This is a genomic window from Cyclobacterium xiamenense (assembly GCF_009467825.1).
In the GTDB taxonomy this organism is placed as follows: domain Bacteria; phylum Bacteroidota; class Bacteroidia; order Cytophagales; family Cyclobacteriaceae; genus Cyclobacterium; species Cyclobacterium xiamenense.
In genome coordinates this window covers 1-115343 of sequence record NZ_WIOK01000006.1, presented here as the reverse complement: position 1 = coordinate 115343, position 115343 = coordinate 1, and the positions used below count along the sequence as shown (strand labels likewise).

General features: G+C 48.4%; 82 protein-coding genes and 1 tRNA gene (1 of these 83 running past the window's edge). 65 read left to right on the top strand and 18 right to left on the bottom strand.

Annotated features, from left to right (window positions below; genetic code table 11):
• Positions 1–230 carry the start of a hypothetical protein gene (locus tag GCU44_RS06240; protein WP_154855168.1) on the bottom strand. The gene continues 706 nt to the left of window position 1, outside the view, so only the first 230 of its 936 coding nucleotides appear in the window; it begins with the start codon at positions 228–230; the stop codon falls past the left edge of the window.
• On the opposite strand from GCU44_RS06240, the gene GCU44_RS06235 reads away from it, so the two are divergent.
• The 3 genes from GCU44_RS06235 to GCU44_RS06225 are packed head-to-tail and all read left to right on the top strand — an operon-like array spanning position 229 to position 3452.
• Positions 229–741 carry a 3-hydroxyanthranilate 3,4-dioxygenase gene (locus GCU44_RS06235; RefSeq protein WP_154855166.1) on the top strand — a complete coding sequence of 171 codons (513 nt, stop codon included), beginning with the start codon at positions 229–231 and terminating at the stop codon, positions 739–741. The two genes, GCU44_RS06240 and GCU44_RS06235, sit on opposite strands and share 2 nt — an antisense overlap.
• A 43-nt stretch (positions 742–784) precedes the next feature.
• Positions 785–2065: a kynureninase gene (kynU, locus tag GCU44_RS06230; protein ID WP_154855163.1), complete on the top strand. Its 1281-nt coding sequence runs from the start codon at positions 785–787 to the stop codon at positions 2063–2065.
• 34 nt (positions 2066–2099) lie between these two features.
• Positions 2100–3452, top strand: a complete 1353-nt coding sequence (locus tag GCU44_RS06225; protein WP_154855161.1) for an FAD-dependent oxidoreductase — start codon at positions 2100–2102, stop codon at positions 3450–3452.
• 5 nt (positions 3453–3457) lie between these two features.
• Here GCU44_RS06225 and GCU44_RS06220 read toward each other — a convergent pair whose 3' ends face one another.
• Entirely contained in the window at positions 3458–4366 is a 909-nt protein-coding gene (locus GCU44_RS06220) for a 1-aminocyclopropane-1-carboxylate deaminase/D-cysteine desulfhydrase (RefSeq protein ID WP_154855159.1), read from the bottom strand.
• A 66-nt stretch (positions 4367–4432) separates the two neighbouring features.
• Between GCU44_RS06220 and GCU44_RS06215 the strand changes: the two genes are divergently transcribed.
• From GCU44_RS06215 to GCU44_RS06150, 15 genes are all read left to right on the top strand, one after another.
• Positions 4433–5467, top strand: a complete 1035-nt coding sequence (locus GCU44_RS06215; RefSeq protein ID WP_154855157.1) for an RluA family pseudouridine synthase — start codon at positions 4433–4435, stop codon at positions 5465–5467.
• A gap of 491 nt (positions 5468–5958) precedes the next feature.
• Positions 5959–10296 carry a hypothetical protein gene (locus GCU44_RS06210; RefSeq protein ID WP_154855155.1) on the top strand — a complete coding sequence of 1446 codons (4338 nt, stop codon included), beginning with the start codon at positions 5959–5961 and terminating at the stop codon, positions 10294–10296.
• An 86-nt stretch (positions 10297–10382) separates the two neighbouring features.
• Positions 10383–11411, top strand: coding sequence for a phenylalanine--tRNA ligase subunit alpha (locus tag GCU44_RS06205; protein WP_154855153.1), 1029 nt, complete (start codon positions 10383–10385; stop codon positions 11409–11411).
• A gap of 105 nt (positions 11412–11516) precedes the next feature.
• Positions 11517–12350, top strand: coding sequence for an FkbM family methyltransferase (locus GCU44_RS06200; protein WP_241684858.1), 834 nt, complete (start codon positions 11517–11519; stop codon positions 12348–12350).
• Positions 12347–13126 (top strand): glycosyltransferase family 2 protein, encoded by a 780-nt coding sequence (locus GCU44_RS06195; RefSeq protein WP_154855149.1) that lies wholly within the window; start codon positions 12347–12349, stop codon positions 13124–13126. Before GCU44_RS06200 ends, GCU44_RS06195 begins: the two co-directional genes overlap by 4 nt.
• Positions 13127–13321: 195 nt before the next feature.
• Positions 13322–14338 carry a DNA/RNA non-specific endonuclease gene (locus GCU44_RS06190; protein WP_154855147.1) on the top strand — a complete coding sequence of 339 codons (1017 nt, stop codon included), beginning with the start codon at positions 13322–13324 and terminating at the stop codon, positions 14336–14338.
• A gap of 174 nt (positions 14339–14512) precedes the next feature.
• On the top strand, positions 14513–17551 hold the full coding sequence (locus GCU44_RS06185; RefSeq protein WP_154855145.1) for a type I restriction endonuclease subunit R: 3039 nt from the start codon (positions 14513–14515) through the stop codon (positions 17549–17551).
• Positions 17544–18752: a restriction endonuclease subunit S gene (locus GCU44_RS06180; protein ID WP_154855143.1), complete on the top strand. Its 1209-nt coding sequence runs from the start codon at positions 17544–17546 to the stop codon at positions 18750–18752. Before GCU44_RS06185 ends, GCU44_RS06180 begins: the two co-directional genes overlap by 8 nt.
• A 3-nt stretch (positions 18753–18755) precedes the next feature.
• The gene (locus GCU44_RS23180; protein ID WP_206670811.1) at positions 18756–19226 is read left to right on the top strand and encodes a hypothetical protein; all 471 of its coding nucleotides are present in this window, start codon (positions 18756–18758) and stop codon (positions 19224–19226) included.
• Positions 19227–19889 carry an AAA family ATPase gene (locus tag GCU44_RS23175; protein ID WP_206670812.1) on the top strand — a complete coding sequence of 221 codons (663 nt, stop codon included), beginning with the start codon at positions 19227–19229 and terminating at the stop codon, positions 19887–19889.
• A 44-nt stretch (positions 19890–19933) separates the two neighbouring features.
• On the top strand, positions 19934–20620 hold the full coding sequence (darT, locus tag GCU44_RS06170) for a type II toxin-antitoxin system toxin DNA ADP-ribosyl transferase DarT (RefSeq protein ID WP_154855141.1): 687 nt from the start codon (positions 19934–19936) through the stop codon (positions 20618–20620).
• Between the two features lie 3 nt (positions 20621–20623).
• Entirely contained in the window at positions 20624–21658 is a 1035-nt protein-coding gene (gene darG, locus GCU44_RS06165; RefSeq protein ID WP_154855139.1) for a type II toxin-antitoxin system antitoxin DNA ADP-ribosyl glycohydrolase DarG, read from the top strand.
• Positions 21659–21660: 2 nt separating this feature from the next.
• Entirely contained in the window at positions 21661–23271 is a 1611-nt protein-coding gene (locus tag GCU44_RS06160) for a type I restriction-modification system subunit M (RefSeq protein ID WP_154855137.1), read from the top strand.
• 4 nt (positions 23272–23275) lie between these two features.
• A complete protein-coding gene (locus GCU44_RS06155) occupies positions 23276–24232 on the top strand; it encodes a hypothetical protein (RefSeq protein ID WP_154855135.1) in 957 nt (318 codons plus the stop codon).
• On the top strand, positions 24222–25322 hold the full coding sequence (locus GCU44_RS06150; protein ID WP_154855133.1) for a beta family protein: 1101 nt from the start codon (positions 24222–24224) through the stop codon (positions 25320–25322). The genes GCU44_RS06155 and GCU44_RS06150 overlap by 11 nt, the downstream gene beginning before the upstream one ends.
• On the opposite strand, the gene GCU44_RS06145 is transcribed toward GCU44_RS06150, so the two are convergent.
• Positions 25319–26059, bottom strand: coding sequence for a sce7726 family protein (locus GCU44_RS06145; protein WP_154855130.1), 741 nt, complete (start codon positions 26057–26059; stop codon positions 25319–25321). The genes GCU44_RS06150 and GCU44_RS06145 overlap by 4 nt on opposite strands.
• Before the next feature lie 426 nt (positions 26060–26485).
• Positions 26486–26596, bottom strand: coding sequence for an integrase core domain-containing protein (locus tag GCU44_RS23465; RefSeq protein ID WP_154855128.1), 111 nt, complete (start codon positions 26594–26596; stop codon positions 26486–26488).
• Between the two features lie 148 nt (positions 26597–26744).
• Between GCU44_RS23465 and GCU44_RS06135 the strand changes: the two genes are divergently transcribed.
• Positions 26745–27185 carry a terminase small subunit gene (locus GCU44_RS06135; RefSeq protein ID WP_154855126.1) on the top strand — a complete coding sequence of 147 codons (441 nt, stop codon included), beginning with the start codon at positions 26745–26747 and terminating at the stop codon, positions 27183–27185.
• An 82-nt stretch (positions 27186–27267) separates the two neighbouring features.
• Here GCU44_RS06135 and GCU44_RS06130 read toward each other — a convergent pair whose 3' ends face one another.
• Positions 27268–28122, bottom strand: coding sequence for a J domain-containing protein (locus GCU44_RS06130; protein ID WP_154855124.1), 855 nt, complete (start codon positions 28120–28122; stop codon positions 27268–27270).
• A 251-nt stretch (positions 28123–28373) separates the two neighbouring features.
• Here GCU44_RS06130 and GCU44_RS06125 point away from each other — a divergent pair, with 251 nt between their 5' ends.
• The gene (locus tag GCU44_RS06125; protein ID WP_241684857.1) at positions 28374–28652 is read left to right on the top strand and encodes a helix-turn-helix domain-containing protein; all 279 of its coding nucleotides are present in this window, start codon (positions 28374–28376) and stop codon (positions 28650–28652) included.
• Between the two features lie 263 nt (positions 28653–28915).
• Here GCU44_RS06125 and GCU44_RS06120 read toward each other — a convergent pair.
• Positions 28916–28987, bottom strand: a tRNA-Arg gene (locus tag GCU44_RS06120).
• A 377-nt stretch (positions 28988–29364) separates the two neighbouring features.
• Between GCU44_RS06120 and GCU44_RS06115 the strand changes: the two genes are divergently transcribed.
• From GCU44_RS06115 to GCU44_RS06010, 22 genes are all read left to right on the top strand, one after another.
• Entirely contained in the window at positions 29365–29958 is a 594-nt protein-coding gene (locus GCU44_RS06115; protein ID WP_154855122.1) for a 30S ribosomal protein S16, read from the top strand.
• 14 nt (positions 29959–29972) lie between these two features.
• Positions 29973–30503, top strand: coding sequence for a ribosome maturation factor RimM (gene rimM, locus GCU44_RS06110; protein WP_154855120.1), 531 nt, complete (start codon positions 29973–29975; stop codon positions 30501–30503).
• 1 nt (position 30504) lies between these two features.
• The gene (gene trmD, locus GCU44_RS06105) at positions 30505–31230 is read left to right on the top strand and encodes a tRNA (guanosine(37)-N1)-methyltransferase TrmD (RefSeq protein ID WP_154855118.1); all 726 of its coding nucleotides are present in this window, start codon (positions 30505–30507) and stop codon (positions 31228–31230) included.
• Between the two features lie 59 nt (positions 31231–31289).
• A complete protein-coding gene (rplS, locus tag GCU44_RS06100) occupies positions 31290–31655 on the top strand; it encodes a 50S ribosomal protein L19 (protein WP_092171455.1) in 366 nt (121 codons plus the stop codon).
• A gap of 291 nt (positions 31656–31946) precedes the next feature.
• Positions 31947–35021 carry a SusC/RagA family TonB-linked outer membrane protein gene (locus tag GCU44_RS06095; protein ID WP_154855116.1) on the top strand — a complete coding sequence of 1025 codons (3075 nt, stop codon included), beginning with the start codon at positions 31947–31949 and terminating at the stop codon, positions 35019–35021.
• A 31-nt stretch (positions 35022–35052) separates the two neighbouring features.
• The gene (locus tag GCU44_RS06090; protein WP_317175330.1) at positions 35053–36549 is read left to right on the top strand and encodes a RagB/SusD family nutrient uptake outer membrane protein; all 1497 of its coding nucleotides are present in this window, start codon (positions 35053–35055) and stop codon (positions 36547–36549) included.
• A 361-nt stretch (positions 36550–36910) separates the two neighbouring features.
• On the top strand, positions 36911–40006 hold the full coding sequence (locus GCU44_RS06085) for a SusC/RagA family TonB-linked outer membrane protein (RefSeq protein ID WP_154855112.1): 3096 nt from the start codon (positions 36911–36913) through the stop codon (positions 40004–40006).
• Between the two features lie 29 nt (positions 40007–40035).
• Complete coding sequence (locus GCU44_RS06080) at positions 40036–41541, top strand: RagB/SusD family nutrient uptake outer membrane protein (protein WP_154855110.1); 1506 nt, start codon at positions 40036–40038, stop codon at positions 41539–41541.
• 225 nt (positions 41542–41766) lie between these two features.
• Entirely contained in the window at positions 41767–44406 is a 2640-nt protein-coding gene (locus tag GCU44_RS06075; RefSeq protein ID WP_241684856.1) for a c-type cytochrome, read from the top strand.
• Between the two features lie 77 nt (positions 44407–44483).
• Positions 44484–45281, top strand: coding sequence for a 3-keto-disaccharide hydrolase (locus GCU44_RS06070; RefSeq protein WP_154855107.1), 798 nt, complete (start codon positions 44484–44486; stop codon positions 45279–45281).
• 105 nt (positions 45282–45386) lie between these two features.
• Entirely contained in the window at positions 45387–46454 is a 1068-nt protein-coding gene (locus tag GCU44_RS06065) for an aldose 1-epimerase family protein (RefSeq protein WP_154855325.1), read from the top strand.
• 34 nt (positions 46455–46488) lie between these two features.
• Positions 46489–47694, top strand: coding sequence for a cupin domain-containing protein (locus GCU44_RS06060; RefSeq protein WP_154855105.1), 1206 nt, complete (start codon positions 46489–46491; stop codon positions 47692–47694).
• 169 nt (positions 47695–47863) lie between these two features.
• A complete protein-coding gene (locus tag GCU44_RS06055; RefSeq protein WP_092171476.1) occupies positions 47864–48895 on the top strand; it encodes a sugar phosphate isomerase/epimerase family protein in 1032 nt (343 codons plus the stop codon).
• Between the two features lie 51 nt (positions 48896–48946).
• Entirely contained in the window at positions 48947–50101 is a 1155-nt protein-coding gene (locus GCU44_RS06050) for a Gfo/Idh/MocA family protein (protein WP_154855103.1), read from the top strand.
• A gap of 308 nt (positions 50102–50409) precedes the next feature.
• Positions 50410–51297 carry an EboA domain-containing protein gene (locus tag GCU44_RS06045; protein WP_154855101.1) on the top strand — a complete coding sequence of 296 codons (888 nt, stop codon included), beginning with the start codon at positions 50410–50412 and terminating at the stop codon, positions 51295–51297.
• Between the two features lie 106 nt (positions 51298–51403).
• Positions 51404–52315: a TatD family hydrolase gene (locus tag GCU44_RS06040; RefSeq protein WP_154855099.1), complete on the top strand. Its 912-nt coding sequence runs from the start codon at positions 51404–51406 to the stop codon at positions 52313–52315.
• Between the two features lie 8 nt (positions 52316–52323).
• Complete coding sequence (gene eboC / locus GCU44_RS06035; RefSeq protein WP_154855097.1) at positions 52324–53223, top strand: UbiA-like protein EboC; 900 nt, start codon at positions 52324–52326, stop codon at positions 53221–53223.
• A 70-nt stretch (positions 53224–53293) separates the two neighbouring features.
• Positions 53294–54454 carry a 3-dehydroquinate synthase gene (locus GCU44_RS06030; protein ID WP_092171488.1) on the top strand — a complete coding sequence of 387 codons (1161 nt, stop codon included), beginning with the start codon at positions 53294–53296 and terminating at the stop codon, positions 54452–54454.
• A 37-nt stretch (positions 54455–54491) separates the two neighbouring features.
• Positions 54492–55700 carry a metabolite traffic protein EboE gene (gene eboE, locus GCU44_RS06025; RefSeq protein ID WP_154855095.1) on the top strand — a complete coding sequence of 403 codons (1209 nt, stop codon included), beginning with the start codon at positions 54492–54494 and terminating at the stop codon, positions 55698–55700.
• A complete protein-coding gene (locus GCU44_RS06020) occupies positions 55697–57073 on the top strand; it encodes an alkaline phosphatase family protein (protein WP_154855093.1) in 1377 nt (458 codons plus the stop codon). Before eboE ends, GCU44_RS06020 begins: the two co-directional genes overlap by 4 nt.
• Positions 57074–57121: 48 nt before the next feature.
• Complete coding sequence (locus GCU44_RS06015; protein ID WP_092171496.1) at positions 57122–57520, top strand: transmembrane 220 family protein; 399 nt, start codon at positions 57122–57124, stop codon at positions 57518–57520.
• A gap of 62 nt (positions 57521–57582) precedes the next feature.
• The gene (locus tag GCU44_RS06010; RefSeq protein ID WP_154855091.1) at positions 57583–58590 is read left to right on the top strand and encodes an adenosine kinase; all 1008 of its coding nucleotides are present in this window, start codon (positions 57583–57585) and stop codon (positions 58588–58590) included.
• A gap of 126 nt (positions 58591–58716) precedes the next feature.
• On the opposite strand, the gene GCU44_RS06005 is transcribed toward GCU44_RS06010, so the two are convergent.
• Genes GCU44_RS06005 through GCU44_RS05980 form a run of 6 tightly spaced genes read right to left on the bottom strand, consistent with a single transcriptional unit; the run spans position 58717 to position 64162 of the window.
• Positions 58717–59253, bottom strand: coding sequence for a hypothetical protein (locus tag GCU44_RS06005; protein ID WP_154855089.1), 537 nt, complete (start codon positions 59251–59253; stop codon positions 58717–58719).
• Positions 59238–59927, bottom strand: a complete 690-nt coding sequence (gene mnmD, locus GCU44_RS06000; protein WP_154855087.1) for a tRNA (5-methylaminomethyl-2-thiouridine)(34)-methyltransferase MnmD — start codon at positions 59925–59927, stop codon at positions 59238–59240. Before mnmD ends, GCU44_RS06005 begins: the two co-directional genes overlap by 16 nt.
• Positions 59924–60421 carry a 2-C-methyl-D-erythritol 2,4-cyclodiphosphate synthase gene (ispF, locus tag GCU44_RS05995; RefSeq protein ID WP_092171504.1) on the bottom strand — a complete coding sequence of 166 codons (498 nt, stop codon included), beginning with the start codon at positions 60419–60421 and terminating at the stop codon, positions 59924–59926. The genes mnmD and ispF overlap by 4 nt, the downstream gene beginning before the upstream one ends.
• 26 nt (positions 60422–60447) lie before the next feature.
• Positions 60448–61686, bottom strand: coding sequence for a M16 family metallopeptidase (locus GCU44_RS05990; protein WP_154855085.1), 1239 nt, complete (start codon positions 61684–61686; stop codon positions 60448–60450).
• A gap of 50 nt (positions 61687–61736) precedes the next feature.
• Positions 61737–61949 (bottom strand): heavy-metal-associated domain-containing protein, encoded by a 213-nt coding sequence (locus GCU44_RS05985; protein WP_174238235.1) that lies wholly within the window; start codon positions 61947–61949, stop codon positions 61737–61739.
• A gap of 2 nt (positions 61950–61951) precedes the next feature.
• Positions 61952–64162, bottom strand: coding sequence for a heavy metal translocating P-type ATPase (locus tag GCU44_RS05980; RefSeq protein WP_154855083.1), 2211 nt, complete (start codon positions 64160–64162; stop codon positions 61952–61954).
• A gap of 172 nt (positions 64163–64334) precedes the next feature.
• On the opposite strand from GCU44_RS05980, the gene bshC reads away from it, so the two are divergent.
• Genes bshC through GCU44_RS05965 form a run of 3 tightly spaced genes read left to right on the top strand, consistent with a single transcriptional unit; the run spans position 64335 to position 66977 of the window.
• Positions 64335–65933 carry a bacillithiol biosynthesis cysteine-adding enzyme BshC gene (bshC, locus tag GCU44_RS05975; protein WP_154855081.1) on the top strand — a complete coding sequence of 533 codons (1599 nt, stop codon included), beginning with the start codon at positions 64335–64337 and terminating at the stop codon, positions 65931–65933.
• Positions 65890–66465 carry a 5-formyltetrahydrofolate cyclo-ligase gene (locus GCU44_RS05970; RefSeq protein WP_154855079.1) on the top strand — a complete coding sequence of 192 codons (576 nt, stop codon included), beginning with the start codon at positions 65890–65892 and terminating at the stop codon, positions 66463–66465. Before bshC ends, GCU44_RS05970 begins: the two co-directional genes overlap by 44 nt.
• A gap of 20 nt (positions 66466–66485) precedes the next feature.
• A complete protein-coding gene (locus tag GCU44_RS05965) occupies positions 66486–66977 on the top strand; it encodes a hypothetical protein (RefSeq protein WP_092171517.1) in 492 nt (163 codons plus the stop codon).
• Positions 66978–67031: 54 nt separating this feature from the next.
• Here GCU44_RS05965 and GCU44_RS05960 read toward each other — a convergent pair whose 3' ends face one another.
• Complete coding sequence (locus tag GCU44_RS05960; RefSeq protein WP_241684855.1) at positions 67032–68138, bottom strand: PQQ-dependent sugar dehydrogenase; 1107 nt, start codon at positions 68136–68138, stop codon at positions 67032–67034.
• 561 nt (positions 68139–68699) lie between these two features.
• On the opposite strand from GCU44_RS05960, the gene GCU44_RS05955 reads away from it, so the two are divergent.
• From GCU44_RS05955 to GCU44_RS05890, 14 genes are all read left to right on the top strand, one after another.
• On the top strand, positions 68700–69131 hold the full coding sequence (locus tag GCU44_RS05955) for a hypothetical protein (protein WP_154855075.1): 432 nt from the start codon (positions 68700–68702) through the stop codon (positions 69129–69131).
• A gap of 64 nt (positions 69132–69195) precedes the next feature.
• Positions 69196–70746 carry an LruC domain-containing protein gene (locus GCU44_RS05950; RefSeq protein WP_154855073.1) on the top strand — a complete coding sequence of 517 codons (1551 nt, stop codon included), beginning with the start codon at positions 69196–69198 and terminating at the stop codon, positions 70744–70746.
• A 273-nt stretch (positions 70747–71019) separates the two neighbouring features.
• Positions 71020–73953 carry a T9SS type B sorting domain-containing protein gene (locus GCU44_RS05945; RefSeq protein ID WP_154855071.1) on the top strand — a complete coding sequence of 978 codons (2934 nt, stop codon included), beginning with the start codon at positions 71020–71022 and terminating at the stop codon, positions 73951–73953.
• A gap of 39 nt (positions 73954–73992) precedes the next feature.
• Positions 73993–74967, top strand: coding sequence for a PorP/SprF family type IX secretion system membrane protein (locus GCU44_RS05940; protein WP_154855069.1), 975 nt, complete (start codon positions 73993–73995; stop codon positions 74965–74967).
• 2 nt (positions 74968–74969) lie between these two features.
• A complete protein-coding gene (locus tag GCU44_RS05935; protein ID WP_161993901.1) occupies positions 74970–77348 on the top strand; it encodes an OmpA family protein in 2379 nt (792 codons plus the stop codon).
• 1105 nt (positions 77349–78453) lie between these two features.
• Positions 78454–81690: a SusC/RagA family TonB-linked outer membrane protein gene (locus tag GCU44_RS05930; RefSeq protein ID WP_154855065.1), complete on the top strand. Its 3237-nt coding sequence runs from the start codon at positions 78454–78456 to the stop codon at positions 81688–81690.
• Positions 81691–81780: 90 nt separating this feature from the next.
• Positions 81781–83259 (top strand): SusD/RagB family nutrient-binding outer membrane lipoprotein, encoded by a 1479-nt coding sequence (locus GCU44_RS05925; RefSeq protein WP_161993900.1) that lies wholly within the window; start codon positions 81781–81783, stop codon positions 83257–83259.
• A gap of 27 nt (positions 83260–83286) precedes the next feature.
• A complete protein-coding gene (locus tag GCU44_RS05920; RefSeq protein WP_154855061.1) occupies positions 83287–84834 on the top strand; it encodes an amidase in 1548 nt (515 codons plus the stop codon).
• Between the two features lie 38 nt (positions 84835–84872).
• Positions 84873–86465: an amidase gene (locus GCU44_RS05915; RefSeq protein ID WP_154855059.1), complete on the top strand. Its 1593-nt coding sequence runs from the start codon at positions 84873–84875 to the stop codon at positions 86463–86465.
• Positions 86466–86549: 84 nt separating this feature from the next.
• Positions 86550–88064: an amidase gene (locus GCU44_RS05910; RefSeq protein WP_092171545.1), complete on the top strand. Its 1515-nt coding sequence runs from the start codon at positions 86550–86552 to the stop codon at positions 88062–88064.
• Positions 88065–88160: 96 nt separating this feature from the next.
• Positions 88161–89741, top strand: a complete 1581-nt coding sequence (locus tag GCU44_RS05905; RefSeq protein WP_154855057.1) for an amidase — start codon at positions 88161–88163, stop codon at positions 89739–89741.
• 48 nt (positions 89742–89789) lie between these two features.
• Positions 89790–90938 carry an acetamidase/formamidase family protein gene (locus GCU44_RS05900; protein ID WP_154855055.1) on the top strand — a complete coding sequence of 383 codons (1149 nt, stop codon included), beginning with the start codon at positions 89790–89792 and terminating at the stop codon, positions 90936–90938.
• A gap of 14 nt (positions 90939–90952) precedes the next feature.
• Complete coding sequence (locus GCU44_RS05895) at positions 90953–92707, top strand: asparaginase domain-containing protein (RefSeq protein ID WP_206670810.1); 1755 nt, start codon at positions 90953–90955, stop codon at positions 92705–92707.
• Between the two features lie 9 nt (positions 92708–92716).
• Positions 92717–94282 (top strand): amidase, encoded by a 1566-nt coding sequence (locus GCU44_RS05890; RefSeq protein ID WP_241684854.1) that lies wholly within the window; start codon positions 92717–92719, stop codon positions 94280–94282.
• A 276-nt stretch (positions 94283–94558) separates the two neighbouring features.
• Here the strand turns inward: GCU44_RS05890 and GCU44_RS05885 are convergent, their stop codons facing one another.
• From GCU44_RS05885 to GCU44_RS05870, 4 genes are all read right to left on the bottom strand, one after another.
• A complete protein-coding gene (locus GCU44_RS05885) occupies positions 94559–95128 on the bottom strand; it encodes a hypothetical protein (protein WP_092171553.1) in 570 nt (189 codons plus the stop codon).
• A 27-nt stretch (positions 95129–95155) separates the two neighbouring features.
• Positions 95156–96781 (bottom strand): SusD/RagB family nutrient-binding outer membrane lipoprotein, encoded by a 1626-nt coding sequence (locus tag GCU44_RS05880; protein ID WP_154855053.1) that lies wholly within the window; start codon positions 96779–96781, stop codon positions 95156–95158.
• Positions 96782–96793: 12 nt separating this feature from the next.
• A complete protein-coding gene (locus GCU44_RS05875) occupies positions 96794–100078 on the bottom strand; it encodes a SusC/RagA family TonB-linked outer membrane protein (RefSeq protein WP_154855051.1) in 3285 nt (1094 codons plus the stop codon).
• Positions 100079–100651: 573 nt separating this feature from the next.
• Positions 100652–101935, bottom strand: coding sequence for a M23 family metallopeptidase (locus GCU44_RS05870; RefSeq protein ID WP_154855049.1), 1284 nt, complete (start codon positions 101933–101935; stop codon positions 100652–100654).
• 233 nt (positions 101936–102168) lie between these two features.
• Between GCU44_RS05870 and aspS the strand changes: the two genes are divergently transcribed.
• Positions 102169–103926 (top strand): aspartate--tRNA ligase, encoded by a 1758-nt coding sequence (gene aspS / locus GCU44_RS05865; protein WP_154855047.1) that lies wholly within the window; start codon positions 102169–102171, stop codon positions 103924–103926.
• A gap of 24 nt (positions 103927–103950) precedes the next feature.
• On the opposite strand, the gene GCU44_RS05860 is transcribed toward aspS, so the two are convergent.
• Positions 103951–104640 carry a lysoplasmalogenase gene (locus tag GCU44_RS05860; RefSeq protein ID WP_154855045.1) on the bottom strand — a complete coding sequence of 230 codons (690 nt, stop codon included), beginning with the start codon at positions 104638–104640 and terminating at the stop codon, positions 103951–103953.
• A gap of 413 nt (positions 104641–105053) precedes the next feature.
• On the opposite strand from GCU44_RS05860, the gene GCU44_RS05855 reads away from it, so the two are divergent.
• The 5 genes from GCU44_RS05855 (at position 105054) to GCU44_RS05835 (ending at position 115213) form a co-directional block, all read left to right on the top strand.
• The gene (locus GCU44_RS05855) at positions 105054–108371 is read left to right on the top strand and encodes a TonB-dependent receptor (RefSeq protein ID WP_154855043.1); all 3318 of its coding nucleotides are present in this window, start codon (positions 105054–105056) and stop codon (positions 108369–108371) included.
• 25 nt (positions 108372–108396) lie between these two features.
• Entirely contained in the window at positions 108397–109380 is a 984-nt protein-coding gene (locus tag GCU44_RS05850; RefSeq protein WP_154855041.1) for a fasciclin domain-containing protein, read from the top strand.
• Between the two features lie 360 nt (positions 109381–109740).
• The gene (locus GCU44_RS05845; protein ID WP_154855039.1) at positions 109741–110820 is read left to right on the top strand and encodes an efflux RND transporter periplasmic adaptor subunit; all 1080 of its coding nucleotides are present in this window, start codon (positions 109741–109743) and stop codon (positions 110818–110820) included.
• 6 nt (positions 110821–110826) lie between these two features.
• Entirely contained in the window at positions 110827–113889 is a 3063-nt protein-coding gene (locus tag GCU44_RS05840; protein WP_154855037.1) for an efflux RND transporter permease subunit, read from the top strand.
• A 1-nt stretch (position 113890) separates the two neighbouring features.
• Positions 113891–115213, top strand: coding sequence for a TolC family protein (locus tag GCU44_RS05835; protein WP_154855035.1), 1323 nt, complete (start codon positions 113891–113893; stop codon positions 115211–115213).
• Positions 115214–115343 lie beyond the last annotated feature (130 nt).

Genomic DNA, 115343 nt, shown 5'->3' with positions numbered 1-115343 from the left:
TTTTTGGGTGTTGGTTCCGGATATTCCCCCGCTGATTTTTTGTAAAAAAGAATTGCTGCAGTACTTCGGGTGTAAAATTGGATTTTTTTTATAATTTTGGCAGCGAGACGCGGGACGAAAAATCGGAGAAAGCGAAGGTTGATCGCGGATCCTGGCTTGGATTCCCGTTGCCTTCTATCGGTGCTATCCGGTGTTCCGAGGAGAATGTTCACATAAATTACAGATGCCATGCCCATTTCCCAACCAATTAATTTTACCAAATGGATTGACGATAACCGCCACCTGCTCAAACCCCCGGTAGGAAATCAGCAGATGTACCTCAAAAACGAGGATTTTATCGTCATGGTCGTTGGCGGTCCCAATGCCCGAAAAGATTACCATTACAACGAAGGGGAGGAATTTTTCTACCAGGTGGAGGGAGATATTACCTTGAAGGTGGTGGACGAGGGCGTCATGAAAGACATACCCATAAAAGAAGGAGAGGTGTTTTTATTGCCTCCGCGAACCCCCCATAGCCCTCGCAGACCAGCCAATACCGTTGGCCTGGTCATTGAAAGGTACCGCAACCCGGGAGAAAAGGACGGATTTTTGTGGTTTTGTGAAAACTGCGGGCATAAATTATACGAGGAATACGCAACCATCACGGATATCGTCAACCAATTGCCTCCGATTATGGAACGCTTTTGGGCCCACCCCACGCATACTACCTGCGAGAAATGCGGGACCGTTATGAAGAAATAGCAGGGGTCACTTCCGTCACCACCTTGCCTTTACCAACGAACCTATGCCCAACGCTGCCTACGAGTTAACCCGGGAATTTGCCGAGGAAATGGATAAAAAAGATCCATTGAAAGGCTTTCGGGATCAGTTTTTTCTTCCCCAAAAAAAGGGGAAGACGGCCATCTATTTTTGCGGCAATTCCCTGGGGCTGCAGCCCCGCACGGTGGCCTCCTACCTGGATGCCGAACTGCAAAAATGGGCGGATAAGGGCGTTGACGGTCATTTTGAAGGGGAGGTGCCCTGGGTGGATGCACGCAAGCCATCCAAGCCGCAGCTTGCCCGTTTGCTTGGCGCAGCGCCCGATGAGGTGGTGGCCATGAATGGGCTCTCCGTTAATTTGCACCTTTTGCTCGTCTCCTTTTACCGTCCGCAGGGCAAACGATTCAAGGTGCTGTGCGAAGCGGGAGCCTTCCCCTCGGATCAGTACGTACTGGAATCCCAGGTCAGCTACCATGGGTACCAGCCGGACGAAGCCCTGTTGGAAATTGCACCGCGACCGGGAGAACACCTGCTCCATACGGCCGATATTCTGGAGACGATTCGCCAACACAAAGAGGAACTGGCCCTGGTCATGCTTCCCGGAGTGCAGTACTACACCGGGCAGTGCTTTGACATGGCAGCCATCAGCAGGGAAGCGCGACTTTACGGAATACCGGTGGGCGTTGATTTGGCGCATGCCATCGGCAACGTACCCTTGTCCCTGCATGACTGGGAGGTGGACTTTGCTACCTGGTGCAGTTACAAATACCTGAATGCAGGCCCTGGGAACGTGTCCGGCATTTTTGTTCACCGCAAGCATGGCAAGGATCCCGGAATTCCGCGGTTTGCCGGATGGTGGGGACATTTGGAGGAAAAGCGTTTTGCGATGGAAAAGGGCTTTATCCCCATGTCAGGGGCGGATGGCTGGCTCTTGAGCAACGACCCGGTATTTGGGTTGGCGGCACTGCAGGCATCCCTGGATATTTTTGAAGCGGCCGGCATGGAAAAAATACGGGCAAAATCTGAACTATTGACCGGTTATCTGGAGTTTGTAATCCGTGAAACAATTGCTGCCCGGGATGTGTTTGAAATAATAACCCCTTCAAAACCAACGGATAGAGGGTGCCAATTGTCGCTTCTTGTACACAAAGGAGGCAAAACACTAGTCGATACATGGACTAAAAACGGACTGGTAGCCGACTGGAGAAATCCCAACGTGGTTCGGCTCGCACCGGTGCCGCTTTACAACAGTTTTCAGGATGTCTACGCATTTGGAGAGATCCTGTCGGAATCGCTGAAACGTTAGCAAGTGAAGGTCCAATAACCTATTGAACAACATCATGAAAGAAAAAATTGACCTATTGGGGGCAGGATTGATTGGTTCCCTGCTGGCCATCTACCTGAGAAAAAGAGGCCTGGACGTTTCCATTTACGAAAAGCGCAAAGATTGGCGGAAGATGGATTCATCCGGTGAAGGGCGCTCAATCAATATGGCCTTGAGTTTCCGGGGCTGGAAAGCCCTGGAAAAAGCCGGTATCCGTGAAAAAGTTTTGCCCTACACCCAGCCCATGTACGGAAGGAGGATCCACGACGAGCATGGAAATACGTTTTTCCAACCCTATGGGAAGGACAACCAAGCCATCTATTCCATTAGTAGAAATTCCTTCAATAAGCTTTTGCTGGACGAAGCGGAGGCGCAGGGGGCCCGGCTTCATTTCGAACACAAGGTGGAGCACGTGCAGGTAGGCAACCGGGAAGTCAGGTTTAGTTTACCGGATGGTAGTGCAAAAACCGTCCTCTCTGAGGTGTTGATCGGTTCGGATGGTGCCTATTCTTCTCTGAGGAATGCCTTCCAAAGCCAACTTCGCTTTAACTTCAAACAGCAATACATTTCCCACGGCTATAAGGAACTATCGATTCCTCCTGCACCAAACGGGGACTTTGCCATGGATCCAAACGCCTTGCACATTTGGCCCAGGGGCAAATTTATGCTAATTGCCTTGCCAAACCTGGACAAATCCTTCACCTGCACCCTGTTTTTGCCTTTTGAAGGATACAAAGTGAGTTTTGAAAACATACACGATGATCAGGACGTGGACCAGGTGTTTAAAACGCATTTCAACGATGCCCATGCGCTGATGCCAAATCTTCTGGAAGATTTCCGGAGAAATCCCACGGCGGCCTTAATCAATACCGAATGTTATCCCTGGACCGAAAACAATGCCCTGTTGATCGGGGATGCAGCCCATGCCATGGTGCCGTTTTACGGACAGGGCATGAACTGTGGTTTTGAAGACTGCTACATTTTGGATGGATTGGTGGAAAAATACGGTACGTTTTCCTGGGATTTGGTTTTTGAAAAATTTCAGAAAGGCAGAAAACCCGACACCGATGCCATCTGTCAGCTGGCGATGGACAATTTCGTAGAAATGAGTGACAATGTGGCCGATCCGAAATTTTTGATCCGAAAAAAGATTGAAGCACGCCTACACGAACTCTTTCCTAAAGAATGGGTGCCCTTGTACAGCATGGTTACCTTTTCGGACATGAAGTATTCGGAAGCGTATGCTATCGGAAAAATACAGGAGAAAGTAATGGATCAGGTGATGCGTGATCCACTGATCACCCAAAACTGGGATCGGCTGGATTACGAAGACATCCTGCATCAGGTCGAGGTCGCCGGTGCCGTTTGATGCAATCAAAGCTGCGATCCATGCCGCTCGTTGAATCCCCGAATTCCTTGTAACCCTCCCGTATGCAAGACCAGTAAGCGGCTGCCTTTCGGGAAATGATCTGCCTGGACCAATGCCAGCAGACCCCATACCATTTTCCCAGTATATACCGGGTCCAGGGGTAGTTTTGCCTGCAGGCGCATGTCTCGGAGAAAATCAATCAGCTCTGTATTGAACCGGGCATAGCCGCCAAAGTGGAAGTCTGTGCGAATTTCCCAGGTGCAGCGGGGCTGAATTCCGTGCGTATGCATGAGTTGGGCTACCTCCTTGCGAATAAAGTCGCCTTTGAGTGCAGAGAAACCAAGGACCTGTTGCCCGGGCCGTGCACGACTGGCTACGCCGGCAAAGGTGCCTCCGGTACCCACGGGCAAGGCGATAACGTCCATGGAAGTGTCGGCTCCCGTCAAAATTTCCTGCGTGCCCTGAATGGCCAGCGCGTTGGTGCCGCCTTCAGGGATCAGGTAAAACTCCCCAAATTTCCGTCCGAGTGACTCCAATAGGGCTTGGGATTGTTTTTCCCGGTATTCCGAGCGCGAGAGCGGGTGTAATTCCATGCCGTTTTTGACGGCGTCGGAAAGGGTCGGGTTGAGGGGCTGGGAGATTTCTCCCCGTATGAGACCAATGGACCGCAGTCCAGCCTGCTTGCAGGCGAAAGCAGTGGCATGGATATGGTTGGAATAAGCGCCTCCGAATGTTAAAACCGTTTTAACGTCCTGCTTTATTGCTTCCCGGATATTGTAGCGTAACTTGTAGTACTTATTGCCCTGCAGGCTGGGATGCATCCGATCCAGTCGCTTTACCGTCACCTGCACCTCCTTTTCTTCAAGAATAGGCAGGTGAAGGGGTTGGTACAGGGGACTATTGGCAGGTTCCAAGGGAAATAATTTGGTGATTTTGCGTTAAAAGTCTTATAGTTTTTTATCATATCCTAATTTTGTGCCATGACTGAATCCCACGAAGAAGAATTGCCCGAGGAGGAATCCTATTTTGAGCCCTACGAGCTGCGGGTAGATCCCGGGCAGCGGCCCTTGCGTATCGATAAGTTTATTACCGACAAAGTGGCCAACAGTACCCGAAACAAGGTACAACAAAGCATTTCTGCAGGGATTGTCAAAGTAAATGGGCTACCTGTAAAAGCCAATTACAAAACGAAGGCTGGAGATATCATTTATTTCGTATTGGAGCGGAGCCGAAAAGATACGGACGTAATTCCGGAGCGCATCCCATTGGATATCCGCTACGAAGACGATCACCTGCTAGTAGTCAACAAACCGGCGGGCATGGTGGTGCATCCGGCGCACGGAAACTGGACAGGTACGCTGGTCAACGGGCTGGCGTATTACTTCAATCAACTTCCCGAACTTCCCGGCAATACAGGCAGGCCTGGTTTGGTTCACCGAATCGATAAGGATACCTCCGGCTTGCTCGTGGTGGCTAAATCCGAACAGGCGATGGCGGACCTTGCCGGCCAGTTTTTTGATCACAGCATTCAGCGAACCTACCTGGCCCTGGTATGGGGCGAGCCGGCGACCGCCGAAGGGACGGTGGATGTTTCGATAGGCCGGGGGATAAAAGACCGAAAAATCATGCAGGCCTATCCGGAAGGCACCGGAGGAAAATCGGCCGTCACCCATTGGAAGTTGCTTCAAAAGTTCCGATACGTGAGTTTGATAAGTTGTTCCCTGGAAACCGGCAGAACGCATCAAATACGCGTACACATGAAATACATTGGGCATCCCTTATTTAACGATGCCGTGTACGGCGGGGATAAAATCAGAAAGGGCACCCAATATGCCCGGTACACTTCCTTTGTCCGCAATTGCTTCAAACTCATTCCCCGACAGGCCCTGCATGCACAATCGCTGGGTTTTATTCATCCCATCAGCAGGGAACAGCTGTATTTCGAGTGTGAATTACCCGAAGACATGGCCTCAGTGATAGAAAAATGGCGAAATTACGTTCAAGTCGACGGTTGACAGTTATTGATTTGTTAATCCAAAGTTTTAAATCGGCGTAATTTTTATAGAAATGACTTGTTTTTGGTCAAAGAATTGAACGATCTGAAAAAATCTACATTTTCTGATGAAAATATTTCTTCCAAAGGCGAGTTTTATTACATTTGAGGAATCAAAACAAAATTTGGCAACTCCTCGTGACGAGTAATGGTTCTGAATTGATTTTGAGTCTATCCTGTAGGATGTTGAAATTGGCAGACAAGCCCTCCTGTCTCGGGGGTGGAGGATCCGGATTTATCCGGTGTACTGGATAAAGCACACATCGAGCTCAATGTGTTGCCTAACAGCTCCGTGGAGGTTCGAGTCCTTCTCCTACAGCGGTTTTGTGAAATCCGGCAACTTGCCTTTTACGGAAGTTGCCGGATTTTTTTTGTCAAGACCCTGTTATAAAAGCTTCTTTTGTCTGCAAATTTTGAATAATATCCACTTTATTTTGTATTCTTGATCCGGAAATGGAGGAAGAAAACGTACATACCAAGCAGGAGAAAAAAAACCGGGGACGCACGTTGAAGGTTTTGGGTGTCCTCTTGCTCCTGGGCTTGCTGTTGCAGGCAACCTTGTATTTTGGTGGAGACTGGCTTTTTAGGGAATTCATCAAGCGGCAGGTAGCCGAAGTCTCCCAGGGAAAGTATGCCGTCGACTTTGATCGGATTTACCTGTCGCTTTTTCAGCGGGGTATTTTTGTCGAGCGTTTTTCGCTGACGCCGACGGATCCAGCCATTTTTGATGCAGAGAAAATCCCCTATTACCGGATAGCCATCGATCAATTGGATTTGCTGGGTTTGGGTTATTCCCGAACCTCCGGCCGCCTTTCCATTGGTACTTTGCGCCTGACTTCGCCAAGCGTACAATCCCGCCAAAAATCCGGAGAGGCGGAAGAAAGCGAGGAGAGCCCCCTGCAATTGCTCGAAAACGAGATTCAAAAATCCCTGGGCACGCAAATCCGGGAGATTGTGGTCGGGGATTTTTACGTGGATCAGGCCAATTTGCTGATAGAAAACTTCATCAGTCAAAAGTCGATTTCAGCCTCAAATACCAACTTGTACGTCAGGAACATTCAAGTCGGTGGAGAACAGCAAGTGGCCCTGCCATTTGGACTACAGGGATTCCGCCTGGATTTCGACGATTTTGAGATCGTGTTATCCGACAGCATACACCGGGTTACGGCAGCGAAGGTAGCGGTATCTTCCCTGGACAAGCAAATCAGTGCCCAAACCTTGCAGGTGGTTCCGGACCTCGAAAAGTCTGCCGATGTCTACTACGAAATTTCCCTGGACCAACTTCTGCTGGAAGATGCAGACATCATGGAAATGTTTCGGACAGCAGAGGTCAAGGTGGGCTCACTGAACCTGGAGGGCCCCGATTTTGTGCTGTATACCGACCGCACAGCCCTCGAAAACGAACGAAGAACGACGGATTTGTACGAACTGATTCGGGACGTGCTTACCTCTATTTCCGTAAAGGACCTTACCATTGACCGGGGGCAATTTCTACAGCGAGGCGTCAATAACCCCAACAAAAATCGCATAGAAGCCGAAGATATCCATTTTTCCATGGACGAAGTGTATATAGGACAGGATGAAGCGTTGAAAGAAAATAGCTTCTTCTACTCCAGGGATGCAGTTTTAGAAATTGACCGGGCCAGGATATCCCTGGCGGATGAAATTCATTGGGTGACCGGGCGGAATATCTACTTGTCCTCCGCCGAAGACCGGGTAACGATCAGTGAGGTGGAAATCAACCCCATTGTAGACGAAGATAGCCTCACCGATATCTCCTTGTTTGAGGTCAAAGTACCCAAGTTGGATTTTGCCAACGCCAACCTGAGAAAAGTGTACAACGAGAAAATAGTGGATATCGGGGAACTCATGATTCGGGCACCCAAAGTGGCTATTCGAGATATTCTGGGAAGCTCCGGGAACCCAGAGGAAGCCCCCAAGCTTTCCTCCCTGCAGCAGCTAACCCAGGGTTTTTTAAAAGCCATTTATATACAGCGATTGGAAATGGAGGAAGGAAGCCTGGTGCTGGACAACCACCTCCGGGTCCGGCAGGATAGCCTTTCTTTTGGGAAAATCGATTTTGTACTCGAGAATTTTCAGCTGGACGAACAGCAACGCAGCGACTCCTCCTCCAGAATTTTTCTGGCAGAAAACCTCCAACTGGAGATAGAAGACTACGCACTCAAGCTGTCCGATAACCTGCACCTGTTTTCCGCAGACAGAATCCGTATCGATACCAGGCAAGAGCAACTGCTAATCAACGGCTTTCGGCTACAGCCCCATTCTCCCGAAGAGGTGCTGCAACTGTTGGAACGGTACGGAAGGACCACCGTCCTGGACATAGAAATACCCGAATTTCTGGCTACAGGTGTAGACATCAATCAGGCTTATTTCCAGGAAAAGTTATTCATCAACCACATCGATATACCTGGCCCGGATATCCAATGGACCAAATACATTCCAAAAGACGACGAAGAGCAGGCAAAATTGGAGCGCGGCGATATTTTGAACCTAATCACCAATTATTTCTCGGTGGTACGGATCGACTCCCTGAGTATCAATGAGGGTTCGTTTGTCTACGACAACTTTGCCAACGAACGGTTTCGGTCTTTTGCAGAGAACGATATTGCCGTCAATATTCGGAATTTCTACCTGGATGAAACCGTAGATCTTGCCGATAACCGCACCCTGTTTGCGGAAGAAGTGGATGTAAACCTAAAGAATTACCTATTCAATATTGCCAACGGAAAATACAGCATCGTGGCCGAACGAATTACGTTCAATTCTGCCCGAGAGGAAATCAATACCTTCAATGTACGACTCAATCCCAACCGCTACCTGGACTCCAAGGTAAGCATTGAAGCCAGCATCCCAGAGTTGAGCTTTCGGGGTGTAGACCTGGAAGCCTTTTTGTTTGACAATACCTTGTCGCTCTCCCAGTTAAAACTCACCGATGCAGGAGTGAAATTGTCCATTAACAGGGCCTACGGACAGGAAGAAGCCGATACAGAGGAAGAAGAACCGCGATCCTCCCGCAACCTGCCCAAGACCATCGAGGTCATCCAAATCGATTCCATTCTGACTTCCAATGCCTCCTTCAATGTGGCCTATTACCAGGAAGGAAAAGACCTGGATTTGATCCGGACAGGCATCAACTTATCCGTCGCAGGCTTTCTCCTGGACTCAGCCCGGCTTTCCGAGGGAGACATCGCCAGCTTTTTCTCAAACATTAGCCTGGAGGTGGATGACTTTTCCCTGGCCTTAAAGGATAGTATTCATACGCTCAATTTTTCCAGGATCGGATTTGATTCGGGGGAAGAGGAGATTTTGGTGGAAAATCTGCGGATCCTGCCCAATCAGCTCGAAGGTATACGGGGCGTACCCATCATTCGGGCCAATGTTCCTCGGGTTTCGATCAACACCCGTTCCCTGCAGAGTTTTCAACGCACGGGAAGCCTGGATGTGTCGCTTCTCCGACTGACTGACCCGGAGGTGCGTATTTACCTGGACGAAGAGGAAGCCATTACGCTGCTGCAGCCAGAGCAAGAAAAAGAGGTCATTCAAAAGGTTTTGGAGCAGTTGCTTATCCGCGATTTCTCGCTTACCGGGGGGAGGTTATCCCTCATAGACAAGGCAGATACCAGCAGAGTGACGGCTTTCCAAAACCTTAGCCTGATGCTAAGCGACTTGAATTTTGATTTTACCGAAAAGCAGAATATTTCTTCGGCGTTTTTTTTCAACAAAGACTTTCAGTTCGAGCTCAAAGATTATGAATTGGAGCTACCGGATAGTTTAAACATGCTGCGGATTGGCCGGGTATTGATTTCCGAAAATGAACTCGAACTTAACGACCTTCGGTTTTTCCCAAAAGGGGGAACCTACGCCTATGCCAGGCAGGTGGGCAAGCAAACGGACGTAGCAGACGTGTACATCCCCCGGCTGCTGGTCGAGGGGTTGGATGCGAGTAGGTTTATCGCCGAAGAAAAACTGATCGCGCGGTCCATGACCGTTTTCTCTCCCTATGCCGAGATATTTCGGGACAAACGGGTTACCGAGGACACCACCGTGGTGAAACCCATGCCTCAGCAGGTAATGGAGGCGATGGGCAGGGTATTCGATCTGGATACCCTGATCGTAACCAACGGGCGCCTCCGGTACCGGGAATTTCCGGAAAAAGGAATGGTCCCGGGTGAGATTACTTTTGGTCGGATGAATGCGCGCATGTATCCCTTTCGTCTGGGGCCGATCGAACAGGAGCGGGATTCGGCCCTGGTGGAAGCGAGCTTTCAGATCAACGATACAGCAGAACTGGACGTGGACCTGTCCATGAGCTTCGCTTCTCCCTACCCCATCGCCGTGAAGGCCCGTGTGGGTGCGTTTGAACTGCCGGTCATCAATTCCATTTTGGAATCCAATGCTTTTGTCACCGTAGAACGAGGGCTGGTTCGGGAAGGGGAATGGCAGTTTGTCGCCGATCAGGATCATGCCATCGGAGAGATGACACTCAAATACAACGATTTGAAAGTAAGGCTACTGGAAGAGCGAACCTTGCGGGAAGCAGGAGGCCGAAAGGGTATCCTTACCTTTGTGATCAATGCCCTCGCCATGCGGAAAAACAATCCCCGGCCCATTTTCCGGCGCCTGGTCGCTTCGCCCATTTATTATGAGCGCATTCACCATAAATTTGTCTTCAATTACCTCTGGAAAGCCACGTTTTCCGGACTCATGGGAAGTTCAGGTCTGATGCAGCCAAAGATTCCCCGAAAAGAGGAGGAGGAAGGGACGCAATAGCACGAACGCGCGTTTCCCTGTTTTAAATGGTAGGTGGCCTCAATAATTTATTTTAGATTTGCGCTCGTAAAAAGACCAAATTGTACATGCAAAGCCAGAAAATAGACCAGATCAAAGCTGAAATTGCTGCAGCGCGTGCCGAAACGGCAGCAGAGCTGGAATCCTACCGGATGCGGTTTATTAGTAAAAAGAGTGTGGTTGGAGCACTCTTTGCCGAAATGAAATCCATCCCCAACGAGCAAAAAAAAGCATTTGGACAAGCGGTCAACGAGGTAAAACAACTGGCGGAAGAGAAATTCAAGGAACTGATAGATGCCGTGGAGAGCGGTTCGAAGGGAAAGCAAGGACCCCGTCCAGACCTTACCCTGCCTCCGACCACCTGGCCTGTTGGAGGTATTCATCCCCTGACGGCTACCCGGCAACGCATCGTGGAGATTTTTGAGCGAATAGGCTTTAACCTGTCCGAAGGGCCCGAAATAGAAGACGATTGGCACAACTTCACGGCGTTAAATTTCCCGGAAAATCACCCGGCCAGGGAAATGCAGGATACGTTTTTTATTGAAAAGAATCCGGACATCGCGTTGAGAACCCATACCTCATCCGTTCAGGTGAGGGTCATGGAAAACCAAAAACCGCCCATCCGGACCTTATCGCCGGGAAGGGTGTTTCGCAACGAGGCGATCTCCGCCCGGGCACATTGCATTTTTCACCAGGTGGAAGGATTGTATGTGGACGAAAACGTGAGCTTCTCCAACCTGAAACAAACCCTGTATCATTTCGCAAAAGAAATGTTTGGAAAGCACACACAGGTGCGCTTCCGGCCTTCCTTTTTCCCGTTTACCGAGCCCAGTGCGGAAATCGATATTTCCTGCCAGCTCTGCGGGGGCAAAGGATGCAACATTTGCAAGGGTACCGGTTGGGTGGAAATTGGCGGTTCGGGCATGGTGGATCCCAACGTGCTGGAAAATTGCGGCATCGATTCGGTGAAATATACCGGATTTGCCTTTGGTATGGGTATCGAACGCATTGCCATGCTCAAGTACCAGATCAACGACCTGCGGCTGTTTACCGAAAACGACATCCGCTTTTTGCAACAATTTAAGGGGCTGCTCTAAGCTTTTCCTGCGGGCTCCCCATGTTGGCGCCGCCCAAAGGTGTCGCCTGTGGGGATATAGCCCGTAGATGTGCATATATTTTCTTAGTTTTGGTCCATGACGCCCATGAAAAAAGCAATCCTACCCGTAAAAAGAAAACTCCAACGCCAATGGAAAGCATTGCGTTTTCGCTTGAGTGCTTCCAATCATCCGCTTTTTATCGGCTTTTACCGGTACCTCTATACGCCAGGAAAGGGCAGCCTGAGCGCATTTCTGCACCACTATTCCCAGTCAAAAAGGGGTGATTTTACCGTGATTCAGATAGGCGCTAACGACGGCATTACCCACGACCCGATCCACAAATTTATCAAACGAGACGGCTGGAAGGGAGTCTTGCTGGAGCCACAACCTCAGGTGTTCCACCAGTTCTTAAAAGAGATCTACGCCAAAAACGAAGGAATTACAACGGTGTGTGCGGCCATCGGGGAAAAAGACGGTGCCCAGCCGATCTATAAGATCGGCTTTTCCGATATGCGCTGGGCTACGGGCTTGTCTTCCTTCTCCCGGGAAAAAATTGAAAGCGCATTCGAGGAGGGCATTGTAGCGGCCAATTGTACGAAGTTTGGTATCGATATTCCGGAAGACAGGGAGGAATGGATCAGCGAGGAGGAAGTAGCGGTGATCGCTCCCCACACCCTGATGCAGCGCTACGGGATTTCCAAGATCGATCTCTTGCAAATCGATGCCGAAGGCTACGACCTGGAAGTGATCCGAATTTTCGATCTGCCGTTCAGTCAGCCCGCTGCCATCGTTTTTGAGAACGTGGGATTAAACGAAACGGATTACGCCAGCTGCCTGGCCCTCTTGCAGGCCAACGGCTACGGCACCCGTAAGTTTGGTCCGAACACCCTGGCGCTAAAAAAGGGCGAACCCCTGTACCAAACGTATGTTGCGTCATGAGGCCGGGATGGGTTTCCGTGGTCATCCCCTGCTACAATCAGGGCAGGTACCTGGAGGAAACCGTCCGTTCCGTCCTGGCATCTACCTATCGGCCCCTGGAACTGCTGCTTGTCAACGACGGGTCCACGGATGATTCCCTGGAAAGAGCGCGTTCGCTGGAAAAAAAGCACCCGGAAGTTCGTGTCATTGATCAGCCGAACGGAGGGGTGGCCCGGGCGCGAAATACCGGGATTCGGGCAGCGCAGGGGGAATTTGTGCTGCCACTGGATGGAGACGATACGGTATCTGACGCCTACATCGCCGAAGCCGTATCCGTGCTGCAGCAGCGTCCGGAGGTAAAGGTCGTGTACTGTCGGGCGGTGAAATTTTCGGAGGCCGGTGAGAAGGCATGGAAGTTAAAGCCCTTTAGTCTGCGGGCATTGGCCCGGGATAACATGATATTTGTAGCGGCGCTGCTGCGCAAATCGGATGCCGACGCTGTGGGGGGATTCTCAGAAGACATGCACATGGGCCGGGAGGATTGGGAGTTTTGGATAAAAATTCTCAAAAATGGAGGAGAAGTGGTGCAATTGCCTTTTGTGGGTTTTTATTACCGGCTTACTCCCGGTAGCAAACGAAAGAAAACGGGAACCCGGCAAAAAAAGCGGGAGCGAATCGCCTATTTGAATAAAAAGCATGCGGACTTTTTTCAACAAGAGCTTAATGGTCCGCTGCGCTTTCAGCGCTCCTGGTCCCGGCGGTACAACACCTTGCTTCGGTGGTTGGGGAGAAAATGAGGGGGTGGTGCCGGTCTTCTTCCGGCTTGGGTTGGGGTTGGTCTAACCGGTATTAAATGGGTGTTTGGCGCAGGCAAATCAGGTAAAATCCAGCAGATTCGTTCAGGAAAATCTTGTGAAAACCGTGGATTGACGATGCAGCGATAAACAGAACAAACGATAAGTGCGTTGGTTGAGCGTAATTAAACAAAGCAGGTGAAGTTTTTCGGGTATATTCTACTTTTTCTTTCAAGCCATTTGGGGCTTTTTGCTCAGGCGTTTTTGCCTGCCGCTCCTTCGGGGCAGGTCATTCATCACCGGCATTACAGCTTGTGTTATGCGGAGGACCACGAGCAGGCAAGTTGGGTGTATTACGAGTTGACCGCCTACGAGGCGAGCAGCGGCAGGTACGAGCGAACGGATAATTTCAGAGAGAATCCGAAGGTCACCACGGGAAGTGCCTCTCTGTCCGATTACCGGGCATCGGGATACGACCGGGGTCATTTGGCACCGGCGGGAGACATGGCCTTCAGTATGACTGCCATGTCGGAGAGTTTTTACCTGAGCAACATGAGTCCGCAACACCCGTCATTTAACAGAGGTGTATGGAAGCAACTGGAAGGCTTGGTTCGATCCTGGGCGGTGGGTCAGTCCGTCTTGTATGTGGCCACCGGGCCGGTATTGGAGCCCGGCTTGCGGCGCATCGGACCGAATCAGGTTAGCATTCCAAATCGTTTCTACAAGGTGCTGCTGGATTACGACGAAGAAAACGGATCCTATTCGGCAATTGGGTTTATCCTTCCTAACCGAAAAGGGCAAGGACCCCTTGCGGCCTATGCGGTTTCTGTAGATGAGGTGGAGCGGCTTACCGGCATCGATTTTTACTCCCAGCTGCCTGATTCGATCGAAACCATCGTGGAGAAGAAGATCGATCCAGGGTACTGGGACTGGCGGGCAGCGCCCGTGACGCGTACCGGAAAAAGCACGGCGATCCCGGCCCGGCAATGTGCAGGCATTACCCAAAAAGGCCTGCGGTGTCGGAACCGAACGAAAAGCGAAACCGGGTATTGCCATTTGCACGAGGGGAGTTCCGTAGGAATGCAAAAGCCGGCAACCGCCCCGAAAAAACGAACCACGTCCGTCCGATGCATCGGCACCACAAAAAGTGGTGCCCGCTGCAAGCGAAACACCCTTTCCCGCAACCAGAAATGCTGGCAACATGGGGGGAATTGAACGTGTGCACGAAATTTTCAACCTGGCCAACCAATTCTAACCTGCACTCTCCTGAGCTCGGGGGAATCCATTCCTGCGAATAGTAATCGCTTAAAGCTATTGGTTCATACATGCCTTATATTATGAAATAATTGTAAATTACGTTTGGATCACGATTACGGTAGGAAAGTTTACATGACCAAAGAAAATCAAATAGAAGAAAATCTTATCAAGCAGCTTTCTGCACTGAAATACACCCATCGGCCGGATATTGTCGATCGGAAGACACTTGAACAGAACTTCAAGGCGAAATTCGAGGCGCTCAACCGGGTACGTTTGTCTGATAGTGAATTCCTGCGATTGCGCGAAGAGATCATTGAACCGGATGTGTTTCAGGCGTCCAAGAAACTCAGGGAGCAGCAATTTTTCCAGCGGGAGGACGGCACACCGCTGCACTACACCCTGGTCAATAACAAAGACTGGTGCAAAAATGATTATGAGGTCGTATGTCAATTGCGCATCAATACCGAAAACAGCAACCAACGCTACGACATCATTCTGCTGATCAATGGCCTGCCCATGGTGCAGGTAGAGTTGAAACGCCTGGACATTTCCCCGCGAAAGGCCATGCAGCAAATCGTCGACTATAAAAACGAACCCGGCAACGGGTATGGCAACTCGCTCATGTGCTACATGCAGTTGTTTATTGTCAGCAACCGGTCCAATACCATCTACTTCGCCAACAACAAAAAGCAGCATTTTCAATTCAATGCAGATGAGCAATTCTTGCCCATTTATCACCTGGCGGATGAGAAGAACAACAAAATCAAACATCTGGAGGATTTCACGGAGCGGTTCCTCAAAAAGTGCACACTGGGCGAAATGATCAGCAAGTACATGGTGCTGGTGGAAACCGAACAAAAGCTCCTGGTGATGCGCCCCTACCAAATCTATGCAGTAAAAGCCATAGATGAATGCGTGAAGCAAAATCGAGGCAATGGCTACATCTGGCATACTACCGGAAGCGGCAAAACCCTGACTTCGTTCAAGGCTTCTACCCTGCTTAAACTCAATTCCGAGATTGAAAAATGCCTGTTTGTGGTGGACCGAAAAGACCTGGACCGCCAAACCCGGGAGGAATTCAATAAATTTCAGGAAGGCAGTGTGGAAGAAAACACCAATACCGAAACCCTGGTAAGGCGTTTACTTTCGACCGATTATGCAGACAAAGTGATTGTAACCACCATCCAAAAATTGGGATTGGCACTGGATGGTACCTACAAGAACCCTTCGGCTTCGCTCAGGACAAGAAACTACAAAGAACGCCTCGAACGCTTGCGAGATAGGCGCATGGTATTCATTTTTGATGAGTGCCACCGTTCTCAGTTTGGTGATACCCATCAAGCGATCAAAGCCTTTTTTCCAAATGCGCAGCTCTTTGGGTTTACCGGCACGCCCATTTTTGACCAAAATTCTACCCAAAAGATCCGCGAAGATCAATTCGAAACCTACAAAACCACAGAACACATTTTTGAAAAGCAGTTGCACGCCTATACCATTACCCATGCCATAGAAGACCGCAACGTCTTGAAATTTCATATCGATTACTTCAAAGGGAAAGGTTCAGTGGAGGTCAAGCCTGGTGAGGCGATTGCTCAGCAAGCGGTGGCGGAAGCCATTATCGACAAGCACGATCGAGCTACTAATCAACGGAAGTTCAATGCCATTTTGGCAACGGCTTCTATCAATAACGCCATAGAATACTATCGCTTGTTCAAAGCGATTCAAAAGCAAAAACGTGCCCTGAGCGAATCGGAAGGACACGATTATGTGCCGCTAAATATCGCTTGTGTATTTTCACCGCCGGCACAGTTGATTGGGAGCAATGGCGATCAACAAAGCCAAAAGAATGCTGCTGATATCAGGCAATTGCAGGAAGATTTAGCGCAGGAAAAAGAAGACAACAAACAAAATCCGGAAGAGAAGAAAGCCGCGTTAATGGAGATCATTTCCGACTTTAATGCCCAATACGGTACCAATCACGATATTAACAATTTTGACCTATACTACCAGGATATTCAAAGCCGCATCAAAAATCAGAAATACAGTAACAAAGATTATCTGCGCAAAAACAAGATTGACCTGACCATCGTGGTAGACATGCTGCTTACGGGCTTTGATAGCAAGTACCTGAATACCCTGTACGTAGACAAGAACTTGAAATACCATGGACTGATTCAGGCATTTTCACGCACCAACCGGGTACTGAACGATACCAAACCTTACGGCAATATCTTGGACTTCCGTTCCCAACAGGAGGCCGTAAATCAGGCCATTACGCTGTTCTCTGGTGAAGACGGTGGTAAGGCCAAAGAAATCTGGATGGTGGATCCTGCTCCGGTGGTGATTACCAACTACCAGGAAGCCGTAGAAAAGTTGGGGGACTTCATGCAGGAACAGGATCTGGCCGTGGAACCCCAGGAAGTCTACAACCTGAAAGGAGATGCGGCCCGGATCGCTTTTGTGAAAAACTTCAAAGAGGTGCAGCGACTCAAAACCCAGCTGGATCAATACACCGATCTGGATCCCGAGCAGCAGGCCCAAATTGAGAAGATACTGCCCAAAGACACCTTACAGGAGTTCCGGAGCTCGTACCTGGAAACCGCCAAGCAATTGCGGGAAATTCAGCAAAAAGAAGGTGATGAGGCATCGGATGACATTCAGCAACTGGATTTTGAATTTGTACTCTTTTCCTCTGCGGTGATTGATTACGACTACATCATGGGCCTGATTGCCGACAGCACCCAACGGAAGCCCTCCAAACAGAAAATGACCAAGGCCCAGGTGATCAGTTTGCTGAAATCCAACGCTAACTTGATGGAGGAAGAGGAAGACCTGACGGACTACATCAACCAGGTGGACTGGAGCGTTGGGCAAACGGCGGAGGAACTGAAGCAAAACTTTGAAACCTACAAAGCAGACAAGTACGACAAAGAACTGGCCGACATTGCCCATAAGCACGGCTTGCAAACAGCGGAACTCAAAACCTTTGTAGAAAAAATCATGAATCGGATGATTTTTGACGGAGAGCAACTTACCGATTTGCTGGAACCATTGGAATTGAGCTGGAAAGAACGCCGGACCAAAGAACTGGCCTTGATGGAAGACCTGGTGCCGCAATTAAATAAACTAGCCCAAGGGCGTGAAATATCTGGATTAGCCGCATATGAGTAAGGAATTGAAATTGATACCAGAATTACGTTTTCCTGAGTTCAATAACGCAAAAAATTGGGAAATAGATACTTTGGGAGGACTCACAAAAGTCATATCAAAAAGAAACAAGGAGAATAAAAATCTTCCTGTATATTCTATTAATAATAAGGAAGGATTCTTACCGCAAGGTGAGCAGTTTGAAGGTATTAGTAGTTCTAAAAGAAACTATGACATATCATTGTACAAGGTAATTGAGAAAAATACATTTGCCTATAATCCAGCAAGAATAAACATTGGTTCAATTGGATATAGCGGCAATCTTCACAACATTATTATAAGCTCCTTATACGTTTGTTTTAAAACAAATGATAAGGTAAGTGATGAATTCCTACTATATTTTTTTGACACCTCACATTTTTATAATGAAGTCGGAAATAATGTTGAAGGCGGAATTCGGAGCTATCTGTTTTACCAGAATTTTTCGAACATAACAATTCCAATTCCATCAATAATTGAACAACAAAAAATCGCTTCCTGCCTTTCTTCTTTAGATGAGCTGATAGCCGCCCACAAGGATAAGCTGGACGCCCTTAAAGACCACAAAAAAGGCTTGCTGCAAAACCTTTTCCCGCAAGGAGGCGAAACGGCGCCTAAGGTTCGTTTTGCGGAGTTTGAAGGTGATGGGGAGTGGGTGGAGAATGAACTGGGAAAAATCGCTGAAAATTTAGATTCTAATAGAATTCCTATTACAAGCAATCAAAGAGAAAAGGGCGAAATTCCATATTATGGGGCATCAGGAATTATTGATTATGTGAAAGACTATATTTTTGATGAAGACCTTTTGCTCATTTCTGAAGATGGTGCGAATCTAATAGCTAGAGTTTATCCAATTGCCTTTTCAATTTCTGGTAAAACTTGGGTCAATAATCATGCGCACGTTTTAAAGTTTGAAAATTGGTTTACCCAAGTGTTGGTTGAAATGTATTTGAATTCCAAAAATATTGAAGACTTCTTGACTGGGATGGCTCAACCAAAGTTGAACAGAAAAAAACTAGACATTATACCAATACCTCTACCTGAGAACCAGAAAGAACAACAAAAAATCGCTTACTGCCTTTTGGCTGTGGGTGAACTCATCACTACCCAGCAGGAGAAAATAGAACAGTTGGAGCAACATAAAAAGGGTTTGATGCAGGGTTTGTTTCCAAAAATTGAAAATTAAGAGATGGCGACATTAAAAGAAATAGCACGGCAAATACGAGCAAATAAAGAGCGGATCATATTGATTTATGCCTTCAATTCAACTGGTAAAACCAAGTTTTCTGTTGAATATAAAAACATTACGAAGAAGAAAGGCGGTAAGCATGCCGGAGTCTATTACAATGCTTACAGCGAAGATTTATTCAGATGGGATAATGATGAACCCAACAATAATGAGAGTATTAATCTTGAAATTCTAGATAGTTCTCTTAATCAATTCATAAAAAAAATAGATAACGAAGAACCAATTCGCGAGAAACTCATTCCCTACAATCCAAAATACAATTTCAAACTGGTTCCTGTAAAAGCAGATGATCCAGAATTAGGATGGGCATCCGTGGTGTTTTTTTTAAATGAAGAGCCAGAGACACAAATCAAAATTTCGCGTGGAGAAGAACGAATTTTTGTTTGGTGTTTTTTCCTTGCCCTTTTTTAAATAGAAGGTTGGGCTGATGAGCAGAACGAGCATATTCTTATTGACGATCCTGTATCAAGTCTAGACGATAATAATGTTTTCATAACTGCAAGATTGATTTTAGAACTATTTGAAAAACACTCGGATTCAAGAAAGGTCATTTTGACTACACATCACATGGGATTGTTTTCAATTCTTTATGACTGGTTGTCTAAAGGAGAAAATGCCTCAAAATTTAAAGTTAAGAGAAGGGTTGAAAGGCAACGAGCCGATGGAAAAATAGAAGTGAAAGAAGTTGAAGAAAATAAATATATGGTTCGATTCTTAGAACGGGATGGCAATAGTTTTCATCTAAGAGGAAGAAAGAAAGGTACTGTTCTTTATCATTTACTGTTGTTGCAAATAATTAATGATGCAGACCTAAATGATGAATTACATACCTATCATTTCGTTCTTTTAAGACAAGTTCTGGAGAGTATTGCGTCTTTTCTTGGTGAAGGTCGCTTTAGCTACGTCTTGGATAAGCTATCATTCAAGGATGCAAATGTTAAATCGGATATAATTAATGCTTTATCGCATGAGAGAGTATATTCCCAAAAATTATCTCCCATGGGCGGAGACACTAAAGTTCTTTTCAGGAAAGTATTCAAAACTTTAAAGGATACCTTTTATTTCTCTATTTAGATAATCATGACAGCTAAGGAACAAAATAAACTGGGTAAAACCCTATGGGACATTGTGGATTAGCTGCGTGGTGCCATGAAGGCGGAAACAAAATAGTTAAAATTGAAGTGGCAGATTTAAACAAAATATACCTCTACCGAATGACGCACATTGCCAATGTGCCGCATATTTTGGTACACGGTATTACCCATAGAACCTCTGCCAATGCCAATCCTAACTTTTCCCCAATCGGGGATCCTACTTTAATTTCAACGCGAGATGGATTTGTGCTGGAAAATGGACGAACCCTGGGCGAGTACGTTCCATTTTATTTTGGCACCAGGATGCCCATGCTTTACGTTATTCAAAAAGGATTTAATGGAGTTACTGTAACACCTGCAGAAGACATAGTTTATTGCGTAACTTCAGTACAGAAAGTTATTGATTCCAATCAAGAATTTATTTACACCAATGGACATGCAGTTGATTCGTTTTCTTCGCAGTTTGGACCACTGGATGTAGGTGGTATTGATGATCAAGTGGATTTTCGAGCAGTGAAAGTAAGGGACTGGAAAAGCCCCACTGATCTTGATTTAAAGAGAAGAATGCAAGCAGAGTTTCTGCTTTTGGGCGATTTACCTGTTCAAGCTGTCCTTGGTTTTGTGGTTAGAAATGAAGCAGCAAAGACACGACTATTGGGCTTTGGAGCAGAAGAGAATCAAATACGAATTAGAACAAACGCATATTTTTAAGCCATGATAAAGTATCTAACAGGAAATATTCTGGAAAGTGCGGCACAAGCCTTGGTCAATACCGTAAACACCGTTGGTGTAATGGGAAAAGGCATTGCCTTGCAGTTCAAAAATCAATTTCCAAATAATTACAAAGTTTACAAGCAAGCCTGTGAGAATAAAGAACTCAAAATTGGTAACTTGTTGGTAACCGAAGAAGATTCGCTTTTATCGGGTAAAAAATTCATTATCAACTTCCCTACTAAAACCCATTGGCGTTACCCTTCGGAATACGAGTACATCGAAAAGGGCTTAGCTGCTTTGGTGGATGTTATCCAGGATAAGAAAATTGAATCCATTGCTATACCGCCATTAGGATCAGGCAATGGTGGTTTAGATTGGACTAACGTGAGAGCCATGATTGAAGACAAACTTCAAGGGCTTGACTGCACCATTTTCTTGTATGAACCTACGCATTCCATTAAGGAAACATTGAAGAAAGAGCGCGTAAAACTCACACCTGCCCGCGCCATGATGCTTTCTGTGTTGTATGACTTGGTACGTAATGGAGAATTTGTTTCAGAGTTTGCCGCTGAAAAAGTAGCTTACTTTCTTCAACGTTTTGGTGCTATGGATTCCTTCAAGCTAGAATTCAAACCCAATTTTTATGGCCCGTATTCAGGTAAAGTAAGACACGTCCTTTATCACCTCAATGGCAGTTACGTGATGGGTTACAGCTCAAAAGACAAAAAGCCTTTTGAAGAATTGAGTTTAATAATGGATGCTGAAAAGGAAGTAAATGCCTTTTTGGAGTCTCCGGATAATCAGCAATACAAAGAAGTTGTAAGCAAAACCAAAAAGTTTCTTTCGGGCTATTATTCACCTTTTGGTTTAGAGTTGCTTTCCACTATTGATTTTATTAAGTCAGAAAAGGGAAAGGAAAAGGAATCCGAAATATTGAATGAACTGGAAACTTGGAGTGATCGTAAAAGGTCCATGTTCGCAAATCCAGCATTCGTCTCAAAAGCCTTGGCAAACATCAACCAGCAATTAGTCTAAACATGACACAAAAAGATCAAGATAGATTAGGAAAAACGCTCTGGTCAATCGCCGACAACCTACGTGGAGCCATGAATGCGGATGACTTCCGGGACTACATGCTTTCGTTTTTGTTTTTGCGCTACCTCTCTCACAATTACAACGAGTCGGCAAAAAAAGAATTGGGTTCAGATTACCCCCAACTGGGAGCGGATGACGGACGGACCGCTTTGGGTATCTGGTACGCAGCGAATGAAGCAGATGTACCCGAATTTGAAAAACAGATGCGTAGAAAGGTGCATTACGTCATCAAACCGGAGCATTTGTGGAACAATATCACCGAACTGGCCCGTACCCAGGATTCCGACTTGCTACTCACCCTGGAAGAAGGCTTCCGGTACATCGAAAATGAATCGTTCGACAATTCGTTTCAGGGCTTGTTTTCAGAGATCAACCTGAATTCTGAAAAGCTAGGAAGAACACCTGCCGACAGAAACAAGAAACTTTGCACCATCATCCAAAAAATTTCTGAAGGTATAGCGGATTTTTCTACCGATTCGGATACCTTGGGTGATGCTTACGAATACTTGATTGGTCAGTTTGCAGCCGGTTCAGGTAAAAAGGCAGGGGAATTTTATACCCCACAACAAATTTCCACCATCCTATCGGAGATTGTCACTTTGGACAGTCAGAACCCAGCCACAGGTAAAAAAGGGAAACTTGACAAAGTTTTGGATTTTGCTTGTGGTTCTGGTTCACTATTGCTTAATGTGCGAAAGCGGATTAAAGACAATGGCGGAACCGTGGGCAAAATCTACGGCCAGGAAAACAACATCACCACCTACAACCTGGCCCGGATGAACATGCTCTTGCACGGCATGAAGGACACGGAATTTGAGATCTACCATGGGGACACCCTGCTCAATCACTGGGATTTATTAAACGAAATGAATCCTTCCAAAAAAACAGAATTTGATGCCATCGTTGCCAATCCACCCTTTAGTTTGCGTTGGGAGCCAAACGATACACTGGCTGAGGATTTCCGCTTTAAAAGTTATGGACTTGCCCCAAAATCAGCCGCAGACTTTGCGTTCTTGTTGCATGGATTTCATTTTTTAAGCAATGAGGGTACCATGGCCATTATTTTGCCACATGGGGTTTTGTTCCGTGGAGGTGTTGAAGAACGCATCCGCACCAAACTTTTAAAGGATAACCACATTGATACCGTGATCGGGTTGCCTGCCAATTTGTTTTTTTCCACGGGTATTCCGGTTTGTATCCTGGTATTGAAGAAATGCAAAAAGGAAGATAACGTCCTATTCATCAATGCCAGTGAACATTTCGAGAAAGGGAAACGCCAAAATTCCCTGAATGAAAAGAACATTGAAAGCATAGTCGAAACCTACAAGTACCGGAGGGAAACCGACCGCTACTCCCGTAAGGTCCCAATAGAGGAGATCGAGAAGAACGGCTACAACCTGAATATTTCCAGATATGTGAGTACGGCTGAAGATGATATTGAAATTGACTTAAACGAGGTAAATGAGCGACTGACTTCCATCAATGAACGCATTGAAAAGAAAACCCAGGAGCACAATGAATTCTTGAAAGAGCTGGGATTAAAGACGATATAGCCAAATGATGGCAACCTGCCGGCTGAATTATTCGCTGAAATCATACACCTATGAAATATGCAGGGCAATAAAAAATAAAGTATTTTTAGGACGAGATATGGAGCACCAATATAGATATTCACATAGAGCAGTTGCTTTTTTAGACGTACTTGGCTTTCAGTCAAAACTTAAAGAGTTTGAAGATGAAGCTATTGAGTATCGCAATAATTTCACGTATGATGATAGTTTGGAGGATTCGGATGAAGAAGATGTTAATAACGGCCCGATTTTCTATTCACAAAAGGCAAGCGACTTCATTGAGACTTTTAACAGTGCCATTTCCAAATTGGATCAAGACAAATTCAGCTACTATCTTTTTAGCGACAACATTTGCATCACTGCTAAGAATCTCAATACCAATGAGGAAAAATCACTTATTGAATTACTTCTGGTAATTTCTGAACTGTACTTCGAGTTTGTGCAGCGGGGATACTTTCTCAGAGGTGGTATTGACTATGGTTTATTTATTGACAAATCCGCAATTGCCCTGGGTGTTCCGTTGGCAACTGCTTATAAAATGGAAACCACGCAAGCCGTGTTTCCACGTATCGTCCTTTCCAAAAATTTCATCAAACAATTTGAAGTGTACCCAAGCGAAGGAGTCCAGGAATTTACTTCGTTGTTTACCTCTTCCCTTATTAAGAGTAGCTGCGAAATACAGTACCTGAATGTCTTTAACCATATTTTCAAAGTAGAGGACAAAGAGCACTTCTTTGAGAGGTACAGCCATAACATCACTGAAAACCTGACCAATAGTCAATTTTCTGAGAACATCTTCTTAAAGTATCGCTGGTTGGCTGATGAGTTCAACTCATTTATTGAATTCTACACCACAACATTGGCTTTCTATGATGAAAACTTTGAAGCAACTGATGAATTTATCGAAACAGTAAAACAATTAAAAATATCGTATGGATACTAACTTGATCTATATGCCAACTTTCAGAGTTAGGCAACAAGAAGTTTTGGTCTTAAAATCATTCGATTTTGAAAACAAAATGTACCCTCTCCTTGAAATTGTCAAAGAGCACGACAGGGCAAGAAAAGCCGATAAGCAGCGTAGCTTTGAAGACATCCACAATGAGTTGATTAATGAAATAACAGCTCAGCGTGTGTTTGTTGATCTTCCTGTCTACCTCAAGCAATCCGGTTCAGTGAAGGATGAGGTTGTTTCATTTTCCTTCAGCGTGATAAACAACCTTGAAAAACGTTGTGAATATTTAAACAGGCTTTCTCCATCAAATCCGAAGGCCATTCCGGTAATTTCATCTTATCTGATTAAAACGGGAGAGCAAGGTACTCTTGAACAGCAGTTTAAATTATTGAACGGAAATTTCGAAAGGCTGGCATACAGACTTTTCCCATTGTCGTTCTCTGTAGATTTTCCGATAGTTCAAAAACTTGCTAGACCTGATGATTATATAATTGTTGATTTAGACCAGATCACACCTTATCCTAAAAGTCCTCCGTTAAGACCAATTGTTAATGCTCTAAAAGCATATAATGGTTGTTGCAAAATACTGTTGAGAAGTGCCATAAATACAGATATTCAAAATGTGAAATTGGATCACGGACAGGTTGTATTTGAAGCCGATAACAGTCATATTGACATTGATATAATGGGGGAATTTGGTGTTGACGCTACTGGGGATTTTGTTGGAATTAAAAAAGATGACCTTACTGCTGGTGGCACAATAAGTCCAGGCTTTATTTATTATGACGCAACCGAGAATCAATATTATGGTTACAGAGCCGACATTAAAGAATTAAGCCAATTTGAAAATAAAATTGTTCCCGACATTTTAGGCTCAGAAGCAACAGCAAGGATGCTTGGAAATTCCCCACCTTTTGTTGGTCCGTTAAATCCAGGGTACAATACTTTGCTAGAAATTCAAAAAGGAAACGAAAGTGGTAAAAGTCAGGCTAAATTCAAGCGGATTGCTATGGAGCACTATTTGTATTGCATGAGAATCAAAATAAAATCAAATGAACTGCATCGAAGCAGCACTTAAACTCCGTAAATTATTTCTGGCTTAACATTGGTGTTAAAGAAGAACTGTAGATCAATGGGCAGAATTTGATTCCAATTGCTTTGAACAAAGTTCCATCTATCGAAATACCGTTTCTTCAGCATTCCCTTTAGCTCCTGATTGATTTTTGTAGAATCATTTGACGAAAGTATTTCATCCCTATTAACTTTCCCAAATGACTTCATCAATTCCCTTTTATTAAATAAGCCAAGCTGTTCTGCTGCGTTGATCTTAGGACTGTACTCGGCTACTCTGTGAACTAATTTTTTACTTCCTTCAAAGTACCAAATGCCATAGTACTCAGGGATTATTTCAATCACGTTGGAGAGGTGTACCTTGTCAATGACCACGGTATTGAACTCAAATACATCTCCATAATCCCGGACTTGCTTATTTAATCTGCTGAGCGTGTCAATTTTGGATTTAACCTCAAATGATTTGGTATCGCCATTGATGACTAAGAAATCCGTTCTGCTACTTTTGGCCTTAACTTCAAAAGCGCCGACATATTTCTTATTTCGAAATTCTTTAGCGAGCTTATATTTCAAAATTTGCTCTCCGTCATAATTTTTAAACACAACGTCATTTACGATTTTCGCAAGCTGATATTTGGTTAATCCATGAAATTTATCTGACTGGTAAAAAGCAGAAAGCAAGTCCCTAAGCTGATTTGAATAGCTCAACGCATTGTATGACCTTGCAAGTGCTGAATAATCCATTTATCCTGTTGGTTTCTTACTTTCAAAGATACCAAAGTCAGAAGGATTTTCGCTACCTTTGCACCCGATTTTACACATTTTCTAGGAATCAAACCTCCGAGGCCCCGTATACTTTTTGGAAGTTGGTAAATGTCTGTGAATTTTGTTAGGTTTTAAATGTAGTTTTTTGTTTTGAATTAATTTATACCGGTTAGAAATGGACGTACGCTCTGCTGGCCAGAACCTACTAGGATCGGATCTGACGACCAAAATGTTTTCTTAGCAGCCTTTATTTGTAGCCATTTTGCGAGCTGGATCCCTGTAGAAACCCCTTGCTACATGTTCGGTTGGTGTTTATATCCGAGTGCTTGATGTGTTCTGTGCCCATTGTATTCTTCTACCGATCGCTTTGTCATTCGCTGCGCCTGTTTAAAGAGATGTAAATAATTAGGCATCCAGTACGTTCTCACCGAGTGTCCTGTTGACGCATTCCACAACCCCGTTCTGCTGGGGTTTTCCTTTCTGGATAGGTGACCATTCAATCGCTTGTTCTTTCATTCATGATTGGAACTTCTTATTCTGGAATTGTTCGCCCATCATCGCCGGAGTAGACAACGTTTTATCGGGAAAGGATAATTAATTGATCTGAGTTGCTTAAATTAGTAAAATATTCATAGGAAATACTTCAATTTACTAAATCAATGTAATGAAGGCTTCAGTAGAAATAAACGACAAGCAATTAGATCTTACTCCCCGGGAAGTCCTATTTGCCAATCATTACCTGGGTGAGGCTGGCTTCAACGCCACGAAGGCTGCAAAACTTGCAGGTTACAGTGAGTACACGGCCCGGCAAATTGGCTACGAAAACCTGACAAAACCTTACATTAAGGAATACATTCGATCCCGCTCTTCCGAAATCCTGGAACAGCTGGGAATTACCCAGGAAAGAATATTGGCTGAATTGGCAAAAATTGCCTTTTCCGATGTCACCGAAGTTTTTAATGAGGATTGGAGTTTGAAGAGCAACGAAGAAATAGCCCCATCTGTATCCGGCGCTATCAAATCGTTAAAGAAAACGGATTCAAGTGTATCGGTTCAGATGCACGATAAAATAAAGGCACTGCAGATCCTTTGGGAGCTCTGTTGATGTAATGGGGGCTAAATGCTCTTTGTGAAACACTATTAGTATTAGGTTGTTATTAAAATTAAATTGAAATCCGTTTATTTCTTTATAATTCCATTATATAGTCTAATAGCATAACAAGAGGTAAAAAAAATATAGCACCAAGTACTCCAATCGTAACCGTGGAAATATAGTCTCGGTTAAAAGCAAGGCTCCTCAATACGTTTTTTGAAACTTTGGAAACTCCAATTCTTATAATCACGAAAGAACCAATTATATTGACAGACTCTCCTACAATAAATGCGGTAGTATAATCTTGAATCAAAAAATATAACAATGTCCCAAAAAGACAAGCAATGGGAGCGTAATACAAAAGATAATCCTCAAAGTTTTCCATCGTTAGGTGTTGGGTTCTTTCAATTTGACTTATCCGTTCCTTTGCTTCATAATGCCCCTTATTCAAAGCCATATTATACTCTCTCAAAGCAGGAATGTAAAGTTCATTAATATGATAAGCATTACCTTTAATGAAATTAATAAATCCGTTACCTGGATATTTTGACTCAGCAATTTCAAGTTCTTCAATTGCACCATTTAGGTCATCATTTTTAAGTTTTTTTGATGAATTTCTCAAAATTCTTTCGATCTCCTCCTCCTGACTTTCATTAGGCTCCTTAAATTTGCTAGAACCCGTTTGCCTAAAATTTGTCTTTCTCTCAAATCTTCCATTTTGAGACTGATTTTGGGATTTTCCAAAAAACTCTTCATCATAGACCTTACGTTTGGTAGGATTTATTAATACGTCATAAGCTTCCTTAATCTCAATGAACTTCTCTTTGAAAAATTCATTCCCGTTGTGCAAATCAGGGTGGTAGTTCTTAGCGTGTTTCTTAAAAGCCTTTTTAATCTCCTCAGCTGATGCGCTCTGATCGATGTCTAAAACCTGGTAAAGATTCTTCATTTAGATTGAAACAAGGTTCTTTTTTAGAAGGAAAATTTAAATAGAATAATTGAATGCATATTAATAAAAAATAATCAACCAAGTGTTTTAAAATTCGAATTTTCTAGAAAGCTTTAGAAAAAAGAATACCCTTGGATATCACGATTCGTTTTATGCCACCCATTCCGGTTTTTGCGTGCCAGTGATTCCAGTCCAAACTGTACCACTTTGTAAAATCATGTTAAACCGGTTATATCGTAATAAAAAACGATATGGCCATTCAACTTGATCCGATGGACATCAAGCAAATCATCACCCTTCGCCTTGACGGAGACAGTAACTGCAAAATCGGGAAAACCCTGGGTATATCCCGTAATACCGTCAATGCCTACATGAAGCTTTTCAATGCCTGCGAATACAGCCTTCAGGAGTTGTTGGAATTTGAAACCGGATCCCTTGTGGAGCTTTTTTCCTCTCATACCACCATCAAAAACCCCAAGTTTGATGAACTGTTGGGGTATTTTGAAAAAGTATACCATGCCCGCGACTAAGACCATCTGGTATTAGTTTTAGTTTGACATTTAACGGGTCTTCGCCGTGGTGGAAAGCCCACTATGTTTTTAACCGCCCCCTGTTTGAAATGTTGATGGTATACCTTTTATTGCTTGATGGACTTTTTAAAGGTTATTGGTTTTTAAAAAAAGAATGATTTTTCAATAATGGAATTTTGTTCCTTGAAGTTCGATAAACTGTCCCCCAAACTGTCCCCCAAAACACGAAAACCCCAAATACAGCTTGTATAAGGGGTTTTTTGTAGCCTCGGCAAGAATCGAACTTGCATCTAAAGTTTAGGAAACTTCTATTCTATCCATTGAACTACGAGGCCATATTATTATAAAATACTTTCCAATATGGCTGCCGTCAGGCAGGTATTCTATCCCCGTCCGACTGGCGTCAGCCGGGCGGGCCCGTCCGACCGTTGTGAGCCGGGCGGGCATTGAACCCTGCCTGCCGATAGGCAGGTACAAGGCCATTTAACTTTCAGGAAAGCGTTAGATTTACCTTTGTAAACCCGGTATTTGTTGCTTTTTTGAGTAGGCTCAACCGTGCAAGCCCCAAAAAACACCGCAATTTAAACCATAAATTTACTATTACGCAAATAAAAGACAGCCAGATTGTTCTTTTTGATTTTAATGTTTTATCTTTGCAGTCCAAAAAATAACGATGGACGGGATCCATCAATTCACTAAACGTCAAAATATTATGGCATTAAAAATCAGATTAGCACGTCGGGGCCGAAGAAAAATGGCCATCTACGATGTAGTAATTGCTGATGCTAGAGCTCCACGAGATGGACGCTTTATCGAGAAAATCGGATCGTACAATCCAAACACCGACCCGGCCACCATTACCATCAACAACGACCGCGCGTTGAAATGGTTGATGAATGGGGCACAACCTACCGATACCGTAAAAGCCATGCTTTCCTACCGGGGAGTCATGTTGAAGAAACACCTGCAGATAGGTGTGGTAAAGGGCGCCATCACGCAGGAACAGGCCGATGAAAAATTTCAGGCCTGGTTGGATAGTAAAGAGAAGAGCATCGCCAGCAAGGTAGACAAAATCCAGTCTGCCAGAGACAGCGCCAAGAAGGCTGCATTGGAAGCCGAAGCGGCTAAGAATCAGGCCCGACTGGACGCCATCAAAAAGCGGGAAGAAGAAGCCATCGCCGCGGTTGCGGCTGCAGAGGCAGAAGCCAAAGCTGCAGAAGCGCCTCAGGAAGAAGCGCCTGCGGAAAGCGAAGGAGAAGATGCACCTGCATCGGATGCTGCAGCGTCTGACGAAGAGAAAGCCTAAACGATCCCCCTGCCATGAACAAAGACAATTGTTTTCAATTGGGCCATATCGCCAAAGTTCATGGATTGCATGGGGAAGTGCTTTTGGTCCTCGACGTAGATTATCCCGAGGATTACGAGGAGCTGGAACATGTCTTTGTGGAAAAGGGAAACCGATTGGTGCCCTTTATGCTGGAGCACATGGTGCCCCAGCCTAACAATAAATTCCTGGCCAAATTTGAAGAATTTGACCAGGTGGAACAGGTAAAACCCATGGTGGGAGCAGCCTTGTACCTGCCGCTATCCCTGCTTCCTGAGCTAAAAGAAGATCAGTTTTATTACCACGAATTGGTGGGATATACGGTGATCGACGAGACGCTGGGGGAATTAGGAGAAGTCAAGGTAATCTATGACCTGGAAACCCAGGACCTGATCGGCATGGACTACCAGGGAAAAGAAGTACTTATTCCCATTCAGGATGGAATCCTGCAAGGAGTAAATAAGGCAGAAAAGAAAGTTTTCTGCCGGCTGCCGGATGGCCTGCTTGACATCTATTTGGAAGCGTAACATGCGTATCGATATCATTACGGTTTTGCCCGGACTGCTGGAAGGGCCTTTTTCTCATTCCATCCTGAAACGGGCGGAAGAAAAAGGCCTGGCCACGGTGAAGGTGCACGATTTACGACCCTATGGTATCGGAAAGCAGCATACCCTGGACGACTATGCGTTTGGTGGTGGAGCGGGGATGGTCATGATGATCGAGCCAATCGCCAGCTGCCTGGAAGCGTTGAAAAAAGAGCGTGCCTACGATGAGGTCATTTACATGACACCGGACGGGCAAACGTTTGATCAACCCATGGCCAACGCGTTTTCGCTCAAAGAGAACCTAATCCTTCTCTGCGGGCATTACAAAGGAGTAGACGAGCGGGTTCGGCAACACTTGATCACCAAAGAGGTAAGCATCGGTGATTTTGTCCTTTCCGGAGGAGAATTGGCTGCTGCTGTTGTGGCAGACGCCGTCATTCGTTTGCTTCCGGGAGTATTGAACGACGAGACCTCCGCATTGACGGATTCTTTTCAGGATGGCCTGCTGGCACCGCCCGTGTATACGCGACCGGCTGACTACAACGGATGGAAAGTCCCGGAGGTGTTGCTTTCAGGGCATGCGGCAAATATCGAATCCTGGAGATTTGATGAATCGGTACGCCGGACCAAAGAAAGAAGACCCGACTTGATAGGCGGGCAATTTTCTTCGGAAAAAGGCGGTAATACTACAGCACAAAACGATAGTTGAACCAAGTAAGGACACCCGTAATTGGTGTCTGAAAAAGCGATAAGCAAACGAGTAAAGCAATGAGCGAACTACTAAAATTCGTAGAACAGGATTACAAAGACGCCCGGTCTAAATTCCCAGCTTTCAAAGCGGGAGACACGGTCAATGTTCACGTGAAAATTACAGAAGGAAACAAGGAGCGGGTACAGCAATTCCAAGGAACGGTAATCCAGCGGAAAAACGTCAATACCAACGGGGAGACGTTTACCGTTCGAAAGGTTTCCAATGGAATCGGTGTGGAGCGAATATTCCCCATCATTTCCCCAAGTCTGGAAAAAATCGAAGTCCTGAGAGAGGGGAAAGTCCGAAGAGCGAGGTTGTTCTACCTGAGAGGAAGACAGGGAAAATCTGCCCGAATCAAAGAAAAAATCCGGGTCAAGAAATAAGGATACCTGGACTAGCATTCACCATAAAAAAAGGGAGCATAACGCTCCCTTTTTTTATGGGATTTACTTTTCGAAAGATGGACGGTTTCTATCCGGGAGTTCCGGGTAGCCTTTAAAATTGGCCACATTTTACTGCACGGATTTTTCCCTAAAACACAGGTGTTTTCTGCTTAATTTCGGTCTTTTTATGTAATAAAATTGCACGAATGCAGGATGGTACAGGATAGTATTGTATTGTTTTCTAGGTTTATTTGATTGAAATAAATCAATCTTAACCAAACACAAAAGATTATGAAAATAAGTTACCAATTGCTCCTTCGTGGGATTCGGGGTGCAGTAGTGGCTGTTCTTTTGGTGATGACCCATTCCCTGTTTGCCCAGGATGCGGGTCAGATTACTGGAAGAGTCATCGCCAGTGAAGACGCTGAGCCCCTTCCGGGCGTTTCCATCCTGGTAAAGGGGACTACGCGCGGCACCGTCACCAATATGGATGGTGAATTTGCCATTCAGGCTGCCTCCGGCGAAACACTTACCGTCAGTTTTATTGGGTTTGAGACCCGGGAAGTGGCGGTCACCGGCGGGCAGACCACCTATGAGATCAGCATGGACGCCTCCATCGGAGACCTGGGAGAGGTGGTCGTGGTGGGATACGGTTCCCAGCGAAAGGCCGACATTACTTCGGCCGTTTCGGTGATCAATATGGAGAATATCGGGGAAGTGCCCACAACGAATGTCACCCGCCTATTGCAGGGACAGGCCGCTGGGGTACAGGTACGGCAAAACTCCGGTAGACCCGGAGAAGAAATGGAAGTCACGATTCGGGGGATAGGATCACTGGGAGCCGGTAGTCAGCCGCTATACGTTGTGGATGGGTTTCCGGTGGGTACCTCTCTCGGGCAAAACCTAAACCCGGCAGATATCGAAAGCATGACGGTACTGAAAGATGCGGCTTCTACGGCCATTTACGGAGCCAGGGGATCGAATGGTGTAATCCTGATCACGACCAAATCCGCAAAAGAAGGAACGGTAAACCTTGATTTCGTGGTCAACCAGGGGATTCAGAACGTGCCCGATGGCCGCCGAACCCGGATGATGAACGGACCGGAGTTTGCGCAGTTCAAGCACGACAGTTTTGTGGACCGGATTCGCTACTTCGAACAGCGGGAGCCGGCGCTGGAGGAAATTCCACTGGAATTCCGGTTTCCGGAGCAGACTACCGTTTCTACCGATTGGTTTGAAGAAATCATGAATCAAAACGCCCGGTTTCACAATTACAACGCCACCCTTTCGGCGGGCAAGGGAGACATTCGATCCCTGGTTTCGGTGGGCTATGTCAATCAGGAGGGGGCCGTTATCGAGACGGGTTTTGAACGGTTTAACGTCCGGGCCAATATTGATGGGAAGATCAACGACTTTATCAGCATGGGCTGGAACATTGCCGCTTCGCATTCCCGGGAAGACTATGCATCGACCGACGGCAGAAGTGCATTGATCGGCAGGTCGCTTTGGGCAGACCCGCGCTATCCGGTCTACAACGAGGACGGTAGCTTCAATACCTTTATCGGCGGTACACATGGCGTATTCGGTACCGCCAATGTGGTGCAGGAGCTCATGGAAATGGAGCGCACCCGTAACGAAAATAACCTATTGACCAACGGGTACCTGGAATTTACCTTTCTCAAGGATTTCAAGTTCAGGACCTCGGTCAATGCCATCCTGGAAAATACCGACCAAAAGGAGTTTCGTCCATCCACGCTCGCGGGTACTGGCTTCAACCAGGCTCCTCCCCGCGAGGCGACGTTATTTCAGCGACGCAACGAGGTGTTGAACATCGCTGCGGATCAGCTGCTTTCGTACAACAAAATCCTGGGTAACCACCGGGTGGAAGGCTTGTTGGGATTTTCTGCCCAGGAAGAAACCTTTAAATTCCTGCAAGGCAACGGCAACGAGTTTGCCAACGATCAGGTACGTTACCTGAGTGCGGCCATCCGACAGGTATCGAGTTCCGGTGAGGCCGATTGGAGCCTGATGGCTTATTTTGCCAGGGCCAATTACTCCTTTAATGACAAGTACCTCTTTTCGGCATCCTTCCGACGGGAAGGTAGTTCTCGCTTTGGTGCCAACAACAAATGGGGGAACTTCCCGGCCTTTTCTGCCGGATGGCGGATTTCCGAGGAATCTTTTATGCCGCAGACCAACTGGATTACCGATTTGAAACTGAGAGCCAGCTATGGAATCACCGGTAACAATGCCATTGGGAATTATTCCAGCCTTTCCAACATGCGTATTTCCAACTACGTACTGGGAGGAGGCATCGCAAACGGGCAGGTGTTGTCCAATTTTGCCAACTCCAACCTGGGATGGGAACAATCCCAGCAAACCGATATTGGCCTGGACCTGGCCATGTTTGACAACCGCCTGATTTTCACTGCAGAGTATTACAACCGATTAACGGACAACATGCTGCTTTCCGTGGAAATGCCGGTTATCTCCGGCTTTACCCAGTCGTTGGACAACGTAGGGCAGGTGCAAAACCGGGGCCTGGAGCTTGCGCTGGATTACCGCACGCGCATCAGCCAATTGAACCTACGGAGCAACCTGAACCTGACCATCAATCGAAACAAGGTATTGGAGATCCGGGGAGAAAACGATGAAATATGGTCAGGGGGTTTCTACAGCACGTATAACGTTTCTCAGGTAGGGCGTCCGCTGGCCATGCTGCACGGGTTCCGTATGGTGGGTATTTTCAACACCGAAGATGAAATCGAAGCCTGGCCCACCCAGGATGGAGCCATCCCTGGTACCTACAAATATTTTGATGCAAATGGCGATGGGGTGATCTCCTACGATCAGCAGGACATGATCGAAATCGGAAACCCGCATCCCGCCTATATTTTGGGTTTCACCCTGGGTGGCGATTACAAAGCCTTTGACTTTAACTTTATGTTTACCGGGGCCTTTGACTACGACGTGTTCCGAAACATCGAGGCCACGACCATGAACATGGACGGGGTATTCAACATTCTGCAGTCTGGAGTAAACCGCTGGAGATCTGCCGAGAATCCCGGGGATGGCCGCGGTGCCACCACCAATACCTGGAAATGGCAGCGGGAATCCAACTCCCGCTACGTGTACGATGCCACGCACGTATGGCTGCGAAACATCACCCTGGGGTACACCGTTCCCAAAAATCCGGTGCTATCCAACACCCGGGTATTTTTCAGTGCGGAGAATCCCTTCCTATTTACCTCTTTTCCTGGCACCAATCCGGAGATCAACCGAAGAGGAGGGATAAATATTGGCGTGGATGACGAAGCGTACCCCATGCCCAGGACCTTTACCCTGGGAGCGACCATCCGATTCTAATCCTTAAACTACCGAAGCAATGAAAAAATACATGCATATAAAATTAGTTTGTTTGGGATCCTTGCTGGCTTTTACGGCCTGCGACGAAGAGTTTCTAAACAAGACCGATCCCACGGTGCTGGTAGCGGATAATTTCTACCAGACCGAAAACCAGGTGATTCAAGCCGTGAATGGGGTTTACGGACAGTTGCGTCCGCTTCACCTGAGCCAATGGCAATACACCGAGTTTATTTCGGACAATACCACCCTGCACTTTAACCCGGGAAACCGTGGACAGGGGCCGGCCCTGGAGGCTTTGGAGTTTTGGCAGTACAATCCCGCTACGCCCAACATCACCAACTTATACAACAGTACCTACGGGGTGATGGTCAACGTGAACACCACCCTTCAAAAATTGCCCGAATCGGTGGCAAGTGAGGCCATTAAAACCCGGTCCGAGGGCGAGCTAAAGTTTATTCGGGCGTATTTGTATTTTCATCTGGTTCAACATTTTGGAGATGTAATCGTCATTACCGAACCGGTGGCCGCTCCTGCGGAAGCCTTCGAATACGAACGGCAACCGGTGGAAACCGTTTACCAACAAATCCTGTCGGACCTGAACGCGGCGGTGAACGCACTGCCGGTCAGCTACGATTCGGATGACGTGGGACGGGTGACCAAAGGCGCCGCTTTAAGTTTGCTAGGAAAGGTACACCTGACTCGTGGGGATTACGGGCCAGCCATAGACGCGTTGAATCAGGTAACGTCGCTCGGTTACGATCTGCTGACGGACTATGCGGACGTATTTGATCCCCAAAACAAAAATCACCAGGAATCTGTCTGGGACATTCAGTACCAGGGAGACAATCAATTTGGCGTGAACAGTAACTTCATCTACACCTTTGCTCCTCGGGAATCCTTTGGTGCGGTGATCGACTTTCCCGGACAGGAAGGCGGCGGCTGGAATACCCCAAGTAAGGACATCATTGCTGCCTACGAAGAAGGGGACTTGCGAAAGGAGGTTTCGCTCCAGGAGGGATACACCAACCTCGACGGAACGTACGTAGGCGTTCCATTTATCAACAAATTCAATCACCCCCATTCCATTCGGGGTGTAACGAACGATAATTGGCCCGTCATCCGCTATGCAGACGTTTTGCTCATGCTGGCAGAGGCGATAAACGAGCAAGACGGCCCCACTGGGCTGGCCTACGGTTACCTGAATCAGGTTCGCGACCGGGCAGGATTGGAACCGCTCAGTGGCCTGGGCCAGGAAGCATTTCGGGAAGCCGTACTCAAAGAACGACGAATCGAATTGGCCTTTGAGAATCACCGCTGGTTTGATTTGAAACGTACGATGGGTACACAGGAATTGGTCAGTTTTCTGAATGATTATGGTTTGCGCGAGCGAGCAGATCCCACGACCTCCAGAGAAGGAATCCCATTTTCTAACGGAGATTTTATCTTTGAAGCGCACGAGATACTGTTTCCGATTCCGCAGGACCAAATACGCATCAATTCGGCATTGAGGCAAAATCCCGGATACTAAAAAAAGGTTCCCTTTGGTAAAATTTTCCCCTGGAAATTCAGGCAAGCTGTCGGAAGTTCCGGGGGATTTTTTTTTGGTTAACGGCTTTCCGGGTCAGTAGATAATTTTATGAAATGTGCGATTCTCAAGGTTTTGCTCGTAAAAAGCGTCGCTTACTACAGTCAAACAGAACATACAATCAGATATGGCTCGTTTTCAACGAGTTACAGAAAGTGAGTTTATGAGGTTTTACGATGTGAATGAAAATGTTTTCAGCACAGTGCAGGATAGTTCTTGCGAAAATATCTTTTTTATTTAGGAAAATATTCGCGGATACTGCCGCGATATTTCAAAAAAATCCATTCAAATAACCTATTTTATTATGAAAAAAAATTGTTACCCAATTTTGGATAGCAGGCGCTTGATCACCTTACTCGCGGCCATGCTATTGACATTTGTTTCCTACGCACAGAGCACGGTCTCTGGCGTGGTTCGCTCAGAGGGAGACAATGAAACGCTGCCGGGCGTATCCGTTTTGGTAAAGGGGACCACCCGAGGGACGGTCACCGACCTGGACGGGCGCTTTCAGGTAGAAGCGGCTGCCGGAGAAGTGTTGTCGGTCAGCTACATCGGATACGCTACCCGGGAAATACCCGTACAGGGCGGACAAACCGAGTATGAAATCGTGCTGGCCTCTTCCATGAGCGACCTCACCGAAGTGGTCGTCGTGGGGTATGGTAGCCAGTTGAAGAAAGAGATCACCGGGGCGGTTCAGACCGTACAAGGAGACGACCTGCTGGACATCCCGGTTCCCTTAATGGCGCAGAAACTGCAGGGTCAGTTGGCTGGGGTGCAAATCAACCAAACTACCGGACAGCCTGGTCGGGGAATGAACGTACGTATCCGGGGACAGTTATCCGTATCTGCGGGTAGTGAACCTTTGTACGTAGTGGATGGGTTTCCGATCACCGGAGACATCTCCAGTCTTAATCCGGACGAGATTCAGGACATCACCATTCTGAAAGACGCTGCCTCTACCTCCCTTTATGGATCCCGGGCGGCTAACGGTGTGGTACTGATCACCACCAAAAGAGGAAAGGCCGGACAGTCCACGGTGTCATTGAACGTGTACCGGGGTCTGCAAAATGTGCCCCATTACAACCGCCTGGAAATGATGGATGCGGTGGAATTTGCACAGTTTAAGAAGGAATACTTCGAAGATGCCGGACGTCCGGTACCCGCCATGTTCCAGAACCCCTCTCAATACGAAGGTCAAACTCAGGACTGGTACGATGCCTTGCTTCAGACAGCTCCTATTTCCAATTACAACCTGACCATCAATAACAACACCGAAAAGATGCGGACGTCGGTTGTGGCGGGTTACTTCGATCAGGAAGGCGTGGTATTGAACACCGACTACGAACGTTTTTCCTTGCGAATCAATTCCGACTACAAGGCATCGGATAAGTTAACCGTAGGCTTCAATCTTGCACCCACCTACATTCGTGACAACATTCCCAGAACCGATGGATCCAGAGGAACGGGTATATTGTTTAACGCCCTGCATACCTGGCCGAACATGCCCATCTATGACGACAACGGTGAGTTGACGTTTTTTAACCGATTTCCCAGTGAAACGGGAAATATCTTTGCCTATCCAAATTACGTACGGTCTGCTTTGGAGATTACCAACGAGACCAAGCAGACGAATTTACTTTCCAATGCCTACGTACAGTACCAGCCGATCGAAGGCTTGGAGATCAAATCGACCATCAATGCAGAGATCAGAAATAGCAAGTATTTTTACTTCAATCCTTCTACGGCCACGCCGGGGATGAACCAGGCAATCCCAACGGTAGCACGCTCTACCCGGGATAACCGGGAAATATTTAGCTGGTTGAACGAAAACACGGTAACCTATACCAAGTCGATCAATGACCATAACTTCCAGTTGCTGGGTGGATTTACCAACCAGTACTTCCGACTGGATCGTACCCAGGTGGTAGGAGATACCTACGCCGATGATCGTCTTCCAACCGTTCAGGGAGCGCTAAACATTAGCAGAGGAGGAACCATCTCCGACGTGCAGGAGTGGGCGTTGACCTCATTCCTGAGCCGCTTGACCTACAACTACAAGGGCAAGTACCTGTTGACCGGATCCATCCGCGCCGACGGATCTTCCCGATTCGGTTCGGAGAACCGATGGGGGGTATTCCCTTCCGTTTCCGCAGGATGGGTGATGTCTGACGAAGGATTCCTTAGCACCAGTGACAAAGTTTCCTTTATGAAACTACGTGGTAGCTACGGTGTGACCGGTAACAATAACATTGGTAACTACACGCAGTATGCGCTGGTAAACAATACCGTAAACCACGTTTTTAATAATACTGTGGTACCTGGAGCGGCAGTTACCTCCCTCCAAAACCCGTTCCTGGGATGGGAAACCACCCATCAGTTTGATATCGGATTGGACCTGGGCTTGTTTGACGATCGCATTCAGTTTGTGTACGATTTCTACACCAAAAACACCACCAACCTGCTCTACAACGTACAGATACCTCAAGAAGCCGGTTTTGGTAGCATTACCGATAACATCGGAGAAATCAAATTCTGGGGGCATGAATTTGCCATCACCAGCCGAAATACCCAGGGAAGGCTGGTTTGGACCACCAATGCCAACATTTCTTTTAACCGTAACCGGGTAGAAGAGCTCGCTGAAGGCATTGACCGTGTATACGGTAATGTCCACATCACGCAGGTAGGGCAGCCTTTCGGGCAATTCTATGGATTGGTAAAACTAGGAAACTACATGAACGAGGAAGACCTGAACAGTTCCCCTCAGGTACCCGGACGGTCCACGGTAGGGTCCATTAAGTTGCAAGATATCAACGGTGATGGGATCATTACGAGAGGTGGAGACAACGACGACCGTACGATTATTGGAAATCCCTTCCCGGATTTCACCTACGGCATCACCAACAACTTTAAGTACGGAAAGTGGGACATGAACATCATCACTTCCGGATCGCACGGAAATCAGTTGTACATGCGGCACTTGTTTAGTACAGCCAACCTGGACGGTGTGTTTAACATGGTGGCCAAAGCAACCGATCGGTTCCGTTCCCCTGAAGATCCGGGAGAGGGAATTTTCGGAACTACCGTAGGAGGTGGAAACGTGACCGGTATCGAAAGAGACTGGCCAAACAGCAACTTTGTTTGGGATGCCTCCTTCTTTTCCATCAAAAACATTACCCTGGGGTACAATGCTGGAACCATTGCGAATGTGGTCAAGTCGGCCAGGTTCTATGCCTCCGTGCAGAACGTGTATATTTTTACCCCGTATTGGGGAGGACCCAATCCGGAGGTTAGCCAGCAGAACAACGGTCAGGGAGACGGTGGTAATCTAAGCCCTGGTATCGACCTGACCGGCTACCCGGTTCCACGTACCTTTACCGTCGGAGCTAACTTTACGTTCTAAAGTCCCTTTCATCCAAAATTGACTGAAAAATGAAAAAAATATCAATCTTTATAGCGCTACTGGGAATGACGATGTCAAGTTGCGAAGAGTTCTTGACCATCGCCCCGGAAACCGCCCTGAGTTCTGCCACGTTTTACAAGACAGAAACTGATTTTGAACAAGCGGTAAATGCAACCTACGCACCGCTACGAAGCATTGCAAACAGCCGCTCCTGGTTGTTGTGCGAGATGCGTTCGGACAATACCATCTATGCGCGAAACATCAACTTTGGTGCGACCGAGCAGCAAGAGGACCTCTCCGACCATGCGCTGCCTGAGGATCAGGGAATTACGACCAACACACACGTGTTGAACCAATACCGGCAGGATTACCTGATCATTGCTCGGGCGAATCAGATTCTTACGCAAATCGATGAAATCGAGTTCAATCAGGCTTCGAAAGACAACCTGAAGGGTCAGGCGCTTTTCCTCCGTGGATACGCGTATTACGAGTTGGCCCGGTATTTCGGGAGTGTTCCGCTTCACCTGACGCCGGTGACTACCCGGGAAGAGGCAGCCTTGCCGTTGACACCGGAATCAGAGATTTACGCACAGTTAATCAGTGACATACAGGCTGCTGTTAATCTATTGCCTGTACGCTCCCAGCAGGGAGTGGGCCGGGCATCCAAGGGCGCTGCCCAGATGCTATTGGCCGACGTATTTATCACCCAGAAGCGTTGGGCAGAAGCAGAGACCCTGCTAAAAGCCATCATCAGTAGTGGGGAGTACTCCTTGATCGACAACTACGAGGATGTATTTTCTGAAAGTGTAGGCAATAAAAACAATGCCGAATCCTTGTTTGAAATTCAATTTCTGGAAGGTCCCGAAGGGCTCAACAGTAGTTTCTTGTACAGCTTTATGCCGCGGCCGATTTCTTTGCAGGAGTTGCAGCCCATTACGGGTACGTCTAATCCGCAGCCGTTGGATGGTGAAGGTAATAACATTCCTACGCCGGATATCATCGCAGCCTATGAAGATGGCGATCTGCGAAAGGATGCCTCCATTGCTTACGTGGAAATTTCCGGTAGCGACCGGGAAGATAAAGTGTACCCGTATATAAAGAAATACGCCAAACACCATGAATTGCATGGGAACCACGGCATAAACTGGCCCATTTACCGGTATGCCGAGGTATTGTTGTTTCTCGCCGAAGCGCTCAACGAGCAGGGCAAGACCGAAGAGGCGGCGGGTTACCTGAATCAGGTACGGAACCGTGCCGGGTTGGCAAACAGCACCGCCTCCGGACAGACCGATATGCGGGAAGCCATCTTTAAGGAAAGAAGAGTGGAACTAGCCTTTGAAAACAAGCGCTGGTTTGACATTACCCGGGCGGATCGGGTACAGGAGATCATTGGAGATTTTGGCGCACGAGCGCTGGCAAACCCGCTGGATTATTACTATCCAGCCGGAGCTACCTTCCGATCCAATGCCTTTACCAATATTACCAAATACTACGCCCTTCCAGCCGCTGAAGCGGAGATTACGCCTCACTTCTAATGGATGCGTGCGGCAGGAAATAAATTAGCCCAGCCTGAGGACTACAGCGGAAAGCCCATGCGCTTTCCGCTGTTTTTTGGTTAAATATGACCAAAGGCGTAATTTCGACGTTACTGGCTTTAATAAGCAATGGATTTGGGTTAATTTTAAAGACGGTTCCCGGGCGATGCGTTTGCTTAGGACAGATTGCCAATTAATGATAACGATATGTATACCAACAACTCAATGAAAAACTGGCTGATGGCTGTATTGATGCTCCTGATTGTGGGCGCATGCGGCGAAGGCGGTGGAGAACAAAAAGAGGTGGACCCGAAGGTTGCCAAGTTGAAATTACCTTCTGGCTTCGAAGCGGAACACCTGTATAGCCCCGGTGAAAACGAGCAGGGCTCCTGGGTAGGCATGACCTTTGACGACAAGGGCAGGCTATTGACGGTGGATCAGTACGGTGCGATTTACCGGCTGGAGGTTCCAGCCATTGGTGCCGATTCGTTGACACCCAAGGTGGAGAAACTGATTGTAGGAGAAAACGGAGACGATAAGATTGGAATGGGCTATGCCCAGGCGCTCTTATATGCCTTTAATAGCTTGTACGTCATGGTCAATCACCGCGCAAACGATGATTTTGACAAGAGCACAGGGATTTACCGGCTACAGGATACCGATGGAGACGATCAATTTGAAACCATTAATACGCTCCGTGAATTTACCGGTAGTCCGGGAGAGCACGGTCCGCATAGCATGGTGGTGTCTCCCGATGGAACGTCCATTTATATCGTGGTTGGAAACCACATCGATGTACCGGAGATGGACCACTACCGGATTCCCAGAGTTTGGGAGGACGATAATCTGATCCCTGAAATCAAAGATCCCAGAGGGCACGCCAACAGCAGAGGCGCGCCAGGAGGATGGGTAGCCAAAATTGATCCCGAGGGAAAGCGATGGGAATTGATCAGTGTGGGGTACCGAAATCCCTTTGACATCGCATTCAACGAAGTGGGGGATTTGTTTACCTACGATTCCGATATGGAATGGGATTTTGGCATGCCCTGGTACCGACCTACCCGAATCAACCATGTTACCAGCGGTAGCGAGTACGGCTGGAGAACGGGAAATAAAAAATGGTCGCCGGACTACACCGATAATTTGCCTGCCGTGCTGAACATTGGTCAGGGGTCACCAACCAACGTATTCTACGGAACCAATGCGAAATTTCCCTCCGAGTACCGGCATGCCTTGTATGCCTTTGACTGGAGTTTTGGCATCATGTATAAAATCAACCTCAGGCCCGAAGGCGGATCCTATACTGCCATCGGTGAGGAATTTATTTCAGGATCGCCGCTACCACTTACGGATGGGGTGATCGGTCCGGATGGTGCGTTGTATTTCATGACCGGCGGAAGGAGGTTGCAATCAGATCTGTACCGGGTGCATTATACCGGAGATTTGAGTGACGACGTCGATGGTGGATTGACCGAAGCAGATTTGCCGGAGGCGCACAGAATCCGAAGAAGCCTGGAAGCCTATCATTCCGGTCCGCAGGCAGGGGCCGTTGACTTTGCCTGGCCGTATTTGAAGCACGAAGATCGCTTCGTTCAATACGCCGCACGCATCGCGGTGGAACAGCAGCCGCTGGCCGAATGGCAAAGCAAAGCACTAAGCGAGACCGATCCAAGGACCTTGACTCAGGCCATGATTGCGCTGGCAAGGCACGGCAGTGCTACGCAACGAAACGCCATGTTGCAAGCCTTGATGGGAATCGACTACGGAAGTTTGAATGAAGAAGACCGAATGAACCTTTCCCGGGCGATCGAAGTAGTGATTGCCCGTCATGGAAACCCGTCTGGTGCAGTAAGGAGCCAGTTGATCAGTTACCTGGACACCCACTTCCCTGCAGAAAGCAATCGCTTAAACCGCGTGCTTGCCAAGGTACTGGTGGCCCTGGAGGCACCTTCTGCGGTACCTGAGCTCCTTGGCTTACTTGAAACTGCCGAAGACGATCCAAATTTTCAGAAGACCTTAACTGCCTCGTCTGATCTGATCATGCGAAATCCCCAATACGGATTGGACATCGCCAACATGCTGGCGAACGTACCACCGGCACAGCAAACGTACTATGCGACGGTGCTTGGCGGCGCGAAGGCCGGATGGGATGAGGAATCCTACGAAAAGTATTTCAACTGGACGCACAATGCCTTTCAATACAAGGGAGGAAGAAGTTATGTTGGCTTTATCGATCGGGCTAGAAAAATGGCGTTGAGCACCGTCCCTGAATCCAAATTTGCGTATTACGACGAGCTTTCGGGAGGCAAAATGCTGACCGGCTCCGGGAACGACATCGTTGTGTCGGAGGTTCAGCCCGAGGGTCCTGGAAGACGATGGACGGTTGCCGAAGCAGCTCCTTTAGTGGAAAATCTTGAAAACCGGGATTTGGAGAAGGGAAAAGCGATGTACGGGGCTGCGCTCTGTAGCTCTTGCCATGCCATCGGAGGTGAAGGTGGAGCGGTAGGACCGGATTTGACCCAATTGGGTACTCGCTTTGCGCCGAAAGACATTCTCGAAGCCACGCTTGATCCCAGCGCTGTGATTTCTGATCAATATGCGGCTACCGTATTTGTGATGGGTGATAAATCCTCGGTCGTGGGGAGGCTGATTCGGGAAGATGACGAAAACTACTACGTTTCCCAAAACCCCTTTGCTCCGGATGTGATCAAAGAGGTGCCCAAGGAGCAGGTGACGAGTATCAAGGAATCCGAGGTATCGGTAATGATGCCAGGCTTGGTCAATCGCCTGAACGAAGAGGAATTAAAGGATCTGATGGCCTACCTGGTATCGGGAGGGAATCCAAACCATGAGGTTTATCAATAATTAGCACGATTAACATTTGTTTTCGGGCCGGGCAGCATTTGTCTGGCCTGAAAATTTTCACCCTAAATCAGCATGTTATGAAGCAACTTACTCAACTAACCTATCTGGCCGTATGTTCAGCCCTTGCCTTTGCTTGTGGATCCGGCCAGCAAAGCGATACCGAAACCGAAAGTGTGGCAGAGGCCATCGAGGTTCAGGATTCCAACGATGGTTTTGTCCAGATTTTTGATGGAACGTCTTTAACTGGTTGGGACGGAGACCCCACGTATTGGCGGGTGGAGAACGGCACAATTGTCGGAGAAATCACCGAAGAGACCAAATTGGACCGAAACCATTTTATCATTTGGCAGGGAGGACAGCCCGCTGATTTCGAATTCAAAGCGGAATTCAAAATCACCGAAGCGGGTAACTCCGGGGTGAATTACCGGAGCGAGCCGGTAGAGGATCTTTCGCATGCCCTAAGAGGCTATCAGGCGGACATTGATGGAAAAAACAACTACACCGGTCAAAACTACGAAGAAAGAAAACGAACGACTCTCGCCTATATCGGCCAGAAAACCAAGATTAATCCGCAAGAAAAGGAAGGAAATCTCCGGGCCAACGTGGAGCGGAATGCCTGGTTGGGATTGGAAGTAGTAGAGGAGCTTGGCGACCGGGAGGAAATGAAAAAAGTGGTTCGGTCCAACGATTGGAACGAGATTCACATCGTCGCCAAAGGAAACCGGCTGCAGCACTACGTAAATGGAACCCTCATGAGTGACGTCACGGACGAAGACCCGGCCAACCGATCGATGAAAGGGCATCTGGGCATGCAGGTCCACGTGGGACCGCCCATGCAAGTGGCCTACCGAAACATCTACTTGAAAGAGCTTTGATGCCTCTTTTAACCACGACGTTTTAAGCCATTTTGAAAGGTACCTGAAAGAACAGGATAGTCGAATGGTGCAGGAAATGTATATTGTATCAAAAATAAGCGTATGATGAATTCCGGAAAAAAGCCCTGGACAGGAAAAGTAGGGAATGTGCATCAGGTAGGAGGTATCGAAACGGCCGTTTTGGATAATGGTCCCGGCAGGGGCGTACGGGTGGCCTGGGTGGACACCGGTGCCGGATTACGGTATCAGGTTGTCCTTGACAGGGGAATGGATATTGGAGGTGCATTCTATGGTGCCCATGGACTTGCCTGGCTAAGTCAGGTGGGAATTGCGCCAGCTTCTCCGTTTTCCGACACCGGGATAAATTGGTTGCGCACTTTCGGAGGAGGTCTTTTGACCACCTGTGGGTTGAGTCACGTAGGCGGTCCCGAAGAAGACCAATACGGGCAACGAGGCCTGCATGGAAGGATCTCCAATAGTCCGGCCGAAGTGATTTCGGTAAAGCAGCCCGATATTTTGGGCGGCGATTTAAACATGCACCTGTGCGGCATCATCCGGGAAAGCAGTGTCTTTGGTCCGAATTTGGTATTGAAGCGAACCATTTCAGGGATTTTGGGGCAACCCTACCTGAAGATTGTGGATGAAGTAACCAACGAATCCAATGTGGAAGCGCCGCACATGTTACTGTATCACGTAAATTTCGGCTGGCCCTTGGTAGATGAAGGGAGCCGCATCGTATGGAAGGGAGCCTGGAAGTCCAGGGATGGGGATCCGGATAACCGGATTTTTTCCGGGAAAAATGATTTCAAATCCTGCCCGCCGCCTATGAACGCGCACAATGGTTTTGGGGAAGACGTGGCCTTTATCGAACCGGAGGTGGAAGCAGACAACCGCAGCCGTGCCGGGATTTACAATCCTTCCCTGGATTTTGCCCTGCGGATGACCTTTGACAAACGGCAATTGCCCTGGTTGGTAAATTGGCAGCATTGGGGAGAAAACGAGTACGTGACAGCCCTGGAGCCCGCCACCCATCCGCCGATTGGTCAGGCAAAGGCAAGAGAAGAAGGCTCCCTGATTTTGCTTCAGCCAGGAGAAAAGCGCTCCTATGAACTGATGGTGGATATTCTGACCGGAGGAAGTAAGGGGATTAAATCTTTTGTGACGACGAATTAATTAGCATTACTAACGATAAATCAAATTAGAACCTATGAGTTTGGCAAAAAAAGCATTAGAAGAAGGACAGGGTATTTTGCGCCTGGCACCTACTTGGGTACCCAGATCTTTTTGTGTTCCCGGAAGGAGGATAAAATTACACCCGGATGACTATTACGTGTTGGGCGGGGAAAGAGGAGGTATCGACGAACGTTGGCTTTCCTCTACCACAGCCGCCGAAAACGGACCGCTGACGGGCGAACACGAAGGCTTGAGTAAGGTAGTGGTTGGGGCCCCTGGTAAAGAAGAGTTGCTATTGCTAAAGGACCTGATCGACGAACTACAGGGAGAAATCATCGGAAGCAGAATATGGGACGAGCACAAAAGCTGGCCCATGTATTCCAAATTTTTCGACAACATGGGGCCTCTCCCGCACCACATCCACCACAACGACGAGCATGCCGCCAAGATTGGGATGAAAGGAAAGCCCGAAGCCTACTATTTTCCGCCACAATTGAACAACCACGGTGGCGATTTTCCCTATACGTTTTTTGGCATCGCACCTGGAACCACCCGGGAACAAATCAAAGAATGCCTGATGAACTTCACGAAGGGCGACAACAAAATTACCAGTTTTTCGCAGGCCTTTAAGTTGGATCCCGGTACCGGATGGGATGTTCCTCCGGGAATGCTTCACGCGCCAGGCAGTATGTGTACGTACGAGCCGCAGAAAGCTTCCGATGTATTTGCCATGTACCAGTCCCTGGTAAACGAAGCCATCATTCCCGAGGAGCTGCTTTGGAAGGGAACACCCAAAGACCGGATCGGCGATTACGATCAGCTGATGGAGGTGATCGATTGGGAACTTAACGTGGATCCCAATATTCTGGAAACACGGTTTATGGCGCCGGTTCCGGTGTCGGATATTGGCGAAATGGAGGCAGCAGGGTACGTTGAAAACTGGATTTGTTACCGTTCGGAAGCATTCAGTGCCAAAGAATTGACCGTAATGCCCGGGCAGACCGTGGTCATCAAGGATCAGGCGGCGTACGGAATGATCATGATGCAGGGACACGGCACCATGGGTGTTTGGGATGTGGAAACCCCTGCGCTGATTCGCTACGGGCAGTTGACCCATGACGAATACTTCGTCACGGAGAAGGCAGCCAGCGAAGGCGTGAAAATAACCAACCATTCCAAAACCGATCCTATCGTAATGCTGAAGCATTTTGGACCCGGCAATCCGGATCTCAACCTGTAATCAGCAGGGTAAAAAGGGGTAGTATCCCCTTTTTTATGGGATTCTTTCCAATATTGTGTAAATTGAAAAGGCGTTCCGGTCGGATGGGTTTCCATTCCTCCCGGCGGCAGCTTGTCTCAGTTTTAAATTCTGATTTTAATTTATTATTCATAGCTAACAAAATAATCGTATGTCCCAAAATAATTTTCCAAAGTTACACAATGCGACCTGGCCTGGGATTGTAGGTAAAGGTCCGGATTCGGAACCCATCATTTCTTTTGACGAAATGTTGGAAAACACCGCCAAAGCAGAAGTAGACGGCGTAAAGTTTGACGGGGTGGATATCGGTTTGTTCGATCCCCACATCGATTTGGAGATGGACGATGACGGTGTAAAAAAGCTGGTTGAGAAGGTATCTTCCTACAACCTGGAAATTGGCTCCGTGGTCGCTCCTATTTGGTCCGGTCCGATTCTGGGTTCCAAGGAAGATCGTGCCACCTACCTGGATTTGCTTGAAAAATCCTGTAAGCTGGCCTCCAAGCTTCGAAGTGCCGGCATTCGTCCCAATGGTATTGTGCGGATTGACACCGCAAGTAGTCCCGAGCAATGGGCAAAAGACCCGAAAGGAAGTCAGAAAATCATCGTAGAAACCCTAAAGGAAGCCTGCAAAATCGCCGAAAATTACGGCGAGAAGTTGGCCGCCGAAGGCGAGATTTGCTGGGGAGGCATGCACAGCTGGAAGACCATGCTGGAAACGCTGGAGTCTGTGGATAGCCCCTACCTGGGATTTCAGGCAGACATGGCGCATACCTTGCTTTATACCATGGGTTACAACTATCCCGAACACCGAATTCTTCCCGAAGGATACGATTGGAAAGACAAGTCTGTATGGAAAGCCGCCCTTAAGGAAATGACCGATGCCTTGCGGCCCTGGACCATTGATTTTCACGTTGCCCAAAACGACGCCACCGTATTTGGATCCGGGTCCCACGACAAAACGGGCCGGCATTGCCTGGCCAATGACCCCAACGGGAAACTGGACATTGCCGAGGATGCGGGCTACTGGTTACGGGATGAAAAAGGAGAACTTACCAAAGCATTCAAGCATATCTGCTGGGATGGGTGTATGTTTCCTAATGCCGTGATGAGCAAGGAGGATACCTGGAATAATATCCTGGCCGCCTTGATTCAGGTTAGAGAGGCACATGGCTGGAAAGCTTAAGTCAGGTTCTTGTTTTGAATAGTTTTCATTTTCCAAACAAAAAATTTAACCATGTCAGAAAAAAAGCAAATACGAATTGGATTAATAGGTACCGGATTAATGGGCAGAATCCATACCAACGGATACAAACGGTTGGGTGATTTCTTTCCAGAGTATGCCTACCGACCGGTACTGCAAGTTGCCTGTTCACGTAGGGAAGAAAAGAGCAGGGCATTTGCCGAACAATGGGGCTACGCCTCCTACGAGACGGATTGGAAAAAAGTGATTGAGCGGGACGATGTGGATGCGGTGGACATTTGTACTCCCAACGATACCCATGCCGAGATCGCGATTGCTGCGGCCAAAGCAGGAAAAATGATTTTGTGCGAAAAGCCATTGGCCCGAACCCTGGAGGAGGCCGAAGAAATGGTGAAGGTAATCGAAGGCGCGGGTGTACGAAACACCGTTTGGTACAACTACCGCAGAGTACCTGCCGTGACCTTGGCCAAGCAACTGGTAGACTCCGGTAAATTGGGTAAGATCTTTCACTACCGGGCAAATTTTCTTCAGGACTGGACCATTAGTCCGGACTTGCCACAGGGGGGAGATGCCCTATGGAGGTTGGATGCGGATGCTGCTGGTTCCGGGGTAACCGGGGACCTGCTGGCGCACTGCATCGATACCGCCATGTGGCTGAATGGAGGCATCAAAGATGTGTCGGCAATGACCGAAACGTTCATCAAAGAGCGCGTCCACCAAAGCAGCGGCGAAAAGAAAAAGGTAGGAATTGACGATGCCTGTACGTTCCACTGTCATTTTGACAACGGGTCGCTCGGCTTGTTTGAAGCCACCAGATACGCCCGTGGGCACAAGGCATTGTATACCTTTGAGATAAATGGGGAACATGCGTCGATCCGCTGGGATTTGCATGACCTGAACCGATTGGAGTACTTCGATCATCGGGACGAGTCCATCGTCCGGGGCTGGCGTTCCATTCACGTGACGGATGGCGATCAGCCTTACATGGACCGCTGGTGGATTCCGGGTACCAGCATCGGCTACGAGCATTCCTTCATCCACCAGGTGGCGGATTTCTTCAAGAGCCTGGAAGGAGACGACCCCTGTGCGCCCACGTTCAAGGACGCCTACGAAACCCAAAAGGTTTGCCAGGCAGTGTTGGATTCAGCGGCTTCCCGAAGCTGGAAAGATACCGGTGTGGATTGGTAATCCCGCTTCCATTCATTCACACGTAACCATTTGGATAAATCCAGGCCAGCAATCCCACAACTGGCCTGGATTTTTTTTTGGACAGTAATCCAGTTTTACTATCCCCTCCGCGGCACAACCATGATTCTTCTCAGTTTCAAAAAATGAAAATGGAATAAGTGTTATATTTACGATGAAATCGAGCATGACGCAAGCGACCCACGGAGGGATGATTATAAAGCATGCGAGATTCTCTGTCTGCCGACAGGCAGGCATGTGGCAACGTAGGGACAATTATAAACACATGAAATAAAAGGAACAAAAACGACATGCAGGACCTTTCTATCACCAGGCATTTTCTAAAGGGAGTTTTATCCGAAACGGCCTCCGCTAGCGCATTGGACTGGCTGGAAGTACAGGAAGAAAAAATCAGGACATCTCCCAGCCAAATGAAACTGTTTCTGGCTTTCAGTCAGGCCTCCCGACATTTTCCCAAGGAAGTGGTAAAGCTATCAGAGGAAAAGAATTTGGAAGCACGGAAGATCAGGCACGGATTTCAATTGACTACCTGGACGGCATTGCAAACGGCCAGAACGGTTTTGATCCTTGGCGTGGTATCCGATAAAGACGACGACTGGATTCCGATCCTTGATCGCTTGTTTGAATCAGCGGACATGCACGAGCAAGAGGCGTTGTACTCGGCCCTTCCCCTGCTCCCCTTTCCCGAAAAACTCACCGCGAGGGCAGCAGAAGGAATCCGGACCAATATTACTTCGGTTTTTGATGCCGTCGCCCTGGACAATCCCTATCCTTCCGAGTACCTGGACGAGGCTGCCTGGAATCAGTTGCTGCTCAAAGCCATCTTTATGCAGCGGCCGCTTTACCGGATAGTCGGTGCCGAGGGCAGAGCAAATTTACCCTTGGCCAGGACCCTGGTGGACTACGTGCACGAGCGGTGGTCTGCCGGAAGAAATGTGATACCGGAATTGTGGCGGTTTTTGGTGCCCTTTGTGGACGAGGAAATCCTGGGCTTGCTGGAAAAAGTCCTGGGAGAGGGAACCAACCTGGAAAGAAAGGCAGCCGCACTTGCCTGTTCGGACGCAGATCATCCTGGCTGCCCGATACTGTTGTCAAAATACCCCGATTTGGAAGAGATGATCGCCAGGGGAGCTATTTCCTGGGAAGGTATTGGAAGGGCATTTGACGCGGAAAGGTAGTTTCAGGCCCCATTTTTGCCGTTTCCTTACAAAATGCCCCGTTCACTGGGTATCGCTATGAATTGCATTGAAAAAAGAGTAGGTTAGCAGATAAATTTGTTTAGTTATGATGTACATCGATCCGCATATACACGTGACCTCCCGGACGACAGATGATTACGAAGCCATGCACAAGGCTGGGATAGTTGCGGTCATTGAGCCGGCTTTTTGGTTGGGCCAACCCCGGACCAAAGTGGGTAGTTTTCAGGATTACTTCAGCAGCCTGGTTGGTTGGGAACGGTTCCGCGCCAAGCAGTTTGGTATCGTTCACTACTGTACCATCGGACTAAATAGCAAGGAGGCCAATAACGTACCCCTGGCAGAAGAGGTGATGGAGCTGTTGCCTTTGTATGTGGGAAAGGAAGGCGTAGTGGCCATCGGTGAAATCGGATACGACGATCAGACGGAGGCAGAAGACCGATTTTACCGCCTGCAACTGGAACTGGCCAAGGAGGTGGACTTGCCTGTGATGATCCACACCCCGCATCGGGATAAAAAGAAGGGGACCCTTCGCAGCATGGATGTGAGTGAGGAACACGGGCTCGATCCAGGCATGGTGATCGTGGACCACAATAACGAAGAGACCGTCAAGGAAGTGCTAGACCGTGGGTATTGGGCGGCTTTTACCATCTATCCGCACACCAAGATGGGGAGCGAGCGGATGGTGGAAATCGTTCGCCAATACGGTCCGGAACGGATCATTGTGGATAGTGCGGCAGATTGGGGCATCAGTGATCCCCTGGCGGTACCCAAGACGGCAGCATTGATGCTGGAAAAAGGGATTCCCAAGGAACATGTGGAAATGACTTGCTACAAAAATGCCCTGAAGGCCTACGGGCAGAGCGGACAGATGGAGGAAAAAGACTGGTTGGAGAAAGAGCCCATCGATCAAACCAAAAAACACGGGGGCAGCACGGTCTTACGTGGTGGACAAACGCCCAGGGTGGACAACGATTCTTCCAATATCATTGAGAATTAATTCGGTTAATGGCAAACCTCCTTGCGCACATCCGGCTTACACGTCCGGCTAATATCATCACAGCCATAGCGGATATTTTGGCAGGTGCCGCTATTTCAGGTGCCGCCTTTATACTGCTGGAAGAGTCCCCTCTACAGCTTTGGCTGGATCTTGGCTGGCTGGTGCTAGCAACCATTGGCCTGTACGGGGGAGGAGTCGCATTCAACGACGTTTTTGACGCAAAGCTGGATAAGATTGAGCGTCCCGAGCGGCCCATTCCAAGCGGTCAGGCCTCGGTCAGGAGTGCGGCCTGGATGGCCTCTTTATTACTGCTAGGCGGGATTTTGGCCGCGTTTCAAGTTGATTTTACGGCAGGTTTGCTGGCGATTTTGGTAGGCCTGTTTGCCGTTTTGTACGATGCCTGGGGCAAACATAAACGGCTATTTGGCCCCATTAATATGGGCTTGTGCCGGGCGGGAAACCTATTTCTCGGAATGACCCTGATGTCGCAGACCATCCGCGAGTTCTGGTACATCGGCTTTGTACCCCTCGTGTACGTGGCGGCCATTACCATGGTCAGTCGTGGTGAGGTGCATGGCAAGAATAAAAGTGCCCTGTATGGGGGGCTTTTTTTGTATGCCGGTATCGTGGTATTTATCGGAACGCTGGCCTATTTCCGGGCCAGTTACTGGTTGGAAACGGTGCCTTTTCTGGTTTTATTGACGTATTTTATTTTTCCCCCATTGATAAAAGCGCTGAAAACCCAGGAGCCTGCGCTGATAGGGAAATCGGTAAAAGCAGCGGTACTCGCCTTGATCATTGTCAACGCATCCCTGGCAGCAGCTTTTGCCGGCTGGATGGTGGCGGTAGCAATCCTTTTGCTGTTGCCGGTATCCTTGCTTCTGGCCAGGGTATTTGCTGTAACCTGATGAACCAAACAGGGGATAAATTACTTATTTATAATGAAATGAAAAGTTCGGTGAATCCGGCTTATTAAAAATGAAAAAAATAGCACATCAATCAATTGAGCAGGTTTTCAGTGTGCCCTTTAGCTATCGGGTTTATTTTACCGAAGATTTGTTCGCCGTCAGTAACCGGCTTTTTGCGGACCTGATCCAGGGGGATAAGGTACCCAAAGTATACCTGGTAGTGGATGAAGGTGTCGTCCGGCATCATCCTTCCCTGATCGCGGCCATTCAAACTTACGCGGCGGCCTACCGGGAGGTGTTTACCCTATGTGCTGTGCCCTTGGTGGTGCCGGGGGGGGAACAGGTGAAAAACGAACAAGAATACCTTCAGCAAGTTCTGAAAGCTACCCATGAGTACGGGATAGACCGGCATTCCTATATCGTAGGCCTGGGTGGAGGCGCTCTGCTGGACATGGTGGGTTTTGCGGCCACCATCGCCCATCGGGGTATTCGGCACATCCGCATTCCGACGACGGTGCTCTCGCAAAATGACTCTGGGGTAGGGGTCAAAAATGGCATCAATGCCTACGGCAAGAAAAATTACCTGGGAGCCTTTGCCCCGCCTTATGCGGTGATCAACGATGCGCACTTTCTTCAAACCCTCGAAGAACGGGATTGGCGTTCTGGAATTTCGGAAGCACTTAAAGTGGCATTGATCAAAGACGCCTCCTTTTTTGTTTGGATCGAGCAGCAGGCCCTGGAGCTGATGGATAAAAGCGATCCTTCCATGCAGGAGCTGATTTACCGCTGTGCGCAGATGCACATGGATCACATTGCATCCGGAGACCCCTTTGAATCGGGATCCTCCCGGCCACTGGATTTTGGCCACTGGGCAGCGCATAAGCTGGAACACCTGAGTGGATACAGGATTCGGCACGGGGAAGCGGTCGCTATCGGGATCGCATTGGATACGACCTATTCCTTCCTGGCCGGCATGATTTCCGAAAACGAGCTAAAGCGGGTGATTGACGTGATTGTAAAGTTGGGCTTCGAGTTGTACGTTCCGGAATTGTCCGGAGATTCCCTGATCAAAGGGCTCGAAGAATTCCGAGAACATTTGGGAGGAGAATTGACCATTATGCTTTTGGACAAAATAGGGCATGGAGTAGAAGTTCACCACATGGATCCGGGACTTATCCGAAAAGCCATCGAAAAATTAAATCAGTTCCAACTGGCTAATTCGAAGGCCTGAACTGCGCCTTAGCAACAAATCAAGAACGACTCGTACCATGCGTATTGCCGATTATCACCTAACTTATTGTACCAATATTCACCCGGGGGAAAGCTGGGAAGCCACTTTCACCAATCTAAAGGAACATCTCCCTCTGATCAAGCAGCAGGTATCCGGGAAGGGTTCCTTCGGTATTGGCTTACGGATTTCGGATGAAGCCAGCCGTGAACTGATGGAACCCGGCAAGTTGGACGAGTTAAAAAGTTGGCTGAAAACCAACGATTGTTATGTATTTACATTGAATGGGTTTCCCTTTGGCGGATTTCATCGGCAGGTCGTTAAAGACGAAGTTCACCATCCCGATTGGACCACCGAAGCAAGGCTGGCCTATACGATTCGCCTTGCCGATATTTTGTCAGCAATCATGCCGGAGCGGCTGGATGCAGGCATTTCTACCTCTCCCTTGAGCTACAAACACTGGCATAAGGAACCGGAAGCGCTGGACCAGGTAAAGGCGGATTCCTGCAAACACTTACTGCAAGTGGTGGAACACCTGCACTCGATCAAAAAGGAAACCGGACAGGAGTTGCACCTGGATATAGAGCCGGAACCGGACGGGGTGTTGGAGAATGCTGAGGGATTGATCCGTTTTTTTGAGGAATGGTTGCTTCCTCAGGGCATTGACTGGTTTCAATCCAGGCATGGGATGTCCGAGGCAGATGCCCGGGAGCTAGTGTTGAATCACCTGCAGGTATGTTACGACGTTTGCCATTTTGCGGTCGCCTACGAAGACCACGCAGGAGTATTGAACGCTTTTCGGGAAGCTGGAATAAAAATTGGAAAATTCCAGCTAAGCGCGGCGTTAAAAATACCCATTCCGGAAAAAATGGCGGAGAGAAAAACCGTAGAACGGGCCCTGCTGCCATTTGTAGAGTCTACCTACCTGCATCAGGTGATCGGTGTGGCCAGGGATGGATCTCAAAAGGCCTATCCGGATCTCCCAGACGCCTTGCTGAATTTGGTAGAAACAAAAGAAATCGAATGGAGGATTCATTTTCACGTGCCGGTTTTTTTATCCGGGTACGGCACCCTGCAGTCCACGCAGGAAGACATACTCACCGTACTGAAATTAAATAAGGAAGGGAGGTATTCCAGCCAACTGGAGGTAGAGACCTATACTTGGGAAGTGCTACCCGAAGACATTCACCTTTCCCTGGACCAATCCATTATCCGGGAGTTGGATTGGGTAAAAAAGCAAATCAAATGAAAAAAACGGTTGTCCTAAATGTGGTAGCGCTCTCGGGCAGATTGCTGGGAAAGCATACCCCTTTTCTAAGTAAATGGATCAGCAAGCGCCGGCAAGCGGCCATCAAACCGGTATTGCCTGCGGTGACCTGCTCGGCGCAGTCCGTGTACCTGACCGGCAAATGGCCGGAGGAAAATGGTATCGTTGGCAACGGCTGGTATTTTAAAGACGAATGCGAGATCAAGTTTTGGAGGCAATCCAACCGGCTCGTTCAATCGCCCAAGGTATGGGATGCACTCAAAGCGCAAAATCCCGATTTTACCTGTGCCAATATGTTTTGGTGGTACAACATGTACTCCTCGGTAGACTATGCCGTCACTCCAAGACCCCTGTATCCGTCAGATGGCAGAAAGCTTCCGGACGTTCACAGCCAGCCCATGGACCTGCGCGATCGCCTTCAGAAGGAACTGGGCCAGTTTCCTTTGTTCTCCTTTTGGGGTCCAAATGCCAATATCTCTTCATCCAAATGGATCGCTGAGGCATCCATGAAAGTAGACGAATGGTACGACCCGACGCTAACGTTCGTATACCTTCCTCACCTGGATTACGGCCTCCAAAAATTCGGGATCGATTTTACACACATTGGAAAGGACCTGGAAGAGATCGATGCATTATGTGAGCGATTGATCGGCTACTACGAAGGCAAGGGTGCGGAAATTATCTTACTTTCTGAGTACGGCATCACCTCCGTGAATCAGCCCATCCCTATCAATCAGGCGCTAAGAAAAGCGGGCTATATACAGGTCAAGGACGAATTGGGATTGGAGACATTGGATGCGGGTACCAGCAAGGCTTTTGCGGTCGCCGATCATCAAGTGGCGCACCTATATGTGAACGACCCTTCCGATAAAGAAGCAGTGAGCCAATTAGTGGCTGCCCTGCCAGGTGTAGAAAAAGTCCTCGACGAGAAAGGGAAGTCTGAATTTCACCTGAATCACGAACGCGCAGGAGACCTGGTAGCCGTGGCGGATCCAAACTCCTGGTTTACCTACTACTATTGGTTGGATGAAAACAAGGCACCCGATTACGCCCGTACGGTAGATATCCACCGAAAACCGGGGTACGATCCGGTAGAAATGTTTGCCAATCCCGACATCCCGTTTTTAAAAGCCCGTCTGGGCTGGATTTTGCTAAAAAAGAAACTGGGTTTTCGCTACCTGATGGACGTCATACCCTTGCGACCGGATCTGGTGAAAGGTTCCCACGGACGCATCAGCGAAAGCGAGACGGACTGGCCTGTTTTGATCACTGCGGACAATTCCGGAGATCTGCCCCCGGAGGTACGTCCTACGGACATTTACCAATTGATTTACGACCGGGTTTTGAGAAAATAAGCCGGAAGAAATGCTTTTTATCATGAAATTACGTAACTTATCGTTCCTATGAGCAAAGGTTGGAAATGGTTTTTTGGTAGCTGGTCGGTGCTATTTTTATTGTTTGCCTATTGGCAAATTAATGATCCCGACCCCCAGTGGTGGGTTCCCTTGTATCTGGTCGCCTCCCTAACTGCGGGATTTGCGTCTTTCGGAAAGTTTAATGTCAATATACTGGTGTTTTTGACCTTTAGCTACCTGATTGCCGCGGTATTCTTTTGGCCGGAAAATATTTCAGGCTGGATCGGTGACGAATGGAAGCAAAAAGATCTTTCCATGAAAACCACCGCCATGGAGATAAATCGTGAATTTTTTGGATTAACGACAGCAGCCCTCATTTTTGCCTTGGAAGCTATTGTGGGGCGCCGCATTCGGCTTCTTCAAAGCCAGGATACGAACGAATCGTAGCCCTAAAATCCCCGAAAGCAGTAAGAACATGCTCGCGGTCGGAGAAACTAAAAAAACAAAAAATGACAAAAAAGTACGACGTAACAGGCATGGGAAATGCCCTGGTGGATATTGAGTTTGAAGTGACCGAGTCCTTCCTGGAGACAAACGGCATAGAAAAAGGTCTTATGACCCTGGTGGACGAAGAACGGCAGGCTACCCTGATGGCTGCTATCCATACCAAAACTTCCAAATTGCAATGCGGTGGGTCTGCCGCCAATACGGTGATTGCCTTGAGCCAGTTTGGTGGAAAGGCCTTTTATTGCTGCAAGGTGGGCGACGATGAGCTCGGCCGGTTTTTTATGGAAGACTTGCGCGAATCCGGTGTCAACCACAACCTGGACCCCTATCAATTGGAAAAAGGAATCACCGGTAAATGCCTGGTGATGGTCACCTCCGATGCGGAACGGACCATGAATACCTTCCTTGGTATCACGCAAACCTTTTCCAAGGCTCAGTTGAACGCCGCGGCCATCAAAGATTCGAAATACTTGTACATAGAAGGCTACCTAATCACCTCGCCTAACGCCCGAGAGGCCATGCTTGAGGCACGGAAAATTGCCCGGGAAAACGACGTGAAAGTAGCCCTTACCTTTTCGGACCCGGCCATGGTCAAGTATTTTGGGGAGGGATTTCAAGAGGTAATTGGCCAAGGGGTGGACCTGCTTTTTGCAAACGAAGAAGAAGCCATGCGCTACACCGGTACGGAGACGCTCCTGGAAGCCAGAGAGGCCATGAAAAAACTGGCTCGTCATTTTGTGATTACGCAGGGAAAAAATGGTGCCATCATTTACGACGGAGATACCTTTATTGATATCGAACCTTACCCTACCAAAGCAGTGGATAGCAACGGCGCCGGAGACATGTTTGCGGGAGCCTTTCTTTATGGAATTACCAACGGGCATTCGTATGCCTCTAGTGGAAAGCTGGCCAGTATGGCCGCTTCCAAGATTGTCAGCCAGTTTGGCCCCCGGCTTACCTGGCAAGAAGCTCAGGAAATCCGGAAGCGACTCCAACCGGAAGTAGAGTAAATTTGCTGCCAGGTTCAGGCAGATGGCCGGGTGAGGCCGGTCGGTATTGGGTCTCGAAACGAAAAGCTACTCCAAAAATCCCCCGGTAATGCGGGAGGAGATGAATGGATTTTTTTGGTCCCTTTTTTATTCTTGAAAAACCACGTGCGTGAACGAATAGCGGGTGGGCTCCAGGCTGTCGTTTTCCGAAGGAAGGTATTCCAGAGAGAATACAACCCGGTTTAAATCCAAAGCATCGTTAATAACCACCTGAAAGGCCTGTTCACCAATCCGGTTGAGGGTGTAGTCCGGGTATTCCGGAAAGGTGAATTGTATTTCACCGGCATAGGCTACCGGGAACGTTGCTTTTAAGTAGAATTTATCTTCAAATAGAAAGGCATCCTGAATTTTTGGAAAGAATTTATTGCCGACGCGTTTGTCCAAAGCCCATATACTCTCGTAATAGCGTTTTCCATTTTGCCAGTACGTTTGCCAGGTACTGTCTCCTTCGGTCTTGTCAAACCATCCGGATTGTTCGGCAACCTCGGCCGCTTGCCCGGTGACTTCATCTGCTACTTCCTGGTTCCGGTACGAGCGCTCATTTTTTTTGGAGCAAGCAGTATACAGGCCTGTCCCGCATGCCAACGCGATGAAGAGCAACGTCCGCCTCAGCTTTTTTTCCATGCCCGGGTCATTTCTTTTTTTCCCGGGGGGCCGGGAACGTCATCCAGCGTCAGGTCCAGCGACAAGAGGTTTTTCTTGAGGTGGCCTGCGGCGCAGTAGGTGACAAAGTTGGCGCCCGGATTCATGCTGGTTTCAATTTTTTCCAGAAGCGGTTTTTCCCAGAGTTCGGGTTGTTTTTTTGGGGAAAACGCGTCAAAATAAACGATATCGGTGGGATAGAGCTGTACGTCCTGCAGGGTGATTTTTTCTTTCTTGATATTAAAATAGTCCGTCAGAGGTTTCCCAATATCCCAATCCATTTTGTGCAAGCGTTTAAAATAGCCATTGTAATGGGTAAGGGTCTCATCCATCTGCGTAAAATTCAAGGCCTCGTAGATTTTCTCGGAAAGGGGATGCGGCTCGATGGTATGGTACAATACCGGTACTTGATTTTGCTCCGCCCAGATCAGTGTGAGCCAGGCGTTGAGACCTGTTCCAAAACCGACTTCAAATATCCGAATGGGAAATTTTCCCCGATTGCGGGCATACCAGGCCTCCAATCCGTACAGGAGAAATACATGAATGGATTCCCGGTAGGCTCCGTGGGAGGAATGGTAGCTTTCGTTCAGCTCCGGAAGGTATACCGAGTGGGACCCGTCTTCCGTGGTAATGATTCTGGGTTCCTGCTTGTTCATGAGTTGGGAAGGTTTTTTCGTTGGATCAATGCCACGCAGTAGGCCGATACACCCTCTTGCCGGCCGACGAAGCCCAAGGTTTCCGTGGTTGTCGCTTTGATGGAAATCTGGCCTTCTGCTACCTGCATGACTTCCGCAAGGCATGCTTTCATGGCAGGTATATGCGGGTTGATTTTTGGTTGTTGCAGGCAGATAGTGGCATCCAGGTTGCCCAAGACGTAGCCGCTTTTTTCCAACAGCACCAGTACCTCTTTGAGTAGGAGTTTGCTGTCAATCCCTTTGTATTGCGGGTCCTGATCGGAAAAATGGTAGCCGATATCCCGGAGGTTGGCTGCTCCCAATAAGGCATCGCAAATCACGTGGATCAAAACGTCGGCATCCGAATGGCCGACCGCGCCGCTGTGGTGTGGGATTTTAATGCCACCTAGCCAAAAATCAACGTTTTCTTTGAGCTGATGCACATCGTACCCAAACCCTATTCTGAAATCAGTCATAATCAATTTTATTTACTACCTAGCTGTCAGTTTTTCTGCGTGTAATACACTACCGAGGCCGAATCTTCACTCAGGTAGGTGCGGGAAGCATCCATGATTTCTTCTGCAGAAATGGATAATTTCCGATCAAATTCCGCCTGAATCAAGGCAGGGTTCCCCAGGTACGCGTAATAGGCCAGCTTCATGGCCCTACCCAGCAAAGAAACGGATTCAAAGGTTTCCATGGCTTCTGCCTGGTTCTTTATCTTTTGGAGTAGGTTGCGGGGAAAGATATCTTGTTTGAAGCGGTTGATGACTTTGTCCAATTCCTCTTCTGCCTTCTCGGCAGGGATGCCTTTTTCCATCTTCCCGGTAAAAACCAGGAGCCCGGGATCTACATTTCCTAAAACATAGGCCTGGCAACTGGCAAATACAGATCCGTTCTTTATCAGTTTTTGTTCCAACACGGAGGACCTACCCACGCTCAAAATGTCGGTAATGAGATCGCAGGCAAGGTAGGCTTCGTGCAGTCTGCCGGGGATCCGGAACACCTTATACAGCGCGTCCGTGGGGACGTCGGCAGCTACCCGCATGGTCCGTTTTTCCAGTTGGGCGGGTTCGGTCACGGGTCTTGGAATGGGCAGCGGACCCCGAGGTATTTCCCCAAACCAGTGGTTGACTTTGTCTTTGACTTCCTCCGCCCTGACCTTGCCGGCAATGCACAATACGGCATTGTCGGGGGAATAATGTTGCCGGTAGAAGTTAGTCAGGTCTGCTTTCTCGAATCGCTCGATGTCCTCAATATGTTCCCCGATGGTCGGCCAGCGATAGGGATGCTTTTCAAAAGCAAGGCTACGCACATGGTGCATGGCGTCCCCATAGGGTTGGTTGAGGTAGCGCTGCTTGAATTCCTCGATTACCACCTGTTTTTGGGTGTGGATTTGCTGCTCATTTAAACTCAGGTGCAGCATGCGATCCGACTCCAGCCAAAGGGCAGTCTCCAGATTTGCAGCGGGAAGAGAGATGTAGTAATTGGTTATATCGGTGTTCGTAAAGGCATTGCTGGATCCCCCCACCCGCTCCAGGGCACTGTCAAACGCAGGAACATGCCGGGAACCGGAAAACATCAGGTGTTCGAAGTAATGTGCCAAACCGGTTTTTCCGGGGGTTTCGTTTCGGGAGCCTACCTTGTAGAGCACGTTGACAACGGCCATTTCGGAGGTATGATCTTCATGGACCACTACCTGAAGGCCGTTGTCTAAAGTAAATGCAGTATAATTCATCATAGAATAGGACCAAAAGTAAGAAAATTTTGTCCCATCCGTAGCCTGTTCCCTTAAATTGATTCGCCCCTGTATCCGGATTTTTCCAAAGCGGCTTTTACGCTTTCCGGATCTACAGGCTGATGTATGGTCAGGATTCTATCGGGGGAGCTAAGATCTACCTCCCAGGCATTGGGAACCAGTTCGTTTAGTGCCGGAGTTACAGCGGCCACACAGGCGCCACATTTAATGGTGGTCTTGAATTTCATGGAAGTTTCGTTAGACATGACTAATCGTTTGTTTTCGTAAATTTCAGCCGAAGGCTGTTGCTCACCACCGATACCGAACTAAGCGCCATGGCTGCACCGGCGATCATCGGGTTGAGCAAAAAACCCGATACGGGATACAACACGCCCGCGGCGATGGGTATCCCGATGATGTTATAAATAAACGCCCAAAAGAGATTTTGGCGTATCGTGCGTACCGTTTGGGTACTGAGTTTTAGCAACTGGGGAACGGCTTTTAAGGAGGAATGCATTAACGTAACCTTGGCGGTTTCCATCGCAATGTCAGTTCCTGCGCCCATGGCGATGCTAAGGTCTGCCAACACCAGTGCTTCGCTGTCGTTGATTCCGTCGCCCACCATGGCTACCGTATGCCCTTTTTGTTGAAGTTGCTGCAGGTAGGCGCCCTTGTCTTGGGGCAACATGCCGCTTTTTACGTGCTGTATACCTACAGCAGTTGCCACAGCGGTCGCTGTTTTTTCCTGATCTCCGGTAAGCATGTGTACCGCAATGCCCATTTGGCGAAGGGTGGAGATCGCGGCTTTTGAATCTTTCCTGATCTGGTCGGAAATGGCAACCCAGCCGGCCAGGCGGTGATCTACTGCCATGTATACCAGGATATTCCCCTGCTCCAACGCGTTTTCTCCGGACGCTATCAGCTTACCCGCTGTATCCACTCCGCAGGTAGTTAGCCATCGAAGCGTGCCTATCCGGTAGGATTTACCTTCGAAGCGTGCCATGACTCCTTTTCCGGTTTCGGACTGGAAATCGGTCAATGGCAAGGGCTGTTCAGAAGGGCTGAAATGTTGCGCGATGGCCGTGGCGAGGGGGTGTTCACTTTTTGCTTCCAGTGCCTGAAAAATGGGCATCAATGCGCTTGCATCCATCCCGTCTCGCCATTCCACCGCGCTTACTTTCGGCTTGCCCTCCGTGATGGTGCCGGTTTTGTCAAGGATAAGGGTGTCCGTGCGCTTCCCTCTTTCCAGACTTTCTGCATCCTTTATCAAAATACCCAGGGAGGCGGCTTTGCCCATTCCCACCATGATGGCAGTAGGGGTTGCGAGGCCAAGTGCACAGGGGCAGGCAATTACCAAAACGGTTATTGCAGAAAGCATTCCCCGGAGCAGGGCCTCATCGATTCCGCTAAAGGACCAGGCAAGGAAGGTCACAAAAGCCAGACCAAGCACGACGGGAACAAACACAGCCGTTACCCGATCCACGGTTTTCTGTATGGGTGCCTTTGATCCCTGTGCCTGCTTAACCCGGGAGATAATGTTTGCGAGGAGGGTGTCAGCGGCAGCTGCAGTGGCAGTAAACGTAAAACTACCCTTCTGGTTAATGGTACCCGCGTAGACCGTATCACCCGGATTTTTTGCGACCGGTATGGGCTCTCCCGTGAGCGAACTCTCGTCTACGTATGAACTCCCCTGTTCCACGAGTCCATCGAGTGGCAGTCGTTGTCCGGGTTTGATAACGATTCTTTCGCCGGTTACAACCGATCCCACCGGCAGTGTGTATTCTTTTCCATCCCGGATGACAGTCAGACTGTCCGGTTGCAAGCCGATTAATTTACGCAAGGCCTCGGAGGTACCGGCCTTTGCCCCGGATTCCAACATGCGACCCAGTAATATAAAGAAGACGATGACAGCCGCCGTTTCGAAATAAACATGGGCACTGATTCCGCGGGCTTCCAACCATTCGGGGAAAAGGGTGGTAAACATGCTGTACAGGTAGGCAATTCCGGTGCTCAAGGCCACCAGAGTGTCCATGTTGGCTTTTCCGAGTCGGGTCTGCTTCAACGCATTGGTAAAAAACTTTCGGCCAAAGATGAAAAGTATCGGAGTGGTCAGGATCCAGGAAATGTAGTTCCCATAGGGTAAATCCATCCAAAACATGCCGATAAGGAACACAGGCAGCGCAAGTATTCCCGAGGCGATGGTATTCCTTCGTAGTTTTTTATAGGCCGAGTGCTGGATTTCAGCCAGGCTGTCTTTTTCCTGTTGGTCGAGCAGTAGTTCGTATCCAACGGAATGGATTTTTTCCCGGGCTTGATTCAAATCGGTGACCGCTTCATCAAAAACGAGCGTGGCCGCCTGCGTGGCATAGTTTACGCTGGCCGATTGCACGCCCGGTGTTTCTTTCAGCAGGGTCTCCACGCTCACCGCGCAGGCCGCACAACTCATACCCGATACCGGAACTTCAATGGTCTTGCTCATGATTCAATCGTTTCCCAAAGGTACCCGGAATTCCCGGTCTACCTGTTATATAATTTTCGCAAAAATGTATCGCACCATTTCTGATAAATCGATAAAATTGTTGAACTTTAACGTTTATACGCAGGTTTTTAACCACCATTACTGCCGGAAATACGATAAAATTGCACCTTTTATGATAAAATCCACTGTAGACCCTGCCTGTACGGGCTTATTTTCAGCGCTGTTTTTAGACTACATTAAAAAAGAGGAGGCACTCACGCAATTTTATCAGGAATTTCCGGAAATTGGCCGATTTGGCCGGGTTTTGGAAAACAAATCCTTTCCGGAAACCCGTCGGGAGCTATTGGTGGAGGCATTGGAGGAACAGTATGCAGGCTATGAGGATTCTCCGGTGGCCCAGAATATCAAAAGACTGAGGGAGCCTCGGACCTTTACTGTGACAACGGGACACCAGCTTAACTTCATGACCGGGCCGTCCTTTTTTATCTATAAAATTGTTTCTACGGTCCTTTTAGCGGAGAAAATTCAGAAAGCCTACCCGGATTACCAAATTGTTCCCCTGTATTGGATGGCCACGGAAGACCACGATTTTGCCGAGATCAATCATTTTCATTTTGATGGGAAGCGGTATGCCTGGGACAGCGATCAAACCGGTCCGGTGGGGGAATTTTTGCTAGACGATTCCCTGAAGGCATTGGTGAAGGAATGGGACTTCCTGCCCGAATTTTTCAAAGAGGCCTATATTTCCAGCACGCAGCTCAAAGAGGCCGTTAGGAAATACGTGCACCATTTATTCGCAGATAAAGGGTTGGTGATCCTGGATGCGAATCATCCCGGGCTCAAACGTTCGTTTTTGCCCCAAATCAAAACAGATGTTTTTTCCCAGGAAGCCAATGGGTTGGTAAATGAAAGCAACCGAGCCCTGGAGGAAGCCGGGTACAAGACCCAGGTTTTTCCCCGAGAGATCAACTTTTTTTACATGGAGCCCGGGCGCAGGGACCGCCTGGTGCTACAAAACGGCCGGTTTCGGACGCAAGATGGCAAAAACGAATGGAGCTACGCAGAAATGGAGGCCTTGCTGGATACGCATCCGGAGCGATTTAGCCCCAATGTGGTCATGCGGCCCCTGTACCAGGAAGTAATACTTCCCAACCTGGCCTACCTGGGAGGCCCTGCCGAGGTGGCCTATTGGTTTCAATTGAAAAGGGTATTTGATCACTATACGGTGGATTTTCCGTTTCTTCTTCCGCGAAACTTTGCCATGATCGTTCCCAGACAAATTGGGCGCAAAATTGACAAACTGGGACTGAAACCTGAGGAGCTTTTCCAGCATGTAGATCGCTTGAGAATCGACTATACCCTAAAGAACGCATCGGAGGACGTCTCCCTGCAAAGGGAAAGGGAGCAATTGAATCAATTGTTTGGTACCCTCGAAAACAGGGGATTCGGGTTGGACCCTAGCCTGGGGCAGGCGGTAAAAGCGGCCTTTACCCGTAGTGAAAAAATTCTCAACCAGGTAGCCGTGAAATTTAGAAAAGCAGAAGAAAGAAAGCAGGGAGATGCCATCCGTCAGCTGCACGAAGTCAAGGACTTCCTTTTTCCAAACGGAACCTTGCAGGAAAGGCGGGTGAATTTTCTCGAATATTACCTGGCAAATCCGAATTTTATAAACGAGCTATTCGGTCAGTTTGATCCCTTGGATTTTAATTTTGTAATTTTGTGGGAGAATGGAGGCGAAGGAAATACTCAGGAAAAAGTTCAAGGAAGATAGAAAAGCGCTCAGCGAAAAAGAGCGGTCTATTCGCTCGGAAAAAATAGCTTCCGAAAGCATGCGGTTTTTGAATGCATATCGCGCTATTCGACACATTCACCTTTTTTTACCCATCAAAAAGCTTTACGAGATCAATACGGTATTATTATTGCCATCCTTATTTGGTGCGGGATACGAAGTGTATGGTTCCATTACCGACCGGCTTGGGCATAAGCTCCAAACGGTAAAGATTACCAAAGATACCGTCTTTATCGAAGACGGTATGGGTATTCCCATTCCCAAAAAGCCTATCTACGCTTCCAACGAAAGCATTGATTTGGTTTTCGTGCCACTGTTGGGAGTAGATGATGCAGGAAATAGGTTAGGGTATGGCATGGGCTTTTACGACCGTTTCTTTGGGCAATTGCGGCCGAAAGTGCTCAAAGTGGGGCTATCTTATTTCGATACGGTGAAATCGATTCCGGTAGCAGAACACGACGTGGCTTTGGATGCCTGTGTGTTTCCGCACGGAAGTGTTATTTTTAATAAATAGTATATCTAAACAACAGTTGTATGGTAAAGACATCATTAAGCGTACTAATTGTCTTGTTTCTGGGACTCAGTTTCCTGAACGAGAGTCAGGCGCAGACCTATGCTACCGGGATAGGCTTGCGGGCAGGAGTCAGTAACGGGCTAACCGTGAAGCATTTTATCCAATCGGACGTAGCGCTCGAGGGAATCCTTCACACCCGATGGAGAGGACTGGTGATTACCGGACTTTACGAAGTACATAAAGATATCCGGGAGGTCCGGGGACTGCGGTGGTTTTACGGCGGAGGAGCCCATATCGGCAGCTGGAATAGCGGCAATTCCAATCCACCCTGGGCAGACCCCGGGTACAGAGGATCCACCATTGTGGGTATTGATGGGATTATCGGCTTGGATTACAAATTTGTAGACGCACCGATTAACCTATCGCTGGACTATAAACCGGCCTTTAATATCATCAATGGTGGCGGTTTTTGGGGGGACGAAGTGGCCCTGTCCATTCGATTTACCTTTTAGTCGAAAAAAACTAAAAACCCCCGCTGGAAAAGCTTCTAGCGGGGGTTTTTTAGGTTATTCCTGTGGGATCAGCTTGATCAGAAATCCGGTACCTTCCGTGATGGCGTAAATGTATCCGTCCGGACTTTGGGCCACATGCCTGACCCGACCGATATCTTGTAAAAGTTTTTCCTCACCGGCATAAGAGCTCCCATCAAGGGTGACCCGGGCAATGTGCTGTTTGGCAAGTGCACCTACGAGCAAGTTCCCTTTCCAGGAAGGGTAGCGATCCGAGGTAACCAGCGTGGATCCGCAAGGGGCGATGGAAGGTCGCCAAAAGTGAATGGGCTGCTCCATGCCTGTTTTTACCGTGTCCTCGGTAATGATGCTGTCATCGTAATCAATGCCGTAGGTAATTTCCGGCCATCCATAATTGTTTCCTTTTTTGATCAGGTTGATCTCGTCTCCGCCCTTCGGACCGTGTTCGATGCCGTAGATCCGGTCGTTTGCCCGGTCATAGACCAGTCCCTGCGGATTTCGGTTGCCGTAGGTCCAAATGGAGGGAATGGCATCGGGCTCGTTTACGAAGGGATTATCCGAAGGAATCCTTCCGTCGTCGTGAATGCGGTGGATTTTGCCATGGGAATTTTTTAGCGATTGGGCATTCTCGGGGTTGCTTCCCCGTTCGCCATTACTGAAATACAGGTAATTGTCCTTATCGAAGATGATACGGCTTCCAAAATGCCTGCCTCCCTCTACTGCCGGAGTGGTGACGATCAGGTCTTCTTTTTCTGTGAGGCTGTTTCCTTCCACTTTTGCACGCATGATTGCCGTGGCACCGCCTCCATCAACCGGTTTGGCGTAGGAGAAATAAATCCAACCATTAGCGGCATGATCGGGATGGGTTTGGATGTCCAGCAAACCGGCTTGATTCACTTCATGAACGGCCGGCACTCCGGCTAATTTTTCGCCGGTATATTGATCGTCTTTAAATATCAGGATTTCCCCTTTTCTTTCGGTGACCAACATCCTGCCGTCTGAAAGCCAGGTCATTCCCCAAGGGTGTTCAAATCCTTCGTATAAGGTATCAACCTTGATGGTGAGTTTTTCGGTAGTTACCGCATACGGATCTACGGGTGCCTTTTCCTGTTTGGGGGACTCGCAGGCTATCCAAGATAGCATTCCTATGAATGCGATGATTATCTTTGTTATACTCCTTTTTTTCATGGTGTTTGTTTCATTTAACAGGCAAATATACTATTTATTTTTTGCGAATTTGGTGGGGCGGCTGGCAGGCTCCGTAATTTTTGTACGGGCGGCGTTGGGTGGTTTTTTTTGGAAAAATCCACCCTAAAATCGGTGCAAAAATGGGGTAATCCTTGGTATCGTTTGCTCACCGAATCTGGAATTGCAAAAAATTGACCATGACCTTCAGAATACGCGATTTGAAAAAATACATATAGAATAATTTGGTTCTTAAATAATAAAAAAAATTTTGTACTACAAAATCGGTAAATAAATTTAAAAAATCTTTCAAGCTACTAACTTCGGTTTTATTTTTAGTGCTGGAATTCAATAGGATAAAGAAAAGTTAGACCCTTCTACGGACCATTTTGTCGCCCAATTGGGCGGGTTCATCGAAAAAACTCCCGGATGCAGTTTTATTTTCGGAATTTCGTAGGAGTAAATAAACAGCTAATAGAACGGTTCCGTTTTGGAACAAAACTTTTAATCGACCGAAAAATGAAAAACAGCAAGAAAAATTTTGAAGCCGGGATTGGTGCCTGGATAGTTCTCCCCGCACTGTTACTTTTCTCCTGCGTAGAAGAGCCCCTGGAGCAACAGCCTTCGACTCAGACGGAAAACATTGAGGAATTGCAGGCTACCGCAGTTTTTGATTGGAAAACCAGTGACAAAATCACGGTAACGGTTGAAGGTCTGGATGTAGACGTGGCCGTCAACCGGAAACTAACGCTGGAAACCGAAACTGGGGATGAATTCTTTGCCGGTGCGCAGGCAATGAGTGAGGATTTCGAGATGACATTTGATCTACCTTCGCATGTAACAGCCGTCACCATGAAATACGGGGCAATCGAACAAGAGAGAGAGATTGTAGACAATCGGGTGGCCTTTGATTTTATTGTAGACATGGGTGACGAAGACCTGGAGCCTTGATTGGTTGTTTGCCAGGTACAGCAATAAACGTGAGGAAGTATTTTAATTTTTAACGATAAGAGTAATGAAAAAACTATTGATATTCAGCTATTTAATGGGAGTTATCAGCTTTTCCCTTATAGCCCAGGAAAATACCGTTACCAATGATGCAGAGTTAGGTAGTCGCAATAAGTACGTCGCTGCCTGCTGGTCCATGGGGGCAGTGACGGTAAGTAATCACAATCAAACCATGATTTCGGGCGATTACAGCTTGCGATCAAATCAGGTTACGAACCAATCAACGACTGCCACCTGGGTAAAAACACCCTGGATTACCATGGAGGCAGGAAAAATAAGTTTCAAAACCAGGCTGGACGGAAATGCAGGGGGTAACCGCAGCATCGTGCTACAGTATATTGAATTTGACGCTGAAAACGAGAGTACCGGAGAGGGTGACGTTACCAGGTTTGATGTATTCGATTTCCCAAATCCGATTAACAAACAGACAGAAGTCCACGAGGTAGCCATAGCGGTACCCGAGGAGCTGGTGGGAAGCACGGTGAAGATCATGTTTAGTTTGGTGGGCTCCGGTGGCATGGCACGCATCGGCATGGATGATTTTGTTATTCCGGGAAGCTACAGCGCCGACCCGTCAGACGATTGTTTTCCCAAAAGTGAAAAAGCGGACGCGGACAATGATGGCGTAGCCGATTCGGAAGATGCCTATCCCGAAGATCGGTACCGTGCGTTTGATAATTTCTTGCCGGCCACCGGATACGGTACCCTGATGTTTGAGGACTTATGGCCAGCCACTGGCGACTACGATTTCAATGATTTGGTGGTAGATTATCGACTAAACCGCGTTACGGACGCAGCGGGAGACGTGGTAGAAATCATCATCGAATTGTCACCAAGGGCTGCTGGTGCGGGTTTCACCAACGGTTTTGGGATTGAATTTGCAGGCTTGTCGCCCAGAAAGGTAATCAAGGTAAGCGGAACCAAAGCCAGCCCGGAAAGTATCCATAAAATCGACGAAAAAGGACTGGAACTGGACAATGAATTTGCCACAATTATTCCTTTCGATAGGGTATCGCATTTTCTTACCCACCCAGGTGGAGGGGCTTTGGGGATCAATACCGATCCGGATTTTAAGCTCCAAAAACCGGAGTTGCAGACGATCGTGATCCGCTTGAAGGAAGAGGGTAAGGCCACGGATGCGGGCCCAACAAAGTTGAGCGAACTGGGAATGGATAATTTTAATCCCTTTTTGATCGTGAATCAAAAAAGAGGAGTGGAAGTACACTTGCCCGGAATGAAGCCAACTCGTCATGCAGATGAATCGATTTTTGGTACCAAAGAAGATGGAAGTACTTCTGGTCCGAGTAGCTATTACCGGAGCAAAGAAAATGGGTTGCCCTGGGCAATGAACGTACCGGTAAGTATTCCCTACATGGTAAACAAAGTTCCGATCACCAAAGGATATACCCGATTTTTTGAATGGGTCGTATCCGGAGGAGAATCGTATCCGGATTGGTATTTGAATAACGGCGGATACCGAAACGAAAGGGTGATGCTGAATGCAAATTTCCAGGAGGACACTATCGTCAGAGGTGGAGGGCCAAATAGGATTCCCTGATGGCCGGAGGCGTTGTCGCTGATCAACAAGGCATCTCTATGGAAATAATCGCCGTTGGAAGCCTCTAGTAATCAACGGAATAATGACCAACAGTATTCAAAAAAGGGAACTCAGGCAGCCATTTGGCTGCCTGAGTTTTCATGGGCGAGATGGATACGAATAGATAAATTGGGTATCTTTTTCAGATTTAGTAAGAAATGGCTAATTTGCCAGTACTTTATTAAGGTTGTTTTTTGTGTTGGCTAGATGGATGGTTTTTAATAGAAAGGGTATATGAAAAAATTAGTGTTAATTAAAAATCATTCCCTGCATGATTTTTCCTACTTGCGGATGGTTTTTTCGGTTTTGGGGGTGATTTTCTTCCTCGGAACTGCTCCGCTTTATGGACAGGTAGTGACCGTGAATGGGACGGAAAACCTTATTCGCATGGAACAGGTGACCTACCTCATTGATGGGCAGGAACTGGTACAAAACGCCCCTGAAGGGAACCAGAACCCAAGTCCGGAGGATGTGCCCGTGATCGTCAGTGGCATTCGCCTGGAAGATGGACGGGTAATTTTTGCGACGACCCGAAGACCGTCTGTGGCCAATCCGAATGCGGCTATTGGAAGCAACGAAATCAGACCATCTGCTATCCAGATTGTTCGTTCAACGAATGTGATTATTTCTCACCGGGATCCGGCATTTTTCGATAACCTGGAAGAAGTTGTATCAACCCCGGACATTCGGTCTTACTGGGACATCAATTCACAGCCCTCCATTCCCAGAGGAGATCCATTTGTTGACCTGATCTATCGGGATCCGGTGGTTACCTCCGGTTACCTGTTGTACACGGAGCGGGACGGGAACTCACCGACTGATTTTATCGCACTGGGCAGGGATGGGGAACCAATAGAAGGAGCCAATGTCATTGAGGTAAGGGGCTTTCAGTGGCAAACTGGTATCAACCATGTAAGTAATGAACCCTCCCAAGCCCAGGAAATGGTGCTATTTTCCCCCGCTCTTTTCGCTTCTGAGGAGCCGATCTTTGGGATTCGTATTGTTGCGGTCAATGAGCCGGATGGAAAGTTGGTCTTTTTTGTGAATGCAATTTCCGCCAGGCCCGACCTGGCCGAACGGGTAAACAGCGAGCTTGGTGGGGAGGCCGTGTTGAATATTTTTGATAACGATGAGCTAAACGGTGCGCCGCTCAACCCAATCGATATCCAACTAAGCATTTTGGAAGATTTTCCGGCTGGAACGGCTACATTAAATCCGGACGGAACAGTGGATGTTCCGCCGAATACGCCTCCCGGAGTGTACACGTTGCGGTATCAACTAACGGCCGGACAAGATTCGGACGATGCGGAAGTTCGTATAGAAGTAATCGAGTACAAGCCAGAAGCCTTTGACGATGCAGTAGAAGTAGCCGATAGTTTTTCCCGGGACAGCGTGGTAAACGTATTAGAAAACGATTTGCTCAATGGCTTACCGGCCTTGATTGAAAATGTAAACCTAACAACCATCAGTAATAACTCCGCTGGGTTTATTCAGCTGACCGACGACGGATCCATTGATATCGATGAGGGGCTACCTGCCGGCGAGTACCTATTGGTGTACCAGATCTGCGATGCCGCCGATCCGGCAAAATGCGATCAGGCAACGGCTACCATCCGGGTGGCGCCTACCCTGCTTTCAGCGGTAGACGATGATTACGGCGATGTAAACCTGAATCGTGCCGGCCCAATTGGAAATGTTTTGGATAACGACCTGCTCAATGGGGAAGCAATTCCAGAGGGAAGGGTGCAGGTGAGCCTATTGGATGCGGACGGTTTGTCCGGTCTTACCTTGTCCGCCGATGGGGAATTGTCACTCCCTGCTGGCTTGCCCAATGGGTCCTACGAATTGGTATACGAAATCCAGGAAGTCATTAACCCGGGCAATACCGATCAGGGAGTCATTCGTTTTACCCTGCTAGACATTCAATTGGAAGCGAACGACGATGCATTTACCACCAATCAAAACCAGGCAATCGTGCTGGATGTACTAGCGAATGATTTCATCAATACGGGTGAATTATTAGTGGAGACGCTGGAAATTTTGGAGGGGCCGGAAAACGGTTCCCTGGACCAAAATGCGGACGGTACGCTTACTTACACCCCCGGGTCTAATTTTTCCGGAGCCGATAGTTTTACTTACGAGATTTGTGAAAATACAGACCGGCAGTTTTGTGATCAGGCGCTGGTTTCGCTCACCGTACGGCCTATTTTATTTGAGGTTTCAAAGGTGCCAAACCTCACAACACTTCCAATCGGCGGGCTGGTCAGCTACACGCTCACGCTTACGAACAACTCGGCGTTTGATTTAGCGGACGTGCAGGTGGAAGACATGCTTCCCGACGGCTTGATGCTCCTTAGTTCGGATCCGGAGGCGCAGGAAGGGACCACCTGGTTGCTGGAAACGATACCAGCCGGTACCTCCACGGAGATCGATTTGCTACTAATGGGCATTGGTTTAGGGCCACAGGTCAATTCCGCTTCCATTGAAATCGGAGCGTACATGGACATGGTTCAGGCGGTTCCGGTTACGATTTTGGCACGGCCGGTGGATATCAGCGTAGAAAAGACGTCGCTTGGAGCATCGCTGTACGAGGGGAACGAATTTGATTACGAAATTCGAGTAACGAACAACGGTACCAGTACGGGAGAGAACATCACCCTAGTGGATGAGTTACCGACCGGTCTGGTATACCTTGATTTTACAGGGGATGCCGAAGCACTGGTATCGGGAAATACGGTTACCTGGACCATACCGACCCTTGGTGCAGGGGTGTCGCAGGTGTATACCATTCGGGTACAGGCCACACAAGTCGGGTCGATTACCAACACCGTTCGGGTGCAGGTTCCGGAGGATCAGGAGAATACTTCCACACAGCAGGAGGATACCGATACCAATCAGGTCAATCCATTCTTTATTCCGAACGTCATTACACCAGGAAATGCCGATGGGAAAAACGACACCTTTGAAATTCGAGGAATTGAGCGCTTCGCTCAAAGTTCGCTGACAATTCTGAATAGAAACGGCGATCATGTATATGTCTCCGATGATTACCAAAACGATTGGGCGGCCGACGGACTCAATGCCGGGTCCTATTTTTATGTAGTGGTGATTACCGATCGCGCTGGTGAAAGCCAAACGTATAAAGGCTGGGTGCAAGTAGTGAAATAGAAGCGTTGTATTTATTGGCTGGATTTAAATTCGAATTCGATGAAAAATAGTTATAGTGTAGGAAGGTTTGTGGCAATAATGGCATTCCTGCTGGCAGGGGAGCTTTCTGCACAGCAATTGCCACAGTTTAGTCAGTACATGTTTAATGGATTGCACGTAAACCCTGCCTATGCCGGCTACAAGGGAGAGCACTACATTCAATCCACCTACCGCAACCAATGGGCAGGCTTGCCGGGTGCACCTACTACCTTCACCGTCACTGCAGACCTGAGTGCAAACGAGGGCCTGATGGGTTTCGGTGTCGCCATTCTATCCGATGAAATGGGGCCAGCCAGGACCAATTCGGGTTTGCTCAGCTATGCGTATCGCATTCAGACAGGGCAGGCGTCCTTTTTGGGCTTTGGAATCAGCGCCGGTGTATCCGAATACGCCATTGACGGTGCGATGTTTAACCCGAATGATTTTGATGATTCCGAAATCCCAGAGGGTCGAATTAACCTTTTTACCCCCAACTTGAATACGGGTATATTTTTTCATACACCCTCTTTTTATGCGGGGTTTAGTGCGTACAATTTGATTGGGAGAAATTCCCTGGAATCCGAAGCGGTTGCATTGGCTTACCACAACGTACACTATTACCTTACCGCGGGAGGATTGGTGCCACTTTCAGACGCGGTGCAGTTCAAACCTTCTTTTCTGGTTAGAAATGGAGGCAGGGGACCAACCAATCTGGATTTGAACGGAATGTTTTTATTCATGGACCGGATTTGGGCAGGCGCTTCCTACCGTACCAATGTCAAATGGGGACAGGACCAATTGCCCGATGGCCTGACTGCCAGAAACGCCATAGCCTTGATACTGGAACTATTTGCAACAGAAAAATTCAGACTGGGTTACGCCTATGACGTGCAAACCAACGCCTTCAGCGGGCTTCGGAACAATTCCCACGAGTTTTCCCTTGGCTACTACATTTCCCCAAGGAAAGTGAACATGAACAACCCTAGATGGTTCTGATTATGAAAAAGATTTCTACCTACCTGCTGCTACCGATAGTTCTTTTGTCGCTGCTATCCATCCCTCCTTCCCTGGCCCAACGGGGCTTGTTGCGCTATGCAGACAGGAAGGCGACGGAAGAAAATTATTTTGAAGCGGGAAAGGGATACGCAGAGGACTTTGGCAAAAAACCATCCTACCAGGCTGCAAAGGGTGCAGCGATTGCCTACGACAAGATGCGGGATTACTCCCGCGCATACGACTGGTGGAAAAGAGCGGTGGCCTATCCCGAGGCCTTGCAACAGGATCGGCTGGCATACATTGCTGCTGCCAATCAGGCCGGCGACACGGAAGCGGTGTTCGCAGCCTTGGATTCGATGGGGACAAGCAAGCCCGAAGCACTTCGAAACCTGAATCTGGACTCGCTGAAAGTCTGGTACGACGCCGCCGGAAATACCCGTGTAAAGCGTGTTCAAAGTATCAATAGTTCCAGCACCGATTTTGGCTGGGTAAAATCAGCGAATGGGCGCACCTACTTTTCCTCAGATAGAGGGGAGGCAGGAGAGCGTAAAAAAAGCGGATTGCGGATCGACAAAAGCTACACGTACTATTCGAAAACATCGGATTGGACCGGGCGTAATTTCCTGAACATTTATTCCGTGGATGAAGACGGCAAAGTTTCGCTTTTTGAACCACCGGTCCCGGGTGTGTTTCACGCCAGTGATCCCTATCCGCTCGCAGACAAGGACCTGATTTTTTACACCGTAACCCGGGATATAAGGAAATCCAATGATTACGAGGTACAACCGGAAATATATTACAGCCAGCTTGACGCCTCCGGTAACCCGGTGGATTTTGTCGGGCTTCCGATCAATGCTCCCCTGGAATATGGCTTGAAAAGCCCCTTTGTAGACGAATCCCAAAACCGCTTGTATTTTTCATCCAACATGCCCGGGGGCTATGGGGAATACGATTTGTACTACATGGAATTCGATGAGGCGTTTACATTTGGGCAGCCGGTTAATTTGGGTCCGCTAATCAATACCGCCGGGAACGAGATCGACCCGTTCATGCAAAACGGAAGCTTTTATTTTGCTTCCGATGGGCACATAGGCCTGGGAGGGTTGGATATTTTTGTATCGGACAGGAAAGGAAACGAATTCCTGGGTGTTAAAAATATGGGACTGCCGTACAATTCTCCACAGGACGATTTTGCTTTTTTTGAGACGGACGATCATTCGGTGGTGATTTCTTCCAATCGCCCCGGAAGCACCGGTTTGGACGATGTGTTTGAATTGGAGACCCTGGATATGGATTTCGTGGCACAGGTATTGGCTTGCGACGGAACAGCCGTTTCCGGTCCCCTGGAGGTACAATTGACGGAAGGCAGCGAAAAACGGACCGTTGCGGTGGAACAAGATGGTGGCGGAGTGATTCGGGCTACCATCAGCCCGGAGCAAAATCAGGAAATTTCCATTAAAAAAGACGGGTATTTTGCCCTGGAGGACAAAAGTCTTTCCAGCAAAGGAATGAGCGATGGAAAACTCGAGAAAACTTATCAGTTGGTGAAAATACCCTATAGGACCGCGGTGTATGTGGATTTGGTGTATTACAACCTGGACCAATCTGAAATTCGGGAGGATGCGGAAGCGCCCTTGGATAGAATTGCCGAGTTATTGACATCGTATTCTTTTCTGAATATCGTGGTCCGCTCCCATACCGATGCGCGAGCAAACGACGCCTACAACGAGGTGTTGAGTGAAAAGCGGGCGGATGCGGTACGCGATTACCTGAGCAAGTACGGCATCGCAAGGTCCCGCATTCAGGCAGAGTGGTTAGGTGAAACCGAACTGACCTCCGATTGCGGGGAAGGTGTTCCCTGTTCCGAAGAAAATTATCAGTTAGACCGTCGTACCGAACTATTGTTAGAAGCCTTTCCCGAAGTAGGGAAATCGTACCCGGTACCTCCCGAAATGCGAGGAATTGATTTATGTGATGTGAGCACCATTCAGCTACCGGAAGCGTTGCCTACCATTTATTTCGGTTTTGATGAAGCAGCACTTTCCTTGCAGGATAAAATGGCTCTGGAACGCGTCGCATTGATGTTGAGAGCCATGCTGAACCGACGATTAGCAATCACTGGTCATACAGACAGCAGGGGCTCGGCAGCCTACAATGAAGCCTTGTCCGAAAGGCGGGCACTGGTGGTCAAAAACTACCTGGAAGGGAAAGGGATCGCGTCGGAGCGGCTGGTCTATGAATTTTTTGGAAAGGACAAGCCGGTAAACGATTGCGAGGAGGTTCCATGTACTCCCGAGATGCACCAGCTAAACCGACGAACGGAGCTGAGTCTCCCCAAAAGTATCCCCCGCCTTAACAAACACTGGAGTCAAAAAGAGTAAATCTACCCCTAAGCAATAAGAGGAGCCGGTAACGCTCCTCTTTTTTTGCTCTTCGTAATACAGGTTGGTCTCCCTGGTAAAACAAAATTTCCTTTTCCGCAATCTGTGATTTCTTTCCTGGTTGTTATTGCCAAGCCCTGTCCTTATCGGCTCCGCGAATTGGTGCATCGCTGTAGCATTTATGCATGTGTGATTTTTCTTCCGGAGCGCAGGTACCCTCTTTAACCCTGCCGAGCTTGCTCAACGGGGATTTTTTGCTTTTTTAGCGGTGTATAGCGGTCCGAAACCTGCATTTTGCGGAAGCTGTCAAGCGCATGGATTGAACCATACGGGACAAGATTAAGGCAAGGCACAGTGGTAATGAACCCTCAGGCTGTTATCGTCCTAAAAAATAGTTTTGAAAGTAAAATAGGTAGGTATTGAAAAACATAATGGCCTTTCGATCAATTTAAATTTTGAAATATGAAGAAATAAGAAATAAAAAACGTTCTTATGCGCCAAAATTAGAAAAAAAGATTTTTAGCCTATTATTAGTTAATAAATTACCTGCAAAATCAATAAAAATAAATAGAATCAAAAAAATAGGTTTTAAAATTAATGACTATACGTAAAAAATTTGTATAAAATAAAAAAACAGGTTTGTAAAATAGCCATAGAATGCACCAGTGTAAATATAATCGAATGAAATTTTAATTGATTTAAATATAGTAAAAATAGTAATAAAAAGATTTAGAAGTTTAATAATGTAAATTTAAAGTATATGAAAATGTCTTAAAATATTATTTTTAACTATATTTTTGCCTATTAGTTTAAAAAAATAATATTGGGATTTCTTTGTTATTACAGGGTCGGCATATATATTTGGTTCCGAAGACGTTAGCAGCTGACAAATTCAACCCAACATTCTGAATGGTGTTCCAATCAGGGCCTTATTTGTTTGAGGCCATTGGTGAAGCGCCACATCCCAACATGCGCCCAAGATAGTATCCCTTAGAATAACCTTCCCCCAAAGTAACCATTTGAATATTTGCTACCCGCATACTGAATTAGGATCTCTGTACGCGTAGGGGTAGATTATTTTCACTACTTAACCACTAACAACATCATGAAAAATTTTACACATGCCCCGGAACGGCGTTCCGGTGGGAGGAACTCGTTTATCTGGTTGGTCTTGCTAATCGGTTTTTTATCCCTTGGTTCGGTTCAGGCGCAAAGTCTGACAGTGAAAGGCAAGGTAGTTGATGAAAACGCAATGTCGATTCCAGGAGCCAGCGTGCTCGTAAAAGGTACCACCAAAGGAGCGGCGACGGACATAAACGGGGAATTTTCCCTGACCCTGTCCGAATCAGAAAAGGAATTGGAAGTTTCGTTTATTGGCTACAACAAAAAAGAAGTCGCTATCGGTAACCAAAGTGAAATAACGATTTCACTGACGCCGGAAGAAACGGCACTTTCCGAAGTAGTGGTGACTGCATTGGGCGTTAAACGAGACGAACGTGCCCTGGGTTATACCGTACAGCAGGTGGATACCCGTGGCTTGGATGAAGCCAAGGAAACCAATATCGTCAATTCGCTTACAGGTAAAATTGCCGGTGTTCAGATATCGAATTCCTCCGGCAATATTGGCGGTTCCTCACGTATCACCATACGGGGAATCAATTCCATTTCCGGCAATAACCAACCGCTCTTCGTGGTGGATGGTACTCCGATCGATAACTCCAACTACAACTCCACGGATCAGGTGTCAGGAAATGGGGGTCGGGATTATGGGAATGCGGCTCAGGATATTAACCCCGACGATGTGGAGTCCATTTCGGTGCTGAAGGGACCAAGTGCTTCCGCATTGTACGGGTCCAGGGCTTCAAATGGCGTCATCCTTATCACAACGAAGAGCGGTGCAAAAAACAAGGGTATCGGCGTTAGCATCAATTCCTCCACGATGGTTAGCAACGTATTTTTATTGCCGGAAATGCAAAATGAGTACGGCGGAGGATTTTCTTTGGATTTTGAGGAAGTCGTGGATCCGCTGGATGGACTGACTTATAAAGTGGTCAATACGAATGCCAACAACAGTTGGGGACCTCGTTTTGACGGAACGCCCGTAAGGCATTGGGACAGCATGTATCCGGGCGAGCCAAATTACGGAGAAGTGCGACCCTGGCAGGCTACTCCCAATAATATCAGAGATTTCTTTGAAACCGGCGTTACTTTATCAAATAACGTATCCATTAGCGGAGGCGATGATAAGAGCTCTTTCAGACTTTCCTATACCAACCTCGATCAAACCGGGGTCATGCCCAATAGTTCGCTCAATAGAAATACAATTGCGGTAAGTGCCAATACGCAAATAACCGACAAGTTTTCCGCAGGAGCCAAGATTAACTACATACGTACCGAGGCACTCGGTCGGCCCGCAACGGGCGACTGGTCTCCGGAGCGGCCTGTAAACGTGTTGACATACTGGTATGCCTGGACCCAGCGTCAAATTGATCCCGCCCGGTTAAGAAATTATCAATCGGACCGGTATTACCACATGACCTGGAATACACAAGGACTGGGGAGGCACACGGAACAGAGCTACAACAACAATCCCTATTTTACGCTATTCGAGAGTTATAATAACGATTTAAAGGACCGGGTTTTTGGAAACATCAACATCTCCTACCAGATCCTTCCGGAGCTTTCAGTAACCTTGTTTGCCCGAACCGATTTCTACACCGACGTGCGCGAAGACCGGGCTTCAATCGGAGGCTACCTTCAGAATGCTTACGAAAAAGACTTGTACAATTTTCGGGAGGATAATTTCGAGCTTCTCGGCCAGTACAATACCGAATTCGGGGATGATTTCAGTCTGGGAGTTACCTTTGGGGGCAATATCCGGAAAAATACGTTCACCAATAATTACACCCGGACGCAGGGTGGCTTGAGTGTGCCGAATTTTTACAACCTGGTAGCCTCCCTCCAGCGGCCAGAAATCCGGGATTTCAAATCCGAACGAGAGGTACACAGTATTTACGCAAGCGGTAATTTGGGCTACCGGGATTTCCTGTTCCTCGAGGCTTCGCTTCGGAACGATTGGTCTTCTACTTTACCGGTAGACAACAATTCCTACCTGTACCCCGCCGTGTCAAGCAGTTTCGTTTTTTCGAACCTGATGACGGGAGCTGATTTCATTTCTTTCGGCAAAATGCGTCTGGGTTGGGCCCAGGTGGGGAATGACACGGATCCGTACCGCTTGATCAACACCTATGCCAACGGGGACCCCTACGCCAATACCTCGGTGTTCACGGTAGATGACGTTTTGAGAAACAGCAACCTGAAGCCGGAAATTGTGTCGAATTTGGAAGCAGGGTTGGATTTACGTTTTTTGGAAAATAGAATAGGTCTGGATTTTACGGTCTACAAGGTAAATACCTTCAATCAAATCCTGGCACTTCCGGTTTCCTCGACCACGGGTTTTCAGTCGCTCATCGTTAATGCGGGAGAAATGGAAAACAAAGGCATCGAGGTCATGCTGAGTGGCACCCCTATCGAAAGAAATGATTTTTCCTGGGATGTAAACCTGAACCTGGCGCGTAATAGAAATCGGGTGCTGGAACTGGCAGAAGGTCAGGATAATTTCGAGTTGGGTGGACGAGACGGTACCAACTCCGTCAATGCCACGGTAGGGCAGCCTTACGGTACGATTATCACGCCAAATGTCATCTACCACGAGGAGACCGGAAAACCGATCGTTGGTAGCAATGGCTTTTATCTTCGGAATCCAGGCGAGGTAGTCGGCAGTATTTTACCGGACGTAACGGGTGGCTTTTCCAATACCTTCACGTACCGCGGGATCACGTTGAGTGCCTTGATCGATTTCCAATCAGGGGGTAGTTTTTGGTCGGAAACCGTTCAAAATGGCATTGCCAATGGGCAGTTCATTGAGTCGGTAGGAGACAATGACCGGGGAGTTCCCAAAAGAAATCCCGTGTCCGAAGGCGGAGGTATCCGAGCGGATGCGGTTTTTGAAAATGGGGAGCCCAATACGGTATACCTGGAAGCACAGAACTACCTGAAGCAACTGTATAGCCTGGATGCATTATCCGTATACGATGCCTCCTACATCAAATTACGAGAAATCAGCCTGGGCTATAACGTTCCCAGCGGAATGCTGCGCAACCTCTTTATCAATGGGCTTCGGGTATCCGTGTTCTCTCGAAACGTGGCCTTGCTGCACAGCAACGTGCCCCACATTGATCCCTCGGAAATCGCCTATGGATCAAGTAACGTTCAGGGCTTGGAGGGAGCATCGTTGCCAGCTCCCCGTATGATTGGTTTCAACATCAACATCAAGCTGTAACATCCATTTACTTTATTGGACAGGAAAATCGGATTTTATCTCAAAAATCTGCCTGATACCGACATGTTCCAACATCTAAGAATGACTCAAATGAAAACGATAAAAAATATACCTACCATCCTATTACTCGGCGGCCTACTGATTTGGTCGGCTGCTTGTACCGAGGGCTTTGAGGAATTAAATATTGATCCCAACCAGCCGCTGGAAGTGCCCACCTCGAGTCTGCTGACCGGGGCACAGCGAGAATTAGTAGCAGACCTATTTGGCAACCACGACCAGCTTAACGGCATCGGGCTTCCCGCCATGATTTATGCGCAGCAGATGGCAAATTTGCGGGGCGGTTTTGATGATATTTATGCAACGGTAGAGGGCGATTTTTCAACCTTTTACACCAATGGGTTGAGAGATTTGGAAGAAGTCATCCTTTTAAATTCCAACGAAGAGACCATGGTCAATGCGGCGCTGTCCGGACCTAACCACAACCAAATCGCAGTGGCAAGGATTCTGAAGGCTTGGGCCTATCAAAACATTACCGATGTGTGGGGGGATGTTCCCTACCAGGAGGCCTTAAAGGGAAATGCTTTTTCCCTACCCACCTATACCGATCAGGAAACGATCTATTTGGATTTGATTAAGGAACTGTCGGAGGCGGCAGCAATGATCAATGCCGCCGATGGATCGATTGACGGCGACATTATTTTTGGAGGGGATATGGAACAGTGGTACAAGTTTGCCAATAGTCTAAAAATGAGGGTAGCACTCCGGCTTTCAAATGTGGCACCCAATGTGGCTGCGTCCGCGCTGTCCGAGGCGGTAGCAGCGGGCCCCATGACATCAACTGACGACAATGCCTTCTATCAATTTTTAGAATCCCAACCCAATAACAATCCTTGGTTTTTCCGGTACGAATTGAGTGTTCCCAATTACGGAATCGCCAGCACACTGGTTGACATGCTCAAATCGTTAAACGATCCGCGACTGGAAAGATATGCCGATCCTGCAATAAATCAAACGCTGGGAGGCGGATACATCGGACAGCCGGTCGGACTGGACCGAGCATCCGGTAGTGCCATCAGTGACTTCGCCGTTTCTTGGCCAAATACCGAAACTATCCTCCAGCCAACTTCAGTTTTTACCATTATGTCTTACGCGGAGGTTGCGTTTATCAAGGCTGAAGCAGCGGAAAGAGGCTGGATTTCCGGCAGTCCCTCGGAATTTTACATAGAGGCGATCACCGCATCCATGGAGCAGTGGGGTATTTCGGATCCATCTGCAGTTGCCGATTATTTAGCGCAGGAAGCAGTTACCTATGACACGACGAACCCCATGCGTTCCATTGGCAATCAGAAGTGGATTTCTTTTTACATGCAGGGCGTTCAGTCCTGGTGTGAATGGAGACGGCTTCAATACCCGGAGTTGGAAGTAGCAAGAGACGGAGTTATCGATGGCATACCCAGACGCAAAGGTTACCCACCTAGTGAGATTAATTTGAATAAAGCGAACTATGAGCAAGCAGTGGCCAGACAAGGTTCGGATGATCTTTTGACCCGCGTGTGGTGGGATCGATAAGTTGCCAATTTAAACAAAGACAAACGCATGATTTTTAATAAAAAAAATAACCGAAGAGACTTTATACGTTCGTCTTTTGTGTTGTTTGGTAAGGGGGGGCTAGGGTTGATGGCCTCCCCTATTATGCCAACATCCCGGAAGAACGACTCGGTTTCTTATTACCAACCCAATCGGGTCGTGGACGAAGTCACTGCGGCATCGGTCGTGCAGCTGGCGCAAATGATCCGCGAAAAAGAAATTTCCTCCGTAGCGCTTGTAAACGCCGTATATCGGCGGATGGAAGAAGTGAATCCTGCGATCAACGCCGTGGTTCTGACCTGTAAAGAGCGGGCGCTACAAGAGGCCGAAAAGGCAGATAGGATGTTGGCAGCCGGCAGGACCATGGGCGCATTGCATGGGGTACCCATGACCATCAAAGACTCATTGGAAACCGCAGGCGTGGTGAGTACTGGCGGAACGCTGGGAAGAAAAGAGTTTATGCCGGCGGAGGATGCCACGATTGTTGCCAGGCTTCGGGCTCAGGGGGCGATTCTCCTGGGAAAAACCAACACCCCCGAATTTACGCTATCCGGAACCACCGCTAACCTGGTCTACGGCATGACGAGCAATCCCTACAAAGAAGGCTACAGCCCGGGAGGAAGTAGTGGAGGGGCAGGTGCCATTGTGGCGGCGGGTGGCTCACCTTTCGACATCGGATCGGATTTTGGCGGCAGTATTCGCGGGCCAGCTCACTTTAATGGGATCGCCGGGATAAAACCCACCACGGGCCTGGTTCCCAGAACGGGCCACATTGTAGATTATGGTGGATTGTTTGATGCGTATCAGGTGCTCGGTCCGATGGCCCGGTATGTAGAAGACCTGAAACTAATTTTGCCCATTATCATGGGGCCTGACCAACGTGACGCGGCCATTCACCCGGTTCCCTGGACCGATCCGGACAGTATTCGTATAGCGGACCTGCGGTACGCCTGGTTTGTCGAACACGGCAGCACGAAGGCCTGCTCGGAGGAGACCAAAAAGGCAATCAACGGTGCGGTTGCGGCATTGGAAGGGGCCGGAATACGCCTTAAAGAAGATGCGCCTGTTAGCCAATTCCAGGAAGCAGAACAGGTGCGTCAGGACCTTTTCAGTGCTGATGGCAGGGCATGGGTGAATCGGCTGGCCGAAAAATTCGGAACCAAGCAAACCCATCCCCTACTCCGGCTGGCAGACCCGTCCACCGCGATCCCATCCAGGGAGTTTACCGCGTTGGTAGAAAAACTTGACGCTTGTCGTAGCAAGCTGCTGCAATGGATGCAGGCATACGACATCCTCATTTGCCCGGTACATTTCGACGGTGCTGCCCCCAATCCTACGGTGTTTGAAAGATCCGCCAGTTCACCCGAAGCCTACGGGTACATGGGTATTTTTAACCTCACCGGTTGGCCGGCGGCGGTAGTACGAGCCGGAACAAGCAAAGACGGTTTACCTATTGGGGTTCAAATAGTCGGACAGCCTTTTCAGGATCACAAGGTGTTGGCAGTCGCCCAATACCTGGAGGACGAACTGGGTGGTTGGCAAATGCCAGCGATGTGATCTTATCCGAAAACCCCTATATACCAAAAGATACATGCATGAATAAGGTAAAAAAATACATCGCAACAAAGACCGCTGAAACGGTTTCCAGACGGTCCTTTATAGAAAAAGTAGCTGTCGGGACCATCGGGGCTACGTACCTGCCAAACATTGCAAAGGGACTCGATAAACGCCTGCTGATCCGGGAATTTGGCACCAAGGCGGAGCCGGCATCAATTCATTACAAATCCGTAACCGCACTGGCAGAGATGATCCGAACAAAGGAAGTGTCGGCACTCGAAGTGGTACAGGCGTACATCGATCGTATTGATGCAGTCAATTACCAGTTAAACGCCGTGGTCATGGAGTGTTTTGATCGGGCGCTTGATGAAGCGAAAAAAGCGGATCAGGCCTTAGCCAAAGGGAATTCAACCGGATCTCTTCATGGCGTACCGCTTACAATAAAGGACTCATTCATGACCGAAGGCGTGGTAAGTACCGGCGGGACGATCGGCAAAATGAATTTTGTACCGGATGCAGATGCCACGGTTGTCGCCCGGGTACGGCAGCAGGGAGGGATTCTACTGGGAAAAACCAATACCCCCGAATTCACGCTTATTGGAGCTGTATTGGGAGTTAATTCCACCAATAATATTATTTACGGTATCAGTAAGAACCCTTATGACCTCGACAAAACGACTTCCGGAAGTAGTGGAGGCGCAGGAGCCATTGTGGCCGCAGGAGGAGCAGCCTTTGATATTGGTACCGACTGGGGAGGCAGCGTGAGAGGACCTTCTGGTACCAACGGGATAGCTGGTATCAAGCCTACCTCGGTACGGCTCCCCCGTACCGGACATATTGTCGATTATGGAGGGCTTTTCGATGCCTGGCAGCAACCTGGCCCCATGGCGCGGTTTGTAAGGGACCTGGATTTGCTCACCCCTCTCATGGCAGGCCCGGATTTCAAAGATGCTGCCGTGATTCCCATGCCCTGGCCCGATTATAAAACGGTCGATATTGCCGGGTTGCGGGTTGCTTTTTTCTCGGAAAATGGGATAGCCAGAACCGATCCAGCCACGCGGGACACGGTACAAAAAGCCGCCAAATGGATGGAAGAAGTCAGTTTGTCCGTAACGGAGGATTGCCCAAGAGACCTCTTGGTCGAGTTGGGCACAATCCGACGTGATTTGATCATCGGTGATGGCTGGCAGTGGCTCAAACGAGCAACAGAGCGCGCCGGATCCAAGACCTACGGCGCAAGTCTCCGGCAACGGTTGTCGGAACAAGGCGAGACAATCTCAACGGCACGGTATACCAAGCTATTGGAAATGCAAGATGCCAACCGAAGCAAGATGCTGCAATGGTTTTCCGATTACGATGTACTCCTCTGTCCGGTGACGAACGCGCCTGCGGGGGATATTAACAGCGGATTCTCCGAGTCATCCAAGTACATGGACAATCCGGGAGAAAGCTATACCAAACCGTTCAATACCTGTGGATGGCCCGGTGCGGTCGTGCGCTGTGGAGAAAATGCCGAAGGCTTGCCAATCGGTGTACAGGTAGTCGCCCAGCCCTGGCGGGAAGACGTGGCACTTGCTGTGGCAAGTTACCTGGAGCAAAAATCAGGAGGATGGAAAATGCCTCCCATTTAGCCGTTTCACTTTTAAAAAAAATGGACCCATACGCACCGTCATCAAGACCTAATGCTGACCACAGATACCTAAAACCAAACACCCATGAAAAAACAAACCACCAACAACCGAAGAAAATTTATTGCCACGCTTGGAATCGGATCACTGGGCTCGGTACTTCCGGCCTTTGGTCAACTGCTTCCGGAGGGCGTCGTGCCTCCACGGAGGGAATTTACATCGAACGATGCCACCGACGAACTCCTGTACATGTCCGCGACGAAAGTGGCAGAGATGATCCGCAATAAAGAGATCAGCAGTGAAGAGGTAGTAAGCCGTTGTCTGGAGCGGATTGCAGAGGTAAACCCGAAAATCAACGCCGTGGTTCAGGTGGCAGGGGAGCGCGCACTACTCGAGGCCAAAGCGGCAGATGCAGCCGTTAAGGCAGGAAAACCGCTCGGCTTACTCCATGGAGTACCCATGACGATCAAGGATTCCTTCGATACCTCCGGAATTATTTCGACTGCCGGCACCATGGGCCGTAAAGATTACATGCCGGGTACCGATGCTACCGTTGTGGCAAGGCTCAAAAAGGAAGGAGCGATTTTACTGGGTAAGACCAACACGCCTGAATTCACCATGTCCTCGCTGACGACCAACCTGATTTACGGACAGACACTAAACCCGTACGATCTCAGCCGCCACCCGTCGGGGAGTAGTGGTGGGGCAGCCGCTATTTTGGCAGCGGGTGGATCCTACTTTGACATCGGCACCGATTCCGGTGGGAGTGTGCGCGCACCGGCCCATGTCTGTGGCCTGGCCAGTATCAAACCAACGAGTGGACGGATCCCCCAAACCGGCCATTTACCGGGTTACGGGGATCGGTTCGGAAGTTACCAACAGCCGGGTCCAATGGCGAGAAAAGTGGAAGATCTGTACTTGTTGCTCTCGATTATTTCTGGTCCGGATCAATTGGATGCCAGCATCAGTCCCGTTCCACTCGCTGACCCTGCGGAGGTAGACCTTTCGCAACTGCGAATCGCCTATTATACCACCAATGACATTGCGGAACCAATTCCTGAGATCAAAAAGATGGTGGTAGACTGCGCCGAAAGCCTTAAATCATCGGTGAAAAGCGTAGTGGCAGACCGCCCGGCAGTGCTTCAAGAACTTTCTGAAAAACGTTCTGAACTGAATAGCGCTGATGGGAAAGCCCATCTCAAGCGCTTAATCAAACAATGCGGGACCAAGGTAATCTCCCCAAATCTGAATATTTCGGGGGAGACAGTATCTGCCGACGTGTATTCCAGATTGGTAGAAGAGATCGATACCCTCAAGAGCAAGATGCTCCAATTTATGGACGATTACGACATTTTGCTGTGCCCGGTTACTTCCACTGCCGCCATGAAGGTAGACGCAGAACGCTTTCCGGGCCACTGGTACACCTCCGAATACAATGCCACCGGATGGCCGGCAGCAGTGGTGCGCGCAGGTACTTCCGATGAAGGATTGCCTTTGGGGATTCAGATTGTCGGTAAGCCCTGGACGGAAGATAAAGTTCTGGCGGTTGCCGGTGTCCTGGAAAATGCATTTGGGGGCTATTCCAAACCCGAAAATTTGTAATACCGGAGCCCTTCGCTCCCGGGTGACCGATCCCAATTCCCGCGACGGCTTCACCAACCATCAATCAATTGAACAACGATTTAACCATGCTAATCCATGAAAAAATATAAAGCAGCCCAATCCGAAACCAGTCAGTCCCGTCGTAAATTTTTAACACTTATAGGCGCGGGTAGTGCCGCCGCGATGAGTCTTAGCACCTCGACGCTTGCTGCAGCCAGTGAAAAATCTTCTGCCCGGCGCCTGGTGTCAACGGATAAAACGGACGAGTTGATCTTTATGTCAACGGTAAAGCTTTCGGAAATGATACGAACCAAGAAGGTCTCGTCCGTAGAGCTGACCCAGGCCTACATCGATCGAATAGAAGATGTGAATTACCACCTTAACGCCGTCGTGATGCAATGTTTCGATCGGGCAATGGATGAAGCCAAAGCCGCGGATGCGGCGTTGCGGAAAAAGCAGTACATGGGGCCTCTTCACGGCATTCCAATGACGCTCAAAGATTCCTTTGAAGCGGAAGGCGTGATCAGTACCGGCGGTACCCTCGGCAGAATTGATTTCGTGGGTAAAAAGGATGCCACCGTTTTGGCCCGAATGCGAGAAAATGGAGCCATTCTGCTCGGAAAAACGAATACACCAGAGTTTACGCTAGCCGGCGGGGGGATGAGAGGCGTGCGAACGACAGGGAACATCATCTATGGGCTAAGCAAGAATCCCTACGACCTGAAACGAGGAACCTCCGGCAGTAGTGGCGGAGCGGGGTCGATTATTGCAGCGGGGGGTGCCGCATTCGATATTGGTACCGACTGGGGGGGGAGCGTGCGGTTGCCTTCCAGCACGAATGGAATAGCGGGTATCAAGCCTACATCCGTCCGTTGCCCCCGTACCGGACACATTGTGGATTACGGGGGCGTGTTTGATTCCTGGCAACAGCCAGGACCAATGGCCCGCCGGGTGGAGGACCTGATTTTGCTCACTCCGCTGATGAGTGGCCCGGATGGTCGGGATGCAGCCGTGGTGCCGATGCCCTGGCCGGATCCGGCACTCATTGACATGAAAGGACTGAAGGTCGCCTATTACCCCTCAAATTTGATTGCAGAGACGGCCGAGGAAACACAAAATACCGTCCGTCAGGCTGCCAAATGGATGGAAGAAGCAGGAGCTGAAGTGATGGAGGACATGCCGTTGGATATCTTTACTGAGTTGGGGGAAATACGACGAGAGTTGGTTGCGGGGGATGCCTGGGCATTTTTAAAACGAGCCGGAGACCTGCATGGAAGCAATACCCTTAGCGAATCCATTCAAAACAGGCTCGACAGCGGGAGCCCCATTTCGGCAGATCGCTATTCTGAATTATTGACGCTTCAGGACAAAAACAGGACGAAGATGCTTCAATGGTTTCAACAATACGACGTCATTCTCTGTCCGACAACGGCTACTCCCGCTGAGGAAATCGATCAGGGTCTTGGAAACGAGTGGACCAGCAGTAAACCCGGCGCGAGCTACTGCGGACCCTACAATACCACCGGATGGCCGGTTACCGTGGTGAGGTGTGACACAAATGGTACGCTTCCCATAGGGGTGCAATGCGTAGCCCATCCCTGGCGGGAAGATGTTTCCCTGGCCGTGGCACAATACCTGGAAAGTAGATCCGGGGGTTGGAGACGACCGATGATTTGACAACCGACACACTAATTTTTGAACGACAACCACTAACAAAAATGACCAATGGAAAAGAATAATTCAAGAAGGGGGTTTATTGAAAAATCGCTTGTGGGCGGTGCATTTGCCTTCACCGCCCTGCCCGGCCTGTTGTCGGGAAAGGATCGACTAACCTCCTCAATTACCCGTGAATCTGGCAAAAGGCTAGGGCCAAAGGTAGATAAGGTGCTGCGCTCCTATCCGGAAAATATGGTCTGGGGCTATTTCGGAGCAGATGTACCGCCCAAGCTTACCGTAAAGGAGGGGGAGATTGTGGAAATACATACCGTTAGTACTTCGGGAGTTCCGCGGGAGGACCCGGAATCCTTTTTCAAAGAAAACAATCTGGCTTACGATGACCATGCAAAGGAGCTTGTTGAGATCATAAAAAACGTACCCCCTGAGCCATCCGGCATCAGAGGTCACATGCTTACCGGACCGGTTTTTATCGAGGGAGCCATGCCGGGCGATAGCATCGAAATCCGAATTCATGATGTCATCCTCCGAAGCGAGTACGGGGTAAACCATGTACGACCCGGGAGAGAGGACATACCCCAAGAGATTAAAAACAGCGAGAGCTTCGTGTATAAATACAACAAGAAGCGAACGTCGGCTGAGTTACTCCCAGGCGTGGAAATCCCTTTGAAACCTTTTATGGGCGTCATGGCCCTTTCCCCGCCCCCGGAAACCGGTAGGGTAAGTTCCATACCGCCGGATTTTTTCGGAGGCAACCTGGATTTAAAGCACCTGATCAAAGGAACGACGCTTACTTTGCCGGTCTCGGTGGAAGGGGGGCTTTTCACAACCGGGGATGCACACGGCGCACAGGGAAACGGTGAGGTCAGTGGCACCGCCATCGAGACATCGATGATTCTGGTGGCGGAGTTTGTCATTCATAAAAAGACCATCAGCATGCCCCTAGCCGAAACGCCCGATCACTTTATCGTCTTCGGCCTCAACCCCGATTTGGATGAAGCCATGAAGCAGGCACTGGCGGAGTCGATTCGATTTATTCACGAGCATCTTGGCTTTAGCTATGAAGAAGCCATGTCCATATCGAGTACAGCCGTCGACTTTGAAATTACGCAAGTAGTGGACCGGACGGAGGGCGTTCACGGCATGATTCCCAAGTCTATATTCACCAATAGAACGTTTGACTATTGGTATTCTTCCTAAATCCAACCTCCACCATGACAACCACTCACCACTTTCATAAAAAACCGATAGGAATATTGCTCGCTTTGTTTGTACTGTGCCTCGGCGAGGGCTTTTCGCAAGAAAAACCCAGGATCGCCATTTTCTCCGGGCCCACTGCGACCATTCAAAACAGCTATCCGCTGATCACCAGCAATAAGGCAAGGGAGGCAAACGACCTGCCCCTTCTGAGAAACGAACAGGGAGAACCATTGCCGTACGACCGCTTGTACTACCAGCGTTTAGCGGCCCCGGTCACGCTCTACGTGGAAATGTACACGGCCCATCCGCTGGAAAGCGACGTGAGGGAACTATACGGTGCGCCTGACGGATTTGTCGGCGCAGATGGGAAATTTCGCCAGACGCGGAAAGACCCCTCCGACAAGCCGGTATTGAAGATAGCGTTAAAGCCGGAAGACGGGCTTTACCCCCTGCCCTACATGGCGGTTCAGGCAGATGGTCAGCCCTGGGACGGTACCGCCGCTTATCCGGGGGCTCCTTTTTCTGAGTCCAGGCAGACATTCTATCCCAATGCATCCCGGATATTTGAAGAAATCGAGCGTGCGGGAGGAAATATCCATGGAATTGCCGACTACGACTTTTTCAGACCTGCGCCCGCTGGAGGGTATACCAAAGGGTTGCCTGCAGAGCTACGAACGGATGTCGGAGAAGGGGATATTGCGCCCGAGACATTGGGAAAGGATTTCTTCACCTATGGCCCTTACGGGGCCTCTCAAAACCGAATGCAACTAGCCAGGGCTACCAATATGGTACAGCGCGTAATGGCGTCGGGTGAGTACGATGGCTCCATCTGGCTCGAAGGAAGTCCAAGTATCGAAAACACGGCGTATTGGATGGGGCTGCTCATCGATTCCAAATCTCCCCTGGTTTTCAATGCCGCACAGCGCATGCGGGGACTGGTGAGCGCAGATGGGGATCAAAATATCATCGATGGGATTCAATATATCGCTTCCGGGGTATGGGCAGGGGATGACGGCGCCAGTAAGGTGGGCTCTGTCATGATCCAGGATCAGACCATTTTTTCCTCCAGAGAAGTGCAAAAAGGCGACGCCAAACCCGGAGGATACGTGGTCACTGGCGGCTTTGGAGGCGTGATCGGCTCCATGGGATACGGGGCGAAACTTACCTTTCTTCCGGTAAGAAAACATACCCACCAGTCCGAGGTGAATTTTAGCCGGATTCCAAAATCCGTACCCGGCATTACGCTTTCGGATAACGGGCTTATTGCTACCGTAGACGTGGCTGTAAAAGGACCCGATGGAGAACTCATTCCCGAATCCATGCCCATGGTTACCCTGTACAAGAGTGCTCGTTGGAAAACAGAAGACGATGGAAGCGACGATCCTTCCAGTGAGGTAGATATTCTTGCCCGGATCAACGATAACCTGAAAAAATACCCACTTGCCGGATTTGTGGGAGAGGGCATGGCGCCCTATGGTTCCATGATTGCCCCGATGGATGCTGCGCTGGAGCTGGCTGCCCTGCACGGGTTTCCAGTGCTGAAGGCAGCTCGGGGAAACGCCGACGGGTTTATGGATACCAATCCCAATAACCTTTTTATTGAAGGACACAATATAACCGCCACCAAGGGTCGCATACTCCTGATGGCATGTATACTTCGGTTTGGAGCTTATCCTCCGGCAAAAGATCCCCAAAACCCGACCGATGAAGAGCTAGAGGCCATAAAAGAAAAGATAGCATTGTATCAGGAAGTTTTTCACACCCATTAATCCAACCCCATGTTTATAAAAAAATCAGTGCAGGTGATGCTTGTGTTCTCACTGGTTGGCCTTGCCTGCAGCTCACCAAATGCGAACGAATCCAATTTTCCATTGCTTGAGGCCACCATTGCCGGCATTCATGCGGCAATGGAGAAGGGAGACGTTACCGCACAATACCTGGTAGAAGGATACCTTCGGCGAATCGAGGCGTTTGACAAACAGGGGCCTTCCATCAATTCAATAATCATCGTGAATCCGGAGGCCATGGAAACGGCCAGGTACCTGGACAGCGTATACGCCGCAAGCGGAAAAGTGGGACCTTTGCACGGTATCCCCCTCATCGTAAAAGACAATTACGATGTAAAGGGAATGCCCACCAGTAACGGTACGCTCGCGCTCAAAGAATCTTACCCGCCCGATGACGCGTTTCAGGTAAGGAGGCTAAGGGAGGCTGGCGCCATCATTATCGCCAAGGCGAATTTGGCGGAATTTGCCTCCAGTGGAGAATTTTCCGTTAGTTCGGTACTGCCGGGGTACAGTAGAAATCCCTACGATACCCGCCGAACCACTGCCGGCTCCAGCGGGGGTACCGGTGCGGCTATCGCTGCGAGTTTAGCGGTTGTCGGATTAGGTACCGATACCGGAAGTTCCATCAGGGGACCATCTTCCCATCAGGCCCTCGTCGGCATACGGTCCACCATGGGATTGACCAGCAGGGATGGCATTGTACCGCTTGCGCTTACCAATGACATTGGTGGTCCTATGGCCAGAACGGTTGAAGACGCCGTACGCGTATTCGATGTCATCGCAGGATACGATGAGGCAGATACCGTTACGCAGGCCAGTGTGGCTTCCAAGCCGGATTCCTACCTGCCGTTTCTTGAAGGGAGTTCGTTGAACGGGAAGCGAATCGGTGTATTGCATCAGCTTTTTCCGAAAGCAGAATCAGATACCAGCGTTTATTCCCTGATGATGACTGCATTGGATGATTTGCGCGCGGGTGGTGCCATCCTTTTGGATAGCGTCCGGATTGAGGAACTGGACTCCCTGAACGAGTCCGGGACCCGCATCCGGCAATTGAAGCGAGACTACAATGCCTACCTGGCCAGTCTTGGAGACAGTGCTGCCTACAAATCGCTGCAGGAAATCATTGATTCCGAAAAATACCACCCGTACTTAGAGAAGCGCTTGATCGATGCACAAAATGACGTGGATGTTCCCGAAGCGCATCCTGATTGGGAAAAAAACATGGCGTTGCGACAGGAATTGCGGAACCGAATCCTCGGTGTAATGGATAGCCTGGAACTAGACGCGCTTATCTACCCCTCCTTTACCTATCCGCCCAGATTGATCGGTGACCTTAATGGTCCCCGGGGGGATACCAGCGGAAAGCTTTCACCACCAACGGGTTTTCCAGCCATCGCCGTGCCGATGGGCTACTCCTATGGAAGGTATCCAGCCGGATTCCAGCTGCTTGGAAGGCCCTTTAGTGAGGGAGAATTATTCAGTATTTCTCATGCGTACGAGCAGCTTACCCGGCACCGACGGGCACCTGAAGGTTTTGACGAAATTGGGTTGCAGTAGGCAACCTGCCGGGGTCAACCGGCGTCACCAAAAACGGTTTTCTGGAAAACGCGTGTGGTTGCATTCTACGGGTTATTTAAAACAGCTCATAGGCGAAGGGTATATAAAACCGGGGGAGAAAAATAAAAGACCCCAGTTTTAGGTGTTCAATTGGGTTTGTCCTTCTGGATTAACGTTCGCTGTTAGGTGATTGATGAATTACTAAAAAAACAAAAAAATGGAGCTCTAGTAGCTCCATTTTTTGTTTTGACGAAATCTGCTAATTCGCGGTCTGTCCTAATTTTGTTCGTTGGGATTCTGCGGATTGGGAGGCCGTACCTCCAAAACCAGCGTTCCAAATCCGGGCAGATTGGTATAAAACTGCGCATACCGGCCCGTATACCGCCCGTCCAGCGAGGGGTTGTAGTTGTAGTACTGACCGTACTGCGAAAACCGCAACCCTTCGCTTGTTGTAATTTCGTAGGTAATCCGAAATTCGTCCCGGGACAGACCTGCGTCTGCTATGGAAGCAGGTGATTCGCCAAAATACCCATAGGCCTCCGCGCCTGTCATGGAAATGGACGAGGGAAAGTCGGTAAAATTACCCAGGGAAACCCGGTTAGAACCGCGGTTTAGAAACAATTCGATGGACGAAGCCGTATGAACGCCGAAGCCTTCGTAGCTTAGGTCAAAGGCTACTTCGCTGGACTCGAGTTCCAGGATATTGAACCAGTATTTGCCGGGTTCCAGGCTGGCATTGGCGATGATGCCCACTTCGTAGTCCGGTTCTTTGATGGAATCTTCTTCCAGACAGCTACTAAAGGTAAGGGCCAGGGCAACGAGTGAGATATAGGAATGTCGTTTCATTTTCTTGTGATTAAAGTACGTTCATGATCAGGGTTGGCTCCAGAAAACCGGTTCAAAGGGATCCGGACTGTAATCGGCCAGGGAAGGATTGGTTTCCAATTCCGAAACGGGAATGATGAATCGCTGCGGATAGGGAGGATTTCCCATGACCGGAGAAGTTTCTGCGAAGTCTGGATAACCCGTCCGTCGGTAATTCGTGTACGCCTCGATGCCATTTCCCCACAGTGCCAATTGGTATTCCGTCATGATAATGTTGAGTTTTTCTTCCTCGCTTTCGGTGGCGTTGTACCGGGCTTGTACATCGGCAATATAGGCAGCGATTGCCTCGGAGGACATTTCGTAGGGGCTACCTACGATGGAAGGCATTTCCTCGGCGCCAAAGTTTTTCACTTTTTCCATAGACAGGCCGATGGCGTCGGTCAATAGCGCCAGCGGATCGCCATCGGTAGCGGTGGTCAGTGCCATTTCGGCATGCAGAAACTTGACCATGAACGAGGTCAACATGGGAAACACACCCCGTCCGGTTCCGTCCGATGCCGTGACCGTTCTGGGGGCGTCGGTATCCACCAATCCGCCAACCGGGTACACCCCAAAAGTGGCGATCAATGCTCCTTCGTTGGAAAACGCAGAGGGATCTCCTGCGTCCCGACCCAGGTACCCATTGCCAATAAGCCCAATGGGACAGCCTCCCCCGGCGCAGGTTACCACCGATCCGCCGCCATCGCCGGGAACTTGTCGGAACAGGTAATACCTTAGCCGTGGGTCTTCCACAGTGCGGTAGGAAACCCGGCGACCCGTCACGCCACTAATGGTCCCGTCGTTTAGCAAATTTGCCATGGTCCAGTTGTCCATCCAGTAAGCCGTGGCCTGATTGTAATGGTTGACATGCAGGGGGTGCCGGTTCTGATTGGGCGTTTGCTGACTGCCGTATTTTAACTGAAAGTCATCCGAGGCGGAGGAAATCAAGTCCGCGTTTATCAGTTGATTGAAGCCTTGTACGGAATTGATGGAGTTTTCCTTCCGTGTCTGTGCGTATAGCTTTAGTTTCAGGGTATTGCCCATTTTGATCCATTTGCTGCGGTCGCCCCCGTAGATCATGTCTCCTTGCACACTGCCGGAGGCGGCACTCAATTCCTGAATCCCCTGATCTATCTGCAGCAGGAGATCGGCATAGATGGCTTCTCCCTGGTCTACGGATGGAAAGGTAACCTCAGGATTCAGTGCTTCAAAGTAGGGTACGTCCCCATACAGGTCCACCATGACACTGAATGTGTAGGCCTTTAACAGGCGGGTAATACCCCTGTAGCCCAGATCCTCCTCTGATGAGCCGTCCAGTATCGCTTGCAGGTTTGCCAGCGGTCTGGAATACAGATTGACCCAGGACTCGCTGTAGGTGCCTTGGTTTTGCTCGTAGTTTCGGATGGCAGTGGTATACCACATGCGACTGAACGAACCCGCATTGGTATTGGGTACATCCAAAAGGTTTGACACCAGGGATACCTGTGCAAATGCCAGGGTATTTGGCAGGGCCAGTTGGGTGGAGGTGTTGGGGTCGTTGTTGATATCCAGCAGGTCTTCACTGCAGGAAAATAGGCAACCCAGACAGCAAATCAGGGTCACTGAAGCGGTATATGTGAAAGAAAATCGATTCATTTTCAGAGCTAATTAAAAGGTCACGGATAAATTCATGCTGTATCTTCTTGCCGATGGCACACCGATAAAGTCAATACCTCTCAGGCCGGGAAAGGAACTCGTTTCCGGATCCAGGTTTAAACCCTCGTGAAGATTCGGTGTGATAAACCACAGGTTTCTCCCCGACATGCCTAGATTGGCAGAACCAAAGGGGGTTTTTTGGAGCCATCGCGCCGGAAAGCTGTAACTGAGCGCTACTTCTCTCAGTCGGAACACCGTCGCATCGAAGGTATGAAACTCTTCAGCGGCATTCCAGCCGAAGCCGCCGCGGTCGTACCACCAATTAAAATTGGTAATGTTGATGGTGTTTCGAATGGGTTCACCGCTGGCGTCTACTGCCGCCATGTAATTACCATTTTCATCCCGGGTGAGACTTCCGTCTGCGTTTCTGGCAGCGATGTATCCGGGCATGATTCGGGAAACCATCCGGTCACCCGCGTCGTTCGTTAGACCTCGTCCGACAATTTCCCGGTTGGATTTGGAATACAGGTCTCCTCCCTGCACCCAGTCCATCACCACGGCTAGCTTTAGCCCTTTGTAGGAGAAGTCGTTGGTAATCCCCACGACAAAATCCGGGTTGGGATCTCCGATCACCTGGGGTTCCGGATTGTCAATGTACTTTCCAAAGGTAGTTCCTGGTAATCCATCGATAAGTAGGTTGCCTGCCGCGTCGCGGATGGCCTTCCTACCGATGAGTACACCAAACGGCTGCCCGGTACGATGCGCGATTTGCACAATTTCACTACTTCCGGCACTGCTGGTTAAAACGATTTGGTCCACTCCTTCCTGTAGTTCCAAAACCTCGTTTCTGTTTCGTGTAAAGGCGGTAAAAATATCCCAGTTAAAGCCATTGGGGCGTTCCAAAACTTTTAGGTTCAAGCCGATTTCAATCCCTCGGTTTCGTACCTTTCCAATATTAACCACCTGAGTGGCCGAACCACTGGAGGGAGGGACATTGATTGCGGTGATTCCGTTTTCCGTGGTACGGTCGTAGTAGGTGAAGTCCAGACCGATTCGTTGGTTTAGGAATAGCAACTCGGTGCCCAGTTCGGTTTCGGTGGTGAGCTCGGGTTTTAAGAGTGGATTACCCCGGTTGCTGTTGATGGCGGAGCCGTTTACAGTGCCGTATTGGTTTGCAAACGGAAATTGGGTACTACCGCCGCCACTATTCACTGGTTGGTTGAGTAGGAAATTGTTGGTAGTAAGATAGGGATCGGCGTCGTTTCCAACCTGCCCGATACCTGCCCTGATTTTGGCATAATCAAGAAAAGAGCTGTTCCATTCCAGCGCATCGCTCAGAATGACAGAGGTACTAAGTCCGGGATAAAAGTAGCTCCGGTTGTTTTCCGGCAAGGTGGAGGACCAATCGTTTCTTGCCGTCAGGTTCAAAAAGGCCCATTCCTGATAAGCCAGCGAAACATCGGCAAACAAGCCGGCAAACCTTCTTCGGACGAAGCGGTCTTCAATAATAAACTGCGAAGAGGTGTTTGTAAACGATTGAATGCCCCGTTCGATGACTCCATTTCCACCAAATTGGTTGGTCGTAGTGGTGCGTTGGTTGATATTCCAGCCCGTGATGGTGCGTAGGTAAAAGTCATCCGAAAGGGCTTTGTTGATGTTGATCAAAAGGTTCCCGTCCAATTCTGCGTTGGAGAAATTGGATCTGCGCATGAAACCGGATTGCTGAATAGCCGAACCGAAGCCTCCTGGCTCCATCATAAAAAACCGACGATCGGTGTAGGCATTGTATCCAAGTTGGTAGGCCACCGAGAGCCAGTCGGTCAGGTCATAGCTGGCTTTGATGTTTCCAAAGTAGCGGTCCACATTGCTTTCGTTCATGGAGTTATCCGCCACCCATAGGGGGTTGTTTGCGGTACGGTAGTACATGGCACCTCCGTCTTCATCCCGTTGGTAGGGATAGCCGTCCAGGTCAAAACTCGTGGGCATCCACAAGACCAACTGAGCGGCCGATTGATTAAAACCACCAAAATTACCGCTACCGAGTGCCGGGTTTTTTTGCACGGTACTCACGTAATTGAGTGAAGCACTTAGTTTCAACCCATTGTCCAATTCCGCATTTCCGCCTACGTTTGCCGAAATTCGGTTGACCGAGGAATTCGGGATGATCCCGGTATTGTCCATCCAGGAAAGGCCCGCCGAAACCGATGTTTTTTCTCCCCCCGATTGCACCGATACGGCGTGTTCCTGTAATTGTCCCCGCTCGAAAAAGTTCCGGTATTTATCCGTAAAGGGCTGGTACCGGACGTTGTCTCCGCGGGTAGCTACGTTTTGGTAGGAAGGGGAGTTGAGATAGGGACCCAAGGCAGGGTTGGTATACGGATGCGGCACGGAGTCGTAGGCCGTGTAGGGCGCGCCAAAGGAACCGAAATAGTTTTCGATGTATACATTTCCGTTGCCACCTTGTCCGTACTCGTTTTGGTAATCCGGAAGCTTGGCTACTTCCTCGACGCCGAAGGAGGTGCTATAGCTGACTTCCATTCCTTTGCGGGAAATTCCGCTCCCACTTTTGGTCGTTATGATCACGACGCCATTTTGGGCTCTAGATCCATATAGTGCCGCAGCGGCAGCTCCCTTTAATACCGTTACCGAAGCAACAATATTTGGATCTATGTCGAAGGAGCGGTTCGTAACGCTATTTCCCTCCGAATTAGAGAAGCCCTGGGTAGAGTTATCGAAAGGAATTCCATCCACGACAAATAAGGGTTGATTGTTTCCGGTAAGGGAAGAGCTTCCGCGAATGGTGATGTTGGTATTGCCTCCGGTCACGCCACCTGAGCCTTGAATGAGCACGCCGGCCACCTTTCCATTTAGTGCACGTACCACATCCGGTTCGGAGCGTTGGGTGAGGTCCTCCGAGTCTACCTCGGAAACGGCATAGCCCAGGGCTTTCTTTTCCCGTTCAATACCGATAGCCGTGACGACGACTTCATTTAATGCATTCATGCTGGAAGCCATCGATACATCGATCACCGAGCGACCTCCGATGACCGCTTCCTGCGTGGCCATACCAATAAAGGAAAAGACGAGGGTTTCTGCTTGCGAAGGGACATCAAAGGCATAGTTGCCATCCAGGTCAGAAACGGTTCCGGTCGTGGAGCCTTTGACCAGTATACTCACTCCGGGTATGGGAGAGTTGTCTTCTGCGGATAGGATTGTTCCGCTAATTCGTTGGGTCTGCGCAAAAGAAAATTGCACGAAAAGCCCGACTAATAAAATTAGTGGTAATTTCTTTCTCATGTGTTAGTTGTTAGTGGAATAGGGAAGTTAGCCAATGTTTGAGATAATCGGCCATTTTGTCCGAAAAATTTGGAAACTAAAGAAAAAAAATATACTTAAAATACTGATAATCAGAAATTAATGACAACTATTGAGGTCTAAGATGCATCGCTGGTTCTCCCGAGGTGGCGATTGCCTCAGAGGAAAGCGAGAACCAGGCAGGTGTAAAATAAATTATTGCCAATAATGATTATAAAGCCATAAACCCAAATTAAAGTTTGTTTTATGTTTTATTATAACTAAAAAAATGGAAACTTTCCCATTTTCGCAAAAGTGAGAGCTTGGGCATGATCGGGCATAATCCTGAGAAATCCAAAACGAATAAAATCATGTCAGGAAGAAATCTGACGAAATAATTATTTTTTCACCGGAAGTGTTAAATCTTTGCAAAAGATGCCGATTTTTTTTACCAAATCAACACCGATATTCGATTAACCTTATTGAATATTCAGTTTTGGTAATGGGTTGAACTTGAGCCGATATTTTTAAATCCGATACAACTTCCTTTTGTATAGGTGTAAATTTGAACCGTTGTCAGTCAGCAAAAGAACTTGTAAGTAATTCTGTTTTTTCACTGTAGGGGATCGCCAGCAGTTTGGTTATTTTTTCTGACTTTATTTGTTCGAAAGCCTGCAGGTTCTCTTCCGCGATGGGTTCTGCGGGTGGGATGTCCTCCTTTAGCCAATCCACCTGTTTGCCGTGTTTCCAGAAGCGGAAACATAGGTGGGGACCGGTGGCAAGGCCGGTACTTCCCACGTAGCCTATAACCTGCCCTTGCTTCACCCGGGTACCTTTGCGAATACCTTTTCCGATTTTGGACATGTGTAGGTATTGGGTGGTGTAGGTGCCGTTGTGCTTAATTTTGACGTAGTTTCCATTTCCCCCACTGTATCCCGCTTCCAATACGGTACCGTCGCCTACCGTACGGATTTCCGTTCCCCTGGGCGCGGCATAATCCGTTCCCAAATGGGCTTTGTAGCGCTTTTGTACCGGGTGGAAACGACTGAGGCTATAGCGGGAGCTGATGCGGGTAAATCGGAGGGGGTCACGTAGAAAGGCCTTTTTGAGGCTATTCCCTTCCTGATCAAAATAAGAAACGATTCCATTTTGCTCGAACGGGATGGCGTGGTACCCCTGTCCCATGTGCTCGAAATAAGCGGCTTCAATATCCTCTATACCCACCGTTCTGTTTTCTACTTGCTGTTCTTTGAAGATGACCTTAAATTTATCGCCTTTTTGCAAGCGTTGGAAATCGACCACCCAGCCGTACAAATCAGCAAACTGGTCAATCAGATCCGGGGTAAGCCCCAACTCGGTCATGTTTACATACAGGGAAGAAGTAATGGTGCCCCCGATTTCCCTGTCGATGATTTCCATTGGTTTGCTCTCTTTGTAAATTTCGGGCTGATCCAGTTTGAATACCACAAATTCGGTCGGGTTTGGTTCGTAAATAAAAAACCGCGCTTGTCGAAGGGAATCTCTCGGTGTGAGAACCGTGTATTTTTTATTAAAAGCGATCTTTTTGACATCGAAAATCTCCGCAGATTTTTTGGCGATTTCATCGATAATTTGATAAGGTACGTTAAACGGGGCGAGGATGGCGGAAAGTGTTTCGTTTCTCCGTACGATTCCCTCGGTAATATCGAGCTCGTCCACGTTGATTCCGTAGAGCAAATTTTCTTCTACAGGGATGCTTTCCAGGGGCTCCAGGAGATCGGTCTTGTCAACTTCCTCGGCGGGAATTTCGTTTTTCTGAATCACCCAATAGGTCATGCCAATAATCAAGACGATTCCGCCGTATGTCCAAAATTTTTTCATGAAATCAAGTTTAAATAATAAAAGCTACACAAAATAAGTCAATTTTCCGCATAAAGCAGCCTTGTTTAGGAAATTTCTGCCTCAATATACGGGATTAATTTAATTCCCACCTTTGGTTTGCTCCTTTCAACGTGTAAAAATACCCGCCTATTGTTTAATCTTGGGGCTAAAATAGCAATCTCTGCATTGAATGTTTATCTTTGGCGATTCATTGCAAAAAAACGTAAAAATTTATGCTTAGGACACATACTTGTGGGGAGTTGCGGTTGGAGGATCTGAATAAAATAGTAACCCTTGCCGGCTGGGTGCAACGGGTACGAAACAAAGGTGGTTTGATTTGGGTGGATTTACGGGACAGGTATGGAATCACGCAGTTAATTTTTGAAGAAGGCGAATCGGATGCCGCCATGCTCAAAACTGCCGCCTCATTGGGGCGGGAGTTTGTGGTACAGGCCACTGGGAAGGTCATTGAACGTACCGCCAAAAACAACAAGATCCCCACCGGGGATATTGAGATAAAAGTGGCAGAAATTCAGGTATTGAACAAAGCCAAGGTGCCACCCTTCATTATCGAAGACGAAACGGATGGAGGCGAAGACTTGCGGATGAAATACCGGTACCTCGATCTACGAAGAAATACCATCCGGGAAAAGCTTCACCTGAGGCACCGGATGATGCAGGAAACCCGGAAATACATGGATCAATCCAATTTTATCGAGGTTGAGACGCCGGTATTGATCAAATCCACTCCGGAAGGAGCGCGGGACTTTGTGGTTCCAAGCCGCATCCATCCCGGGGAGTTCTATGCATTGCCCCAATCGCCTCAAACCTTCAAGCAATTGCTAATGGTGAGCGGTTTTGACCGGTATTTTCAGATTGTGAAGTGCTTCAGAGACGAAGACCTGCGTGCTGACCGCCAGCCCGAATTTACCCAGATAGATTGTGAATTATCCTTTGTTGATCAGGAGGATATTCTGGAACTTTTTGAAGGATTGATTCGGCACCTTTTTCAATCGGTCAAGGGGTTGGACCTGGATGACATTGTGCGCATGACCTATGCAGATGCCATGCGGCTGTACGGCAACGATAAACCCGACCTAAGGTTTGGGATGACCTTTGTTGAGCTAAACGAACTGGCCCAGGGAAAGGGGTTCAACGTGTTCGATTCGGCGGAGCTGGTGGTTGGTGTTTGTGCTAAAGGAGCGGCTGAGTACACGCGGAAGCAACTCGATGAACTCACCAACTGGGTGAAGCGCCCGCAGATCGGGGCCAAAGGAATGGTATACGTCAAATGCAACGCGGACGGAAGCTTCAAATCATCGGCTGACAAGTTTTATACCCAGGATGATTTAAAGGCCTGGGCAGAAAAAGCAGGAGCTTTGCCGGGCGATCTTCTGCTGGTTTTATCTGGCGACCTCCATACTACTCGCAAGCAACTTTCCGAACTTCGCCTCAAGTTGGGAGAGGATCTGGGCTTACGGGACAAAACGGTATACAAGGCCCTTTGGGTACTGGATTTTCCCCTGTTGGAATGGGATGAGGAAACCGCCCGGTACCATGCCATGCACCATCCCTTTACTTCCCCAAAAATGGAAGACCTGCCTTTGCTGGAAACGGACCCGGGAAGCGTACGGGCCAATGCCTACGATCTGGTGATCAATGGGGTGGAAATCGGAGGCGGTTCCATTCGAATTCACGATAAGGAACGGCAGCAACTGATGTTTCGACACCTGGGCTTTTCGGAAGAGGAAGCGCAGGCTCAATTTGGGTTTTTGATGGAAGCCTTCGAATACGGAGCTCCCCCCCACGGGGGCATCGCATTCGGTTTCGATCGGCTTTGCGCGATTTTTGGAGGAAGCGACTCCATCCGGGACTACATTGCTTTTCCAAAGAACAACGCAGGAAGGGATGTAATGATCAATTCACCAAGCGCCATTTCCGGAGATCAACTGGCAGAACTTTCCCTGTCCGTCCAACCAAAAAAGGAGTAGGATGCGGTTTGGGTTATCCGAGGCTTAGCGCGGGTGTACCAGGTGGCTTCGGATGCCCATCACGATCAGCAGTTGCGCAAGTATATAGGCACCCATCGTCAGAATGCCGGCATCCGGGATGGGATGGAAAAACCGGTCCAGTGCAAGTAAGCTGTTGGACGTAAAGAAAAGGAGCGCCCCAAGGAATACCTGCCAAAAACTTGCAGCAGGCGTTCTTCCGTACCGTTCTCTGGCCAGCGTAAGCATCATGACCAGCACCAACAGATAGATGACCACTGGTATTTTTAGCTCTTGTAATTGTCGGTGTATCAGGAAGTAAACGAATGCGGCCATAATGTACACCGGTAAGTTGTACAGAAACATGTTGATAAAATTGACTCGTAGCGGATTAAAGCTATGGTTTTGGGTGAGTTTGAAGGCAAGGATGTAGCAGATCAGGGTCATAAAAAAAGCGCCCAGTCCATATAGAAACAAGGTGGGAAATAGCAACAAAACGTCCCCAATCAAAGAAAAAACCAAGGCAGCGGCTACACTTTTTCGCAACAAACTTCCCCGAATCAGCCAGGTAGATTGTAGAAAATACCCCAGCAGGGAGGCGATGAGTAGGGGTTTGCTATAAATTCGGAACTGATTTTCAAGGTTTACGATCAATGCCATGTCGGCCATGGCTGCAAAAAGGAAAAAATACAGCCAAACGATTCCTTTTTTATACATTTTTATTGGTTTTCGGTAATGGATTCTAATTGGAGTCCAAAAGATAAAGACTTTAGCGGTAAAAATTCAAATACAGGGCCGCAATCGGTAAATTTTATCCGGCTGTTTTTTGAATATCCTGCTGCTGGTCCCGTTCAGGTAAATTACCCGATGAATAAAATAAGTAGTTGGAATTTTATATGGTATTTTTAATAAAATTAGTAAAAAAATATTTTTATAGAATGTGTAGTGGCTATTTAAAAAATTTACTTCTTAATTCTAAAGTTAGGGAATTGTTAACTACTTTTACGGGATAAATTGAAAACATAACAATTTGCAAAAACGATAGTCTTATTATAGGGTTATCTTTGTACTTGCCCAATTAGCCTAATTTCTAACCGAAAGTTTTCAAATTAAACCTAACTACTAGTAAAATGAGGCAACTACTACAAAAAAGTCTTTTTGTGATGCTAATCCTTGCCGTGTGCTCGGACTTAGCGTATTCACAGGGAGTTACCACTGCCAGCATGCAGGGAACGGTGTCGGATGACACCGGAGAAACTTTGCCAGGAGCGAATGTGGTCGCGATCCACGAACCTTCTGGAACGCGGTATGGTTCTGTCACCAATATCGACGGCAGATTTAACCTTCCAAACATGCGGGTGGGAGGTCCGTACACGGTCACCTTTTCTTTCGTAGGGTTCGATGAAAAGGTATACGATGGCATTATCCTTTCTTTAGGACAGAAATACACCATTGATGCCACTTTTACCGATGGAGTAGAGCTTGAAGCCGTCGAAATCATTGGGCGACGAGATGGAATCATGAACGCTGACAGAACAGGGGCTTCCACTTCCCTGAATAACGAGCGGATTAATTCCATGCCTACGATCAGCAGGGGGATCAATGATTTCACCAGGCTGACTCCTCAAAGTAACGGGACCAGTTTTGGAGGAGCAGATCAACGGTATAACAACTATACCATTGACGGGAATTTGTACAACAATAACTTCGGGTTGGGTTCCAGCCAGTTTGCTGGAGGCAATCCCATATCACTGGATGCGATTGAAGAGGTTCAGGTCAACATCGCTCCGTATGATGTTACCCAAAGCGGGTTTACGGGTGCGAACGTGAATGCGATTACAAAAGCCGGCTCCAATGAATGGAGAGGTACAGCGTATACCCTTTTTAGAAATGATCGCCTGCAGGGTGTCACCGTAAACGGCGGCCGAGATGTACCTTTTTCCGCCTCGCAAACCAATATTCACGGGATTGCGTTTGGTGGGCCTATCATTAAGGATAAATTATTTTTCTTCGTAAGTGCTGAAACGGAAATCAATGACCTTCCGGGCGACAACAGATTGGCTGCACGACCGGAACAAGGGTTGCTTCCTGATAACCAAATTGTATCGAGAGTTCCCGCTGAGCGAGCAGAATTTGTCAGCCAGCAACTGAACGATTTGTATGGCTATCAGACCGGCGCTTACGAGAACATACCGTTTGCTGACGATGCGACCCGATTAAATTTTCGCCTGGACTATAATGTCAATGATAGAAACAAGTTAACGGTACGTTATAACCGTTTTCAGCAATTGAGGGACGTGACCGTAAACGGAAACAGTATCAGGGGCCTACCCGGAAGTTTACGGTATAGAAATACCAACCGAGGCGGAATTGAAGCGTTGACGTTCAGAAATACGCATTACACGTCTGAGAATAATGTTTCATCCATCGTGGCTGAGTTGAATTCGACGCTGGGAGACAACATGGCCAATTCACTGAATATCGGCTATACCAGCGCCATTACCCAGAGAGGGGTACCCGGAGGTCAGGAATTTCCGATGATTGAAGTGTTGGAATTCGATGGGAATACGCCTCTTTACTATCTTTCGATGGGTACGGAACTGTTTACGCGGGGAAATCTCCTGGACAACAAGACGTTCAATTTGACCAATAATTTTAACTACTTTATGGGTAACCATACGTTTACAGCGGGGGTTAACTTTGAGTACATGACGTTCGATAATGCCTTTAACCCCACCTGGGATTCCTGGTACAGGTATAATTCGTATGACAGTTTTGTGGAGAGCGTGATTAATCAGAATCCGAACGTACGTCCGGATGGTTTTGCCATCGGTTTTACGTACGATGCCGACAACCCCTTTACGTTGCCTACCGATCAGGTAAGCTTTGGACAGGTAGGCCTGTACATCCAGGATGAATACCAGGTTACCAGAGATTTGAAACTTACCGGGGGCTTGCGGATAGACATGCCTTTTTATCCCATCGATGCCCCAAGAAATCCACGATTGGACGCACTGAATATTTCGGTAGAAAACCCCAGGGAGCCGGGTCAGATGATCAGCCCTGACGTGAGTCAGTTTCCTCCGGTAAATCCGGTTTTCTCTCCCAGGTTTGGATTCAATTGGGATGCGATGGGTGATGGCTCGCTGCAGGTAAGAGGGGGTTCGGGACTGTTTACAGCGAGACCTATTTTCGTGCACCTTTCCAACCAGATCAATGCCAATGGTATTACCAGGGGTTTTGTAGGAAAAACAGCAGATCAGTGGGAGGAAGGCGAATGGCAGGGCTTTCAGTCCGATATCAACTTCTACCGACCAAATCCGGCAGAGCAGGAGCCCAACATCTCCAGCTCCGTGAACGTGACGGACGAAAACTTCAAACTGCCCCAAACCTGGAGGTCAAATTTGGCGGCGGATTATCAATTTGGAGACGGATTTATTTTTACGTTGGAAGCCATGCACTCCAACGATTACAACATGCCCTTTTCGGCAAACCTTGCCAGTACCCCCACGGGTGAATCGGTCAATATCGGAGGGAATGCCTATCCAACGTATAGCCAGGGGATCGAGGGCACTCGGATCAATGAGCTGTTTTTGCTAACCAATATCGATGTGGGTACCTACAGTGCCCTGACCTTGTCTTTGCAAAAAGATTGGGGATCGGGGATCTTTACCAGCCTGGCCTATACCAGAAGCCAAAAAAGAGATTTTGGCCTAATCGGTGGTTCGCAGGCAGCTTCCCTCTGGCCTACGGCGGTACAAACGGATAGAAATAATCCGGAAGAAGGATTCAATCGCTTTGATCAACCGAATAGGGTAGTGGGTCTGGTTTCTTTCAACACCAAGGGGTTGAATGAATACAATAACACCCAAATATCACTGTTTTATGAGGGTGGTGAGCAAGGAAGATACAGCTATACCTATTCCGGGAATTTTGGTGATGGCGGCGGTATTCGTTTGATGTACGTCCCCGAAAGCCTTGAAGATGCGCAACTAATGGACCGAGTGTCGGGAGGCGTAATCACCCAAACAGCTGCAGAGCAATGGGCAATTTTGGACCAGTACATAGAGAGCGATCCCTATTTACGCGCCAACAGGGGCCGGGTCACCGAAAGAAACGGTGCTACATTGCCCTGGTTACACCGCTTCGATTTCAGGTTGATACAGGACCTTCACCTGACCAAGGATACCAATGCGCATAAGCTTCAGATTTCCCTGGATATCTTAAATGTAGGAAACCTATTGAAGGATTCTTGGGGAGTGGGAAGGCAGGTGATACAAAGTAACCTGTTGAATTTTAACGGAGTAGATGATAGTGGCAATGCCCAATTTACCTTAAACAGTATCCAAGGTCAGTCCGGCGTCTACCCTACCCAAATTTCTCAGTCCCTATTTAACCTTAACCAGACCTGGAATGCGCAGGTTGGCTTAAGGTATATTTTCAAATGATCTGTGATCCAAAGAAGACATTCCAATGAAGAATCATACGTTTAAAAATATCCTATTTCTTCTGGCAGCGGGCCTATTGATGGCCGGCTGCATCGATGCAAATTACGAAGAGCCGGTAGCCGGAAGAACAGAAGATGCCCTCTTGAGCAATGTGATTGCGGCACAATCAGAGTTGAGTATTTTCAATGAACTCCTGGAGAGTGAAGGCTTGCTGCCATTATTGGTGAGTCGACAGACGCAGGAGCAGCGGGCAGTCTTCGCTCCTACGAATGCTGCCATTGAAGCATTTATGTCCGAAAACGGCTTTGAATCGGCAGAAGATATTGTAGGCCTGGAGAACGTGCTGGCCTATCATATTGCAGAGCCGAACATCAGGCAATCCGATTTATCCCGGTCGAATTTTAATTTTATTCAAACCAATGCAGACCAAAATATCTTCGTCAACCGATCTGGGGGCCAGGTGAGGTTTAATAACCAAACGGTCACTATTCTGCGTTCAGAAATGGGGAATGGGACGGTACACATCATTGATGAGGTGTTGCTTCCCAGATCAAGTACCATGGCTGCCTATTTGGATGGAAATCCGGAACTAAGCATTTTCAAGGAAGTCGTATCCTTTTTAGGGATGAATTCCCAGCTGTCTGCTAATTTCCGGACACTATTTATCCCCGATAACCAGGCCTTTACAAATTTATTGGCGGAACTTGGCGCAGGTTCTTTGGATGAATTGGTGGAAATGGTTGGTGAAGATGCGCTGGAAGAGATTGTCCGGTACCATATCGTAAACGACCTGGTCTACTCTGCCAATGTTTCTAATAATCAGCTGTTGACGCCTCAATTTGCTGGGGAGGTCAGGCCCAGGGTTTCCATTGATGGAGCGAATGTGATGCTTGCCTATGGGGAAGATCATGCAACTTCTACCCTGGTTACCGTGAACGACGATATCTTCCAAACAGGATTTGTTCACATTATCGATAAGGTGATGCTGCCGGTTCTGGAAGCTGAGTAAAACAGAAGTTCCCGTTTTCCACTGTAGGATTGCTGTTGATCAGGCCACCTTGGTTTAACCAGGGTGGCCTGATTTTCTGATTTTATGGGAGAAACCCGGTACCATTCCCGTTAACGCGGATGTTTACCTGCCATTGGCATTCTCGTTTTGCCTCTCGTGTTTATTTACTTCCTTATTATAAAAATATCAGTTAGTTTCGTTCTTCCTTGGAATGTTTTCAGAAGAATTGTGTTGCTCTTTTTAAAAAGCATAGCAGGAGAAGAAATTTTAATTTCCGAAACGTAAAACAAAAGCGAGAATAGTTGTTTCTTGCGTAACAAACATTTAGCCACTAAAACTAATTTAATACCAGCGCCCCTAATGAAAAATCAGACCAAAATCGTTTTGACGCTTGTCATCCTATTGGTAATAAGCATCGCATTTTTTTATCCAAGGCTTGATTTTAGCGGAAAACAGAATACACCTGCTCCACAAGCCTCGCAACAACCGGCGGCCCGAAACGCCATTCCAGTGGAGGTGATCACGCTAAAGGAAGAAAAGCTTGAAAACAGTCTCAATCTTACCGGTTCGCTTATACCCAATGAAATGGTTAGTCTACGGCCCGAAGTGGCTGGGTTGGTCGAAAAGGTTTCCTTTGAGGAAGGGCAGTTTGTGAAAAAAGGTTCCCCATTGCTGTACCTCAATGACGACGAGCTCCGGGCGCAATTTGATCGGCTCGATTTTACTAAAAAACTCTACGAAAGTCAGGAAAACAGGCAAAAACAATTGCTTGCCAGAGAGGCAATTAGTCAGGAAGAGTACGATATCGTTCTCAACCAATACAATACCAATTTGGCAGACCTTCGGTTGATTGAAGCACAACTTAATAAAATGGTGATTCGCGCTCCGTTTGACGGGGAACTGGGTTTTCGGCAAGTTTCCGAGGGGAGTGTTATCGGCAGCGCCGATGTGATCGCGACCATCGTGAACGTGGACCCCATTAAAATTGAATTTTCCATACCCGAGCGGTACTCGAGTGAAATCAAGGTGGGGTCGCAGATTTATTTTCGGTCAAACGTCTCCAATGATGAGGCCACAGGGGAAGTATATGCCATCGAGCCGAATGTAGACGCCGCCACGCGAACATTAAAAATACGGGCAAAAAGTCCAAATAAGGATAAAAAGTTCCTGCCGGGGATGTTTGTGCGGGTGCGCCTGGTTTTGAATGAGGTAGATGATGCGTTACTGGTTCCTTCCGAATCAGTGGTTCCTGAATTAGAGGGATATAAGGTGTTTGTTGCCCGGGATGGAGTTGCGGAATCCAGAAAAGTGGTCATTGGAAAACGCACCGATACGCGGGTACAGATTGTCGACGGGTTAAAGCCAGGCGAGCAGGTTTTAACCACCGGAATTTTGCAAGCCAGGGATGGAATGCCCATAACGATTACTTTAACCAACTGATAACGCATGTCCAGTTTATCCACCATCAGTATCCGAAGACCGGTACTGTCCATAGTGATGTCCCTTACCATCATGATTTTTGGTATTATAGGGATTTCTTTTCTTGGTATTCGCGAATTCCCCAGCGTCGACCCCCCGGTTGTTAACGTTCGTACCGCCTACGTGGGCGCCAACGCGGACGTTATCGAGGCGCAGATAACCGAACCACTGGAGGAGGCCATCAACGGTATTTCCGGGATCAAGTCATTGACCTCCATCAGTAATGATGGCAATAGTAGTATCACGGTTGAATTTGATGTGGGAGCAGACATGGAAGCAGCGGCGAATGACGTTCGTGACAAGGTTTCCCGGGCGCAGCGGAACCTGCCACCTGATACCGAACCTCCCATTGTTTCCAAGCAAGACGCCGATACCCAGCCCATCGTTTTTTTGAACGTGCAAAGCGAAAATCGAAGCTTACTTGAGCTCTCTGATATTGCCAATAACATTTTTAAAGAGCGTTTGCAAACCATTGACGGGGTGAGTGAAATACGTATTTGGGGAGAAAAGGAATATGCCATGCGGCTCCGGATGGATCCCCTGCGAATGGCTTCGTACGGGGTAACGCCATTGGATGTGCTCACCAAGGTGCAGAGCGAAAACGTGGAGCTGCCTACCGGTAGGATCGAAGGCGAGTCCATCGAGCTTTCCGTTCGGACAAGGAGCCGAATGAGTACTCCGGAAGAATTCAACCGGCTGATCATTAAAGAGGAAGCGAACAATGTGGTCCGTTTTCAAGATGTGGGCCGCGCCGAATTGGCCCCATTAAACGAACGCACGGTACTGAAGCGGGATGGCATACCCATGGTAGGTGTTGCCATGGTTCCCCTGCCGGGGTCCAACAGCATCGAAATCATCGACGAGTTTTACAGGAGGTTAGAGTTTATCAAAAAGGACCTTCCGGATGATATTCAGCTGGATATCGGATTCGATACCACCAAGTACATTCGGAACTCTATCAGTGAGGTACAGCAAACGATCTTCGTTGCGTTCCTGTTGGTAGTGCTGATCATTTTTCTGTTTTTGCGCGACTGGAGGACCACGTTTATCCCCGTGTTGACCATTCCTATCAGCTTGGTCGGTGTATTCTTTATCATGTATATGGCCGGGTTTTCCATCAATGTGTTGACCTTACTCGGAATCGTGCTGTCCATTGGATTGGTAGTTGACGACGCCATTGTGGTATTGGAGAATATATATACAAAAATCGAGGGAGGGGAAAATCCCGATAAGGCGGCCGAAAAGGGAGCCGAAGAGATTTTCTTTGCAGTAATTGCTACCACCGTTTCGTTGGCTGCAGTGTTTCTGCCGGTTATTTTCCTTACCGGTACTACCGGACGACTTTTTCGCGAATTTGGCGTCGTGGTGGCCGGTGCGGTAATTATTTCCTCCTTTGTGGCGCTAACGATGACGCCCATGTTGAGCTCAAAACTGCTAAAGAAACGCGAGCGGCAAAATTGGTTGCATCGAAAAACAGAACCTTTTTTCCTATGGCTCAACGAATTGTATGTTAATGCATTGACCGGGTTTATGAAAGTCCGCTGGATGTCTTTCGTATTGATTGGAGCTATGGGATTGGGAACTTATTTCCTTTTTATGTCTATTCCATCAGAGCTGGCACCAATCGAAGACCGGGGGCAAATACGAATCAACATGGCCGGTCCGGAAGGAGCTACCTTTGGCTACATGGACCGGGTGATTGACAAAATGACCGCGGAATTGGAAAGCCTGATTCCTAAGGAGGAACGCGAAGGACTGATATCCGTTACTTCTCCCGGTTTCGGAACAGCAAGTACCAATTCGGGATTTATACGGGTAATTCTTAAAGACGCCGAACAGCGGGAACGCTCGCAGCAGGCAATTTTTGACGAGGTAGCGGCCTATCTGAAACGGGAAACCTCTGTACGTGCTTTTGGTGCGCAAGAGCCATCCATCGGTGACCGCAGGGCCGGCTTGCCCATTCAATACGTTATCCAGGCACAAACCCTGGAAAAATTGAAAGAAATTATTCCGGTTTTCATGGAGCGCGTGGGCCAAAGCGAGGTGTTTACCTTCCCCGATGTAAACCTCAAATTCACCAAGCCGGAAATTGAGGTAGAAATTGATCGTGAAAAGGCACGAAACATTGGGGTGTCGGTTCAGGAAATCGCCCGAACCCTGCAACTGAGTTATTCCGGGCAACGGTTTGATTATTTCATCATGAACGGGAAGCAGTATCAGGTCGTGGGCGAAATGCAACTGGAGGATCGCAACGAACCCATTAACCTCCGCATGCTTTACGTTCGGGGCGAAGACGGGCAATTGGTACAAATGGATAACCTGGTGAGCATAACCGAGCGAAGCACGCCCCCGCAACTCTATCGGTTCAATCGATTCGTAAGCGCAACCGTTCAGGCCGGCCTTGCGCCGGGAGAAACGGTAGGTACCGGTCTCGAGGAAATGGATCGGATCGCGGCAGAGGTGCTGGACGATAGCTATACCACGGACGTAGCCGGACTTTCCAAGGAATACCGGGATAGTTCCAATAGTTTGGTTTTTGCTTTTGTCTTTGCCCTGGTACTGATTTACCTGGTGCTTTCGGCACAGTTTGAGAGCTTCCTGGATCCGCTGACGATCATGTTTACGGTACCATTGGCCATTTTCGGTGCCTTGTTGTCGTTGTGGCTATTTGATTTTACCCTGAATGTATTCAGTCAGATCGGTATCATCATGCTGATCGGTTTGGTGACCAAAAATGGTATCTTAATCGTGGAATTTGCCAATCAGCGAAAAGCGCAGGGAATGAGTATTCCCGAGGCGATCGAGGGTGCAGCGGCTGCGCGATTCAGACCCATTCTCATGACCAGTCTTTCCACCATATTGGGTATTTTACCCATTGCACTGGCGTTGGGTGCTGGTTCCGAAGGAAGGGTGCCCATGGGCGTGGCCGTCGTTGGAGGGATGGCACTGGCCACCATTCTTACCTTATTTGTTATACCCGGGGTATATACATATTTAACGTCTAAACAAGGAAGGTTAGCAAGAGTCTGATATGAAGAAATTTTTATTGATTGGTTTTCTGGGAGTAATTTCTTGCAACCTGTTTGCTCAGCAAAGAGAAACGTTGACTTTTGAACAGGCGGTAGAAATAGGCCTGGAAAATAATTTTGATGTCAAAATAGCTACCAACCAGGTGCTGCTGACTGAAAACGAACGAAAAATTGGGACGAGTCTGTTGATGCCCACCCTGGATCTAAACAACACCCGGGGCTACCGGAGAGAGGATACGGAACAGGCATTTGTAAGCGACCCCGAAAATCCACGGATTATTCCCGGCGCACAAACCCGAACCAACAATTACAGTTTGGTGGGCATCTATGGGTTTCGTGCCGATGCGGTGGTTGCCCTGCAGCGATTGGGCAAACTGGCCGAAGTGAGCGAACTGGAGGCCAAGGTCGTGATTGAAAATACCGTCGCAGCCATTGCCACGGCCTACTACCGTCTGGTGCTGGAGCAGCAACGGTACGAGGTCTTGAATACCACGCTGGAATTGTCAAACGAGCGCATGGAAATCGCCAAAGCGCAGTACGAATTTGGAAGAGCGTCTAAGCGGGATTTTCTGGCCGCGCAGGTGGATTATAACGCGGATTTGACAGCCCTGGTGAGTCAGGAACAGGTCATCCAAAATTCACGGGTTACGTTGAATGAATTACTGGCACTGGGGCCTGAAAATGATTTTGCGGTAAACGACACCATCACAGTTAAGGAAAACTTGTTTCTGGAAGACTTGCGGGACAATGCCTTCAGTAATAACAAAATGTTTTTGGTGACCCAGCGAATGGAAAACGTTGCCTACCTTCAGCTAAAGGAGCTGCGTGCCCAACGCTTGCCCACCATCACATTAAATGGATCCTACAACGACAATACCCTCAATTCCGCTGCGGGTTTTTTGTTGAGCAACGAGCAGCAGGGGATTAATCTGGGAGCAACCATTAGTTTGAACCTATTCAGTGGCCTTTCCCTAAACCGGCGAATTCAGGGAGCAAAAATCCAAATCAATAATCAGCGGCACCTGATCGAGCAATTCGAAAACCAGCTGCAGGCAGATTTGCAGCGAACCTTCAACACCTACGAAAACAGCAAACGGTTGCTGGAGATCGAAAAAAATAATTACGAAGTGGCGGTTGAAAATTCGGATATTGCCTTGGACCGGTTTCGCCTGGGAATCGCCAATTACCTGGAATTTAGAGACGCACAGGTAAACCGCCTTCAGGCGGAGAGTCGCTTGATCGAATCCTTGTACACGATTAAGGAAAATGAAATCGAACTGATGCGCCTGTCCGGGAAAATTTATTTTCCGGAAACGGCAGACTGAGTTCCCACCACGTAGGATAGTTTTAACCAACGAGGCTGTCCGAAAAGTCGGGCAGCCTCTAATTTAGTTGTTTTTTTTCTCCAAAAATGGTATTTTGGAGTTGTACAAAAAAGCAACTATGGCCAAGTTA

What these genes read in the sequence shown, in the direction of transcription:
- GCU44_RS05955 (WP_154855075.1), top strand. Translation starts at nt 68,700, where the DNA reads ATGAAAAACAGCAAGAAAAATTTTGAAGCCGGGATTGGTGCCTGGATA.
- GCU44_RS05940 (WP_154855069.1), top strand. Translation starts at nt 73,993, where the DNA reads ATGAAAAATAGTTATAGTGTAGGAAGGTTTGTGGCAATAATGGCATTC.
- GCU44_RS06055 (WP_092171476.1), top strand. Translation starts at nt 47,864, where the DNA reads ATGTCCCAAAATAATTTTCCAAAGTTACACAATGCGACCTGGCCTGGG.
- GCU44_RS05965 (WP_092171517.1), top strand. Translation starts at nt 66,486, where the DNA reads ATGGTAAAGACATCATTAAGCGTACTAATTGTCTTGTTTCTGGGACTC.
- eboE (WP_154855095.1), top strand. Translation starts at nt 54,492, where the DNA reads ATGCGTATTGCCGATTATCACCTAACTTATTGTACCAATATTCACCCG.
- GCU44_RS05840 (WP_154855037.1), top strand. Translation starts at nt 110,827, where the DNA reads ATGTCCAGTTTATCCACCATCAGTATCCGAAGACCGGTACTGTCCATA.
- GCU44_RS05900 (WP_154855055.1), top strand. Translation starts at nt 89,790, where the DNA reads ATGGAAAAGAATAATTCAAGAAGGGGGTTTATTGAAAAATCGCTTGTG.
- GCU44_RS05855 (WP_154855043.1), top strand. Translation starts at nt 105,054, where the DNA reads ATGAGGCAACTACTACAAAAAAGTCTTTTTGTGATGCTAATCCTTGCC.
- GCU44_RS23180 (WP_206670811.1), top strand. Translation starts at nt 18,756, where the DNA reads ATGGCGACATTAAAAGAAATAGCACGGCAAATACGAGCAAATAAAGAG.
- GCU44_RS05875 (WP_154855051.1), bottom strand. Translation starts at nt 100,078, where the DNA reads ATGAGAAAGAAATTACCACTAATTTTATTAGTCGGGCTTTTCGTGCAA.
- GCU44_RS06195 (WP_154855149.1), top strand. Translation starts at nt 12,347, where the DNA reads ATGAGGCCGGGATGGGTTTCCGTGGTCATCCCCTGCTACAATCAGGGC.
- GCU44_RS06160 (WP_154855137.1), top strand. Translation starts at nt 21,661, where the DNA reads ATGACACAAAAAGATCAAGATAGATTAGGAAAAACGCTCTGGTCAATC.
- GCU44_RS05915 (WP_154855059.1), top strand. Translation starts at nt 84,873, where the DNA reads ATGAATAAGGTAAAAAAATACATCGCAACAAAGACCGCTGAAACGGTT.
- GCU44_RS23465 (WP_154855128.1), bottom strand. Translation starts at nt 26,596, where the DNA reads ATGAAAGAACAAGCGATTGAATGGTCACCTATCCAGAAAGGAAAACCC.
- GCU44_RS06150 (WP_154855133.1), top strand. Translation starts at nt 24,222, where the DNA reads ATGGATACTAACTTGATCTATATGCCAACTTTCAGAGTTAGGCAACAA.
- GCU44_RS06010 (WP_154855091.1), top strand. Translation starts at nt 57,583, where the DNA reads ATGACAAAAAAGTACGACGTAACAGGCATGGGAAATGCCCTGGTGGAT.
- GCU44_RS05945 (WP_154855071.1), top strand. Translation starts at nt 71,020, where the DNA reads ATGAAAAAATTAGTGTTAATTAAAAATCATTCCCTGCATGATTTTTCC.
- aspS (WP_154855047.1), top strand. Translation starts at nt 102,169, where the DNA reads ATGCTTAGGACACATACTTGTGGGGAGTTGCGGTTGGAGGATCTGAAT.
- GCU44_RS05895 (WP_206670810.1), top strand. Translation starts at nt 90,953, where the DNA reads ATGACAACCACTCACCACTTTCATAAAAAACCGATAGGAATATTGCTC.
- GCU44_RS05970 (WP_154855079.1), top strand. Translation starts at nt 65,890, where the DNA reads ATGGAGGCGAAGGAAATACTCAGGAAAAAGTTCAAGGAAGATAGAAAA.
- GCU44_RS06130 (WP_154855124.1), bottom strand. Translation starts at nt 28,122, where the DNA reads ATGAAGAATCTTTACCAGGTTTTAGACATCGATCAGAGCGCATCAGCT.
- GCU44_RS06185 (WP_154855145.1), top strand. Translation starts at nt 14,513, where the DNA reads ATGACCAAAGAAAATCAAATAGAAGAAAATCTTATCAAGCAGCTTTCT.
- eboC (WP_154855097.1), top strand. Translation starts at nt 52,324, where the DNA reads ATGGCAAACCTCCTTGCGCACATCCGGCTTACACGTCCGGCTAATATC.
- GCU44_RS06040 (WP_154855099.1), top strand. Translation starts at nt 51,404, where the DNA reads ATGATGTACATCGATCCGCATATACACGTGACCTCCCGGACGACAGAT.
- GCU44_RS05835 (WP_154855035.1), top strand. Translation starts at nt 113,891, where the DNA reads ATGAAGAAATTTTTATTGATTGGTTTTCTGGGAGTAATTTCTTGCAAC.
- GCU44_RS06205 (WP_154855153.1), top strand. Translation starts at nt 10,383, where the DNA reads ATGCAAAGCCAGAAAATAGACCAGATCAAAGCTGAAATTGCTGCAGCG.
- GCU44_RS05885 (WP_092171553.1), bottom strand. Translation starts at nt 95,128, where the DNA reads ATGAAACGACATTCCTATATCTCACTCGTTGCCCTGGCCCTTACCTTT.
- trmD (WP_154855118.1), top strand. Translation starts at nt 30,505, where the DNA reads ATGCGTATCGATATCATTACGGTTTTGCCCGGACTGCTGGAAGGGCCT.
- GCU44_RS05910 (WP_092171545.1), top strand. Translation starts at nt 86,550, where the DNA reads ATGAAAAAACAAACCACCAACAACCGAAGAAAATTTATTGCCACGCTT.
- GCU44_RS05935 (WP_161993901.1), top strand. Translation starts at nt 74,970, where the DNA reads ATGAAAAAGATTTCTACCTACCTGCTGCTACCGATAGTTCTTTTGTCG.
- GCU44_RS05860 (WP_154855045.1), bottom strand. Translation starts at nt 104,640, where the DNA reads ATGTATAAAAAAGGAATCGTTTGGCTGTATTTTTTCCTTTTTGCAGCC.
- GCU44_RS06070 (WP_154855107.1), top strand. Translation starts at nt 44,484, where the DNA reads ATGAAGCAACTTACTCAACTAACCTATCTGGCCGTATGTTCAGCCCTT.
- GCU44_RS05985 (WP_174238235.1), bottom strand. Translation starts at nt 61,949, where the DNA reads ATGTCTAACGAAACTTCCATGAAATTCAAGACCACCATTAAATGTGGC.
- GCU44_RS06215 (WP_154855157.1), top strand. Translation starts at nt 4,433, where the DNA reads ATGACTGAATCCCACGAAGAAGAATTGCCCGAGGAGGAATCCTATTTT.
- darG (WP_154855139.1), top strand. Translation starts at nt 20,624, where the DNA reads ATGATAAAGTATCTAACAGGAAATATTCTGGAAAGTGCGGCACAAGCC.
- GCU44_RS05925 (WP_161993900.1), top strand. Translation starts at nt 81,781, where the DNA reads ATGAAAACGATAAAAAATATACCTACCATCCTATTACTCGGCGGCCTA.
- GCU44_RS06030 (WP_092171488.1), top strand. Translation starts at nt 53,294, where the DNA reads ATGAAAAAAATAGCACATCAATCAATTGAGCAGGTTTTCAGTGTGCCC.
- GCU44_RS06145 (WP_154855130.1), bottom strand. Translation starts at nt 26,059, where the DNA reads ATGGATTATTCAGCACTTGCAAGGTCATACAATGCGTTGAGCTATTCA.
- GCU44_RS06115 (WP_154855122.1), top strand. Translation starts at nt 29,365, where the DNA reads ATGGCATTAAAAATCAGATTAGCACGTCGGGGCCGAAGAAAAATGGCC.
- GCU44_RS06095 (WP_154855116.1), top strand. Translation starts at nt 31,947, where the DNA reads ATGAAAATAAGTTACCAATTGCTCCTTCGTGGGATTCGGGGTGCAGTA.
- GCU44_RS06050 (WP_154855103.1), top strand. Translation starts at nt 48,947, where the DNA reads ATGTCAGAAAAAAAGCAAATACGAATTGGATTAATAGGTACCGGATTA.
- GCU44_RS05920 (WP_154855061.1), top strand. Translation starts at nt 83,287, where the DNA reads ATGATTTTTAATAAAAAAAATAACCGAAGAGACTTTATACGTTCGTCT.
- GCU44_RS05880 (WP_154855053.1), bottom strand. Translation starts at nt 96,781, where the DNA reads ATGAATCGATTTTCTTTCACATATACCGCTTCAGTGACCCTGATTTGC.
- GCU44_RS05930 (WP_154855065.1), top strand. Translation starts at nt 78,454, where the DNA reads ATGAAAAATTTTACACATGCCCCGGAACGGCGTTCCGGTGGGAGGAAC.
- bshC (WP_154855081.1), top strand. Translation starts at nt 64,335, where the DNA reads ATGATAAAATCCACTGTAGACCCTGCCTGTACGGGCTTATTTTCAGCG.
- GCU44_RS06200 (WP_241684858.1), top strand. Translation starts at nt 11,517, where the DNA reads ATGAAAAAAGCAATCCTACCCGTAAAAAGAAAACTCCAACGCCAATGG.
- GCU44_RS05990 (WP_154855085.1), bottom strand. Translation starts at nt 61,686, where the DNA reads ATGATGAATTATACTGCATTTACTTTAGACAACGGCCTTCAGGTAGTG.
- GCU44_RS05845 (WP_154855039.1), top strand. Translation starts at nt 109,741, where the DNA reads ATGAAAAATCAGACCAAAATCGTTTTGACGCTTGTCATCCTATTGGTA.
- GCU44_RS06155 (WP_154855135.1), top strand. Translation starts at nt 23,276, where the DNA reads ATGATGGCAACCTGCCGGCTGAATTATTCGCTGAAATCATACACCTAT.
- GCU44_RS05980 (WP_154855083.1), bottom strand. Translation starts at nt 64,162, where the DNA reads ATGAGCAAGACCATTGAAGTTCCGGTATCGGGTATGAGTTGTGCGGCC.
- GCU44_RS06135 (WP_154855126.1), top strand. Translation starts at nt 26,745, where the DNA reads ATGAAGGCTTCAGTAGAAATAAACGACAAGCAATTAGATCTTACTCCC.
- GCU44_RS06235 (WP_154855166.1), top strand. Translation starts at nt 229, where the DNA reads ATGCCCATTTCCCAACCAATTAATTTTACCAAATGGATTGACGATAAC.
- GCU44_RS05870 (WP_154855049.1), bottom strand. Translation starts at nt 101,935, where the DNA reads ATGAAAAAATTTTGGACATACGGCGGAATCGTCTTGATTATTGGCATG.
- GCU44_RS06020 (WP_154855093.1), top strand. Translation starts at nt 55,697, where the DNA reads ATGAAAAAAACGGTTGTCCTAAATGTGGTAGCGCTCTCGGGCAGATTG.
- rplS (WP_092171455.1), top strand. Translation starts at nt 31,290, where the DNA reads ATGAGCGAACTACTAAAATTCGTAGAACAGGATTACAAAGACGCCCGG.
- GCU44_RS05950 (WP_154855073.1), top strand. Translation starts at nt 69,196, where the DNA reads ATGAAAAAACTATTGATATTCAGCTATTTAATGGGAGTTATCAGCTTT.
- kynU (WP_154855163.1), top strand. Translation starts at nt 785, where the DNA reads ATGCCCAACGCTGCCTACGAGTTAACCCGGGAATTTGCCGAGGAAATG.
- GCU44_RS06015 (WP_092171496.1), top strand. Translation starts at nt 57,122, where the DNA reads ATGAGCAAAGGTTGGAAATGGTTTTTTGGTAGCTGGTCGGTGCTATTT.
- GCU44_RS06090 (WP_317175330.1), top strand. Translation starts at nt 35,053, where the DNA reads ATGCATATAAAATTAGTTTGTTTGGGATCCTTGCTGGCTTTTACGGCC.
- GCU44_RS06085 (WP_154855112.1), top strand. Translation starts at nt 36,911, where the DNA reads ATGAAAAAAAATTGTTACCCAATTTTGGATAGCAGGCGCTTGATCACC.
- GCU44_RS06005 (WP_154855089.1), bottom strand. Translation starts at nt 59,253, where the DNA reads ATGGAAAAAAAGCTGAGGCGGACGTTGCTCTTCATCGCGTTGGCATGC.
- GCU44_RS06225 (WP_154855161.1), top strand. Translation starts at nt 2,100, where the DNA reads ATGAAAGAAAAAATTGACCTATTGGGGGCAGGATTGATTGGTTCCCTG.
- GCU44_RS06065 (WP_154855325.1), top strand. Translation starts at nt 45,387, where the DNA reads ATGAATTCCGGAAAAAAGCCCTGGACAGGAAAAGTAGGGAATGTGCAT.
- rimM (WP_154855120.1), top strand. Translation starts at nt 29,973, where the DNA reads ATGAACAAAGACAATTGTTTTCAATTGGGCCATATCGCCAAAGTTCAT.
- mnmD (WP_154855087.1), bottom strand. Translation starts at nt 59,927, where the DNA reads ATGAACAAGCAGGAACCCAGAATCATTACCACGGAAGACGGGTCCCAC.
- GCU44_RS06060 (WP_154855105.1), top strand. Translation starts at nt 46,489, where the DNA reads ATGAGTTTGGCAAAAAAAGCATTAGAAGAAGGACAGGGTATTTTGCGC.
- GCU44_RS06125 (WP_241684857.1), top strand. Translation starts at nt 28,374, where the DNA reads ATGGCCATTCAACTTGATCCGATGGACATCAAGCAAATCATCACCCTT.
- GCU44_RS06180 (WP_154855143.1), top strand. Translation starts at nt 17,544, where the DNA reads ATGAGTAAGGAATTGAAATTGATACCAGAATTACGTTTTCCTGAGTTC.
- GCU44_RS05905 (WP_154855057.1), top strand. Translation starts at nt 88,161, where the DNA reads ATGAAAAAATATAAAGCAGCCCAATCCGAAACCAGTCAGTCCCGTCGT.
- GCU44_RS06075 (WP_241684856.1), top strand. Translation starts at nt 41,767, where the DNA reads ATGAAAAACTGGCTGATGGCTGTATTGATGCTCCTGATTGTGGGCGCA.
- GCU44_RS06045 (WP_154855101.1), top strand. Translation starts at nt 50,410, where the DNA reads ATGCAGGACCTTTCTATCACCAGGCATTTTCTAAAGGGAGTTTTATCC.
- GCU44_RS05890 (WP_241684854.1), top strand. Translation starts at nt 92,717, where the DNA reads ATGTTTATAAAAAAATCAGTGCAGGTGATGCTTGTGTTCTCACTGGTT.
- GCU44_RS05960 (WP_241684855.1), bottom strand. Translation starts at nt 68,138, where the DNA reads ATGCTATCTTGGATAGCCTGCGAGTCCCCCAAACAGGAAAAGGCACCC.
- GCU44_RS06210 (WP_154855155.1), top strand. Translation starts at nt 5,959, where the DNA reads ATGGAGGAAGAAAACGTACATACCAAGCAGGAGAAAAAAAACCGGGGA.
- ispF (WP_092171504.1), bottom strand. Translation starts at nt 60,421, where the DNA reads ATGACTGATTTCAGAATAGGGTTTGGGTACGATGTGCATCAGCTCAAA.
- darT (WP_154855141.1), top strand. Translation starts at nt 19,934, where the DNA reads ATGGGACATTGTGGATTAGCTGCGTGGTGCCATGAAGGCGGAAACAAA.
- GCU44_RS05850 (WP_154855041.1), top strand. Translation starts at nt 108,397, where the DNA reads ATGAAGAATCATACGTTTAAAAATATCCTATTTCTTCTGGCAGCGGGC.
- GCU44_RS06080 (WP_154855110.1), top strand. Translation starts at nt 40,036, where the DNA reads ATGAAAAAAATATCAATCTTTATAGCGCTACTGGGAATGACGATGTCA.